Below are 103,858 nucleotides of genomic sequence, written 5' to 3' on the forward strand. Positions count from 1 at the left end.
GCGGCCCGCCGCTGTCCCCCTGGCAGGCGTCCCTGCCGCCCTGCGGATCGCCGGCGCACAGCATCGTGCCGGCCTGGTACGCGGCTCCGAAGCCGCCCGGGTAGGCCCGCTCGCACGCGGCGTCGGGCAGCACCTGTACCCGCGCCGAGCGCAGGGCGGAGGCGTAGGTCCCGTTTCCGGTGGCGTCCCCCCACCCGTACACGTCCGCCGCCGTCCCCGGCGTCTCGGCCGTGTCACCGGGGACGGCGGTCCCGATCACGTACGACTGCGGCAGCGGGCTCGCCAGCGTGAGCACGGCGAGGTCGTTGGTGTTGGCCGTCGGGTCGTACTCCGGACTGATCCACGTCTCCGAGACCCGGACCTCCTGTCCGCCCTGGCCGAGCAGGGCGCTGCGGCCCGCGATGACCTTGAAGTCGGACAGCTGCCAGGGTTCGCCTCCCAGGACCTCCCGGCCCATGCAGTGGGCCGCGGTGAGCACCTTCGTGGGGGCCACCACCACACCTCCGCAGAACTGACCCCCGCGCGTACCTCCGAACCGGTCACGGCTGGAGAGCGCCACGGCCCAGGGAGCGTCCGCGGTCGCCGCTGGCTGCCCGCCGACCACGACGCTGTCGGCGGCCGCGGGAGCGGTGGCGGCGAACGGACCGGCCGCCGCCGAGATCAGGCCCAGGGCAGTGGTCACTGCTCGGGCGATGGGGCGACGCATAGAGCCTCCTGACTCTCCGGTGATGTCGGTTCACCCAGCGTCGTCCAGGCCCTGCCGTCGTGCACCCGCGCAATGCCGAAGGGCCCGGTCCCCTTTCGGGGAACCGGGCCCTTCGGCTCGTACGACCGCGGACTAGTCGAGGTAGTCGCGCAGGACCTGCGAGCGGGACGGGTGGCGCAGCTTCGACATGGTCTTCGACTCGATCTGGCGGATGCGCTCACGCGTCACGCCGTAGACCTTGCCGATCTCGTCCAGCGTCTTCGGCTGGCCGTCGGTCAGACCGAAGCGCATGGAGACCACGCCGGCCTCACGCTCGGAGAGCGTGTCGAGGACCGAGTGCAGCTGCTCCTGGAGCAGCGTGAAGCTGACCGCGTCGGCCGGGACGACCGCCTCGGAGTCCTCGATCAGGTCACCGAACTCGCTGTCGCCGTCCTCACCCAGCGGGGTGTGGAGGGAGATCGGCTCGCGGCCGTATTTCTGGACCTCGATGACCTTCTCCGGGGTCATGTCGAGCTCCTTGGCCAGCTCCTCCGGAGTGGGCTCGCGGCCCAGGTCCTGGAGCATCTGGCGCTGGACGCGCGCGAGCTTGTTGATGACCTCGACCATGTGCACCGGGATACGGATGGTGCGGGCCTGGTCGGCCATGGCGCGGGTGATCGCCTGACGGATCCACCAGGTGGCGTACGTGGAGAACTTGTAGCCCTTGGTGTAGTCGAACTTCTCGACGGCGCGGATCAGACCCAGGTTGCCCTCCTGGATCAGGTCCAGGAAGAGCATGCCGCGGCCGGTGTAGCGCTTGGCCAGCGAGACCACCAGGCGGAGGTTGGCCTCCAGGAGGTGGTTCTTGGCGCGGCGGCCGTCCTCGGCGATGATCTCCAGCTCGCGCTTGAGCTTGGGCGCCAGCTTGTCGGAGTTGGCCAGCTTGTCCTCGGCGAACAGACCGGCCTCGATGCGCTTGGCGAGCTCGACCTCCTGCTCGGCGTTGAGCAGCGGGACCTTGCCGATCTGCTTCAGGTAGTCCTTGACCGGGTCGGCGGTGGCACCGGCGACCGCGACCTGCTGCGCCGGGGCGTCGTCCTCGTCGTCGTCGGACAGTACGAAGCCCTTGTTCTCGCCCTCGGCCTCTTCGTCCTCACCCTTGCCGGGCGCGACGTCGTCGATGAGCTCCTCGCCCTCGACGACCTCGTCGGCGTCCTTCTTGGCGGCGGTCTTCTTGGCCGTCGTCTTCTTGGCGACGGTCTTCTTCGCGACCGTCTTCTTGGCCGCGGTCTTCTTCGCGGCCGCCTTCTTGGCCGGCGCTCCGGCCTCGTCGGCCGGGTCCGCGCTCTCTGCCGCCGGGGCCGCCGTGGCGGCCGAGACGGTCTTCGTCACGGTCGTCTTGGCGGTGACGGTCTTGGTGGCGGTGCGCTTGGCCGGGCTCTTCGCTGCGACGCTCTTGCGGGCGCGCTTCGGCGACTCCGCTGCACTGACCATCAGCGTCACACCCTCTTCCTCGAGGATCTGGTTGAGGCTGCGCAGAACATTCTTCCACTGGGTTGGCGGAATCTGGTCAGCCTCGAAGGCCCGACGCACGTCATCGCCGGCGATCTGCCCATCAGCCTTTCCCCGCTCGATGAGCGCCATCACAGACTCGGACTCGGCGATCTCCGGCGGGAGCGTACGGGATGTGCTGGCCGACACGAACAACCTCTCGGAACGATGGAAAACGGCTTCCGGCCCCGCCCATGATCGGGCCGGAGCCGACGACCGTCGACGGGGAATGTGCCGACGGCGCGGGCTGGACCGGGGAACTGCACAGCGCCTGAGACGGCGGCTGTATTCCTTCCTCGGCTGTCACCTCTTAAGTCATCGCACGGCTTCGAGGAGTGTTACGCCCAATCCGCGTGGCCCGAGTCACACCCCATGTGCGACGAAACGGATAGAACGGATGTTCATCGTACATTCGCGCCGCCGGAGCTCCCGCCGGCCCCGGGTCTCGTCACGATCCCCGGGTGCCGCGCGGTCCGCACGGCTCCGGTGAAGCGGATGCGGATGCGTGCGTACGCCTCGCGTGCCCGGCCACGGCCCGCGCGTCAGTGCTCGCGCGGAGCGGGCACGACGCGCTCCACCTCCGGGTGGACGGTGAGCAGCTGCCGCATGGCCGCCTCGGCCCCCTGCGCGTCACCGGTCGCGAGGCACTCGGCGATGCGCGCGTGGTGGGACAGGCAGGACTCGCCGGGGCGGTCACAGCCGGTGACCGGGCCGCCGGAGACCTGGAGCGCGGCGCCGACGATGCCGGACAGGTGCTCCAGCATGCGGTTCCCGGCGAGCTGGATCAGCAGGGAGTGGAACTCGACGTCGGCGCGGGAGAAGGTGATGCCGTCGCCCTGGGCGTATGCGTGGCCCATGATCTCGACCATGTCGGAGAGCCGCTGCTGGACGTCCTCGCGACCGTGCCCCGCGGCGAGCCGGGCGGCGAGGGGCTCGATCGTCCAGCGCAGCTCGTTCAGCTCGCGGCGCTGGTCGTCGCGCTGCGGGCCGAAGGCGCGCCACTCGATGATGTCGGGATCCAGCAGGTTCCAGTCGCTGACCGGCCGGACCCGGGTGCCGACGTTGGGGCGGGCGCTGACCAGGCCCTTGGCCTCCAGGACGCGCAGCGACTCGCGCACGACGGTGCGGGAGACCTCGAAGCGCTGACCGATCTCCTCCGGGACGAGCGGACGGTCCGCGCCGAGGTCTCCGGAGACGATCATCTGGCCCAGCTGCTGGACGAGCTGGCCGTGCAGTCCGCGGCCACGGCTGCCGGCGCTGCGACGACCGACCCGGCCGAGGTCCGTCTCCACCCCTTCCCAGGAGGGCGGACCCACGCGCTCGGCGACGGGCGCCTCCGCGTACGGGTATCGATCGAGATCGCCCGGGGCGCCGAGGCCGGAGTCGACGGGGCGGGCGGCGGTCATCATGGTGTGCGCAAGGGTACTCACGCATCCTTTGTCGGCGTCGCTCTCGTGACCCTTGAGGTCTTTGGTGAAAAGCACACGAAAGGGTGATCGGCGCCCCCTACACAATTGACGATTAATCGGACATACCCCGGCATTTTTAAGAGAGTTGCCAGGGAAGCGGACGCAATCAGTCGAGAAGTGATCACCAATGAGCCTTGCGATGAAGGCCGCTGATCACATACGCGCAGAGCAGCGCTGTCAACGCCACCGCCAGCGCCACCCCCACGGGCTGGGCGACCACGCGCAGCGCTCCCAGCAGCCAGCGGTCGGCCGCCGCCGGCCACTCCGCGCTGACGAATTCCCGCAGCCGGCCGGGGAGTCCGGCGATCGACCGGCCCGCGGGGCCCGAGGTCGCCTGCCGCAGCAGCGGAGCCACGACGACGGGCACCGCCAGCACCGCGGCGACGCCCGCCGCGGCGACCCGGAAGACCCCTGCCCCGAGCACCCCGGCCCAGGCGCAGCCGACAGTCAGACCGAGCCAACTCGCGCACAGCGCGGGCCAGTTCTCGGGTACGGGAATCAAATCACCGCCGTAGACGAGGCGGAGCGCCTCCAGGTCGGCCACCACGACGAGCACCGCGAGGACCACGGCCACCGCCGCCGCGACCGTGAGCTTGGCGAGCAGCAGCCCCAGCCTGCGCGGCACGACTCCCCGGCCGGTCGTGAGAGCCGGGTAGCGGTACTCGTCCCCGAACGAGAAGGCGCCGAGGAGTCCCGCCCCCAGGGCGGCGGGAGGCAGCGGCGAGAGCGCGGGCCAGCCGGCGAGGACGGTGGGCATGGGCGTCCTGCCACTGCGCGCGAGGAGCACCGAGATCACCACGGAGGCGACGAGGACCGCCGCCGCGACGAGCGGTGTCGCCGGTACGCCGAGCAGCCTGCGGATCTCGTACGTCAGCGGCCGCAGCGGCGATCGGACCGGCCGCCGGGGCTCGGACGGCCGGGCGGCCGGCACGGGCCGCCGTTCGGTCACGGGGAGTCGATCCGCGTCGGCCGGAGCACCGGAGGCGACGAGGTGGGTGTCGCCCACCTCGTCGGTCAGTCGGTGGATGAGGACGCCGTGGCGGAACGCGGTCTCGCCGATCGCGGCGCAGTCGCTGCCGTAGACGGACAGACGGTTGCCCCGCTCGGTGATCACTTCGACGGTACGGCGCGCGGCGCGCGCCTCCTGGGTGACGGCGGCGGCGAGCCGGGCCGCATGGGGCGTGCGGACGGCCACGCGCGGCCGCAGCCGTGAGTGGGCGAAGTCGGCCGCGTCCTGGGCCGCTACGAGTCGCCCCTTGTCGAGAGTGACGACCCGGTCCGCGTTGCGGGCCGCGTCCTTCGGATCCTCGGTGGTGTAGAGGACCGTGCCGCCCTCGGTGGCGTGGGCACGCAGGAGTTCGTGCAGCCAGGCGCGCTCGCGTGCGGAGAGCCCGGCACCGGGCTCGTCGAGCAGCAGCGTGTGCGGCTCGCCCAACAGGGCCGAGGCGAGGCCGAGTCGACGGTCCATGCCGCGGGACAGCCGGCCGACGCGCTGATCGCGCAGCCCGGCGAGCCCCACGAACTCCAGCATCTCGTCGGCCCTGGACGCGGGGGCCCCGGCCGCGGCGCTGAGCATCCGCAACTGGCTGCGCAGGGTCCGCGAGGGGTGTCCGGGGACGTCGCCGAACAGCACCCCCACCTCGCCGGCGGGGTGCGCGATGCGCTGGAGGGGCCGGCCGCGGAAGTAGGTGACGCCTCGGCCCGGCTCGAGTTGGAGCATCAGGCGCAGGGTCGTGGTCTTGCCCGATTCGGCGGGGCCGAGGAGGGCGGTGACCTGACCCGGGCGGGCGTCGAAGGTGAGATCGTCGACGGCGGGCGGGAGGTCACGGCGGGGGCTGCTGGTGAGTCCGATGGCCTGGAGCATCGCTTCTCTCGCGGTAGGTGAGACCGCTCCGCGGCAGGGCGGCTATCGAAGCAAGATAACGCTACATTTCGGACTTTTGGTGCAGGGTTGGGGCCTCGGGTCGCCCCGGAGCGGAGCGATCAGACCTCGGGGCGGAGCATCGGCGGGTTGAGCAGCGTCGCCCCACCGGCCCGGAACAACTGTGCGGGACGCCCGCCCTGACGCGTCGTGGTGCCGCCCGACGGAACCAGGAAGCCAGGCGTACCGGTCACCTTCCGGTGGAAGTTGCGCGGATCGAGCGCGACACCCCACACCGCCTCGTACACCCGCCGGAGCTCGCCGACCGTGAACTCCGGCGGACAGAAGGCCGTTGCCAGCGAGGAGTACTCGATCTTCGAGCGGGCCCGCTCCACGCCGTCGCCGAGGATCCGCGCGTGGTCGAAGGCGAGCGGCTCTGCCTGCCAGTCCTCGACGGACCCGTCCTTGCCCAGCAGCTCCTCCACCGGGGCCCAGCGGGCGCTGTTCGCGTCCCCGCCCGCGCGGGGGGCGGGCAGATCCGGGGCGAGCGCCAGGTGGGCGACGCTGACCACCCGCATCCGGGGGTCGCGCTCCGGGGCGCCGTAGGTGGCCAGCTGCTCCAGGTGGGCACCGTTGCTGGGCATGGGCGCCGCGGCCCCAGGGTCGTGGACGCAGAGCCCGGTCTCCTCCACCAGCTCTCGCGCGGCGGCCGCGCCCAGGTCCTCGTCGGCCCGGACGAAGCCCCCAGGCAGGGCCCACCTGCCCTGGAACGGCGGTTCTCCCCGCCGTACGACCAGGGCGCACAGGGCGTGACGCCGCACGGTGAGCACGACCAGATCGACGGTGACGGCGAAGGGCGGGAAGGCCGACGGGTCGTAGGGAGGCATGCCGTGATCATAGTCGTCTTCCTGACGATAAACACGCCCCTCTCCTGCATCGACGGTGACTTCTTCTCGTTCCCCCGGGACCTCGTCCGTCCTCGCGTGCGACATCCGGTCAGACCCCCAGCTGGAGGCCGTCGGCGGCCTCCTCGACCATGCCCAGGCCGAGCCTGCTCACCCGCACGGCGAAGGGCTCCCCGGCGACCCGGACCCCCGACAGCCGTACCGCCCCGAGCGGAGCCGACCGGACGGGGTGCAGGGCGACCGTCCCACCGGGGGCGTCCGGCCGGATGCCCACGAGGGCCGTGAGGAGGTGGACCGCGCCGGCGGCGGCCACCGCAGCGGGCCGGCAGGCCGTCGGGTGCGGAACGGGGACGGCCCCGGCCGTCCGCAGGACCCCGGCGTACATCTCGGGCAGCCGGTAGCCGAACGCCTCCGCCGCGTCGAGGCTCCCCCGCAGCAGGGACGCCGCCTCCCTCTCGTAACCCGCCGCGGCGAGACCGGCCACGGCCACCGCCGTCTCATGGACCCGCACCGCACCGGCCCGGTGCCCGAAGGGGTTGTGGCCGGGTTCCTTGGCGCCGAGGCTGCGCAGTCCCCAGCCGGAGTCCAGCGCGGGCGTGCCCAACAGCCGGGCCAGCTGTTCGGTGGCCGCCTTGTCCAGCAGACCGGGTGCGTACCGCCCGCCGCCCAGGAGGCCGGTGTCGAGAAGGTGGGCCGCCCAGCCGCCAAGCTGGGTCCACGGCCGTCCGCCCGGCACCAGGGCGGCGGCGGGCCTGCCACCGGACCGGTCGTCGAGCCAGAACTCGGTCCGGAACCGCTCGCGCAGCGCGCGGGCCCACTCCCGCCAGTCGTCTCCCCCGGGTCGGCCGCACCCGTCGAGCAGGTCGGCGCCGAGCAGGGCCGCGCGGTGGGCGTGGGCCTGGGTCTCGGCCCGCCACGGCCCGGCGGGTCCCGGGTCCGGGACGAACCCCTGCGCGTCGGCCGCGGCGCGGAGCCACCGGAGGCACCGCTCCGCCGCGGGAAGGAGCTCCATGAGGTCCTGCTCGGGCAGTCCCCACCGCCTCGCCTCGGCGAGCACGGCGGGGAAGGCGAGGGTGGCCTCGATGCCCGTGCAGCGAGGAGGGAGGAAGGGGCCGGCGTCCCTGAGAGGGCCCGGGATGCGCCCCGCCGCCGGCCCCGGCCTGTCGAGCTGGGTGCGCGCCAGGGCGCGGAGCGTCGAGACGGCGAGACGGGTGCCGAGCGGGAGGGCCAGGCGCGCGGCCCAGAGCGCCTCGGCCGTGACCGGTCCGCAACGCCATGGCACTCCGGCGGCGAGGTGGACGTCGCTCGGGTGGGCCGGGTCGCGCTGGAGGAGGGCCCGCAGGTCGTCGAGGGAGACCCGAAGGAGTTCGCCGAGCCGGGGATCGTCCCCCTCGGCACGGGCGTCCGCGAGGACGACGCCCCCGGGTCGCCCCGTCGCGGGGCCCACGGCCCCTGAAAGTCGCGGCGCCCGGTCCCCGCGCACTCTGAGCTCGATGGTCCGGGATGCCCCGGGCGCCAGCTCGACCTCCCAGCGAAGAATCCCGGCAGCGGCCAGCGCGTCCGTCGGAGACGGGTCGGCGCTGACGGCGGCGTACCGTCCGTCGCCACCTGTCCAGCGCATGCCCGTGCCGTGGACGCTCGCCGCGAGTTCCGGTCCCGCCCGCCCGGCCGCCACGGCGCCCAGGTCCGCGAGATCCGTGCCCAGAGCGACTTCCACCGGGATCCGGAGGGGTCTCCCGGCGGAACTGCGCAGGGTGATCCGCTCGGTCCCCTCGGCGTCGCGTGAGCGCTCGACGGAGATACCCGGGTCGGGCCCGATGTCTCCCGCCGTACGGACGACGGAGAGGAAGACCGCACGGTCCGCGCCGGCCTGGCGCCCCTGGAGGGCAAGGGGTTGGCGGCCGGCCACCCGCAGCACCGAGCGGGCGAGGAGGCGGCGCCCCGAGGCATAGACCCCTTCGAGGCCGCGTCCGGTGAGCTGGCCATGCTCGGGTGAGACGGCGAGGGCGGGCAGGGCCACACAGAGGAGCACGTGGTGCACCGAGGGCGGTTCCCCCGGTCGCGCGGCGGCAGGGGGCGTGAGGCCGACGGCTGGCGCCTGTCCGGCCGGGAGTCCGGGGGCTGGGGCGGGACGGGAGGCCATGGGTGGTGTGCGGTGCTCTCTGTGGGATCCGGGCTGCCGGTGAGGCGTGGGCGGCACGGGTCGTCGGGATCCGCCACAGAGGTGAACGCCGCTGTGGGCGGCCTGGTCACGGGCGTCATCGCCCGCTCCTCGTCTCTCGCTGTCCACCGCGCTGCCCGCCCTGCCGGGCCGCCGCTCCCCGCACCCGCTGGGGCGAGCCGTTGCCGGGACGGGTACCGGCCGGCCGCGTGCCCTTCCTGGGCGACTTCACCGATTTCACCGGCCTGCTGCCCCTGTCGGCTGCTGGGCGTGCGCCCTGGAGTACGACCGGACAGGAATTGTCGGGCGTCTCCGCGGCAGCCGTCCTCGACCCCCGTTCCTGGCGCAGACAGCTCCGGAGCGACTCGGGGTCGAGCCCCTCGTTGCAGGCCTGGTGCAGCAGGCGGGCGAAGACGTACTCGGGGTCGGCGTCCAGGGCGAGCCCGAGGGCCACCCGGGCGGCCGGTTCGTCGCCGGTGGACCAGGCCACCCAGCCGGCGAGGGTGAGCGGCGCCGCCGCGTGCTCGCCGAACGGTTCGACGCAGCGTCGGGCCAGCGCACGCCACAGCCGTAGCGCCGTGGTGCCTTCCCAGCCCTCCATCCATTCGGCGGCCTGGTCCCGTGTCTCGCGGTCCTGAAGCCCGAGGATCAGGGCGGCGGCCTCGTCGGCGTCGATCGTCGCGTCGTCGGCCGCGTCCTGCTCGGCCGTTCCGGTGCCGCGCTCCCGCGTGGGCACGGCTGTCCGCCGCGTGCCGTCGGCGCCCGCCCCGGCGGGCTCGGGGTCGGGGTCGGGGTCGGGGTCGGGGTCGGGGTCGAAGCGACGGAGGATCTCGCGGGCGAGCCTGAGGGTCGTCTCCCTGACCTCCGCCCGTCCCGAGCCGGGCGGACCGTCGAAGATGCGGGGGACGATCTGGGCCGCGGCCTTGTCCAGGGCCCTGCGCTGCCGTTCCTCCTCGGCCGACGGCGCCTTGGGCGTGAGCCGTGCCTCCATCTCCCGAAGTGTTCCCCGCACCTGGATTCCGGCGTAGGCGGCCGAGGCCGCCATGACGGACGTGCCGGTGAGCGCCAGAGGCGTGCCGTCCGGCGGGCAACAGCGGGTGTCGGGGCAGCAGTACGAGAAGTACAGGCCGTCGGAGATGCAGAGCGCTTCGTAGACGGGAATGTCGAGGGCGCCGCAGGCGGTGCGCAGGCGCTGGGCGAAGGGACGCAGCCGCTCCATCACATGGCGGCCCGTCTCGCCCGGTGCCGGGTCCTGGCAGACGAAGACGACGATGCCGTCCGGCCGCGTACCGCTCCGGACGCATCCGTCGACGAGGCACTCGGCGAGGTGCTCCGCCGTGGACGGCCATTCCTTCGCCGCCCGCGGGATGCCGAGCCTGACCCGGCCGCCGAAGCGTCCGAGCTCGCCGTGGAGTGCGACGAGGACGACGGAATCGGTCGGATGGAAGCCGAGCATGAAGGGGAGGGCGTCGGCGAGTTCGGCGGGGCCGCGCAGCGTGATCTGCTGGGTTTCGGTCGTTCCACGGAATTCGTGCGGGTTCGTGTTCATGGTCACGACGGTCTCGCACCGAGCGCCGACTCCGAAAGCCCTGTGGATAACTCACGGTGACGGCCCTAGCGGGTTTTCCACAGCCCGGGCGGCTCGTTCGCGCTTTGTCCGAGCCATCGGGTTGCATGGGGGCATGACCAACGCAGACCGCCTCGCCGACCGCGCGGCCCTCCGAGCCACCGCCGACGCCGTACTCGCCCGCCTCGTCGGGGACCCCACGGGCACGGCGAGACTGCGCGAGGACCAGTGGCGTGCCATCGAGGCGCTCGTCGCGGACAAGCGGCGTGCGCTGGTCGTCCAGCGCACCGGCTGGGGCAAGTCCGCGGTGTACTTCGTCGCGACGTCCCTGCTGCGCGAGGCGGGCAGCGGACCCACCGTGATCGTCTCTCCCCTGCTGGCGCTGATGCGCAACCAGGTGGAGGCGGCGGCCCGTGCGGGCATCCGCGCCCGCACGATCAACTCGTCGAACACGGAGGAGTGGGAGACCGTCCAGCAGGAGGTTGTGGCCGGCGAGGTCGATGTCCTGCTGGTCAGTCCCGAGCGGCTCAACAACCCCGACTTCCGCGATCAGGTCCTTCCCCGGCTCGCGGCGGCCACCGGCCTGCTCGTGGTCGACGAGGCGCACTGCATCTCCGACTGGGGTCACGACTTCCGGCCCGACTACCGCCGTCTGCGCACGATGCTGGCAGATCTGCCGGCCGGCGTTCCGGTGCTGGCGACCACGGCGACGGCCAACGCCCGTGTGACGGCCGATGTCGCCGAGCAGTTGGGGACGGGCGCGGGGACCGACGCGCTGGTGCTGCGCGGCGCGCTGGACCGGGAGAGCCTGAGCCTGGGTGTGGTCCGGCTGCCCGATGCCGCACACCGGCTGGCCTGGCTGGCCGATCATCTCGGCGAGCTCCCCGGTTCGGGGATCATCTACACGCTCACGGTGGCGGCGGCCGAGGAGGTCACCGCGTATCTGCGGCAGTGCGGGCACACGGTGTCCTCGTACACGGGCCGTACGGAGAACGCGGACCGGCAGCAGGCGGAGGAGGATCTACAGGCCAACCGGGTCAAGGCGCTGGTGGCGACGTCGGCCCTGGGCATGGGGTTCGACAAGCCCGACCTGGGCTTCGTGGTGCACCTCGGCTCGCCGTCCTCGCCGATCGCGTACTACCAGCAGGTGGGCCGTGCCGGGCGTGGTGTGGAGCACGCGGAGGTGCTGCTGCTGCCGGGCAAGGAGGACGAGGCGATCTGGCAGTACTTCGCGTCGGTCGCCTTCCCGCCCGAGGAGCAGGTTCGCCGCACGCTGGACGTGCTGGCGCATGCGGACCGTCCGTTGTCCCTGCCCGCGCTGGAGCCCCTGGTGGAGCTGCGGCGGACCCGGCTGGAGACGATGCTCAAGGTCCTCGACGTGGACGGAGCCGTGCACCGGGTGAAGGGCGGCTGGACGAGTACGGGGCAGCCCTGGGTGTACGACTCCGAGCGGTACGCATGGGTGGCGCGGCAGCGGGCGTCGGAGCAGCAGGCGATGCGCGAGTACGCGGCGGCGACGGGCTGCCGGATGGAGTTCCTGCGGCGCCAGTTGGACGACGAGGAGGCGGCTCCTTGCGGTCGCTGTGACAACTGCTCGGGGTCCCGGTTCGATCCGAAGGTGAGCGACGCGGCGCTCGACGCGGCCAAGGGCGAACTGGGCCGGCCGGGTGTGGAGGTGGAGCCGCGCAAGATGTGGCCTACCGGACTCACCGCGGTCGGCGTCGATCTGAAGGGGCGTATCCCGGCGGGCGAGCAGTCGTTCGGCGGGCGGGCGCTGGGCCGGCTCTCGGACATCGGCTGGGGCAACCGGCTGCGTCCGATGCTGTCGGAGCGGGCTTCCGACGGTCCGGTTCCGGACGATGTCGTGCAGGCGGTCGTGCAGGTGCTCGCCGACTGGGCGAAGGGGCCCGGCGGCTGGGCGTCGGGGGCTCCGGACGCGCCCGCGCGCCCGGCCGGTGTGGTCACGGTCGCCTCGCGCAGCAGGCCGCGGTTGGTGGGGTCGCTCGGTCGGCGGATCGCGGAGATCGGCCGGATGCCGCTGCTGGGGGCGGTGGAGTACGCACCGGAGGCCGAGGAGGTGCGGATCTCCCGGACGAACAGCGCGCAGCGGGTGGTGGGACTCCATCAGGCGCTGACCGTGCCTCCGGAGTTGGCTGAGCGCCTGGCCGAGGCTGGGGGTCCCGTGCTCCTGGTGGACGACCTGTCGGACAGCGGCTGGACGCTGGCCGTGGCGACGCGGCTGCTGCGCCGATCGGGTGCGGAGGGGGTGTTCCCCCTGGCGTTGGCCGTCCAGGCATGAAACGGGGAGTGAACAGTGGGTGTCTGGGCAGGGATATGGGTGGCATACCAGTCCATTCCAGTCAGCGGTCTCAATTGCTCGTTGCCGCTCGCGCACGGGCCAGCAAGAATTGGGAATCCGCCCGGCATGGCCCCGTAAGCGGTCCGGAAGGACTGCGCCGTGGTGCGCCCTCACTCGACCCTGCCCGCCCAGCGGGCGCGTATCCGAAGGGAGGACCGTGACCTTCGGATTCGCTCCGTCCGCAGCCACCTCGATCAACGCGTCGTCCGAGTCCGCCAGCCGCCTCGCTCGGATACTGGAGCCCGCCGAGTGGGCGGCGGCCGGAATTCCGCTGCTCCGCAACCCGCGTGAAGTCGTCAGCGGTCTGCACACCCGTCACCGGCCGGCGACGGGGACGGCGGTCGTCGCCGTGCTCGACCACGAGGAACGGCTCATCGCCAGCGCGTCGTTCACACGTCGTCCGATCCCTGCGGACGGCTGGGAGTTCCGCAACGCGCTCCTCGCCCATCTGCGCCGGGTGATCCCGCACGATCTGCGCCGTCGCACACCCGTACGGACGGCGGTGCTGCTCTACTGCCGTGACGGCGACGAGCGTTGGACGGAGGAGGACGGCGCCTGGATGTGGGGCTTGCGGGACGCCTGCACGCTCCACGGGCTGCGCTGCGGTGCGTACATCACCCTGACGCGCGGCGGCTGGCAGGTGCTGGGAGAGGGTCGCGGCGGGCGGTACCCCGGCTCGGGTTCGCGTCCGGCACCGCTCGGCGATGTCGCTTCCGAACTGGGCATTCTGACGCCGCGTACGGCCGGCGGGGCCGCCGAGCCACTGCGCCGGGCCGCGGCACGCTGAGGCGTTCGCGCCGGTGCGCTGAGGCGTTCGCGCCGGTGCGCTGAGGCCACGGCCCGGCCACCCGCGAGGGGCGGCCGGGTCAGGACCGCGAGTGGTGTTGCGGCTCAGACACCCGCGCCGAGCACGGCGTTGATGCGCTCCGGGTCACCGCAGACGATGAGCAGCGCGGTCGCGCGCCCCATCGCCAGGGGCAGCGCCTTCGCCGCCGCGTCATCCGCTCCGCCGTTGACGGCCACCACGACCACGGGCCGGGCGGTCGCCCGCTCCGCGGCGGTGGCGTCGGCGAAGAACACGTCGTCGCCGGCGTCCTGCTGGGCCCAGTAGGACGCCTCGCCGAAGGACAGCTCGTGCGCCGCCCACGGGTGCTGCTCACCGGTGGTGAGCACGAGGATGTCGCCCGGGGCTCGGCCGCTCTCCAGGAGCAGATCGACGGCCTCTTCGGCGGCGTCGAGCGCACCGTCGGCCGGGGCCGGAATCAGCTGGATCTGCGGACCGGTCCGCTGCTCGGAACGATTCTCCGCGCGGGCCGACGGGGACGGCCCGGCACCGGGGTGCGGGCGGGGTACCGGCGGTCCTGGCCTGGCCGGCGCGGGGCCGGGACGCCCGGGTCGCGGCGAAGCCGCGGAACGCGGACCGGGTACGGGACGGGGGGTCGGCGCGGGGTGGCCTGCGGCCGTGCCGCGGGGACCCTGGGCACTCTCGTGAATCTGAGGCTCCTCGGGGATGAGAGGCATGAGTGGATGTCTATCAAACGCCGGCGCGCGGAGCTCCGGCGGGTGGGCACAATCGTGCGACCCGGCTGTCGGCCGAAGGCCTGCCGGGAAGTTCAGAAGTCGAAGCCGAGCTGGCCCCCGCTTTCCAGTGCGACCGCCTCGGCGGATATGCGGACCTTCTTGAGATGCCGCCACTGGGGCAGCGCGTCGAGATACGACCAGGAGAGCCGGTGGTACGGAGTGGGGCCCCGCTCTTCCAGGGCGGCCTTGTGGACCGGCGAGGGGTAGCCCGCGTTGGCACCGAACCCGTACGCCGCACACGCCTCCGTCTCGATCTCCAGCTCGGCCATCATCGCGTCGCGCCGCACCTTGGCGATGACGGAGGCCGCCGCCACGGCGACGCAGGACTGGTCGCCCTTGATCACCGTACGGACCTTCCAGGGACTGCCGAGGTAGTCGTGCTTCCCGTCGAGGATCACCGCGTCGGGGCGGACGGGCAGGGCGTCCAGCGCGCGCACGGCAGCCAGCCGGAGCGCCGCGGTCATGCCCAGTTCGTCGATCTCCTCGGGGGAGGCGTGGCCGAGGGCGTAGGCGGTGACCCACTTCTCCAGCTCCACGGCCAGCACGGCACGGCGCTTGGGGGTGATCAGCTTGGAGTCGGTGAGCCCCTCGGGGGGCCGGCGGAGGCCGGTGACGGCCGCGCAGACCGTGACGGGACCGGCCCATGCCCCGCGTCCGACCTCGTCGACCCCGGCGATGATCTTGGCGCCGGTGGTGGCTCGGAGCGAGCGCTCGACAGTGTGAGTGGGTGGTTCATAGGGCATGGCGCCAGACAGGTTACGCCGATGTGGCCCGCCCGCGATACCCGGATACCCGTCGGATGTCCGAAGAGGCCTCGCGACGTACCGCGGCGCGAGGCCTCCCGGCCGTTTTTCAGGGGGTGTCGTACGGATCCGTGTACGGGTCGTCGTACGGGTCGCCGTCCCCGTAAGGGTCGTACTCGTCCTCCCTGCTCGGCGTTCCGCACTCGGCCGGGGTCGGGTCGGTCCCCCGCTCCGCCAGGAGCGTGCGCGCCCGCGCCTCCGACCAGCTGGTGTCGTACCAGCTGCCGTCGTCCGCGCGCAGACGCGCCTCGATGCCGATGAGGGCACAGGAGCGCTGCGGCTCGGGAAGCCGGTCGAGCGCGGGTACGGCGTCGGCCGACAGCCCTGCGAGGTACGGGATGTCGATCTTTCCGGAGCTGCTGAACCGCTCGATGTTGCGTTCGGCGACGAGGGCGTCGGGCGAGGCGAGACCGAAGGCGAGCATGCCCGCGGCGGCGCTCACGGCCACCGCGCGGGGCAGCAGCCGGGCGCCGAAGACCCCCGCGGCCATGATCAGCAGAATGACCAGGCCCAGCCATGTCTCCATCACGGCCACCGAGATACGCAGCCGCGTCAGCCCGTACGCGTCCACGTAGAGGTCCATCCTGCGCAGCGCCGAGGCGACCACGACGAGCGTGAGGACGCACAGGGTGCCGAGGACGGCGCGGACGAGCGTGCGGTCCCGGGCGTCGGCGCGCGGCGCCCAGCGCAGGGCGAGGGCGATCACCGCGAGGGTGAGCAGGGTGGCCATCAGGAGCTGCCAGAAGCCCTGCCGGGCGTAGGCGGAGTAGGTCAGGCCGGTCTCGCTGAGGACCTTGTCGTAGCCACCGAAGAGAACGGCGAGTTGAACCGCGTTGAAGGCCGCGAAGAGCAGGTTGAGCACGATGAGCGGAAGGGCCCACTCCAGGCGTGCGCGGGCCCGGCCGGGGCGGATCGCCATCCGGTCCCAGCGCAGGGGCGCGGCGGCGGTCCGGGCGACGGCGATGGCGCCGAAGAGCCCGAGCAGGAAGAACGAGAGCCGCCAGGGAGCCTGTTCGAGGGGGATGTCGGGGATCAGGGATCCGAGCAGGTCGGCGAAGGCCGCGTCGGCACCGGCGAAGAGCGCGCCGAACACCACGAGCAGGCCGGCGGCCACCCCGACGGTCCGCACGACCGGCCCCCACCGGCCGCGGGAGCCGTCGGCGCGGTCGCGGACGCCGTGCCAGGCCCAGGCGGTACCGGAACCGAGGGAATCGAACAGGCCGAGGGGCGCGAAGAGAACGCTCGGCCAGCCCCGGCCGCCGTGCAGAGCGAGGGCCGTCACACCGAGCGCGGTGACGATCGCGAGGAAGGTCGGCCAGCCGGCGTCCCGCAGGGCCGGTACGGCGAGGAGGGCGAGGCCCCCGACCGCCCAGACCAGCGTCCAGGGGCGGAGTCGGCGGCCGGCCGCACGGGCGGCGAACGCGGCGGCGAGGACCGCGGGAGCGGCGACGATCATCAGGTTGAGGCCGATCCCCTCGCCTAGGAGCAGGGCGCTGAGCACGGCGGTGGCCAGGACGGCCCAGAGTGTCGGGGCGGTCACCGGGGCCGGTGCGGCGGGACGCAGTCGGGTGAGCCAGGTGTCGGCGGGCGGCGTCGGCGGCGCCCAGGGATGCGGGGGCCTGCTGCCCGCGGGCCACCCCGTGGCCGCCACCGCCCGCTGCTGCGGCGGCTGCGGCTGCGGCTGACGCGGCTGCTGCCCGGGCGGTACCGCACCAGGTGGTACGGGAACGGCAGGTGCGGCCGACGCCGAACCAGCCGGACGAGCGGAGGCCTCGGGCCCGGACTTGGCCTTGGGCTCCAGCTCGGGCTCCCGCTCGGGCTGAGCTCTGTCCTGCGGTGGTGGTTCGGACGGTATGTCGGACACGGGACCCCCTCCCGACCCGGCACGCGCTCGGTAGCCATGACGGCGGAGGGCTGCGGTCCGGGTGTCGCGTCGGCGCGCTCTCGACATGATCAGCGCTGCGGAGTGGCCGACTCTAATGGCGGACCTTTCGTTCGGACCCGGCCGAACGGCGCTGTGGCAGGACCGTGACACTCGCCGACCCACCCCAGGGGCCCCGGGCATCAGGACCGGACGGCGTCCGGCATCCAGTCCGGCAGCTCCTCCGTACGCTCCAGCCACGCGGCGGGGGGCGCACCGGCCGTGCCGGCCGCCACGACACCGCCGGCGATCGCGCAGGTCGTGTCGACGTCCCCGCCCACCTGGGCCGTCGTCCAGAACACCTGCTCGTAGTCGCCGAGCGCCCGGGCCGCTGACCAGAGCGCGAACGGCACCGTGTCATGGGCGGTGGTGCGGCGCCCGCTGCCCAGCACCGCCGCGACCGTCCCGGCGTCGCCGTAGTCGAGCATGTCGCGGGCCCGGCGCAGCCCCGCGCCGACGGCGCTGCGCGGAACGAGCGCGATCACTCCGTCCAGGAGGTCCGTGGGCTTGGGCGGACCCGCAGGGTCCGCGGCGAGTGCGGCCGCGGCGGCGACGGCCATGGCCCCGACGACGGCCTCGCGGTGCTGGTGCGTGGTGTACGCGGAGATCTCGGCCTGGTGGGTCGCCTGCTCCGGGTCGTCCGCGTACCAGGCGCCGAGCGGGGCGATCCGCATCGCGGCACCGTTGCCCCAGGAGCCCTGGCCGTTGAAGAGCGCGGCGGCCAGTTCGCGCCAGTCGGCCCCCTCCCTGATGAGCCGGAGCATGCGGTTGACCGCGGGCCCGTAGCCCCGGTCGAAGTCGTGGTGCTCGGCGAACGACCGCGCGAGGGCGTCCTGGTCGATCCGCTCGTGCCGGACGAGCACGGCCAGGACGGAGCAGGCCATCTCGGTGTCGTCGGTCCACTGCCACGGGCCCGAGGGCAGCTCGCGTCGCTTGAGCAGCGGGTAGTTGACGGGAACGAAGAACTGGGAGCCCAGGGCGTCTCCCACGGCCAGGCCTCGAAGGCTGGCCAGGGCGCGGTCGAAGCGCCGGTCGAGAGTGGAGTCAGCGGTCATCGCTCCACCACTCTATCCGGTGGAGCCGTACGGTTCCGGGGTACGCCAGCGCTCGAACGGCCGGTCAAGGACGTATCTGCCGTCCTCGCCGAGCAGCAGCGTCCGTGTCTCGCCGTTGCCGGGGTTGGACAGCGACTCGAAGTCGGCGACGGTCCAGTGGAACCACCGCATGCAGAACAACCGCATCGTCAGTCCGTGGGTCACCAGCAGAACGTTCGGCGGGTGGTCGGGCGCCTCGAAACTGCGGTACAGGCTCTCCAGGAACGCCCCGACCCGGTCGTACACATCGGCCCCCGACTCGCCCTGCGCGAAGCGGTAGAAGAAGTGCCCGTACGCGTCCCGGTAGGCCTTCTGGAGTTGTACGTCCTCGCGGTCCTGCCAGTTCCCCCAGTCCTGCTCCCGCAGCCGGGGCTCCTCCCGCACCCGGACCTGCTCGGGGTCGAGCCGGAACTCCCGGAGTGTCTCGTGCGTGCGGCGGTAGGGGGAGACGTACACGCTGATCTGCTCGTCCCCGAACAGCTCCCGCAGTCGCCCCCCTGTGTCGCGTGCCTGCCGGACCCCGGTGTCGGTCAGCCTGAGCGCATGATCGGGCTCCCGCTCGTACACCGTGTCGTCGATGTTGCCCTCGGACTCTCCGTGCCGTACGAGGACTATGCGCCGCGGTCTTGCCATGCTACGACCCTAGATCGCCCGCTCAGGCCGGGCTCAGCCGGGGAGCCGTCCGGCGTCCATCCGGCGTATGTGGCCGGTGAACCGACGCCGCAGCTGCCGGTCGTGCGAGACAACGACCAGGGCTCCGGCCCACCGGTCGAGTGCCCCTTCCAGCTCCTCGACGAGGCCCAGGGCCAGATGGTTGGCGGGCTCGTCGAGCAGCAGCAGATCGACGGGCCGGGCCAGCAGACGGGCGAGCGCGAGCCTGCGGCGCTGCCCGGCGGAGAGGCTGCCGACCGGGACGTGCAGGTCGCCCGGCCGGAACAGCCCGTACGAGTGGAGCAGTTCGGCCTGCTCGTCGTCGGTGAGCGCCAGCCCGCGGCCGAAGGCGGTGAGGAGCCGCTCGGCCGGCCGGTGGGCCGGTATCTCCTGGGCCAGGTACCCGATCCGTCCACGGCGGCGGACCTCCCCCGCGTCCGGCTCGGCCAGGCCTGCCAACACCCGGAGCAGGGTGGACTTGCCCGCGCCGTTGTCCCCGTGGACCAGGAGCCTCTCCCCCGCCCCGATCGTCAGCCGGCCGACGGCCAGCCGGTCCGCGACACGCACACCGGTCAGGGTCACCAGCTCCCCTTCGGCACCCCCGGCGACCGGTCGCGCGGCGAAGGCGAGCGGCTGCGGTGGCTTGGCGACCGGCTCGGCCCGGAGGCGGCGCAGCCGTTCCTGGGCGTTGCGGACGCGGCCGGAGACGGAGGCCTGGACGCGGCCGCCCGCCCGGTCGTACGCCATCTTGTTGTTGTCCTTGATCGAGCGCCCGGCTGCGACTCCGTGCGCGGTGGTCGTGGCGTGGGCCTCGAGCCGGGCCGTCTCCTCGCACCACGCTTCGTACGCCTGCTCCCAGCGCCGGCGGGCGGCCGCCTGTTCGGCGCGGAAGCCCGCGTACCCGTCGCCGTACCGGACGACCGTGCGCCGGTCGGCGTCGACCTCCAGGACGGAGGTGGCCACCCGTTCCAGGAAGACCCGGTCGTGGGAGACGGCCACGACCGTGCCGCGGTGTGCGAGCAGCGCCTCCTCCAGCCAGTCCAGGGCTCGTTCGTCGAGATGGTTGGTCGGCTCGTCCAGCAGGAGGAGCTCGGGTGCGGCGGCGACCGCACAGGCGATGCCGAGCCGGGCCTGCTCGCCGCCGGACAGGCTGCCGAGCGTGCGCTCCCGCCCTGTGGAGGCGAGTCCGAGACCGTGCATGGCCTTGTCGACCCGCGCGTCCGCTTCGTATCCGCCGCGCAGTTCGTAGGCCGTGAGCAGCTCTCCGTAGGCATCGAGCTCGCGCGCTCCCGCCGTGGCGAGCACTGCTTCGGTCTCCCGCAGCCGCCGCTCCATGGCTCGGAGCTCGGCGAGCGAGTCGTCGATCGCGTCACCCACGGTGTGGTCGGCCGACAGGCGCGGGGTCTGCGCGAGCATGCCCGTGCCGCCGTCGGCGAGGGTCACGACCTCCCCCTCGTCGGGCGCTTCGAGCCCGGCGAGCACGCGGAGCAGGGTGGACTTGCCGGCTCCGTTCTCCCCCACGATCCCGATCCGCTCACCGGGGCGGACGGTGAGGGAGATCCGGTCGAGGAGCAGGCGTTCGCCACGGGACACGGTCACGTCATGGAGAGAAATCTGTGTGGGCAAGGGCGCCTCCTCCGGTCGAGTCACCATCCGCGCTAAATGCAACCGGAGTGGCGTTAAAAGGACTATGACAGACTCGACCCACTAACGCAACGGGAGTAGCAATTGAATGTGACGACCGAAGGTGACCAGCCGGTACCGCCCGGCAGCCGCCGCCCCGGTGGCCGTACCGCACGCACCCGCGCCGCCGTACGCGACGCCGTTCTGACGGGGCTGGCCGAGCACGGCTATCCGGCGCTGACCGTCGAGTACGTCGCGGAACACTCCGGCGTGCACAAGACGACGCTCTACCGCCGCTGGGGCAGCCTCGAAGGGCTCGTCGCGGACGCCCTGGACCTGGCCGGCGAGGACGCCTGGACCCCTCCGGATACCGGCAGCCTCGACGGCGACCTGCGCGCGCTGGCCCGCGAGGTGGTCGATTCCTTCTCCGACCCGGCGGTCGCGGCGGCCCCCACCGCGTTCGTCGGCGCCGCCTTCCAGTCGGAGCGCGCCGCCGAGGCGCTGCGCGCCTTCTACACGGAGCGTTTCACCCGCTGCGAAGCGGTCGTCGAACGAGCCCTGGCCCGCGGCGACGCGCCCCAGGGCACGGACGCGGGCGCGGTCGTGCGCGCCGTCTCCGCGCCCCTGTTCCTGCGGCTGTTCGTCACCCGCGAACCGCTCGACGCGGCGCTGGCCGACCAGTCGGCCCGAGCCACGCTGGCCGCGGTCGCGGCGGGCGCGTTCGCCCCGCCCCCCGACGCGGGGTGATCACACCGTCCAGGACGGCTCGAGCTGCACCACGTCGCCACTCAGCGCCGCCACGTCGGCCTCCGTCTGGGCCCGCAGCCCGAGCCGCTCGACGCGCTCCACGCGGTACTTGCCGTGCTCAGCGGCGGACCGCCACATCGAAAGCACCACGAACTCGTTCCCCGGAGCCGCCCCGAACACCCCGCGCAACATCCCGGGGGAACCGGCCATCGCCGGGTTCCACACCTTCTCCTGCATCAGCGCGAAGTGCTCGACCCGGTCCTCGTGGACCCGGCAGTGCGCCACCCTCGCCACGTCGGCGTCCGCGAACTTGGGTTCGAAGCCCGTCTTCACGTCGAAGCGGTGGTCGAAGAGCTTGACCTGAAGGTCCTTGAACGAGCCCGACTGCGCGGCCGCGAGCCGGTCGTGCGACCGCGCCATGAACGAGTCGTAGAAGGCGCGGCTCTCCCAGAACGAGAAGACATGGGCGACATCGGGCCGTGCCCGGCTCCACCCTCCGCCCTGGCCCCGGAATCCCGGCTCACCCAGCAACCCCGCCCATTTCCGCTGCCCCCGCTCGAACCCCCGACGGTCCACCACGGCGCAGCGAATCCACTTGACCAGCACGGCGCCATCGTACGGGGCATTCACCCTCCGCCACCCCGGTCTCGCACCGAGTACGCATGACACCATGAACAACCGGTCAGAGACCATGGGCAGTTGACCGAGCCCGGGGTACCAGTCGTACGCAGAGAGGGAATTCACGGTGAGCGGACTCAACAAAGGGGTCGGCAAGGTCGAGGTGACGCTCAAGTGGGACCCCAGTCCGATCGGCGCCGCGGCGCACGATCTGGACATCATCGCGGGGGTCTACACGGCGGACGATCCGTACGGTTCGCCCGCCTACCTGGTGCATTTCGACAGCCGCTCCCCCGACGGCACGATCACCCTCAGCCGGGACAGCCGGACGGGCCAGGGCTTCGGCTACGACGAGGCCATGATCCTGGAGCTGGACCGCCTCGCGCCGCTCTACGCGCGCGTGGTGGTGGGCGTGGCCATACAACAGGGTTCCGGAAGGCTGACGTTCGGAGACATCACCAACACGGGCGTCCGGGTGCGCGAGGGCTACACCGAACTCGCCGCCCACGGCTTCGAGGACGTCGCCGGGGCCACGGCGGCGACGCTGATGGAGTTCACCCGCGACGGCTCGGAAGGCTGGTCCTTCCGGTCCATGCGCCGCGGATTCGACACGGACCCGCGGACCTTCGCGACGGTGATGGGCGCCCAGCCCGTCTGACCTACCCGCGGCCTCCCCACGGGAGGACCGGGCACGAAGAAGGGGACCGGCCTCAGGCCGGTCCCCTTCTCACTCACTCTTCAGCCGACGGCTCAGCTGCAACCGCTGGTCGATCCGCAGCCCTCGCAGATGTAGCAGGAACCGGCCCGCTGCATCTTCGTACCGCAGGAGAAGCAGAGCGGGGCGTCCGCGCTGATCCCCAGCTGCATCTCGACGAGCTCGGCCGAGGTGTGCGCCTGCTTCGGGGCCGGCACCTCCGCCTTCACCGGGGCCGAGACGGCCTTCAGGGTCTCCGTCTGGCGCGGGGCGGACTGCGCCAGGCCCTCGACGTCCACCTCGTCGTCGGAGGGCTCGTAGGAGCCCGTCTCCAGGTGACGCTGACGCTCCTCGGCCGAGTGGATGCCGAGCGCGGAGCGGGTCTCGAAGGGCAGGAAGTCCAGCGCCAGGCGGCGGAAGATGTAGTCGACGATCGACTGCGCCATCCGCACGTCCGGGTCGTCCGTCATGCCGGCCGGCTCGAAGCGCATGTTGGTGAACTTCGAGACGTACGTCTCCAGCGGGACGCCGTACTGCAGACCGACGGAGACGGCGATGGAGAAGGCGTCCATCATGCCCGCGAGGGTCGAACCCTGCTTGGACATCTTCAGGAAGACCTCGCCGAGACCGTCGTCCGGGTAGGAGTTCGCGGTCATGTAGCCCTCGGCGCCACCGACCGTGAAGGAGGTGGTGATCCCCGGGCGGCCCTTGGGCAGGCGCTTGCGGACCGGGCGGTACTCGACGACCTTCTCGACGGCCTCGCGGATCGTCGCCTCGGACTTCGCCGTGACCTCGACCTTCTCCTCCTCCTTCTTCTTGGCGGAGAGGGGCTGGCCGACCTTGCAGTTGTCGCGGTAGATCGCGAGCGCCTTGACGCCCATCTTCCAGGCCTCGAAGTAGACCTCCTCGACGTCCTCGACCGTGGCCGTCTCCGGCAGGTTCACGGTCTTGGAGAGGGCGCCCGAGATCCACGGCTGGATGGCGGCCATCATGCGGACGTGGCCCATCGCGGAGATGGAACGCTCGCCCATGGCGCAGTCGAAGACCTCGTAGTGCTCGGTCTTCAGGCCGGGCGCGTCGATCACGTTGCCGTTCTCGGCGATGTGGGCGACGACCGCCTCGATCTGCTCCTCCTGGTAGCCCAGGCGGCGCAGGGCCTGCGGGACGGTGCCGTTGACGATCTGCATCGAGCCGCCGCCGACCAGCTTCTTGAACTTGACCAGGGCGAGGTCGGGCTCGAGGCCGGTGGTGTCGCAGGACATCGCGAGACCGATGGTGCCGGTCGGGGCGATGACCGAGGCCTGGGCGTTGCGGAAGCCGTTCTTGGCGCCGAGGCGGATCACGTCCTGCCAGGCCTCCGTGGCGGCGGCCCAGATCGGCGAGTCGAGGTCGTCCATACGGACGGCCACGGTGTTGGCGTCGGCGTGCTGCTTCATGACGCGCTGGTGCGGCTCGGCGTTGCGGGCGTAGCCGTCGTACGCACCGACGACCGCGGCGAGCTCGGCGGAGCGCTTGTACGAGGTGCCGGTCATCAGCGACGTGATGGCGCCGGCCAGGGCGCGGCCGCCGTCGGAGTCGTACGCGTGGCCGGTGGCCATGAGCAGGGCGCCGAGGTTGGCGTAGCCGATGCCCAGCTGGCGGAAGGCGCGGGTGTTCTCGCCGATCTTCCGGGTGGGGAAGTCAGCGAAGCAGATGGAGATGTCCATCGCCGTGATGACCAGCTCGACGACCTTGGCGAAGCGCTCGACGTCGAAGGACTGGTTGCCCTTGCCGTCGTCCTTGAGGAACTTCATCAGGTTCAGCGACGCGAGGTTGCAGGACGTGTTGTCCAGGTGCATGTACTCGCTGCACGGGTTCGAGCCGTTGATCCGGCCGGACTCGGGGCAGGTGTGCCAGCGGTTGATCGTGTCGTCGTACTGGATACCCGGGTCGGCACAGGCCCACGCGGCCTCGGCCATCTTGCGGAAGAGCGACTTGGCGTCGACCTCCTCAATGACCTCACCGGTCATCCGGGCGCGCAGACCGAACTTCCCGCCCTGCTCGACCGCCGTCATGAACTCGTCGTTCACACGGACCGAGTTGTTGGCGTTCTGGTACTGGACGGACGTGATGTCGTCGCCGCCCAGGTCCATGTCGAAGCCCGCGTCGCGCAGGGCGCGGATCTTCTCCTCCTCCTTGACCTTGGTCTCGATGAAGTCCTCGATGTCGGGGTGGTCGACGTCGAGGATGACCATCTTGGCCGCGCGACGGGTCGCGCCGCCCGACTTGATCGTTCCCGCGGAGGCGTCGGCGCCGCGCATGAAGGAGACCGGGCCGGAGGCGTTGCCGCCGGAGGAGAGCAGCTCCTTGGAGGAGCGGATGCGGGAGAGGTTCAGGCCGGCGCCGGAGCCGCCCTTGAAGATCATGCCCTCTTCCTTGTACCAGTCGAGGATCGACTCCATGGAGTCGTCGACGGACAGGATGAAGCAGGCGGAGACCTGCTGGGGCTGCGGCGTACCGACGTTGAACCACACCGGCGAGTTGAAGCTGAAGATCTGGTGCAGGAGGGCGTACGCCAGCTCGTGCTCGAAGATCTCGGCGTCGGCGGGCGAGGCGAAGTAGCCGTGCTCCTCGCCGGCCTTCGTGTAGGTCTTCACGATCCGGTCGATGAGCTGCTTGAGACCGGTCTCGCGCTGCGGGGTGCCGACGGCCCCGCGGAAGTACTTGCTGGTGACGATGTTGACCGCGTTCACCGACCAGAAGTCGGGGAACTCGACGCCACGCTGCTCGAAGTTGACCGAGCCGTCGCGCCAGTTGGTCATGACGACGTCACGACGCTCCCAGATCACCTCGTCGTACGGATGCACGCCGGGGGTGGTGTGGATGCGCTCGATACGCAGGCCCTTGCTGGCCTTGGCTCCCTTGGCGCGGGAACCTCGTGCCGGACCGCTCGCCGTCTCTGTCATGCCGCCTCCCATATACGGGCAAAACACGCTTAAATGCCCAGATAATCCCAGGGCACTGTCTTCTTGTCTGCTGTCGCGAGCGCCGCTGAGGAACGCCCGTGACACGTCTTGCGGCCGCGACGCGGCCGGCCACGACCGGACCCTCGGTCCGGCCCGCCGGTCAGTCGGCGGCGGTGGCGGGAACGGGGACCTCTGGGGTCGCTCCGGTCCCGCGGTCCTCTACGGATGGCCGTCGCTCGCGGAGCTCCGCGACGGCGGCCTCGAAGTCGTCGAGGCTTTCGAAAGCCTTGTAAACGGATGCGAAGCGCAGGTACGCGACGAGGTCGAGCTCCTGCAACGGGCCGAGGATGGCCAGACCCACGTCGTGGGTGGTCAGCTCGGCGCTCCCGGTGGCGCGCACCGCTTCCTCGACCCGCTGGCCGAGCTTGGCGAGGGCGTCCTCGGTCACCGGCCGCCCCTGGCACGCCTTGCGCACGCCGGAGATGACCTTGGTACGGCTGAAGGGCTCAGTCACGCCCGACCGCTTCACCACCATGAGCGAGCACGTCTCCACCGTCGTGAAACGACGGGAGCAGTCGGGGCACTGGCGGCGGCGTCGGATCGACGTCCCGTCGTCGGTGGTGCGACTGTCGACGACACGGCTGTCGGGGTGCCTGCAGAAGGGGCAATGCATGGTTCCGACCCTCCCTCACGGCACGACTGAATAGCCTCGCCGGGCCCGTCAAGGCCCCCGAAGCGACCACCAGCATAGGCGATGCGCGCGCCCCCGGCGGACCGGGGACCACAACTTGTAGGCGGCTGATGCAATCCAACCACTACATCTAGGGCTGGGCCCGTTTTCGGTACTTCGCGCGTGTCGCGCGGCCCACGGATGCCCGACCGGCCATGAGGGTACGGGAAGCCCGCGGCTCCACCGATTTCGGCCCGCCGGGTGCGAGACTGGGACGGCACCCCCGCCCGCGTGCGGCCCGCCGCTGAACGGTACCGTAATGACCGAATTGCCACCGGCGCCCGGGCACGCACATACACCTAGCTGCGCACATACGTAAGGCAATCTGCGATTTTTCACTCGAACGTGTGTTTGGCGCAACCTTTCGAAAGCCACTACCGTTGTGCCAGCCAGGGAGACCATTCGAGAGGGGCCGCCGACGTGACCACCACCGCAGACAGTGCCACCATCACTGCCCAGGACCGCTCCCAGGGCCGACTCGAGCCGGTGCATGCCATGAATGACGCAGCCATGAACGGGGACGGGGAGCCAGGCCGACCTGCGCGCTCGTTGCCCGGACGACCTCCGGGCATCAGGGCCGACAGCTCCGGCCTCACCGACCGGCAGCGCCGGGTCATCGAGGTCATCCGGGACTCGGTCCAGCGGCGCGGGTACCCGCCGTCGATGCGGGAGATCGGTCAGGCGGTGGGCCTCTCGAGCACCTCCTCGGTCGCGCACCAGCTGATGGCGCTGGAGCGCAAGGGCTTCCTGCGCCGTGACCCGCACCGCCCGCGGGCGTACGAGGTGCGCGGCTCCGACCAGCCGAGCACCCAGCCGACGGACACCACGGGCAAGCCCGCCGCCTCGTACGTGCCTCTCGTCGGCCGGATCGCCGCCGGTGGCCCGATCCTCGCCGAGGAGTCGGTCGAGGACGTCTTCCCGCTGCCCCGGCAGCTCGTGGGCGACGGTGAGCTCTTCGTCCTGAAGGTCGTCGGTGACTCGATGATCGAGGCCGCGATCTGCGACGGAGACTGGGTCACCGTCCGTCGTCAGCCGGTCGCTGAGAACGGCGACATCGTGGCCGCCATGCTCGACGGCGAGGCCACGGTCAAGCGCTTCAAGCGCGAGGACGGCCACGTCTGGCTGCTGCCGCACAACGCGGCGTACCAGCCGATCCCTGGTGACGAGGCCACCATCCTCGGCAAGGTCGTGGCGGTACTGCGGCGGGTGTGAGACCACCTGCCGGCTCTGACCGGGCCCCGGGACCCACTGCGCCGGTCCCGGGGCCCTGCTGTGACCTCCCCCGGGTCCTGCCGTGCAACGGCAGGACCCGGGGCCGTTACGAAACGTCCTTCTTCGCCTTCTCGTCGATCGCCGCCAGCGACTTCCGTACCTGGTTGCGGTCCGTCGTGTACCAGAAGTCGGGCAGCGAGGCCTTCAGGTAGCTGCCGTACCGGGCTGTGGCCAGCCGCGGATCGAGTACGGCGACCACACCACGGTCTCCGGTGGCCCGTACGAGACGTCCGGCGCCCTGTGCCATCAGCAGGGCCGCGTGCGTGGCGGCGACGGCCATGAAACCGTTCCCACCGGCGTCCTCGACCGCCTTCTGGCGGGCGCTCATCAGCGGGTCGTCGGGGCGCGGGAAAGGGATCTTGTCCATGACGACCAGCTGGCAGCTGGCCCCCGGCACGTCCACTCCCTGCCAGAGGGAGAGCGTGCCGAACAGACAGGTCTGCGGATCCGCGGAGAAGTTCTTGATCAGCTCGCCGAGCGTGTCCTCGCCCTGGAGGAGGATCGGGAACTCGGGGATCCGGGTGCGCAGCTCCTCGGCCGCGAGCTGGGCGGCGCGCATCGACGAGAACAGGCCGAGTGTCCGGCCGCCCGCCGCCTGCATCAGCTCCGTCAGCTCGTCGAGCATGTCGCCACGGTCACCGTCCCGCGCGGGGCGGGCCAGGTGTTTGGCGACGTACAGAATCCCCTGCTTGGGGTAGTCGAACGGCGAGCCGACGTCGAGGCCCTTCCACTCCGGGAGGTCGTCGCCCTGGGTGCCCTCCGGGGCCAGCCCGAGCGAAGCTCCCACCCCGTTGAAGTCGCCGCCCAGCTTCAGGGTGGCCGAGGTGAGGACCACGGACCGGTCGGCGAAGAGCTTCTCGCGCAGCAGCCCCGACACCGAGAGCGGGGCGACTCTCAGCGAGGCGCCGAAACGGTCGTGGCGTTCGTACCAGACGACGTCCCACTCGGAGCCCTGGGTGATGCGCTCGGCGACGGCATGCACGCTCTCCACGTACGCCAGGGCCTGCTTGCGGACGGCGTCCTCGTCCTGGACGGACTTGTCCCGGGTGGTGCCGAGCGCCGAGATGACGGCGCGCGCAGCGTCCCGCAGCGCCATCAGCGCATAGCCGAGGTCCTCCGGGATCTCCTCTAGGCGGCCGGGCAGGGCCAGCTCCATCAGCCGCTCGAAGCCCTCCGCCGCGGTCTGGAGCTGGTCGGCGACCTTCTCGTCGACCAGCTTCGCGGACCGCCGGACCGCGCGGTTGACCTGGCCCGGGGTGAGCTCGCCGGTGGCGACGCCGGTGACCCGGGAGACGAGCTCATGGGCCTCGTCCACGATCAGCACCTCGTGCTGGGGCAGCACCGGGGCGCCCTCGATCGCGTCGATGGCGAGCAGGGCGTGGTTGGTGACGACGACCTCGGCCAGCTTGGCCCGCTCACGGGCCGCCTCGGCGAAGCACTCGGCCCCGTACGCGCACTTCGTCGCGCCCAGGCACTCGCGGGAGGAGACCGACACCTGACCCCAGGCGCGGTCCGAGACGCCGGGCGTCAGATCGTCCCGGTCGCCCGTCTCCGTCTCGTCCGACCAGTCGCGGAGCCGCAGCAGGTCCTGCCCCAGTTTGCTGGTCGGGGCGGCGGCCTCGAAGGGATCGAAGAGGCCCTCCTCCTCGTCCTGCGGCACGCCCTCATGGAGGCGATGGAGGCACAGGTAGTTCGACCGCCCCTTGAGCATCGCGAACACCGGTCGGCGGCGCAGCTGCGGATGCAGTGCCTCGACCGTACGCGGCAGGTCGCGCTCGACCAGCTGGCGCTGGAGCGCCAGGGTGGCCGTGGCGACCACCACGCGCTCACCGTGCGCCAGCGCCGGCACCAGATAGCCGAGGGACTTTCCGGTGCCGGTGCCGGCCTGGACCAGCAGGTGGGAGCTGTCGTCGATGGCCTCGGCAACGGCCTCGGCCATGGTGACCTGGCCGGGCCGCTCCACACCGCCGACGGCGGAGACGGCGGCGTGCAGGAGGTCGGGGAGGGATGGCTTCGTCATAGCCCGTCCACCCTACGGCGCGGCACTGACAGTCACGTCACGCGAGCGGATTCGGCACCGTTCCGTGGACGGCGGCGTGCGGCCGCTGGGGGCGGTCGCGGTAGCCGTCCAGGTGGAGCCGGTTCCGGTTGAGACAGAGCCGCTCGATCCGCGGAACGAGGAGATCGAAGAGCTCGAACCGTTCCTTCAGCTCGGGGAAGCGCGCCTGGTGGCGCAGGATCTCGGCTCGCACGAGCGCCCAGAAGTCACGTTCCGGCACGGCGAGTTGTTCTTCGCAGAGCGGTGCCAGGTAGCGGAACACGCCGACGAACAGCCCTGAATGGATGAACTGCGTGAGGAAGTCGGGGTCTTCGGTGAGCAGGACGGCCCGGACGTCGTCGGCCATGGCGTCGTGCTCGGGCAGCGGGTGGGCGCTGATGTTGACGTCGTCGACGAAGTCCTTGATCGCCAGGCGTACGGGAACGTCGTGGTCGTCGTAGACGACGATGGCGTTCTCGCCGTGCGGGGAGAAGACGGTGCCGTACTGGTAGAGGAAGTGCAGCAGCGGGGGGAGCAGGGCCGCGAAGAGCCGCTGGAGCCAGGCCGTGGGGGCGAGCCCGGAGCGCTCGACGAGCTCGGCGACGAACGCGCGGCCGTGCGGATCCGTGTGGAGCAGCGAAGCCAAGGTCCGGGCGCGTTCGCCGGGCGGGAGCCTGAGGGGCTCGCGCCAGATCGCGCCGAGGAGTTCCTTGTACTGGTACGGGACCTCGGGCAGGCGGTCGTAGAGGGGGTGCTCGACGGTGACCGAGGCCACTTCGCCGAGGAGGATCACCCCGCACTCGTCGCGCAGGAACGGGTCGGCGTCGCGGAGCCCGTGGACCCAGGAGGTGACGGCGGGTGCGGCGAGGGTCCGTTCCGTGGGGAGTCCGCGCCAGACGAGGGTGTTGAGCACGGACAGCGGCAGTTTCACGGTGTGCCGGTCGGGCCTGCTGGTGTTGAGGAAGGTGCGGATGGACTGCTGCGGCACCCGCAGGTCTCCGTCGGCGGGCAGCGGGACGATCGCGCCGGCCGCGACCGCGGGGGCGTAGAGCGGCAGGACGATCTCGTCCCACTGCCAGGGATGGACGGGCAGGAGGAGGTACCGGTCGGGGTCGAGGCCGCGGGCGCGCAGCGTGGCACGGTAGGTCTCGCGGACGTCGGCGTCGAGTTCGCGGTCGTAGAGCCTTTCCGGGGTGTCGAGGCCGGGGACCCCGCGGTACGCGGCCAGGTCGATGCTGACGGCGATCCAGGGAAGGCGTGCGGGGCGGCGGGCCTCGGGGGCCCAGCGGGCGGCGTCGGTGGCGGAGAACCCGATCCGGCCCTTGTTGAGGACGAGCCAGGGATGGCCGGTCTGGTGGCCCTCGAGTTCGGCGTAGCCGAGGTCGGCGAGCCGGTCGGCGGTGAGGGCCTCCTCGTCGAGGCGGGCGTCGGCGGCGAGGGTGGTGGTGAGCTCACGGATCAGATGGCCGAGGGTGGCGCCGTCGAGGTTCAGGAGGCGGCGGGCGCGGACGAGGAAGTCGAGCGGGTCCGTCAGCGGCCGCCCGTCGAGCGCGAGCGAGTCGGGGGCGAGGCGCCAGCTGCCGTACGCGCCTCGGCGGGCCGTGAAGGTCAGGGCCGAGCCGTCGTCGAGCCGCAGGAGGTAGGGCCGGGGGCCGCCGGGCGTCTCGGGTTCGCTGTCGGCCGCCGGGACGGGCGTGACGATCTCCTCGTACGCGAACTCGGCGACGGTCTTGGTGAGCAGACGGGTCGCGGCCCGGTTCCAGGCCTCGGGGGTCAGCTCGGGCGGTGCGAGCAGTACGGAGTCATGGGTGGCAGGGGACGTCGGCACGGGGACTCCTCAGGATGGGAACCACTGTGGGTTGTCATGCGTTCACAGGACGTGACGGTGGGCACGGTCGCGGACCATGAGGGCGGCTCGCTTGTCGGGAAGGTCGGCTTCCGCCGAGAAGCGGAAGCCGGCGCTCAGGAAGGCGGAGACGGAGGGGGTGTTGCGAAGGTCGGGTTCGGCGATGACGCGCGTGCACCGGGGACGGTGGTCGAGCGCGAGGTCGGCGACGGCACGGAGGAGCGCGGTGCCGACACCACGGCCTCGGTCGGCGACGCCGCCGAGGAGGAGGTGGATGCCGGTGTCGTGCGGGCGGGCCGGATAGTGCCGGGCGAGCGGGTCGAGGTCGGCGCGGTAGATCTCGAAGTAGCTCATGGGGGTGGAATCGAGGACTCCGAGGCAGGGCACGCTGCGGCCGTCGCCGTCGAGTTGGGCGCCGACGTGGGTGGCCGTGACGGTCTCGGGGCCGGCGAGCTCCCAGAAGGCCGCGACGGCCGGGTCGTTCATCCACCGGGTGATGAGCGGCAGGTCGCGTTCGAGCCTGACGGGCACGAGGTGGAAGGTGCCGACGGGGGTGGTGACGGGACCCCACGAGGCGACCGCGTCGAGGAGGTCGCCGTCCGTGGTCGCCGTGTTCTCGCCGGCCCCGATCAGGGCGACGAGTTCGTCCGAGAGGTGCAGGTCCAGGGTGTCCTCGCTGCCCGGGTCGGTGGCGGGGCGCGCATCGGTGGGAGGCACGGTGGGGCTCTCCTCTCGGCGGTTCGGTCGGACGGCGAGCGCTCGGCCGTGCGGTCGGGGGGGGTGGGCTTCAGGAGCGGAGGGGGTTGGTGATGGCGACGTAGACGGACTGGGTGTCGACGGGGCCGACGAGTTCGTCGAGGCCGTGCAGCCGGGTGAGGAGGTTCGCCTTGCAGCGCAGGGTCGCGGCCTCCAGGAGCCGGTGCGGCAGCGGGGAGCCGAGACTGGTGGCGGAGGTGAGGAACTGGCGGAATCCGGCGAGGAGAACGCGTTCGTCGGCGAGGTGCTGGGCGCCGAAGGCGCCGATCAGTCCGAGGACGTTGTTGATGCCGAGGTAGTAGGCGAAGCGTTCGTCGGTGACCTGGTCGGAGACGAAGGTGTCGCTGGTGGTCCCGATGCCGGGGAGGCGGCTGTCCAGTTCGTCGCGGCGGGACTCGCGGAAGTAGTAGCCCTGGTTGTCCCGGTAGCGGCCGCCGATCGGCCAGCCGTCGGGGTCGAGGAGCACCAGGGTGTTCTGCTGGTGGGCCTCCAGGGCGACGCCGGCGTGGCCGTCGAGCCAGAGGACGGGACGGACCACCTGGTCGAGGTAGCGCAGGAACCACTCGGCGGCGACGGCGGTGAGGGGGCGGCCGGTGCGGGCGGCGAGACGGGTGACGATGTTGGTGAGACGCGAGCGCATCCGCGTGGTGCCGGGCCAGGGGCGCGGGGCGGTGAGTGCGGCGATGCAGACGGCGTCGTCCCCGGCGGTGAAGGGGTTGTGCCGGATCATCACGTCGAGACCGGGGACGGGCGTGCCATCCGGGGTGTCGACGGCGAGCCAGGCGGGGTCGCGGACGATGTCGAAGCCGGGGTGGGCGGCCTGCCATTGGTCGACCAGGCCGGTGCGCAGGAGGCGGTGCACCTCGACGCCTCGGTGGAGTTCCTTGCGGAGGTTCTCGCGGCGGGAGTTGGTGATGCGGACGCCGAGGGAGAGCTTGAGCATCGTCCGGGCGCCGGGCCGGTGCACGGTACGGACGGAGGAGGTGGGGTGCCAGGCGGAGCCGGCAGTGCCGAGGTCGTGGAGAAGGCCGGCGGCGAAGAGGGAGGCGACGGCGGGACGGTGCGCCAGTTCGCGGGCCTGCCAGGGGTGCAGCGGCAACGGGATGGTCCCCGCGGGCAGTTCGAGCCCGTCGGCGAGACCGGTGGCGAGCTGGACGGCGCTGACCGGCCTGCCCTGTTCGGTCCAGGCGGAGTCGGAGGCGAGGACCGAGGGGTCGACGGCCATCCAGTGCAGCGGGAACGAGCCGTACAGCTCGGGTGAGTAGAGCCGGGCCTCGGCGTCGGAGAGGCCCTCGCGGCTCTTGGGGGTCGGGTGGAGCGGGTGGCCGAGCAGCAGGGACTGTTCGGCGGTGAGGAAGAGGTCGGCTTCGGGGCCCGGGGTCGGGCGCCGCCGCCGCTCGGTGATGAACTCGGCGGTGCGGCGGGCCGAGTCGGCGACGCGGCCGACGAGTTCGGTGCCTTCGGGGCGGCCGGTCTCGCGGCTGATCAGAGCGGCGACGGTGACCGCGTCGACGCGCGGGGCGGTGGTGTGCAGGCCTTCGAGGGCGGGGGCGCCGAAGCGGTGCCATCCCGTGGCCGACCAGTAGAGGACGGGGACGAGGAGGGCGGTGCCGCTGGCTGCGAGGGGGATGCGCAGGGTGGCCGAGTCGGGGGCGGGGAGGTTCTTCTCCCGTACCCAGCAGCGGAGCAGGTTCTCGATGGTCGCCGCGTCGGCGGCCCGCCGCGGGTCCGGGTCGTCGAGGTGGTCCTGCCGGTTGGGGGTGCCGCCCGCGACCGTCCGCACGGGCGTGGGCTGGGTGTCGTACGGACCGGAGTGCTGGCGCGGGACGGTGGCCTGCTCGACAGTGAGCGGGCCGCGAGCGCTGCTGCCGGTGTCGGACGCTTCGGAGGCGGGGCTGGCGTTCACGGGGCTTCCTTGTGGGGGTGTCCGGGGTCGGTCCGGGATCAGTCCTGGATCAGTGGGACGGTCCGGTCGATCCGGTCGTGGGTCCGGTCGTGGGTCCGGTCGTCGGTCCGGTCGTCGGGCAGGTGGCGTTCCGGAGGCGGGCGTCGCGCGCGGGAGGACGCGGGCGGTGGGTTCGTTCGGCGGCGGCCAGGGCGTCGGCGAAGCGGTCGAGGACGGCCTCGGCCTGCTCGTCGGTGAGGGTGAGCGGGGGCAGGAGTCGGACGACGCCCGCGTGCCGGCCGCCGAGTTCGACGATGAGACCTCGGTCCAGGCACTCCTGCTGCACGGCCACGGCCAGTGCGGCGTCGGCCGGCGGCACGGAGCCGTCGGCCGTGTCCGGGTCCACGAGCTCGACGCCGATCATGAGCCCCCGGCCGCGCACGTCACCGATGCAGGGGTGGGCGGCGGCCAGCCCCTGGAGGCGGGCGAGCATCCGGGCGCCGAGGGTGGCGGCGCGGTCGGCGAGCCGGTTCTCCCGTACGTAGGCGAGGGTGGCGGCCCCGGCGGCCATGGCGAGTTGGTTGCCGCGGAAGGTGCCGGCGTGGGCTCCGGGCTCCCAGGCGTCGAGCTCCGCGCGGTAGACGACGACCGCGAGCGGGAGGGAGCCGCCGATGGCCTTGGAGAGGACCATGACGTCGGGCACGATGCCGCTGTGCTCGACGGCCCAGAAGGCGCCGGTGCGGCCGACGCCCGTCTGGACCTCGTCGGCGATGAGCGGGATGGAGCGGGCGGCGGTGATCTCGCGCATGCTGCGCATCCAGTCGTCGGGCGCGGGGATGACCCCGCCCTCCCCCTGCACCGGTTCGAGGATCATCGCGGCGGGCGTGGCGACCCCGCTCTTGGGGTCGTCCAGGAGGTTCTCCGTCCAGCGCGCGGCCAGTTCGGCGCCGAGTTCGCCGCCGACGCCGAAGGGGCAGCGGTAGTTCTGCGGGTAGGGCAGCCGGGTGACCCGTACGTCCGTCGCACCCCCGGAGGCGTCCAGGGCTCCGGCCGTCATGCCGTGGTAGGCGCCGGTGAAGCTGAGCAGCCCGCTGCGGCCGGTGGCCGTGCGGACGAGTTTCAGGGCGGCTTCCACCGCGTCCGTCCCGGCCGGGCCGCAGAACTGGATGCGCGCGTTGTCGGCGAGTCCGGCGGGCAGCGTCGCGAACAGCTCGGTGGTGAAGGCGTCCTTGACCGGGGTCGCGAGGTCGAGGACATGCAGGGGTGCTCCGGAGTCGAGCACCTTCCTGATGGCTTCGAGCACCACCGGGTGGTTGTGCCCGAGCGCCAAGGTCCCTGCCCCGGAGAGGCAGTCCAGATAGCGCCGTCCGTCCGCGCCTTCGATGGTCAGGCCTCTGGCCCGGACGGGGACGATCGGCAGGGACCGCGCGTAGGTGCGCGCGGCGGATTCGCGCAGCGACTGGCGGCGCAGGATGCCTTCGAGAGCGGCTCCCGCGCCGCCCCTCCGCTCCCCCTGGTGGGCCTGCGCGGCCGCCGGTACGGCCGGAGCTGGTTCGGTCACGGCCACGACTCGGTGTCCTCCCGCTGTAACAGTTGCGTTGCACATCGGTACGTTGCTGCGCACCGCGAACGGCGGCCCTGAACGCTCCCTCTGTGTCCCCCGTACGTACCAACGACGGGAACTGCCAAGGATCACGGGAGAATCCCAAGATCCTTGACGTGGCGGGGATCACGACCCGGCAACGCCTGTGCGCGGGCGGAACCGTGGACCTGCCGGGTACCGTCCCCTCCGGCACCGGCATAGTGGGGGCCGCACTTTCGGCGCCCGTGACGGCGCCACCACAGTTCACTCATGCACAAGTTGACGTAGTCCCAGGGGGATCACGAGATGCGAGCGATTCGTCCGCTACTGGCCGCGGCGGCAGCCGTCGCGGCGTTGACGCTGACGGCGACGGCCTGCGGCCCGACCGAGGAGAACGCGGGGGACAAGCCCAGTGCACCCGCGAGCCCGACCTCCGACAAGATCACGATTCCGGACGATCTGAAGGACAGGCTCAAGGAGCGCGGGATCGATCTGGACAAGTGGAGGAACGGCGAGTGGAAGAACTGGGACCGCGACAAGTGGCTGCGTGAGGCCAAGGACTACGTCAACCCGATCATCGAGGACCTCTGGGACCCGGACCGGATGCGCGACGCGCAGCGCCCGGACAAGCCGGTCGAGGAGGAGGACATGCAGGGCGACAAGGGGGTCACCGACCCGACGCCCGCGCCGGTCAGGGCGAAGGGTGTGCCGGCGACGTACAACGCCAACGCCCCTGAGGCCGGCAAGGTGTTCTTCGACGGACCCGAGGGTTCGATGGTCTGCTCGGCCACCGTCGTGAAGGACCCGGCCAACCCCGGCAAGTCCAACATGGTCTGGACGGCGGGCCACTGCGTGCACGCCGGCAAGAAGGGCGGCTGGTACCGCAACATCGCCTTCGTGCCGTCGTACAACGACAAGGCCCTGCCGACCGCGCAGCTGGAGAACGCGACGCGCGAGCAGGTCGCTCCGTACGGCGTGTGGTGGGGCGACTGGGCGCAGACCTCCGAGCAGTGGATCTCGGAGGGCGCGGCGACCGGCGGTCAGGGCGCTCCGTACGACTTCGCGGTGATCCACGTGACCCCGGAGAAGGGCGGCACGGGCAAGTCGCTGGAGGAGACGGTCGGTTCGGCGCTGCCGGTGGAGTTCAACGCGCCGACGGCGGCGAAGATCGCGAACATGAAGGCCATCGGCTACCCCGCGGGCCCGCCCTTCGACGGCCAGAAGATGTACCAGTGCACGGACAGGCCGGGCCGTCTGTCGGTCAAGGCGGACCAGCCGACGATGTACCGCATCGGCTGCACGATGACCGGTGGTTCGTCCGGTGGCGGCTGGGTGGCCGCGGGCCGGGACGGCAGGCCGGCGCTGGTGTCCAACACCTCGATCGGCCCGGTGACGGCCGGCTGGCTGGCCGGTCCGCGGCTCGGCACCGAGGCCAAGGGCATCTACGACGAGGTCAGCAAGAAGTTCGCCGGCCGCTAAGGGACAGCGGGTCGGGGCGGGATCCTGCGGGGTCCCGCCCCTTTCCGCGCCGCGCACCCTACGCACACAACGCACACGCACCACCCACGTAAGCACACACCGCACATCACACACCGCACTTCATCAGGGGGACCCCCACGCATGCGTTCCATACGACTGCTTCCAGCCACCGTCGGCCTGGTCTCGGCGCTCGCGCTGACCGCCACCGCCTGCGGCCCGACCGAGACCCCGGCGGCCGACAAGCCCGCCGCGGGGTCGAGCGCCTCCGCGTCCGCCACGGGCGGCGGCGAGGACGCCGCCCTCCCCCAGGACCTCGCCGACAAGCTGAAGAAGCGCGGCGTCGATGTGGACAAGTGGAAGGAGGGCGAATGGAAGAACTGGAACAAGGACACCTGGCTCCGTGAGGCCGAGGACTTCGTCAACCCCGTGATCGACGGGCTCTGGGACCCCGAGCGGATGCAGTCCGCGAAGAGCCCGGACCAGACGATGACGACGGCGGCCGGCTCCGGCGGCAGCGACCCCGTACCGCGCCCCGTCCAGGCGCAGCGGGAGAAGACCCCGTACCAGCGCAACGCCGCGCCGGTCGGCAAGATCTTCTTCGACTCTCCGCAGGGCAGCATGGTCTGCTCCGGCACGATCGTGAAGGACCCGCGCCGGCCCGGGAAGTCCAACATGGTGTGGACCGCCGGTCACTGCGTCCACGCGGGTCAGCGGGGCGGCTGGTACCGCAACATCACCTTCGTCCCGGCCTACAACGACCTCGGCAAGTCGCCGTCCGCGCTGCGCAACGCGAAGCCGCAGGAGGTCGCGCCGTACGGTCAGTACTGGGCGGACTGGGCGGTGACCTCGGGCGACTGGATCAACCGGGGTGGTACGAACGCGGCCTGGCCGTACGACTACGCCGTGCTGCACGTGAAGCCGCAGCAGGGGAGGAAGTCCCTGGAGGAGACCGTCGGCGTCGCGCTGCCGATCGACTTCTCGGCCCCGGCCCACTCCCGGGCGGGCTACATGGGCGCCTGGGGCTACCCGGCGGCGGCGCCGTACAACGGTCTGATCATGCACAAGTGCGTCGACCGGCCGACCCGGATGACCACGGCTCCCGCCACGCCGACCATGTACCGCATCGGCTGCACCATGACCGGTGGGTCCTCGGGCGGCGGCTGGATCCGGACCATGCCGAACGGCAAGCCGGCGCTGGTGTCGAACACCTCGATCGGCCCGGCCGGGGGCAACGGCTGGCTGGCCGGTCCGCAGCTCGGCAAGGGCGCGAAGGACGCGCACGAGATGGTGAGCAAGAAGTTCGCCCGCTGATCGCCGAATTGATGTGACATGCGGAAGGCCCCGCTCCCCGATCGGGGAGCGGGGCCTTCCGTGTGTCGTGCTGAACCCGTGTCAGTGCGCGGCCGGGACGAACGGCGCGAGGAACGCCGCCAGTTCCTCGTGCACCAGCGCCTTGAGCAGCGTGCCTTCCGGCGTGTGCTCCTCGGAGAGCAGCTCACCCTCGGCGTGCACCCGGGAGACGAGACCGCCTTCCGTGTACGGCACGAGCGCCTCGATCTCGACCTTCGGGCGCGGCAGCTCGGCGTCGATGAGCGCGAGCAGCTCCTCGATCCCCTCGCCCGTGCGGGCGGAGACCGCGATCGCGTGCCGCTCGGCGCGCATCAGCCGCTGGAGGACGAGCGGGTCGGCCGCGTCCGCCTTGTTGACGACGACGACCTCCGGCACGTTCACCGCGCCGACGTCGCGGAACACCTCGCGCACGGCGGCGAGCTGCTCCTCCGGAGCCGGGTGCGAGCCGTCCACCACGTGCAGGATGAGGTCGGAGTCGCCGACCTCCTCCATGGTGGAGCGGAACGCCTCGACCAGGTGGTGCGGCAGGTGCCGTACGAACCCGACGGTGTCGGCCAGTGTGTACACCCGGCCGCCGGGCGTCTCGGCCCGGCGGACGGTCGGGTCGAGGGTGGCGAACAGCGCGTTCTCCACCAGCACGCCCGCGCCGGTCAGCCGGTTGAGAAGGGAGGACTTGCCGGCGTTGGTGTAACCGGCGATGGCGACCGACGGAACCTTGTTACGGCGCCGCTCCTGCCGCTTGATGTCGCGGCCGGTCTTCATCTCCGCGATCTCCCGGCGCATTTTCGCCATCTTCTCGCGGATCCGACGCCGGTCGGTCTCGATCTTGGTCTCACCGGGACCACGGGTGGCCATGCCGCCACCGCCGCCGCCACCCATCTGACGGGAGAGCGACTGACCCCAGCCTCGCAGCCGCGGCAGCATGTACTGCATCTGCGCGAGCGCGACCTGTGCCTTGCCCTCCCGGGACTTGGCGTGCTGGGCGAAGATGTCGAGGATCAGGGCGGTCCGGTCGACCACCTTGACCTTGACGACGTCTTCGAGGGCGATGAGCTGACCGGGGCTGAGTTCGCCGTCGCAGACGACGGTGTCGGCACCGGTCTCGAGCACGATGTCCCGCAGCTCGCGTGCCTTGCCCGAGCCGATGAAGGTGGCCGGGTCCGGCTTGTCACGGCGCTGGATCACGCCGTCGAGCACCACGGCGCCCGCCGTCTCGGCGAGGGCCGCCAGCTCCGCGAGGGAGTTCTCCGCGTCCTGGACGGTCCCCGAGGTCCATACGCCGACCAGCACGACGCGCTCCAGGCGCAGCTGCCGGTACTCGACCTCGGTGACGTCCTCGAGCTCGGTGGAGAGGCCCGCCACGCGCCGCAGGGCAGCGCGCTCGGAGCGGTCGAACTGATCGCCGTCCCGCTCTCCGTCGATCTCGTGGCTCCAGGCGACGTCCTCTTCCATCAGGGCATCGGCCCGAAGGCTCTCGGTGCGGCGCGAATCCGCGAAGCTCTGTTCGTCCTGGGAAGGGGATGAAGAGGAGGTCATTTGATCCTTACGTCGATGGAAAGTCGTTGCGTCGATCACAACGTGTGACGGCGGGGAAAGATTCCCGGGCCGGCCACGTCGTCGACCTGACGATGGTGACACGGTCGGCCCGGGCCCGTCATCCCGGTTTCGCCGCGCTCTTCGCGGCGCCGCGTGGCTCGTCCGCCGGGAGGGAGCGCCAGTCGGGGTGTCCGGGCATCGGCGGGGTCTTGTCGGCGTACAGCCAGCCGGCGAAGAAGGACGTGAGGTCACGTCCCGCGATCTCGGCGGCGAGGGCCGTGAAGTCGGCGGTGGTGGCGGTGGCGTCCCGGTGCTCGCTCACCCAGCGGCGTTCCAGCTCCTGGAAGGCCTCCTTGCCGATCTCCTCGCGCAGGGCGTAGAGGACGAGGGCGCTGCCGTCGTAGACGACGGGCCGGAAGAGGCTGATCTTCTGGCCGGGCGTGGGCGGCTCGGGCGCGGCCGGCGGGCCGCCGGCGGCGCGCCAGGTGTCGGAGGCGGCGTAGGCGGCCTTCATGCGCCGTTCCAGGGACTTTCCTGCGGTCTCCTCCGCGTACACCGCCTCGTACCAGCTCGCGTGTCCTTCGTTGAGCCACAGGTCGGACCAGGTGCGGGGCGAGACGCTGTTGCCGAACCAGTGGTGGGCGAGTTCGTGGACCATGACCGAGTCGACGTACCACTCGGGGAAGCCGGGATCGGTGAACAGTCTTCTCTCGAAGAGAGAGAGGGTCTGCGTCTCCAGCTCGAAGCCGGTTTCGGCGTCGGCGATCAGCAGTCCGTAGGTCTCGAAGGGGTACGGGCCGACCTGGCGCTCCATCCACTCGACGTGTCCGGGGGTGCGCTTGAGCCAGGGCTCCAGGAGGTCACGGTCGGCGGTGCGGACGACGTCCCGCAGGGGCAGGCCGTGCGGCCCGGTCCGGCGGACGACGGTGGTGCGGCCGATGGAGACCTGGGCGAGTTCGGTCGCCATGGGGTGGGCGGTGCGGTAGGTCCAGGTGGTGGTGGCACCGTCGGTGGTCCGGCCCGCCGGGAGGCCGTTGGCGACGGCCGTGAGTTCCTTTGGCGCGGTGATCCGGAAGGTGAAGTACGCCTTGTCGGCGGGGTGGTCGTTGGAGGGGAAGACCCGGTGGGCGGCGTCGGCCTGGTTGGCCATGGCGAGCCCGTCGCCGGTGCGGATCCAGCCCCCGGCGTCGGCGGGGCCGCCGGGGTCGCTGGTGTGCGTGACATCGATGGTCAGCCTGTCGCCGCTCTCCGCCGCGTGGACGGGCGTGATCACCAGGTCCTCGCCGCTGGTCTCGAAGGTCGCCGGCTCTCCGTCCACGGTGACGGCGGAGACCGTCCCGTGCGTGAAGTCCAGGTTGATCCGTTCCAGGTCCTCGGTGGCGAGGGCCTCGACGCGGGTCACGCCGGCGAGCGGTTCGGTGTTCCTGCCCCCGTAGGTGAGGGCGATGTCGTACGTGAGGACGTCGTATCCGGGGTTGCCGAGATGCGGGAAGAGGGGGTCCCCGATGCCGAGCGGCGCGGGCGCGGGGAGGGCGGCGGCGACGAGTCCGGCCGATGCGGCGACCAGGACGGCGGAGCGCAGCCACCGCGCGCGTGGGGAGGGGTTTCGGGCTGGTGTGAGCGGCATGGGCTACGGCTACCAGTGCCGTAGCCGCTCCCCCGGGCGGCGCGCTCGCCCGCCACTCGAAGGGGTCACGGGCGTGCTGACGCCGGCCTTCGTGGCGGGGGTCAGCCTTCGAGCGTGGCGGGGTGCTGGGCGCGGCTGACGTCGTAGACGCCGCCCACGTCGCGCATGGCCCGCATCAAGGCGGGCAGCCCTGCCGCGTCCGGGAGTTGCAGGGTGTACGTGTGCCGCACGCGCTGTTCGCTCGGGGGCTCGACGGTCGCCGAGACGACGGCGACGCCGGCGGCGGCGATGGCCTCGGTGAGGTCGGCGAGGAGCCGGGGCCGGCCGAAGGACTCGGCGACGAGCGTGACGCGGCACTCGGCGGTGTCGCCCCAGTGGACGGTGACGGGTTCGCGCCCGTGCCGCCGCATCGTGTCGACGGAGGCACAGCCGGTGCGGTGGACGGTGACGGAGCCGCCGCGTACCTGGAAGCCGGTGATCTCGTCGGGGGGTACGGGTGTGCAGCAGCCCGCCGGGCGTACGGCGGTGGCCGGGGTGCCGGGCAGGTCGGCGTGGAGCTTGGCGCCCGAGCGCCGGTCGGCGGTGACGGAGACGGGCGGCCTGGGGTCGGCCTCCGGGGCCTTGGCGGCCTCCGGGTGCGTCTGGAGCCAGGCGGTGATGGCGATCCGGGCTGCGGGCGTACGGGCGTGGTCCAGCCACTCCGGGGAGGGCCCGGAGGCGGTGTCCTGGGCGAGCAGCAGCTGGACGGTGTCGCCGTCGTTCAGGACCGTACTGAGCGTCGCCAGACGGCCGTTGACGCGGGCGCCGAGGCAGCCGTGGGCGGTGGCGCCGTGCTGCGCGTAGGCGGCGTCCACGCAGCTCGCCCCGGCCGGCAGGCCGAGCATCCCGCCGTCGGCGCGGAAGACGGTGATCTCCTGGTCCTCGGCGAGGTCGGCGCGGAGCGAGGTCCAGAAGGTGTCCGGGTCGGGGGTGGACTGCTGCCAGTCGAGGAGCCGGGAGAGCCAGCCGGGCCGGGTGGGGTCGGCGCGCTCGCCGTCCTCGGCGGGCTCGGCGCCGTCGCCGTTCGCCGGGGGCGTGTACGGGTTGCCCAGCGCGACGACGCCGGCCTCGGCGACCTTGTGCATCTGGTGCGTACGGATGAGGACTTCGGCGACGGCTCCGTCGGGGGCGGCGACGGCGGTGTGCAGCGACTGGTACAGGTTGAACTTGGGGGCCGCGATGAAGTCCTTGAACTCGGAGATCACCGGCGTGAAACAGGTGTGGAGTTCGCCGAGTACGGCGTAACAGTCGGCGTCCTCGGCGACCAGGACGAGGAGGCGCCCGAAGTCGCTGCCGCGCAGGTCGCCGCGCTTGAGGTGGACCCGGTGGACGGAGACGAAGTGCCGTGGTCTGACGAGGACTTCGGCGGCGATGCCGGCGTCGCGCAGGACGGCGGAGAGGCTTTCGGCGATGGCGGCGAGCGCGTCACCCGCGCCGGTGTTGTCGGCGATGAGGGCGCGGGTCCGCTCGTACTCCTCGGGGTGGAGGATCGCGAAGACGAGGTCCTCCAGCTCGGTCTTGAGCGCCTGGACACCGAGCCGTTCGGCGAGCGGGATGAGGACGTCGCGGGTGACCTTGGCGATCCTGACCTGTTTCTCCGGGCGCATGACGCCGAGCGTGCGCATGTTGTGGAGCCGATCGGCGAGTTTGATCGACATGACCCGGACGTCGTTGCCCGTGGCGACGAGCATCTTGCGGAAGGTCTCGGGTTCGGCGGCGGCGCCGTAGTCCACCTTCTCCAACTTGGTGACCCCGTCGACGAGATAGGCGACCTCGTCGCCGAACTGCTCCCGCACCTGATCCAGCGTCACCTCCGTGTCCTCGACGGTGTCGTGGAGCAGGGCGGCGGTCAACGTCGTCGTTTCGGCGCCGAGTTCGGCGAGGATGAGGGTGACCGCGAGGGGGTGCGTGATGTACGGCTCACCGCTCTTGCGGAACTGGCCGCGGTGCGAGAACTCGGCCAGCACGTAGGCGCGGCGCAGCACGGCGAGGTCGGCGTCGGAGTGGTGGGCGCGGTGGGCCTCCGCGACGTGCCCGATCGCGTCGGGCAGCCGGTCCCGGGCGGTGGGACCGAGCAGGGCGGCGCGACCCAGCCTGCGGAGGTCGATCCTCGGACGGGCGCGCCTGCGGCTGGGAGCGTCGGGGCCGGTGGCCTCCGCTGCGCTCACAGGGTTGGTGGCCTCTGCACTCATGGGGCACCTCCGGCGACGTCGACCGGCGGTGGACGGGCAAGGCGTGCCCGCGGGGCCGGTGCTTGATGCTACCGACCCCACCACGTGGCGCAGTCCCGCTCTCGCCCAGCGTGAAACGGATCACCCATTCGAGCGAACGATCAGTCGTTGACAGTTTCGAATGTGTCCGTCGGGCGCTTTCGCGGCTTACCGATACGGATGCTCGGGACGAGGCTCGGGCCGCGTGCGGAGGCTCAGGCGTCCGCGAGCCAGGACGGGTCGATCGTGCCCTCGGCGACGATGACGGCCGGGCCGGTCATGTCGAGCTCTCCGTCGGGGTGCTCGGTGATGGTCAGCGTCCCGCCGAGGACGTCCACGGTGTACGTGACGGGCGTCCCGCTCGCGGCGGGGTCGACGCCGTCCCGGCGGGCGCTGGCCACGGCGACGGCACACGCGCCCGTGCCGCAGGAGCGGGTCTCGGAGGCGCCGCGCTCGTGCACCCGCATGGCCACGTGGCGCGGGCCGCGGTCGGCGACGAACTCGATGTTCACGCCGTCCGGGAAGACCTCGGAGGGGGCGTACGGGGGCTCGGTGAACAGGTCGCCGGCGTGGTCGAGGGACTCGACGAAGGCCACCGCGTGCGGGTTGCCCATGTTCACGTTGCGGGCGGGCCAGCTGCGGCCGTCGACGGTGACGGTGACGCCGTCCTCGGGGAGCCGGGCGCGGCCCATGGAGACCGTGACGGAGCCGTCCTTGTCCAGGTGGACGCGCTTGACCCCGCCCCGGGTGGCGACGGCGACCTCGCCGGCGGTGATGTACCCGGCGTGCTCCAGGTAGCGCGCGAAGACGCGGACGCCGTTGCCGCACATCTCGGCGACCGAGCCGTCCGCGTTGCGGTAGTCCATGAACCACTCGGCCTCGTCGGCCATCGCGCGCGCCTCGGGGTGGGCCGCGCTGCGGACCACGTGCAGAATTCCGTCGCCGCCGATGCCGGCCCGCCGGTCGCACAGCCGCGCGACGACGGCGGCCGGCAGCTCGATGGCGTTGTCGGCGTCGGGGACGATCACGAAGTCGTTCTCGGTCCCGTGGCCCTTGAGGAATGTGATGGGCGAGGTCTGCGTGGTGGTCACGGGATCAACTGTACGGGCCGGGTCCGACAGCCGCTCGAAGTTCCACCCCTTGGGCCGGGCGCCTTGAGCGTCCGCCCCGACAGGTGGTCAGCGGAGCCGGGCGACGCGCCAGACGGCCAGGGCGACCAGGAGCGCGCTGACGAACACGTACAGGGCGACGACGCGCCAGTTCGGCCGTTCGCCGGAGCCGCGGGCCGGGAGGCCCGGCCAGGCGGAGCCGACCCGGCGGGCCGCCATCATGCCCCAGCCGGCCGCGCAGCAGCTGATCAGCAGGCCGAGCATGGCGACGACGGCACCGCCGTCACCGGAGCCGAAGGCGAGCGGGAAGGCGAACATCAGCGAACCGACGGCGGCGAGACCCACGATGGGCGCGAGCTGCCAGATCCGCAGCCTGCGCTGCGGCCGCAGTTCGACCTCGACCTCGTCCGCGTCGACCTCGACCGACGAGCCCTCGGCTTCGTCCGGTCCGTCCGGGCTCAGGCCGGGCGCGTCCCCCGGGGCCTGCCCCGGGACCGCGTCCTGCTGTTCTGTGTCGCGAGGGCCGGCCTCCATCGCCACGCGCCCTCCCACTCGGACTCCACTTGGTCGATCGATGCTCGATGATGGCACGCCAGAGACCCCTGGAATGACGGGCATGGCGTCCCGATGCCATCACGTGATCAGGCTGTAACCGCTCGTTCGACCAACGTCAGCGCCTGTCGCGGGAGTTCCGCGCGGTCTTCCACCGCACCGCTCAGCCAGTGGACCCGCGGGTCGCGCCGGAACCACGAGTCCTGACGGCGCGCGAAGCGTTTGGTGGCGCGTACGGTCTCGGCCCGCGCCTCGTCGTCGGTGCACTCCCCCGCGAGCGCCGTGAGCACCTGCTGGTAGCCGAGCGCGCGGGCGGCCGTGCGCCCCTCCCGAAGCCCCCGCGCCTCCAGGGCGCGTACCTCGTCGACGAGTCCGGCCTCCCACATCCGGTCCACGCGCGTGCTGATCCGTTCGTCGAGTTCGGGGCGCGCCACGTCGACGCCGATCTGCACGGTGTCGTAGACCGAGTCGTGGCCGGGCAGGTTGGCGGTGAAGGGCTTGCCGGTGATCTCGATGACTTCGAGGGCCCGGACGATGCGGCGGCCGTTGCTGGGGAGGATCGCCTGAGCGGCCCCGGGGTCGGCCGCGGCGAGCCGGGTGTGCAGCACGCCGGAGCCGCGCTCCGCCAGCTCCGCCTCCAGGCGGGCCCGTACGGCCGGGTCCGTGCCCGGGAACTCCAGGGCGTCGATGGCGCCCCGTACGTACAGGCCGGAGCCGCCCACCAGGACCGGGGTGCGGCCCTCGGCCAGGAGTCGGTCGATCTCGGCCCGGGCGAGCCGCTGGTACTCGGCGACGCTGGCGGCCTCCGTCACGTCCCAGATGTCGAGGAGGTGGTGCGGGATGCCGCCGCGCTCCTCCAGCGTCAGCTTGGCGGTACCGATGTCCATCCCCCGGTAGAGCTGCATCGAGTCGGCGTTGACGACCTCGCCGCCCAGTTGCCGGGCGAGGAATACACCCAGATCGGACTTTCCGGCCGCTGTGGGACCGACGACGGCGATGACCCGCGGGGCGGGAGCTGCACTTCTCACGGTCACAGTCTCGCAAACCTCCGGACAGGTCCCCGAATGAGCGACGTAACGACCCGCATCCGGGTTCGTTGCCAGTTGCGAGGTTCCGACCGCCGGTTTCCGTACCGGCTGCGCCGGGTGGCGCAACAGGGCGCCCCGGGCGCCGCGGGGCTTTTCCCACACGAGTACGCTATGGAGTGGAAATGGGCGTTTTTGCAATGTTTCGGCGGAAGGGCAAGGAAGCTGCCGAGGCGTCGACGGAGGAGGCCCAGGCTGTCGCCGTGACGGACGCGCCGGAGGAGGCGGAGGCCGGCGCCCCGAGCGGTGAGGCCACCGAGGCCGAGAGCGGTGCCGGGACCGGCGCCGCCACGGAACAGGCCGACGGGGCCGCGGCGGACGACGCGTCCGCTGGGGCCGAGGTCGTCGAGGTGGTCGAGGTCGTGGAGATTCCGAAGCAGCAGTCGGCGGACGAGGCCGCGGACAACGAGGCCGGCGAAAGCGCCCGGAAGTAGCGGGTCCCTGGCGACAGGGCACGGCATACGGACCCACCGGAGGGAAGGTGACCCATGGGCCTCCTGGATTCGCTGAAGGCCAAGCTCGCCCCGGCCAAGGACAAGGTCTCGGGCCTCGCCCAGCAGCATGAGGCCAAGATCGACCAGGGTCTGGACAAGGCCGCGAAGCTGGTCGACGAGAAGACCAAGGGCAAGTACAGCTCCAAGATCGAATCGGGCACCGGCAAGGCCAAGGGCGCCCTTGACCGGATCGCCCACAAGGACGACGACACGAAGGGCCCCGGCGAGGACCCGGGTCAGGGCCCGGCTCCGGGTCAGAGTCCGGGCCAGGGTCCGGGCCAGGGTCCGGGCCAGGGTCCGGGTCCGGGCCAGACGCCGCCGCCGGCGGCCTGACGCCCGACGTCACCCGACGGTCCCTCCCGTACGGCGGACGGCCGCGGAGCGCGATGCTCCGCGGCCGTCCGCCGTTCGTCGTCCACCGTGCGAGGTGTCGCCGCTACGACCAGGCGGCCACGAAGTACCCGACGCCGTACGGGGCGTCCTCGTACAGCAGCCTGCCGTCGAGGCCGGCGCCCTCGGCCGCGCCCGCGAGCACCTGCCAGGGGGCCCGGCCGGCCGCCTTCAGCTCGTACGCGAGGTTCTCGTCGAGGGCGAGCAGGGCGTCCACGTCCGCCGTGCCCAGCGCCCGGGCGGCCTCCGCGTCGAAGGCGGCGGCACGCTCGTCCAGGTAGCCGGGGGCCTTGAGGGTGCGGCAGGCGCTGCCGTCGCCCATCACCAGGAGCGCCACGCGGTCGGCCGAAGCGGCCAGCTCGCGGCCGGTGGAAGCGCATCGGCCGGCCTCCAGCGGCTGTCCGACCCCGAGACCTTCGACGGGCGCGTCGGCCCAGTCGGTGCGCTGGAGGAGCCAGGCGGCGACGGCGAGCGAGGCGGGCAGCGGGCGCTCACCCTCGGGCCCGGAGCCGAGCCGTACGGAGAGGTCGACGCCGAAGCCAGCGAAGTCGCCGGTCGACCCGCCCGGGAACGTACCGCGCGCGCCCTCGTCCGCCGGTCCGACGACGTAGAGCCGGTCGGGCCGGGACGCGGCGAGCAGCCCGACGGCGTCGGCACAGGCCGTCCGGGCTGCGCCGAGCTCACCGACGGCCCCCGCCGCTACCTCGGGCACGAGCAGGGGAGGACAGGGACAGACGGCTGCGGCGACAAGCATGATCCGCAGCCTACTGCGACGGTCTCCAGTCCATGGGCGGGACGCGGTCCTGGGGCTCGTCGGCCGAGGCCGCTTTCGCGATCCCGGGGTCGGCCGAGTCGTGGACCAGCTCGGCGATGCTCAGCGTCGACTGCGTCTCCGCCATCAGCCCTCTGACGATCACCAGGCAGCTGTCGCCGCTGGGGAACCGGTACACCTGGCGCGACTTCTCGCGCCATGGCTCGTGGTAGGTGAGCGAGGCGGCGCGCATCGCCTCCCGCGCGTCCTCCCGTGTGCCGGTGACCCTGCGGATCACCTCGGAGACGTACGAGTCGCCGCTGCCGCGCTGCGCGACGACGATCCAGTTCCCCATCCCGGCCCCCCGTTCTTCGGATGTGTCAGCTGTGGGTGACTTCCGCGTGTGTCAGTGACTACCGCAGGCCGGGGCCGACGCCGCGGGCAGCGGGGCCGGGACGCCGATCTGCGGGAGTCCGAGCAGGACGCCCGCCGGCTTGGCGGCGGCCGCGGTGGTGCGCTTCTCCCAGGCGTCGCCGGCGCGGGTACGGCGTACCGACGTCGTCGGGCCCTCGGCGAGGAGGTGGTGCGGGGCGGCGTAGGTGATCTCGACGGTCACCACGTCGCCGGGGCGGACCTCCTGGTCCGGCTTGGTGAAGTGGACGAGCCGGTTGTCGGGGGCGCGGCCGGAGAGGCGGTGGGTGGCGCCGTCCTTGCGGCCCTCGCCCTCGGCGACCATGACCTCCAGCGTCCGGCCGACCTGCTTCTTGTTCTCCTCCCAGGAGATCTCCTCCTGGAGGGCGACCAGGCGCATGTAGCGGTCCTGGACCACTTCCTTGGGGATCTGGCCGTCCATGTCGGCAGCCGGGGTCCCGGGCCGCTTGGAGTACTGGAAGGTGAAGGCGTTGGCGAAGCGGGCCTCGCGGACCGTGTGCATGGTCTGCTCGAAGTCCTCCTCGGTCTCGCCGGGGAAGCCCACGATGATGTCGGTGGAGATGGCGGCGTGCGGGATGGCCGCGCGGACCTTCTCGATGATGCCGAGGAAACGCTCCTGCCGGTAGGAGCGGCGCATGGCCCGGAGGACGGTGTCCGAGCCGGACTGCAGCGGCATGTGCAGCTGCGGCATCACGTTCGGGGTCTCGGCCATCGCGGCGATGACGTCGTCCGTGAAGTCCCGGGGGTGCGGGGAGGTGAAGCGGACCCGCTCCAGGCCCTCGATCCCGCCGCAGGCGCGCAGCAGCTTGGAGAAGGCCTCGCGGTCGCCGAGGTCGGAGCCGTACGCGTTGACGTTCTGGCCGAGCAGGGTGATCTCCGAGACGCCCTCGGCGACCAGGGCCTCGATCTCGGCGAGGATGTCGCCGGGGCGGCGGTCCTCCTCCTTGCCGCGGAGCGCCGGGACGATGCAGAAGGTGCAGGTGTTGTTGCAGCCGACGGAGATCGAGACCCAGGCGGCGTACGCGGACTCGCGGCGGGTCGGCAGCGTGGAGGGGAAGGCCTCCAGCGACTCGGCGATCTCGATCTGGGCCTCTTCCTGGACGCGGGCGCGCTCCAGGAGGACCGGCAGCTTGCCGATGTTGTGCGTGCCGAAGACGACGTCGACCCAGGGGGCCTTCTCGACGATGGTGTCGCGGTCCTTCTGGGCGAGGCAGCCGCCGACGGCGATCTGCATGCCCGGGCGCGTGGTCTTCCTGGGGGCGAGCCGGCCGAGGTTGCCGTAGAGCTTGTTGTCGGCGTTCTCACGGACCGCGCAGGTGTTGAAGACGACGACGTCGGCGTCACCGTCGGAGCCCTCGGGGGCTCGGACGTAGCCGGCGTCCTCCAGCAGACCGGAGAGCCGCTCGGAGTCGTGGACGTTCATCTGGCACCCGTAGGTGCGTACTTCGTAGGTTCGCTGGACGTCCACTGCCTGGCTCCGGTCGCTGCTGGTCATGGAACAAGGGTATGCGGTGCCGGGGACAGCCCCGGCCCGATCCGCCGGGGCCCGGGCGCGGGGGCGCTCGCGGCGGCTTCGAGGGGCACGCCGAGCTGGGCGGCGAGGGTGCCCGCGTCGGGGCGGAGCGACCCGTCGAAGGCGGCGGAACCGATGGTGAAGGCGTCGGCTCCGGCGGCCGCCACCGCGTGTATCCGGGCGCTCGTGGTGATGCTGCCGGCCACGACGAGACGGCCCGTGGTGGCCGCGCGGGCGGCCCGGACGAGGTCGAGCGGGTCCGCCTCGGTGGCGCGGTAGGCGAGCAGGTCGACGCCGGCGCAGCCCGCGGCCTCGGCCCGGCGGCAGTCGTCGGCGATCCGGTCGGGGCCGCCGGCGAGGCGGGTGGGGTGGCCGAGCGGTTCGCCCACGAACGGGAGGAACTCGACGGAGGTGCCCGCGAGGAGGGCGAGGGTCTCCTCGATCCAGGTGCCGCCCATGAGCCGGTCGACGCCGAGGTCGATCGCGCGACGGACGGAGGTGAGCGCCTCGTCGCGGGTGGTGCTGACCACTTCGAGGTAGCTGGTGGCGCCCATGTCCGCGATCCGCCGGTGGAGCCGTTCCAGGGCGGCGGGCTCGACTCCGACGTCTTTGAAGCCGAGGTGGCCGACGCCGAGGTCCCGGACGGTGTCGAGGACGTCGAGGCAGTCCGTGACGGTCCTGTCGTCACGGGTGAGCATGAAGATGAAGTCCATGAGGGTCCTCCGGGTCGGGTGCGGGGGCCTGCAAGGTCAGGTGCGGGGGCCTGCAAGGTCAGGTGCGGGGGCCGAGGTCGGGAGTCGGCGCCTGGGCGGCCAGCTCGTCGGCCTGGTGCAGGGCGGTGAGCAGGCTGGTGTGGTCGGCGGTGCCCCGGCCGGCGAGGTCGAAGGCCGTGCCGTGGTCGACGCTGGTGCGGACGAACGGCAGGCCGATGGTGATGTTGACGCCGTGCTCCAGACCCAGGTACTTGACCGGTATGAGCCCCTGGTCGTGGTACTGGGCCACGACGGCGTCGAACTCGCCCGCGCGGGCGCGCATGAAGACGGTGTCGGCGGGCCAGGGGCCGCTGGCGTCGATGCCTTCCCGCCGGGCGGCCCGTACGGCCGGTTCGATGATGTCGAGGTCCTCGCGGCCGAACAGTCCGTTCTCCCCGGCGTGCGGGTTGAGGGCGGCGACGGCGATGCGGGGGCGGATCCCGGAGGGACCCGTGGTGCGGCCGGCCCGCAGTGTCCGGTCCGTCAGCCGGATGATCTCCAGCTCGCGGGCGGTGGTGAGGGAGTCGATCGCGGTGCGCAGCGACTGGTGGACGGTGACCAGGACGATCCGCAGGTCCTCGTTGGCCATCATCATGGCGTAGTCGCCGGTGCCTGAGAGGTCGGCGAGGATCTCGGTGTGGCCCGGGTAGGGCAGCCCGGCCAGTCCGAGCGCCTCCTTGTTGATCGGTGCGGTGGTCAGGGCGCGGACCTCGCCGCGGAGGGCGAGCTCGATGCCCCGGCGTACGTACCCGAACGAGGCGGCTCCGGCGCGGGCGTCCACCGTGCCGAGAGCCAGGTCGTCGGGGAGCGTGCCCTCGGGGAGGACGTCCAGGACTCCGGGGCTGTGCGCCGCGTCCGCGACGGAGGCGATCGGGCGCACGGTCAGCTCGGTGGCCGTGGTCCGGCAGGCCCGGGTGAGGGCGGCCGGGTCGCCGATGACGACGACCGGGGTACGGCGCCGTGGGTCGGCGTAGGCCTTGACGGTGATCTCGGGGCCGATGCCGTTCGGGTCGCCCATGGTCACGGCGATGGGGGTCGTGGGCGTCATCGGGTCGGCCCACCCTCCACGAGGAGGCGGCGGAGGCGGTCGAGCGTTCCGTCGTCGCCGAAGCCTCCCGCTTTGATCAGGACGGGGATACGGAGCGGGCCGCCGAGCAGGAGGCCGCGGGCGACTCCCGCTTCGGGCTCGTCGGCCAGTTCGAGGCCGGCGGCGCCGAGGGCTTCGAGGGCGGCCACCGCGGTCGCCCCGCCGGTCAGCACGAGTCCGTCGACCAGGCCGTCCGACACCGACTCCCGTACGACGACGGCCAGGTCGCCGGTCAGCGAGCCGGGGTCGGCACGTCGGGCGTCCGGGGTGTGGACGACGAGCACGGGCGCGGAGGATCGGCGCAGGGCCGCGAGGACCTCGGCCGGGGCGGCCGAAGCGTCGGCCGCGCCCACGTCCTCGCGGGCGCGCAGCCGGTCCAGCTGGCGCCGGGTGGCCGGGTGCGCGCTGCCCACCACGATCAGGGGACGCCGTGCGCCGGGCACGTCGGGTGGAGGTGTCGCAGGGTTACGGGAGTGGTGTCCGGCCAGCGCGGCGGCGAGGCCCGGGGAGCCGACCCAGAGGACGTCGCCCGGTCGGGGCACGGAGGACACCAGCAGGCCGAGCTCGGCGTCCGTGGCCGCCGAGCAGACGAACACGCCGCCCGCGTCGATGAGTTCCGGCAGCTTCCCGAACCGCTCCGGTTCGAGGACTTCCGCCTCGGGCAGCAGTCGGGCGAGGTCGGCCGTGCGGACGGGATGGGCCGGGTCGCGGGCGAAGTCCGTCTGGTGCACCGGTACGCCGTGGACGTGCTGGATCCCGCCGACCGTGGTCCTGCCCTCGGCGGGGAAGGCGGGCGCGACGACGACGGCCCGTCGGCCCGAACCGGCCTGGGCCGCGCGGATCTCGGCGGCCACATGGCCCCGGAGCGTCGAGTCGACGGTCTTGATCAGCAGGTCGGAGCCGGCGAACGCGGCCGCGAACCGCGCGGTCAGGGCCCCGGCCGTCGCCTCGTCGAGGAGTCGGCTGCCGAGGTCGACGGCGACGACTCCGTCCTCGGCCGCCGCGTCGTCCGGCTCGACGGCCCCCGACAGCAGGACCTCCGCCCGGTGTCCCGTCCTGCGGAAGGGCGCCGCGCCGTCGCCCGCGCTCGTGAGGTCGTCCGCGAGGACGGCGATGCCCGTCACGGCCTCGGCTGGTGGCTCACGCCTCATGTCTCGTCCTCCTCGGAATCGTGCTCGGAGTCGTGTCGGTCGGGGCGTCCGGCAGCGCGACCCGCGGGCCGGCCGGCCCACGCCGAGCCGCATCGCGTCGCGTCGCGTCGCACCGCACCGCACTGCACCGAGCCTTCGCCGTGACGCCGCCGCCACTGCCGTCAACCCTGGCGCCCGTGAAGACCGCCGGACAAGCGATTCCTTCTCACCCCACCTGTGAGTAGTTTTCACACATGCGCTGGCCCGACCTCCCCCCGCTGAACTCGCTGCTCCCCTTCGAGGCGACCGTGCGGCACGCGAGCATGACCCGGGCCGCGCAGGAGCTGCACGTGACCCACGGCGCCGTCAGCCGCCAGATCAAGAATCTGGAGAAGGCCCTGGGTGTCACGCTCTTCGAGCGCGGGACCCGCTCGCTGCGGCCGACCCCGCAGGCCCGCCGCCTCGCGGCCGCCGTCCGGGACGCGCTCGATCAGGTCGACACGGCGGCCCGGGAGGTCTCGGGCCGCGAGCGCGGCGGTCCGCTCGCGCTCTCCTGCGAGCCGACCCTGCTGATGCGCTGGCTCATCCCCCGCCTCCCCGACCTCGCGGTCCAGGTGCCCGGCCTGACCGTGCACCTGTCTGCGGGCGGCGGGCCCGTGGCCTTCGACCGGGACCCCGTCGACGCCGCCCTGCGCCGCGACGACTTCCCCGTGCCCCCGGAGGTGAGCCGCTCCCCGCTCTTCCCGGAGCGCATCGGTCCGGTCTGCGGTCCGGAGCTGGCGAGGCGGTACGCGGGGGAGCTCGACGTCGTCGGTGTGACGATTCTGCACACGAGCACCCGACCACGGGCCTGGGCGGACTGGCAGCGCATCACGCAGCGCCGCGTCGAACCCGCCGGGGAGCAGAGCTTCGAGCACTTCTACCTGGCGCTCCAGGCGGCGGTCGCCGGCGTCGGCATGGCCATCGGCCCGTACGCACTCGTCCACGACGACCTGCTGAGCGGACGGCTCGTCGCGCCCTTCGGCCTGGTCGAGGACGGCACGGGGTACCACCTGCTCAGCCGGCGGCCGCCCGAGCAGGACCAGCGGATCGCCGCCCTGCTCAGCTGGCTGCGGGGCCAGGCCGAAGGGCTTTGATCCCCGTACGGCCTGGCCAGGGCGGGGATCGAACTGGCAGGATCGCGCCATGCTCGCCTCCTTCTCCCGATCCGCCCGCCGCCGCCTGCTCCCGGTGTCGGCGGTGCTTCTGGTGGTGTGCGGGCTGCTGGTGTGGTGGCTGGTTCCGTTCGGTACACCGGCGCCGAGCGGCAACGTCACGTTCAGTACGGGCGTCCCCACCGGGGTCTACCAGCGGTACGGCAAGCTGCTGCAGCAGGCGCTCGCGACCGATCTGCCGGACGTCTCGATAACGCTGAAGGACAGCCAGGGATCCCAGCAGAACCTGGCGCGCCTCGCCTCGGGCGAGGCGGACTTCACCGTTGCGACGGCCGACGCCGTGGCCCAGTACCAGCGCGACCGCAAGCCCGGCCACGACCGGCTGCGCGGCAGCGCCCGGCTCTACGACGACTACGTCCAGCTCGTCGTCCGCAAGGACTCGCCCGTGCGGTCCGTGGCCGATCTGCGCGGGCTGCGGGTCGGCGTCGGGCAGGAGGGCTCCGGCGTGCGGCTCATCGCCGACCGGGTCCTCGCGGCGGGCGGTCTCACGCCCGGCAAGAACGTCGAGCCGGTCTCGGCGGGCATCGACACGATGCCGGGCCTTCTGGAGCGGGGGCGGCTGGACGCGTTCTTCTGGTCGGGCGGTCTGCCCACCAGCGCGGTCCAGGCGCTGTCCGAGCGCCTTCCGGTACGGCTGGTCTCGATGGAGAGCACCCTGGTGGACAAGGTCCACGACGTGGGCGAGTCGACGCGCCACTACCGCTCGGCGGAGATTCCGGCGGACGCCTACGCCCTGGCGCAGGACGGTCAGCCGGTGGAGACGCTGGCCGTGGCGAACCTGCTGGTGACGACGGACGCGGCGGATCCGGCGCTGGTGGAGGGTTTCACCCGGACGGTGATCAGAAGCCGGGACCGGATCGGCAGCCAGGTCCACCCGGCGCAGCTGGTGGACCTGCGCACCGCGATCTACACGGAGCCCCTGTCCCTCCACGAGGGCGCCCGCCGCTACTACCGCTCCGTGAAGCCGTAGAAGCACCCGGGTCACGAGCACCCAGGTCAAGAGCACCCGGGTCACGAGCACCCGGATCAAGAGCACCCGGGTCAAAGCGCCCGGCTCAAAAGCACCCGGGCCCGAGGCGCCCAGCCGCCCTCACCGCCCCTGCGGCCCCGTCCTCGGCACCGTGACCGTCACCCGCAGCCCGTGCGGCTCGTTCGGCGCGTAGGCGATCGAGCCGCCGCCCGCAGCCAGGAGCACCCGGGAGATCGACAGGCCGAGCCCCGAGCCCTTGATGTTCTGGTGGCGGTTGCTGCGCCAGAAGCGGTCTCCGACCCGGTCGAGCTCCTCGTCGGTGAGCCCAGGGCCGCCGTCCGCCACCACGATCGTGCAGGTGTCGCCCTGCGAGGCCACGGCGACCGTGACCTCCCCACCCTCCGGGGTGAACTTCAGCGCGTTGTCGATCACCGCGTCGAGCGCGCTGGAGAGCGCCACCGGGTCCGCCCACGCCGTCACCGCGCGCCGCTCCCCACCGAGCCGTACGCCCTTCTCGTCGGCGAGCGGCCGCCACGCCGCGATCCGCTCGGCCACCAGCGCGCCGATGTCGGTGAGGCGCAGATCGGCGGCCGCGTGCTCGGCCAGCGCGAGGTCCAGCAGGTCGTCGAGGACCTCGGCCAGCCGCTTGCCCTCGGTACGGACGGAGGCGATCTCCTCGTTCCCCTCGGGGAGTTCGAGGGCGAGCAGCTCGATACGAAGCAGCAGCGCGGAGAGCGGGTTGCGCAACTGGTGCGAGGCGTCGGCGACGAAGGCCCGCTGCTGCTCCAGGACTTCTTCGACGTTGTCGGCCATCTCGTTGAACGACCGGGCCAGACGGCGCAGTTCGGGCGGTCCGCCGGCCGCGGCGACCCGGGACTTCATCCGGCCGGTGGCGATGTCGTGGGTGACCGCGTCGAGGACGCGAACCGGCCGCAGCACCCAGCCGGTGAGCCGGAAGGCGGCGCCGACCGCGAGCAGCATCGCGGCGGACTCCCCGGCCGCGATGATCAGCCAGCCGGTCAGGATGCGTGAGCGCATCTGTCCGGTGGGCGAGTCGGTGACCACGACGGCGATGACGTCCCCGTCCCGTACGACCGGCGAGGCGATCGTCAGTCGGGCCTGCGGCTGCCACGGCCACACCTGCGGCGGGTCGTGGCTGCGGCGCCCGAGCAGGGCCTCGTTGAAGGCGCGGCGGCCCTCACCCTCGTACGGGACGACCCAGTCCTCGGGCGCGGCGGCCATGGCCCCGTTGTCGCGGTAGAAGATGCCCGTCCGAATGCCGTACACGTCGTGGTAGCTGGCGAGTTCGCCGCGCAGGGTGGTGCGGCGCTCGTCGACGAAGGGTTCGGACTCGTTGACGAACTGGGCGAGCGCGGCGAAGCGCGCGGAGTCGTCGAGCCGGTCGACGATCACGCGCTGCTGCTCGGCCGCGGCGAGGCTGGCGGCGAGCGGGAAGCCGAGGGCGAGGAGCACCCCGGCCATCAGGACGAGGAGGAGCGGGAGGAGACGTGTGCGCACGTGGCTGCCGGGCTGCTAGGCGGCCGGGGCGACCAGGCGGTAGCCGACGCCGCGCACGGTCTCGATCAGGGCGGGCATCGCGAGCTTGGAGCGGAGGGAGGCCACGTGCACCTCCAGGGTGCGTCCGGTCCCCTCCCAGTTGGTGCGCCAGACCTCGCTGATGATCTGCTCGCGCCGGAAGACCACGCCGGGCCGCTGGGCGAGCAGGGCGAGCAGGTCGAACTCCTTGCGGGTGAGCGGCACGGGCGCGCCGTCGACGCTGACCCGGCGGGTGGGCAGCTCGATGACGACGGAGCCGAGCCGCAGCGCGGCGCCCTCGCCGGCCGAGCCGGCCTCGTCGCCCGCAGCCGTGCGGCGGCTGACGGCGTGGATCCGGGCGAGCAGTTCTCCGGTGTCGTACGGCTTCACCACGTAGTCGTCGGCCCCGAGGTTCAGGCCGTGTATCCGGGAACGTACGTCGGCCCGCGCGGTCACCATGATCACGGGGGTGCTGGTGAGCTTACGGATCCGGCCGCAGACCTGGTATCCGTCCTGGTCGGGCAGTCCGAGGTCGAGCAGGATCACCCCGTAGGAAGGACGCTCCCCGTGCGCGGCGGGCAGCACCGCCTGGAGCGCCTCCTCGCCGTTGCGGGCATGCGTGACCATGAAGCCGTGCTTCGCCAGTACGGCGGACAGGGCCGCGGCTACGTGATCGTCGTCCTCGACGAGCAGGAGTCTCATGGCCCCCCTCCGGTGGCTTCGTGATGGCCCGATGGCTTTCTGTGTACCAGGGCATGAACGCCGATGGTCACCGTCACAGTCAAGTGTCCCCCTGTGACCCGGGGGTTTCCGTTATGCACCCGGTACGCCACCGCAGGCCCCCTTCACGCACTGTGTCCGGATGAGGCCGTATCGTTATCCTCAATTTCCGCTCAGATGTAATGACGGTCATCCCACGGCATGCCTAGTGTCCTCCCCAACCGAGGAGGACGGAGCAAAAGCCGATGAGCGGAGTGTCAGTGACCAAGGGCTCGGAAGACGCCGTACCGGCGGCGGGCGACCTGGTCGTACTGTCCAACGTGAACAAGCACTTCGGCGCGCTGCATGTGCTCCAGGACATCGACCTGACGATCGCCCGTGGCGAGGTCGTGGTCGTCATCGGACCCTCCGGGTCCGGTAAGTCCACACTGTGCCGCACCATCAACCGCCTGGAGGCGATCGACTCCGGCACCATCACGATCGACGACCGGCCGCTGCCCCAGGAGGGCAAGGAGCTGGCCCGGCTGCGCGCCGACGTCGGCATGGTCTTCCAGTCCTTCAATCTCTTCGCGCACAAGACGGTGCTCGAGAACGTGATGCTGGGCCAGGTCAAGGTCCGCAAGACGGAGAAGAAGGCCGCCGAGACCAAGGCCCGCGCACTGCTCGACCGGGTGGGTGTCGGCACCCAGGCGGACAAGTACCCGGCGCAGCTCTCGGGCGGTCAGCAGCAGCGCGTGGCGATCGCACGCGCGTTGGCGATGAACCCGAAGGTCATGCTGTTCGACGAGCCGACCTCCGCACTCGACCCCGAGATGATCAACGAGGTCCTGGAGGTCATGCAGCAGCTGGCGCGCGACGGCATGACCATGGTCGTCGTCACCCACGAGATGGGTTTCGCGCGTTCCGCGGCCAACCGCGTGGTGTTCATGGCGGACGGCAAGATCGTCGAACAGGCCACGCCGGACCAGTTCTTCAGCAACCCGCGAAGCGACCGGGCCAAGGACTTCCTTTCGAAAATCCTGCACCACTGACGACGGTCAGCCCGCATGATTCACCCTGCCGATCAACAACCCACGAATCAAGGGATGTTCACCATGAAGCTCCGCAAGTCCGCGGCCGTGGCCGTCGCCGTGCTCGCGCTCACCGCGACCGCCTGTGGTGGCAAGGAGGGCTCGGCCGGCGACAAGCCCGCCGTGAAGCCCGGCGATTCGAGCGCCCCGCAGCTCCCCAAGTACATCGTCGCCACCGACGTGAAGCTGGACTCGCCGACCTTCAAGGAGGCGCAGAAGCGCGGCAAGCTGGTCATCGGCTCCAAGGCCGACCAGCCCTACCTCGGCTTCGAGGACCAGGCCACCAAGGAGCGCTCCGGCTTCGACGTCGAGATCGCCAAGATGGTCGCAGCGGAGCTCGGCTTCACCGAGGACAAGATCGAGTGGAAGACCGTCGACTCCAAGCTCCGTGAGACGGCGATCTCGACGGGCCAGGTCGACTACTACGTCGGTACGTACACGATCAACGACAAGCGCAAGGCGCAGGTCGGCTTCGCGGGTCCGTACTACAAGGCCGGCGCCGACCTCCTGGTCCGCAAGGACGAGACCGCGATCACCGGTCCGACCACCCTCAAGGGCAAGAAGGTCTGCTCCATCACGGGCTCCACCCCGCTGCAGGAGATCAAGAAGCCCGAGTACGGCGCCCAGACCACCGAGCTGGCGAAGTACTCCGACTGCGTGCAGCAGCTGCTCACCAAGCAGGTCGACGCGGTCACCACCGACGACGCCATCCTCAAGGGCTACGCCGCCGCCAACTCCGGCAAGCTCAAGGTCGTCGGCAAGCCGTTCACCGAGGAGCCCTACGGCATCGGCATGAACAAGGACGACAAGGTCCTGCGCGACAAGATCAGCGACATCCTTGAGAAGTACACCAAGGACGGCACGTACAAGAAGATCTACGAGGCCACCCTGGGTCTGTCCGGCTCCGACTACATCGAGCCGCCGGCGCTCGTCCGCTACTGATCCTCGCCTGAAGTCGAGCGCCCCGTACGGGAGTACGGGGCGCCCCTCCTCCTGCCCGTAAGCCGCTGACCGCCGACGCGGAGACCTCATGAACGTACTGCTCGACCATTTCCCGGAGTTCCGAGACGGCTTCATAGGAACCGTGTCGATCACCGCCGTCAGCTCGGTCCTCGCGCTGGTCCTCGGCATCATCGTCGCCGGCTTCCGGGTCTCGCCCGTCCCGCCGCTGCGCTTCTTCGGGACCGCCTGGGTCACGCTGCTGCGCAACACCCCGCTGACGCTGCTCTTCCTCGTCTCGTTCTTCGTCATCCCGGAGATCCTGTTCCCGGGCATGAGCCCCTTCGTGCTCGGCTCGCTCGCGCTCGGCTTCTACACCTCCTCGTTCGTCGCCGAGGCCGTCCGCTCGGGCATCAGCACGGTGCCGATCGGTCAGGCGGAAGCCGCCCGTTCGCTGGGCATGACGTTCGCGCAGACGCTGCGGATGATCGTGCTGCCGCAGGCCACCCGGACCGTCCTGCCCCCGCTGAGCTCGATCTTCATCGCGCTCACCAAGAACTCGGCCATCGCGGGCGCGTTCAGTGTCACCGAACTCTTCGGCTGGCAGACGCTGATGAGCGAGCAGGGTTACGCCATCGGCCCGATCTTCGCGTGGGTGGCCGCCGCGTACCTCGTCGTCACCTTCACCATCAGCGGGATCTTCCGTCTCCTTGAGCGCCGCATGGAGGTCGCCCGATGAGTGCCAGCGTTCTCTTCGACACCCCGGGCCCCAAGGCGCGTGTCCGCAACCGGATCTACGCCGTCGTGGGCACCGTCGCCATCCTCGCGCTGCTCGCGGTGAGCGTGATCCGGCTGGCCGACAAGGGTCACCTCGACCCCGCGATGTGGGACATCTTCAACTACGCGGGCATCCGGCAGAACATCGCCGACGCCCTGCTCGCCACCCTGAAGGCCTTCGGTCTCGCGGCGGTCGGCTCGCTCGTCCTCGGTGTACTGCTCGCCGTCGCCCGGCTCTCGGACCGCGCGCCGGTCCGTGTGGCAGCCACCGGCTTCATCGAAATCTTCCGCTCGATCCCGCTGCTGATCACGATCTACGCCGTGTGGGTCGCCTTCCTGGTCGACTACTCGATGTGGGCGCTGGCCATCGGCCTGTCGATCTACAACGGCTGCGTCCAGGCCGAGATCCTGCGCGCCGGCGTGAACTCCGTGCCCAAGGGGCAGCGCGAGGCCGCGTACGCCCTGGGCATGAGCAAGACGCAGGTCATGACGACCGTCCTGATGCCGCAGGCCGTCCGGGCGATGCTGCCGACGATCATCAGCCAGCTGGTCGTCACCCTGAAGGACACCTCGCTCGGCTTCGTGATCCTCTACCCCGAGCTGCTCTACTCGGCCCGGCTGATCGCCTCCAACACGCAGGTCAACGGCCAGTACCCGTACGTCTCCACCATCGTGGTCTTCGGCATCATCTACATCGCGCTGTGCCTGGCGCTCTCGGCGCTCGCCACCTGGATCGAGAAGCGGGGACGGCGCGCGAAGACGGGGATCCTGGTCCCCGCCGCGGCTGCGCAGGACGTCGTGCTCAGCGCCGAGGTCGGCGGGGCCTACGGGAACACCGTCGGCGGCGCGGGCGACGGGTCCGACGGGCCCGGTATCTCGAAGAACTGACAGTATGTGACATCATCCGGGGGCAGTGGCGGTCGCGCCGCTGCCCCCGTCGCTTGACGCAAGCACCCGCAATGGGTTGCATACGTTCTGTGATCACGCACCGGGCTCGCGCCACACTTCGCTGTGCTATCCGCATGACCGAACGGCCTTCAGGAGCCGCGCCGTGGACCCGGTGATCGTCGTCGGCGCGGGGCCCGTGGGCCTCGCGCTCTCCCTTGCCCTGGCCTCGCAGGGAGTACCCAGCGTCGTCCTCGACGAGGGCCCGGGCAAAGAGGATCCGCGCCCCGCCCGTACGGTCGTGCTGCGCGCGGACATGGCCGCGATGGTCGAGCGGCTCGGCTGCGCCACCCTGCGTGACGAAGGGGTCCGATGGGTCGGCTGGCGCTCGATGCGTCGCAAGCAACAGATGAGGCACATCGAGCTCAGCCTCGGGCTCGGCGACACGGAGAGTGACGACGGGGGCCCGGCGGCTCCCCTGCACATCCCGCAGCACGCCCTCGCGCGCGGGCTGCGCGACGCGATCGCCGGACAGGAGCTGATCCAGCTCGTCACCGACGCCCGTCTCGACACGATCGAGCAGGACGCCCGCGCGGTCACCGCGCACACCCGCCGCCCCGGGGCCACGTCCGGTGGCACCTGGTGGCGCGGCAGCCATCTGGTCGGTTGCGACGGCGCCCGCTCCACGGTGCGCAAGCTGCTCTCGATCCGGTTCCCGGGGCGTACGGCGGTGGAACGGCACGCGGTGGCCGCGCTGCGCACCGAACTCCCCTGGCCCGGCGAGGCCCTGTTGCACCGTCAGCCGCCGTGGCGGGGCGGCGGCGAGGAGGTCACGGCCCGCCCGCTGCCGGACGGGGTCTGGCGGATCGACTGGCTGCTGCCGCCGCGCGGCGACCTCGTCACCCCCGACGCGCTCGTCACCAGGATCCGTGACACGCTGGCCGGCTGGTGCGGCGGGACGACTCCGCCGTACGAGTTGATCGACACCGGTGTCCACACGCTGCACCACCGGCTCGCGCGCCGCTGGCGGGTGGACCGGGTGTTCCTGGCGGGCGACGCGGCGCATCTGCTCGGCGCGGTCGGTACGCAGGGCCTCGACGAGGGGCTCCGGGACGCCGAAAACCTGGCCTGGAAGCTCGCGTACGCCTGGCACCACGGGGCCTCGGACACGCTGCTCGACAGCTACCAGAGCGAGCGGCGGGCCGCCGTCGCCTCCCGACTGCGGGCGGCCGACCAGTCCCTTCCGGTGCTGCGCGGCGGCGGGGGCCTGCGGACGTATCTGCCCGGCGGTTCCCGCAGCCACGACGCCCTGTTGACGGATGGTCACCTGGGGCGCGGCCCGCTGGGCGCGCCCCCCGCGTACCCGCACTCCCCCCTCGCGCCCGAAGACGCCGGGGCGTCACGGAGCGCGGTGGGCACGGGGGCGGGCGCGCCGGTGGAGGACGTACGCGTGACGGCGCCGGACGGCACGACGGTACGGCTCCGGGACCGGCTCGGCCGGGGGCGGCTGCTCGTGGTGCTCGTCGCGCCCGGGACAGGGGTGTGGGACCGGCGGCACTGGATGAGCGCGGGCGTGATGCCGCGGCTCGCGGAGGCGGTGCAGGCCCTGCCGGTGAAGGCGGAGCTGCTGGTGACGGAGGCGTACCCGGGCGCGGTGGCCCACACCGTCCTGCTGGTACGCCCGGACGGGCACCTGGTCGCCTCCTTCGGGGGCGTCCGGCCGGACGAGCTGTACGCGGCGGCGGACGCGACGCGTGGTGGGAAGGCGGAGGCCGCGCCGGTCTCGGAGGTCTCCGGGGTCTCCGGGGTCTCCGGCAAGGCGGCCGGGGTCGCTCCCGTGAAGGCGGCGCCCGAGAAGACCGACCGCACCGCGGACATCAATTGACCCTCACGGGCGCGCATGGTGTACTCCGGAGCGTGACCGACACCGACGTGCGCCTGTGGCGGAGGGTCCATATGGATCTCCTCCGTTTCGCGGGCTGCGTGTGTCGCCCGTCCTGCTGAATTCGCCCCTCCCTTCGCGTGACCCTCGCCGCCGACCGCTGTCGGCGTGCCGTCGCGCGCTCTCCCGCGAACTCCCAGGACGGTCCTCCGTGCCCGAGCATGTCTCACCTTCCCCTGTCGTCTCCTCCGCCGGCGCCGCGCCCACGGCCGCCGACCTTCTGGACTTCGTCCGGCGGACGGCGGCGGACGACGAACTGATCGACTCCCTTCCCCTGGACCCCGAGGGCCGTACCTGGGTACGGCTCGACGGGCCCGGCGGGAGCGAGGCCTGGCTGATCGGCTGGCCGCCCGGCACGGGCACGGGCTGGCACGACCACGCCGAGTCGCAGGGCGCGTTCACCACGGCGCGCGGCACGCTGCGGGAGAACTCCCTCGCGGTGAGGTTGCCGTCCGGTGGTTGGAAGACCCTGGAACTGGCCGACGGGGTCGACCGGGGGCGGCGGTTGGCGGCGGGCAAGGGCCGCGCGTTCGGGCAGCACCATGTGCACGAGGTGCTGAACGAGTCCCCTGACACGCATGCCGTCTCGGTCCACGCGTACTATCCGCCGCTCCCGTTGATCCGGCGTTTCAGCCGGTCGGGCGCGGTGCTCCGTCTTGAGCAGGTCGAGCGTCCGGAGGACTGGCAGTGAGCGAGCACGAGGCAAGGGCAGCGGCAGGGGCAAGGGCAGGCGAGCGGGTGGGGATCGACGAACTCCTGGAGCGGGTCAGGTCCGGCCTTGACCGGATCGACCCGCGGACGGCCCATGAGGCGTACGAGGCGGGTGACGCGCTGCTGGTCGACACCCGGTACGCGGCGCTGCGCGAGCGGGACGGGCTGATCCCCGGGGCGCTGGTCGTGGAGCGCAACGAACTGGAGTGGCGGCTCGACCCGTCGGGCAGCCACCGCGCGCCGCAGGCGGACAGCCACGACCTGCGGGTGGTGGTCTTCTGCAACGAGGGCTACGCGTCCTCCCTCGCGGCCGCCTCCCTACGGCAGTTGGGGCTGCACCGCGCGACGGACGTGATCGGCGGCTTCCAGGCCTGGAAGACAGCCGGCCTACCGATCCTCCTGCCCGGAACGACCCCCTAGCGGGTACGCACCGCACGGGACGCAACGGGGCGGCCGGCTCGGGTGCCGCGCGGGCCCGGGGCGAGCCCGGGCTCGGTGCGGCGGTCGGCCCGGTGCGGCGCAGTGGGGCTCGGTGCCACGCGGCGGTGGGTCCGGTGCGGCTCAGTGGGGGCTCGGGGCGACCGGGCTCGGTGCGGCGGACGGGCCAGTGCCGCGCGGGCTCGGGGTGGCCCCGGCTCGGTGCCGCGCGGGTCGGGGTGGCCTGGGCTCGGTGCGGCGCGGGGTCGGGGCGGCCTGGGCTCGGGTGCCGCGCGTGCTCGGAGCCGACCGGGCTCGGGGCGGCGGCCCGGCCGATGCGGTGCGGTGCGGGCTCGGTGCCGACTGGGCTCGGGGCCGACCGGGCCGGTGCCGCGCGGGCCCGGGTGAGCGCGCGGGCTCGGTGCGGCCCGGGCTCCGATGCCGCGCAGGCTCGGGGCCGACCGGGCTCGGGGCGGCGGACGGGCCGGTGCGGCTCAGTGGGGGCTCGGGGCGACCGGGCTCGGTGCGGCGGCCGGGCCGGTGCCGCGCGGGGTCGGGGTGGCCTGGGCTCGGGTGCCGCGCAGGCTCGGGGCCGACCGGGCTCGGGGCGGCGGCCAATCCGATGCGGTGCGGTGCGGGCTCGCCCGGGCTCCCGCGTTCCCGGGCTGTGCGCCGCCGGCCGCGCCAGGCGCGGCGCCCCTTCGGCGGGCATGGGCCTCGCGGCGGCGCCGTCCCCTGTTCGGCACCGCCACTCGTGGCTAGAAGGGCTCGTCCAGCCCGTCCGTGTCCTCGCCCTCGGCCTCCAGGGCCTGGCGGACGACGCGGAGGGCCATGCCCTCCGGATATCCCTTGCGGGCGAGCATGCCCGCGAGGCGGCGCAGCCGGCGGTCCCGGTCGAGGCCGCGGGTGGCGCGGAGCTTGCGGTCGACGAGCTCGCGCGCGGTGATCTCCTCCTGCTCCGAGTCCAGTTGCCCCACGGCGTCCTGGATGAGCGAGGGGTCGACGCCCTTGGTGCGCAGCTCGCGGGCGAGGGCCCGGCGGGCGAGGCCCCGCCCGAGGTGCCGGGACTCCACCCACGCGTCTGCGAAGGCGGCGTCATCGATCAGCCCGACGTCCTCGAAGCGGGAGAGGACCTCTTCGGCGACCTCGTCGGGGATCTCGCGCTTGCGCAGGGCGTCGGCGAGCTGTTTGCGCGTACGGGGGGTCCCGGTGAGCAGGCGCAGGCAGATCGCCCGCGCCCGCTCAGCCGGATCCTGGGGCGACAGCTCCTTCTCGGCCCTCGACGAGTCGGGGCTGTCGCCCGGCCATTCGGTGCGACCGGTCATGGGCTCAGCCCTTGGCCGCCGGGGCCTTGGTCGCCTTGGTGGCCTTGGCCGCCGGGGCGGACTTGGCCGTCTCCTCCGTGGCGGCCGCCTCCGCGCCGCCCGTCGCGTCCGCGCCCGCCTCGGCCGCCGGAGCGGCGGCCGGCTTGACGCCGACGCCCAGCTTCTCCTTGATCTTCCGCTCGATCTCGTCGGCGAGATCGGGGTTGTCCTTCAGGAAGTTACGGGCGTTCTCCTTGCCCTGGCCGAGCTGGTCGCCCTCGTACGTGTACCAGGCACCGGCCTTGCGGACGAAGCCGTGCTCCACGCCCATGTCGATCAGGCCGCCCTCGCGGCTGATGCCCTGGCCGTAGAGGATGTCGAACTCGGCCTGCTTGAAGGGCGGCGCGACCTTGTTCTTGACGACCTTGACGCGGGTGCGGTTGCCGACCGCGTCCGTGCCGTCCTTGAGGGTCTCGATCCGGCGGATGTCGAGACGCACCGAGGCGTAGAACTTCAGGGCGCGGCCACCGGTCGTGGTCTCCGGCGAGCCGAACATCACGCCGATCTTCTCGCGGAGCTGGTTGATGAAGATCGCGGTGGTCTTGGACTGGTTGAGCGCGCTGGTGATCTTCCGGAGGGCCTGGCTCATGAGTCGGGCCTGGAGACCCACGTGCGAGTCGCCCATCTCGCCCTCGATCTCCGCGCGCGGGACGAGCGCGGCGACGGAGTCGATGACGATCAGGTCGAGGGCGCCGGAGCGGACCAGCATGTCGACGATCTCGAGGGCCTGCTCGCCGTTGTCCGGCTGGGACAGGATCAGGTTGTCGATGTCGACGCCGAGCTTCTTCGCGTACTCGGGGTCGAGGGCGTGCTCGGCGTCGATGAAGGCGACCTGGCCGCCGGTCTTCTGGGCGTTGGCGACGGCGTGCAGCGTCAGGGTCGTCTTACCGGAGGACTCCGGGCCGTAGACCTCCACGACACGGCCGCGGGGCAGGCCGCCGACGCCGAGCGCGATGTCGAGGGCGGTCGAGCCGGTGGGGATCACCTCGATCGGCTCCTGGGTGCGGTCGCCCATGCGCATCACGGCACCCTTGCCGAATTGCCGTTCAATCTGAGCGAGCGCGGCTTCGAGGGCCTTCTCGCGGTCGGTACCTGCCATGGGTTCCACCCGGTTTGCTTGAGTCGATCGCTTCATGTGAAAGACGCTAACCCCTGCCACTGACAATGGGCCCCGGCGTCCCTCCGACCTGTGGATAACTCGCCCACAACCCCGCGATTCCAAGGGCCGGAACCCCATAAGAATGGATGTTCGATTTTGGTGTCAAGCGCACCACGCGGACCGGCGGCCACCGGACGAGGTGCGTCGGCAGGCAGCCGTCAGCGGTCCTCCCGCACCCGTCCCTTCCCGGCCCGATCTCCCGATCGCTCCTAAGCTGGAGGGACTGGCGAACGACCCTGGGAAGGTGGATCCGATCGTGCGACCGAGCGACGTCACCGAGGTCCTGAACCGTCCGCTCAGCCGGGAGCTGCTGGCCCGCGACGTGACCCGGCTGGCGTACGTGGCCCAGGACGGCACACCCCGGGCCGTTCCGATCGGCTTCGCCTGGAACGGCTCGGAAGTCGTCATGTGCACACCGCCCAACGCCCCCAAGCTGTCGGCCCTCCGCGACAACCCGGCGGTCGCCCTGACGATCGACACCGAGGTGCACCCGCCGAAGATCCTGCTCATCCGCGGCCGGGCCGACCTCGACCTCGTCGAGGGCATCCCGGACGAGTTCCTCCAGGCGAACAGCACCTACGTGATGACGCCCGAGCAGCGGGTCACCTGGGAGGCCGAGATCCGTTCCCTCTACTCCGACGGCATGGTCCGCATCGTCGTGACCCCGACCTGGGCGAAGCTGATCGACTTCGAGACGACCCTCCCGAGCGCGGTCGAGGAGCTGGTACGCGCGCGTGAGGAGCGTCGACGCGCCTGAACAGGGGCATCCCGCCGCCCTCGCCCGCCTATCCTTCCTGGCATGGCCCTCCCCTTCCGCGTCCGTGGCGGCGGCATGCCCCCGCGGGTCGCCGATGCCGTCGTGGCGCTCGTCGTCACCCTCGTGGTGGTCGTCTGGACGCTGGTGTCGGCGCGGTACGCGAGCGAGCCCGTGGGCCGTACGGTCATCGGCTGGGCCCTGATCGCGGTCGGCTGCGGAGCGCTCGTCTTCCGGCGGCGGGCACCTGTGACCGTCGCCGTCGTCACCCTGCTCGCCTGCACGGTCTACTACCCGGTCTCCGCGCAGGACGGGCCGCTGATGATCGCCTTCGCCCTCGCGCTGTACACCACGGCCGCCGAGGGCCGGTTCGTCGCCGCCGTCGCGCTCGCCGCCATCACGCTGCTCGCCGTCGGGCTCGGTGAGATCCGGCAGGAGGAGGGCCGCCGGCAGATCGACGACACCTCGCTCGCCATGCTGTCCGGCTGGCTGATCAGCCTCGTCGCCGTGGGCCGCGCCCAGCGGACCCGGCTCGCCTATCTCCACGAAGTGGAGCAGCGGGCGCTCGCCGCCGAGCGGGAGCAGGAGGCGCGGGCCCGGCAGAGCGCCACCGAGGAGCGGCTGCGGATCACCCGGGAGCTGCACGACGTGCTCGGCCACAGCATCTCGCTGATCAACGTGCAGTCGGGCGCGGTGCTGCACCGGCTGACCAAGAAGCCGGAGCCCGAGGTCGCGCTGGCCGCCGCCGAGGAGGCCCTCGAAGCGGTGAAGGCCACCAGCAAGGACGCGCTGCGCGAACTGCGCGCCACCCTCGGCGTGCTGCGGCAGGCCGACGAGGCCGCGCCGACGGGGCCGACCTCGGGGCTCGCCCTGCTCGGGGAGCTGGCGGCACGGGCCCGGTCCACGGGCCTCGACGTCCGTACCGAGCAGACGGGCACGCCCGTACCGCTGGCGCCGCCGGTGGATCTCGCCGCGTACCGGATCGTGCAGGAGTCGCTGACCAACGTGGCCCGCCATTCCGGGGCCCGGACGGCCACGGTGGCGCTCGACTGGCACACGGACGAGCTGCGCTTGCGGATCGAGGACGACGGCGAGGGGGCTCCGGAGGAGCGGCCGGCCGGCAGCGGCATCCGGGGCATGGCCGAGCGGGCCCGGGCGTTCGGCGGCGAACTGACCGCGCACAGCGCCCCCGAGGGCTTCCGGGTCGACGCCCGGCTGCCGTTCGGAACACCCGCGTCCACGACCACCACCACACCCCAGGGGGACACCCGATGATCCGCGTCGTACTCGCCGACGACCAGACCCTGGTCCGGGCGGGGTTCCGCTCGATCCTGGCCGGCGAGGACGACATCGAGGTGGTCGGGGAGGCCGCGGACGGCGAGCAGGCGATCACGCTCGCCCGCGAACTGCGTCCGGACGTGGTCCTGATGGACATCAGGATGCCGGGCCTCGACGGCCTGGAGGCCACCCGCCGGATCACCGCCGACGCCCGCCTCGAAGGGGTCCGGGTGGTCATCCTGACCACCTTCGACGTCGACGACCACGTGTACGGCGCGCTGCGCGGCGGGGCGAGCGGCTTCCTCGTGAAGGACACCGAGCCGATGGAACTGCTGCACGGGGTACGGGTGGTGGCCCGCGGCGACGCGCTGATCGCCCCCGCCGTCACGCGCCGGCTCATCGCGGAGTTCGCCGGCCGCTCGAAGCAGCCGGATCCGAGCCCGCGCCTGAACGCCCTCACCGAGCGGGAGCGCGAGGTGATGGGCCTGGTCGGGGCGGGGCTCTCCAACGACGAGATCGCCCGACGCCTCGTGCTCTCCCCGGCCACCGCCAAGACGCACGTCAGCCGGATCATGACCAAGCTGGACGTCCGGGACCGGGCGCAGCTGGTGATCCTCGCGTACGAGTCGGGGATGATCACGCCCGGCTGGCTGGGCTGACACGCGAGGCTCGGCCGGGCACCCCCTAGGGGGCACACGCGCGTGGGCGCAACTCCTGGGGTACGCGCGCGTGGGGCGGCGCAACCGCTGGGGTACGCCCACTGTCCACCGCCGGGCGACGCGGGCCCCGTAGCCGTACGCCGACGCTGGCAGCGTGAATCCAGACATCCTCGATCTCGCCCGGCTGCAGTTCGCCCTCACCGCGGGCGGCCACTTCCTCTTCGTCGCGCTCACGCTGGGGCTCGCGACCGTGGTCGCCGTCGTCCAGACGGTGGCGACGATCGGACGGAAGCCGCTGCACGCGCGCATGGTCCGGTACTGGGGCCAGCTGTACGTGATCAACTACGCGGTCGGGATCGTCACGGGCATCGTGATGGAGTTCCAGTTCGGGATGAGCTGGAGTGGCCTGACGCACTACGCGGGCAATGTCTTCGGCGCCTCGCTCGCGGTCGAGACGATCGTCGCGTTCTTCGTCGAGTCGACGTTCCTCGGGCTGTGGATCTTCGGCTGGCACCGCTTCGACCGGTGGGTCCATCTGTCGATGATCTGGATCGTCACGCTGACCGCGTACCTCTCGGCGTACTGGATCCTCGTCTCCAACGGCTTCCTCAACCACCCGGTCGGGTATCGGACCGAGGGCGGCACGCTCGTCCTGGACGACCCGGTCGCCGTGCTGACCAACCCCTCCGCGCTGCTCGCCTTCGGGCACATCCTCGCCGGGGCGCTGCTCACGGCGGGGTTCTTCGTGGCCGGCGTCAGCGCGTACCACCTGTTCCGGCGGTCGCCCGAGCGGGAGTTCTTCGGCAAGAGCCTGCGGATCGGGGTTTTCCTCGCTTTCCCCGCGCTGATGGTCACGGCCGCCTTCGGTGGCGTCCAGTTGGCCTCACTGAGCACCTTCCAGCCCATGAAATCGGCCGTGTTCAGTCAGAAGACAGCTGAGATCGCGCGGATCCAGGCGGACATGGTCGCTCGCTTCGGCCCCGGCGACTACGTCCCCTCGGAGGCGTGGACCCGCGGCGGCGGACTGGTCATGCTCATCTGCTTCGCCCTGATGATGTACGTCACCTTCGCCGGCGTGATCCTGGCCTGCTTCAGGACGGTCGTCTTCCGCTTCCGGCTCTGGCACCTGGCTCTCATGGCCGCCGTGCCACTGCCCTATCTCGCGATGATCAGCGGCTGGGTGTTCCGCGAGGCGGGCCGCCAGCCCTGGGTCGTGTACGGCCTGCTGAAGACCGAGGACGCGGTCTCCGGCCTCTCCCCCGGCGCCATGCGCGCCTCGCTGATCGTCTTCACCACCCTCTTCGGGCTGCTCGCCGTCCTCAACGCCTGGCTGCTGGCCCGCACCGCCCGCCGGGGCCCCGTCGACGCCGGTCTCGGCCGCGACGACCGGGACGGGCCCGAGGACCCTTCAGATCCCGAGGATCCCGTCGACTCCCTGCCCGCCACGAGCTACTGAGGAGCCCGGCCGTGGAAACCCTCGCCATCGCCGTGCTCGCCTTCTTCGCCACCGGGTACTTCGTGCTCGCCGGCGCGGACATCGGCACCGGGATGCTCGCCCCGTACCTCGGCCGCACCGACCACGAACGCCGCCTGGTCATCGCCTCCTTCGCACCCTTCTTCCTGGGCAACGAGGTGTGGCTGATCGCCACGGCGGGCGTGCTCGTCGGCTGCTTCCCCGACCTCGAAGGGGAGCTCCTGACCGGTCAGTTCGCGGTGCTCGTGCCCCTGCTGACCGGCTGGATCGTCCGCGACGTCGGCCTGTGGTCGCGCGGCCGCGGGCCGGGGCGGCGGTGGCGTGCGTTCTGCGACGGCGCTGTGGTGTGCGGCAGCTGGACGGTCGCGCTGGCCTGGGGATGGCTGCTGGCCGCGCCGCTGACCGGTACGCCGTACGAGCGGGCCGGCGGCCCCACCGCGATCCTCATCGCCCTCGCCGTGGCCGCCCTGTTCGCCGCGCATGGCCTCGGCTTCGGCATGCTCCGGCTGACCGGGCCGCCGTACGAACGCGCCCGTCTGCTCGTCGGCCGGACCGGGCCCTGGCAGTCCTTCGCGCTCACCGCGGTCCTCCTCGGCGCCCTTCCGCTGCTCGCCGGGAGCGCCCTTCCGCTGGCCGACGAGGCGGCGGACGGCGCCACGCTCGCCCTGCTCGTCCCCGCGCTGCTCGTCGTCACCCCGTTCCTCGTCGCCGCCCAGGTGTGGACCTGGCGCACCTTCCGGCACCGGGTGACCCGGCCCTCGTACCTGTAACTCCCGTAAGGAGAAACGATCATGACGTCCACGCGGGACAACGCTCCCCCGACACCGCCTCCGCCGTCGCCCCCGTCGGCCGCGTCAGCCCCGTCGGCCACCCGGCGCGGCAGCGTCTTCGAGCGGCTGGCCGGCTTCTCGTACCGCCACCGCTGGTCCGCCGTCCTGCTGTGGATCGTGGTCGTGGTCGCCGCGACCGGCGCCTCGACGGCCGTCGGCAGCGCGTACCACAACGACTTCTCCCTCCCCGGCACCGATTCGCAGACGGCCCGGACGGTCCTGGAACGGCACGGCTCCGCCCAGGCCACGGACGCCACCCTGCAGATCGTCGTGAAGGACGAGCGGGGCGTGAACGAGAAGACCGTCCACGCGCGCGTGCAGGGGCTGCTCGACACGGTCGAGGGCCTCCCCGGCGTACGGGACGTCCGCAGCCCGTACGAGGAGAGGGCGGCGGTCTCCGGGAACGGCACCGTCGGCTACGCCACCGTCACCCTCGACGACGCGGCGGAGAACACCGACCGCGCCGAGGTCACGAAGATCATCGACACCGTGCGGGCCGCGCAGGGCGACGGGCTGACCGCCGCCGTAGGCGGTGACGCGGCACGCGGCGCCGAGGAGGGTGGCGGTGGCGCGGCCGAGGGCGCGGGCATGCTCGGGGCGCTGGTGATCCTGGTCTTCCTGTTCGGCTCCCTGGTCGCGGCGAGCCTGCCCGTGGTCACCGCGCTCTTCGCCGTCGGCAGTTCGATCGGGCTGATCGCGCTCGCCTCGCATCTCGCGGACGTCGCGGACTTCACCCCGCCGATCATGATGCTGGTCGGCCTCGGCGTCGGCATCGACTACGCGCTGCTGATCTTCTCCCGCCACCGCGCCGAACTCCTGCACGGCGCGGAGCCCGAGCGGGCCGCCAGAGCCGCGCTCGACGCGGCGGGGCGCACGGTCTTCTTCGCCGGCTGCACGGTGATCATCGCGCTGATGGGGCTGGTCGTGCTCGGCCTCGGCTCGCTGCAGGGCGTGGCGCTCGCCGTCGCCCTGACCGTCCTCGTGACGATGGCCGCCTCGCTGACTCTGCTCCCGGCCCTGCTCGGGATCTTCGGCCGGCGCATCCAGCGGCAGGTCACCAAGCGCGCGGAGAAGGCCACGCGCCCGGAGGGCGCCCGTTGGCGCACCTGGGCGACAGCGGTACAGAAGCGGCCGTGGGCGGCGCTGCTGGTGTCGGTGGCGGCGCTGGGCGCGCTCGCCGCGCCCGCGCTCGACATGCGGCTCGGCTTCGCCGACGCGGGCAACGACGCCCCGACGACGTCCAGCAGGCAGGCGTACGACCTGCTGGCCGAGGGCTTCGGGCCCGGCTTCAACGGACCGCTGATCGTGGTCGCGGACGGCAGTGGTACGGGCGGTGGCGCTGCGGTCGGGGACGGCGGCGCGGGCGGCGGGGAGCGGGCCGGGCAGGCCCTGCGCCAGGCCCTGGAGAACACGGACGGCATCGCGGCGGCGACCGCGCCGATCCCGACGAAGGACGCCGCGGTCTCGACCGTCATCGCCTTCCCGGAATCGGCTCCGCAGGCCGAGGCGACCTCGGAGCTCGTCGACCGGCTGCGGACCGAGATCCTTCCGCCGGTGGAGCGGGCGACCGGCGCCGAGCTGCTGGTCGGCGGACCGACGGCGGCGACCGAGGACTTCGCCACCACCGTCTCGGACCGGATGCCGCTCTTCGTGGCGATCGTCGTCGGCCTCTCCGCGCTCCTGCTGCTCCTCGTCTTCCGGTCGGTACTCATCCCGGTCAAGGCCGCGCTGCTGAACCTGCTGAGCATCGGGGCGGCCATCGGGGTGATCACCCTGGTCTTCCAGCACGGCTGGTTCGGGGTGCAGCCCGGCCCGATCGAGGCCTTCATCCCCGTGATGATCTTCGCGATCGTCTTCGGTCTCTCGATGGACTACGAGGTCTTCCTGCTCTCCCGTATCCACGAGGAGTGGGAGCGCACAGGGGACCCGCAGGGTGCGGTACGGGAGGGGCTGGCGGCGACCGGGAAGGTCATCACGGCCGCCGCGGCGATCATGATCGTGGTCTTCTCGGCCTTCGTGCTCAGCCCCGACCGGATGCTCCAGCAGTTCGGCCTCGGCCTCGCCGTGGCGATCCTGCTGGACGCGGTGGTCATCCGCTGTCTGATCGTGCCGGCGGTGATGCAACTGCTCGGGCGGCGGGCGTGGTGGCTCCCGGCACCACTGGCGCGGATCCTGCCGAAGGTCCAGCTGGAGCGCGGCTGACGCCATGGAGGGTCAGGTGACGTCCTCCCCGGACGGCACCTGGCCCTGCCCCTGCCCCTGTTCCTGGCCCTGGCCCTGCCCCTGACCCTTCTTGTGGTGCAGCGCCTTCTGGAGCCGGGTGACGACGGCCTCCCCGTAGCGCCGGTGGCCGTGCACGCGCGGGTCGTCGGTCACGTCGTAGCGCTTCACATAGGCGCCCAGGAAGGCCTGGAGGGTGGCGACGGCGGGGATCGCGATCAGCGCGCCGACCGCCCCGAGCAGCGCCGTGCCGGCGACCACCGAACCGAAGGCGACCGCCGGATGGATGTCCACCGTCTTGGACGTCAGCTTCGGCTGGAGGACGTAGTTCTCGAACTGCTGGTAGACCACGACGAAGACCAGCACCCACAGCGCGTACCAAGGGTCCTCGGTGAACGCGATCAGCATGGGCAGCGCGCCGGCCAGATACGTGCCGATGGTGGGGATGAACTGCGAGACGAGGCCGACCCAGACCGCGAGGGCCGGCGCGTACGGCACGCCCAGGATCTCCAGCAGGACGAAGTGCGCGGCGCCGGAGATCAGCGCCATCAGACCGCGCGAGTACAGGTAGCCGCCGGTCTTGTCGACGGCGATCTCCCAGGCCCGCAGGACCTCGGTCTGGCGGGCCGGCGGCAGGACGGAGCAGAGCGCGCGGCGCAGCCGGGGCCCGTCGGCGGCGAAGTAGAACGAGAACAGGAAGATCGTCAGGAGCTTGAAGAGACCGCCGAGGACGGTGGCGGAGACGTCGAGGACCCCGGTCGCGCTGTTCTGCACGTACTTCCGCAGCCAGTCCGAGCGCAGCACACTGTCCTGGACCTCGACGCGGGACAGCTCGGTGCGGAACGTCTGGTTGATCCAGTTGATCAGTGAGTCGAGGTACCTGGGGAAGTTCTCGACCATGTCGACGATCTGGCCCGCGAGCATGGAGCCGAGGAGGACGACGAAGCCGACGCTGAAGACCGTGACGGCGAGGAAGACGAGGAACGTGGCGAGTCCTCGCCGCATCCCCCGGGCGGCCATCCGCCCGACGGCCGGTTCGATGGCGAGGGCCAGGAAGAACGCGACGAGGATGTTGATGAGGAGCCCGACGAGCTGGTGGAAGGCCCAGCTGCCGAGCTGGAAGCAGGCGTAGAGCGCGAGGGCGAGCACCAGGGCGCGCGGCAGCCAGCGGGGCATCCGGGCGGCGGGCCCGGCCGGCACGCCGGTCCCGGGCCCACCGGTCCCGGATCCGGCCCCGGCAGTGGCGGGCCGGCTCCCGGGAACCGGACCACTGTCACCCCGAGCCGGCGCGGGCACGGACACCGGTTCGGCGGGCGTGGACCCGGGCGTCGCACTCGTGGACCCGGGCGTCGCACCGGTGGACCCGGGCGCCGCACTCGTGGGCGTCGTCACAGCGGCTCTGCCCGCGGCCGACCGCACCACCGACCGCGCCTCCGGGGTTCGCCCGGTCACAGCCTGGTCGAGGGTCCCATCAGCGGTCTTCTTGCCGGCCTTGTTGCCGGTCGCGTCGGTTTCGTCAGTCGGAGCCACCCGGCCAGTCTCGCGCACCGCGCGGACATTCCCTCCCTGCCGGGGCGAATCACTGCGGCCGGGGCGGGTCGGCGAGCGCTGTCAGCGCTTCTCGGCCGGTACGTCCATGGCCGCGCAGACCGCCCGCCAGACGTTCTTCGCCTCCCACCCGGCGTCCAGTGCCTCGTGCACCGTACGGCCGCCCAGTTCGGACATCACATGGTCCCGCGCGAAGGACTCGGCGTAGGACCCACCGAAGTGGTCCGCCATCCGCTCCCAGAAAATCGTCAACCGCATGACCCCAGTATCCCGCCCCCAAGAGTGCAGCCCGGCCGGTAAGCCTTGTCACACGTCCCGGGCGCCCTACGGTCGGACCATGGCTGGAACTCCTCTCACGGCTCCGCACCCCACACCCCTCGCGCGCGCCGAACAGTTCGTCTGGCTGACGGCCCGCGTGCTCGAACAGCGCCGGTTCGCCTACCACTTCATGCGCGGCGGCGCGGAACCCGTCGAGGTGGCCCTCGCGGCCTACCTCAACGAGGACGGCGGCTACGGCCACGCCCTCGAACCGGATCTGCGCGGCCCGGTCAGCCAGCCCCTGCACACGGGGCACGCGCTGCGGGTCCTCGACGCCATCGGCCGCTGCGGCGGGCTGCGGATCGAGCGGATCTGCCGCTACCTCACCGAGGTGTCCACCCTCGACGGTGCGCTGCCCGCCGTCCACCCCTCCCAGCGCGGCTACCCGGCCGCGCCGTTCGTGCCGATCGTCGACGACCCGCCCAGCGCGCTGCTCTCCACCGGCCCCGTGGTCGGACTCCTCCACCGCAATCAGGTCTGGCACGCCTGGCTGTTCCGCGCGACCGAGTTCTGCTGGTCGGCGGTGGAGTCGCTGGAGAAGTCGCACCCCTACGAGATCGAGGCCGCCGTCGCCTTCCTGGACGGGGTCCCGGACCGGTCGCGGGCACAGGCGGTGGCCGACCGGCTGGGGCGCCTGGTGCGGGAGCAGGGGCTCGCGGTCCTGGATCCCGGGCGGCTCGACGAGTTCCCGGTGGCTCCGGGGTACGCGCCGGGCGAGCACCACTTCCCGTACGACTACGCGCGCGTGCCGGACTCGCTGGCCCGCCGCTGGTTCACCGACGAGGAGATGGCGCACTCGCTCGACCACCTGGCGGCCACCCAGCAGGAGGACGGCGGCTGGCCGGTCACCTGGCGGCAGTGGGCCCCGGGCACGGCCCTCGAAGCGCGGCCGATCGTGACGATCGAGGCGCTGCGGACCCTGCGCGCGCACGGCCGCCCGATCGACTGACGCCGCACCGCCCACGGGCGTCGGCGACCGGCCTACGCCTCCGGTGACCGGCCTACGCCTCGGGTGCCTCGCGCAGCAGCAGGGCCGCGAGGGCGGTGGCCGTGCCGCGTGGGGTGGCCAGGTCGATGCCGGTCCGGTCCGCGATCCTGGCCAGCCGGTTGTCCACGGTGTTGGGGTGCAGTCCGAGGGCGGCGGCGGTGACGGGCTGCTCCCGGCCCGGGCGGGCGCGGGGCTGCTGCTCCTGTTGTCGGCGGGCGCGGTGACGGTCTTCGCGACGGCGGACGCCGACTGGCTGCGGGTGCCGATGATGTTCGGTCCGATGGCTCTGGCCCTGGTGATGATGACGGTCGGCCAGACGGCCTGCGCGCGGATCACCCCGCCGTCGCAGCGCGGGGTGGTCCTTGGGGCGGTGGTCTGCGTCTTCGCGCTGGGCGGTGTCCTGGCGCCACTGGTCCTTGGCGGGATCGTGGACGCCGCCACGACGGCGGCCCAGGGCTACGAGAACGGCTGGCTCTTCACCGCCGCCCTCCTGGCCACGGCCAGCGCCGCGGCCACCCTCTTCCTCCGACCGGAACGCGACGCGAAGCGCCTGGGCGTCCCCGAGACCCCCTCGGTGGGGGTGCCGGTGACGCACTGAGAAGCGAGGGTTGCCGTACTGCCGTCGCGGGTACGGGGCCGGCTACCCGCCCAGGGCCCGTACCCCCGCCGTGACGGCCACGGCCGCGCCGACGACGACCAGGAAGGGGGCGCGCAGGGCCAGGGCGCCGGCCGCGGCGGCCACGCCCGCCGCGCGGGCGTCCAGGGCGAGGCCGGAGCCCGCGCCGAACGTCTGCTCGGCGGTGAGGGCCGCGAGCAGGGCCACCGGCAGCAGGGCGGCCAGGCGCTGGACGAGCGGTCGTTCCAGGACTCCCGCGGGGACCAGGAGCCCGAGCAGCTTGACGAGGTAGCAGCCGACGGCGGTCAGGCCGATCGCGATCCAGACGGTCATCGGTCCTCCTCCTTGCGTGCAAGGTTCGTCGCCCTGTCCGCAGCGCCCTCGGCGCCCGTCCCGCCCGTCCGGCCCGTCCCGCCCGTCCGGCCCGTCCCGCCCGTCCCGCCCGTCCCGTCTCCCAGGCGACGGCCCCGCAGCCACAGCACCGCCGGCGCGGCCAGTGCCGATGCCAGGACCGGGACGCCGGCCGGCAGCGCGGGCAGCAGCCCGAGGCAGAGCACCACCGCGAGCCCCGCCGTGTACCGCTCCGTCGCCGTCTTCAGCATCGGCGCGAGCAGGGCGAGGAAGACGGCGGGTCCGGCCGCGTCCAGGCCCCAGGCCTTGGTGTCGCCGATGGCCTCCGCCCCGAGGGCGCCGAGGAACGTCGTCAGGTTCCACAGCACGTAGAGCGTGAGCCCGGTGACGGTGAACCCGATCCGCGCGGCCCGGCGCGTGGGCTGCGCCAGCGCCACCGCGGTCGTCTCGTCGATGACCCATTGCGCGGCGAACGGCCTGGCCGCGCGGGGCAGTGCGAGGAGCTGGGACAGGCGCAGCCCGTAGAACGCGTTACGGGTGCCCAGGAAGAAGGCGCCCGCCGCGGCCGTGAACGGGTTCCCGCCCGCCGCCAGCGCTCCCACCAGCGCGAACTGCGAGGCGCCGGTGAAGACGAGCAGGCTGAGCACGCAGGTCTGGAGCAGGCTGAGTCCGGAGCCCGCGGAGGTCACGCCGAAGGCGAAGCCGGAGAGGCCGACGGCGACCCCGACCCCGAGCGCGTCGCGCACGACCGCCGAGTCCGCCTTGGTCCTCTCCCGTATGACTGGGGGTGCTGTCTGTTCTGCCACGTCAGGGACGCTACGAGCCCCGCCCGCCCCCGGTCTTGTACGTTCTTGCGCCCCGGACCGACCGGCCCACACCCCGCGAGCGCTGGTACGCCCCGGGCGGCACGCCCACGCTCCGCGCGAAGTGCCGGTTGAGGTGCGACTGGTCGGTGAAGCCGACGGCCACGGCTGCCTCCGCCGGCGCCGTCCCGGTGTCGAGGAGCCGCCGGGCCTGCCGCACGCGCGCGTCGGTGAGCCAGGTGTGCGGCGGCATCCCGTACGCGTCCCGGAAGGCCCGCAGCAGGGCGAACGGGCTGGTGCCGAGGTCGGCGGCGAGGCGCTCCAGGGTCGGCGGGTCGATCATCCGCTGTTCCAGGACGGCACGCGCGCGTGCCGCGTTGCGGGCGCCCGCCGAGCGCGGGGCGAGCGGCGCGATCCGCCCGCCGTGGCTGCGCAGCATCCGCGCCGTGACCAGCCGCAGCAGGCTGTCGGCGGCCAGCGCGTTGCCCTCCTCGGCGGCCCGGTGGACACCGATCACGAGCTGGGCGGCGTACGGATCGTCCACGACCGGGTCGGTGAACCCGACGTCGCCCCGCAGCGCGATCGTGTCGGCGGCGATGGACCGGATCAGCTCCGCGTCGGGGTAGATCGTGCGGTACGTCCACCCCTCGGGCACGCCCGCGTGCCCGGTGTGCGGGGTGTCGGGGTTGACCAGGGCGATCTGCCCGGGCCCGGCGTACACGAGATCGTCCCGGTAGTGGAAGGCCTCGACGCCCTCGGTGATGGCGGCGAAGACGAAGGTCTCGTGGGTGTGCCGGGCGAAGGCCTTGCGTACGTAGTGGGCGTGCAGCAGGTCGACCCCGGGCAGCTCCGCGTACTGCCAGTACCGTGCGCGCTCCCCAGTGGCCATTCCCCCATTCTGCGCCACCGACCACCGCTGCCACGAGCCGGGTTTCCCCAGGTCCGGGCGGTTGTCAGTGGCGGGGTGCACGATGGGGGGCATGGTCAGGTCCGCGCTCGACTCGTTCTCCCCCGCGACCCGTGCTTGGTTCACCGGGGCCTTTCACACGCCCACGGCGGCGCAGGAGGGTGCCTGGCAGGCCATCGGCGCGGGTTCGGACGTGCTCGTGGTCGCCCCGACGGGTTCGGGCAAGACCCTGGCCGCCTTCCTGGCCTCCCTGGACCAGCTGGCGTCCGCCCCGCCGCCGGCGGACCCCAAGAAGCGCTGCCGCGTGCTGTACATCTCGCCGCTGAAGGCGCTGGCCGTCGACGTCGAGCGCAATCTGCGCTCCCCGCTGACCGGCATCCGCCAGGAGTCGGCCCGGCTCGGGCTGCCCGAGCCGGACGTCAGGGTCGGCATCCGCTCCGGTGACACACCGCCCGCCGAGCGCCGCGCGCTGGCCACGAAGCCGCCGGACATCCTGATCACGACCCCCGAGTCGCTCTTCCTGATGCTGACCTCGGCCACGCGGGACGCGCTCGCCGGGATCGAGACGGTGATCCTGGACGAGGTCCACGCGGTCGCCGGGACGAAGCGCGGGGCACATCTCGCGGTGTCCCTGGAGCGGCTCGACGAGCTGCTGCCCCGCCCGGCCCGCCGGATCGGCCTGTCGGCGACGGTCCGGCCGGTGGACGAGGTGGCCCGCTATCTCTCCCCGCAGCGCAAGGTGGAGATCGTCCAGCCGCCGTCCGGCAAGGAGTTCGACCTGTCGGTGGTCGTCCCCGTCGAGGACATGGGGGAGCTGGGCGGCTCCCCGGCCTCGGAGGGCAAGGACGGCGGCGACAAGCCCTCGATCTGGCCGCACGTCGAGGAGCGCATCGCCGATCTCGTGCAGGCCCACCGCTCCACCATCGTCTTCGCCAACTCCCGCAGGCTGGCCGAGCGGCTGTGCAACCGGCTGAACGAGATCGCGTACGAACGGGCCACGGGCGAGCCCATGCCCGACGACGGTCCGCCGCCGGCCCAGGTCATGGCGCAGTCGGGCGCGGCCCAGGGCGCGCCCGCGCTCCTCGCCCGGGCCCACCACGGCTCGGTCTCCAAGGAGCAGCGGGCGCAGGTCGAGGAGGACCTGAAGGCGGGCCGGCTGCCCGCCGTGGTGGCCACCTCCAGCCTGGAGCTGGGCATCGACATGGGCGCGGTGGACCTGGTCGTGCAGGTCGAGTCGCCGCCGTCGGTCGCCTCGGGTCTCCAGCGGGTGGGCCGCGCGGGACACCAGGTGGGCGCCGTGTCGACGGGCGTGGTGTTCCCGAAGTACCGGGGCGACCTGGTGCAGGCGGCCGTGGTCACCGAGCGGATGCGCAGCGGTTCCATCGAGTCGATGCGGATCCCGGCGAACCCGCTGGACGTCCTGGCCCAGCAGCTCGTGGCGATGGTCGCCCTGGACTCCTGGCAGGTGGACGACCTGCTGGCGACGGTCCGGAGGGCCGCGCCGTTCGCCTCGCTGCCCGAGTCGGCGTTCACGGCCGTCCTGGACATGCTGGCCGGGCGGTACCCCTCGGACGCCTTCGCCGAGCTCCGCCCGCGCGTGGTCTGGGACCGGGTGACCGGCACGGTCACCGGCCGGCCGGGCGCGCAGCGGCTCGCCGTCACGTCCGGCGGCACGATCCCCGACCGGGGTCTCTTCGGGGTCTTCCTCGCCGGCTCCGACCCCAAGAAGGGCGGTGGCCGGGTCGGGGAACTGGACGAGGAGATGGTGTACGAGTCCCGGGTCGGCGACGTCTTCACACTGGGCACCACCTCCTGGCGGATCGAGGACATCACCCGGGACCGGGTCCTGGTCTCCCCGGCCCCCGGGGTGCCGGGCAGGCTGCCGTTCTGGAAGGGTGACCAGCTGGGCCGCCCGCTCGAACTGGGCCGCGCGGTGGGCGCGTTCCTGCGCGAGGTCGGCTCCCTGGAGACCGAGGACGCCCGGCTGCGCCTGGTCGCGGCGGGCCTGGACGCCTGGGCGGCCGACAACGTCCTGGCGTATCTGGCCGAGCAGCGCCAGGCCTGCGGCCATGTGCCGGACGACCGGACGATTCTGGTGGAGCGGTTCCGGGACGAGCTCGGTGACTGGCGGGTCGTCATCCACTCCCCCTTCGGGGCCCAGGTGCACGCCCCGTGGGCGCTGGCACTGGGCGCCCGGCTGGCCGAGCGGTACGGCATGGACGCCCAGGTGATGCACGCCGACGACGGCATCGTGCTGCGGCTGCCGGACGCCGATCTGATGGGCCTCGACCTCCTGGACCAGGAGCCGGTCGACCCCGGCCGTCACCTGGACACGACGTACGACTCCGACCAGGCCCCGATCGGCGCGGCGGACGCGCTCTTCGACAAGGGCGAGATCAGGCAGATCGTCACCGACCAGGTCGGTGGATCGGCCCTGTTCGCCTCCCGTTTCCGCGAGTGCGCCGCGCGGGCCCTGCTGCTGCCCAAGCGCAACCCGGGCAAGCGGACCCCGCTCTGGCAGCAGCGGCAGCGCGCCGCCCAACTGCTCCAGGTGGCGAGCGAGTTCGGGTCCTTCCCGATCGTCCTGGAAGCGGTCCGCGAGTGCCTCCAGGACGTCTTCGACGTCCCCGGGCTCGAAGAGCTGATGGGCGACATCGAGTCCCGCCGCGTCCGGCTGGTCGAGGTGACGACCCCCGAGCCGTCGCCGTTCGCCCGCTCCCTGCTCTTCGGCTACGTCGCCCAGTTCCTGTACGAGGGAGACTCCCCGCTCGCCGAGCGGCGGGCCGCCGCCCTCTCCCTGGACTCGCGCCTCCTCGCCGAGCTGCTCGGCCAGGCCGAGCTGCGGGAACTGCTCGACGCGGACGTCCTGACGGAGCTGGAGCAGGAGCTCCAATGGCTCACCGAGGACCGCCGGATCAAGGACACCGAGGGCGTAGCCGACGCGCTGCGCGTCCTCGGCCCGCTCACCGAGGCCGAGTTGACCGAGCGCGGCGGCGAGCCCGCCTGGGTCCAGGAGCTGGGAGCCGCCCGCCGGGCGATCCGGGTGCGGATCGCGGGCACCGAGCACTGGGCGGCGATCGAGGACGCCGGCCGGCTGCGGGACGCCCTCGGCACGGCACTCCCGGTGGGGGTCCCCGAAGCCTTCACGGAGCCCGTGAAGGACCCCTTGGGCGACCTCCTCGCCCGGCACGCGCGCACGAACGGCCCGTTCACCTCCTCCGCTGCCGCCGCCCGCTTCGGGCTCGGACCCGCCGTCACCGACGGGGCACTCCAACGCCTGGCCGCCGCCGGCCGGGTCGTCCAGGGCGAGTTCCACCCCTCCGGCATCGGCCAGGAGTGGTGCGACGCGGCCGTGCTGCGCCGCCTGCGCCGCCGCTCGCTCGCCGCCCTCCGGCACGAACTGGAGCCCGTGCCCCCGGCCGCGCTCGCCACGTTCCTGCCGCAGTGGCAGCACCTGGGCAGCAACAGCCTGCGCGGCCTGGACGGACTCGCCCGCGCCGTCGAGCAGTTGCAGGGCGCGCCCGTGCCCGCCTCCGCCCTGGAGAAGCTGATCCTGCCGTCCCGGGTCAGGGACTACTCCCCCGCCCTGCTCGACGAACTGACCACCACCGGCGAGGTCGTCTGGGCCGGCGCGGGAGCACTGCCCGGCAAGGACGGCTGGATCTCGCTCTATCTGACCGACGCGGCGCCGCTGCTCCTCCCGCCACCGCACCCGCTGGAGCAGACCGCGCTCCACGAGTCCGTGCTCACCACCCTGTCCGGCGGATACGGCCTGTTCTTCCGCCAGATCGCCGACCAGGTGCGCGCCACCACCCACCCGGACGCCACCGATCCCCAACTCGCCGACGCCGTCTGGGACCTGGCCTGGTCGGGCCGGCTCACCAACGACACCCTCGCTCCCCTGCGCTCCCTGCTCGGCTCGGGCCGTACGGCGGGGTCCACGGCCCACCGCGCCAAGCGGACCATCCCGCGCGGCCGTTACGGCACGCTCACCGCGGCCGCCCGCCCCGCGTCCCGGACCGGCCCGCCCACGGTCAGCGGACGCTGGTCGCTGCTCCCACCCGTCGAACCCGAGCCGACCCACCGCGCCCACGCGCTCGCCCGCACCCTGCTCGACCGGCACGGTGTGGTCACCCGCGGCGCCGTGGCCGCCGAGGGGGTCGAGGGCGGTTTCTCGGCGACGTACCGCATCCTGTCCGCCTTCGAGGACAGCGGGCAGGCGCGCCGCGGCTATGTGGTGGAGGGCCTCGGCGCGGCCCAGTTCGCGATGGACGGCGCCGTGGACCGGCTCCGCGCGGCGGCGACCGCCCGGGACCGCGGCGCGGAGGCGGGCGCGGGCCCGCGCGCGGTGGTCCTCGCCGCCGCCGACCCGGCCAACGCGTACGGCGCCGCGCTGCCCTGGCCCGAACCGCCGAGCGGCGCGGGGCACAAGCCCGGCCGGAAGGCGGGCTCCATGGTCGTCCTGGTCGACGGGGAGCTCACGCTCTACATGGAGCGCGGCGGCAAGACCCTGCTGAGCTGGCCGGCCGACCCCGAGGACCCGGCACTGAGAGCGGCGGCCGAAGCCCTGGCCGCGGCCGCCCTCGCCGGATCGCTCGGCACGGTCACGGTGGAGCGCGTCAACGGCGCCACCGCCCTCACCTCCCCGCTCGCCCACCCGCTGGAGACCGCCGGCTTCCACGCCACCCCGAGGGGGCTCCGCCTCCGCCCGTAGAACCCCGGCAGAAGCCCCATCATGGAGCCATGCCCGAAGGAGACACCGTCTGGCAGACCGCCCGCCGCCTCCACGCCGCGCTGGCGGGACGCGTCCTGACCCGGTCCGATCTGCGCGTGCCCCGGTTCGCCACCGCCGACCTCACCGGCCGCTCCGTCCTGGACGTGACCCCGCGCGGCAAGCACCTCCTGACCCGGTTCGACGGCGGTCTGACCCTCCACTCCCACCTGCGGATGGAGGGGTCATGGCGAGTGTTCGCCATCGGTGAGCGCTGGACCGGCGGCCCTGCACACCAGATCCGGGCGATCCTCGGCAACGCGGAGCAGACCGCCGTCGGCTACCGCCTCCCCGTCCTGGAACTGATCCGCACGGCCGACGAGCACCAGGCCGTCGGCCATCTCGGCCCGGATCTCCTCGGCCCGGACTGGGATCCGGCGGAGGCCGTCCGCCGGCTCACCGCCGACCCGGCCCGCCCCCTGGGCGAGGCCCTCCTCGACCAGCGGAACCTCGCCGGAATCGGCAACGTGTACAAGTCGGAGCTGGCGTTCCTCGCCGCCGTCACGCCCTGGCTCCCGGTCGGCGAGCTCCCGCCCGGCGTCCCCGAACGCCTGGTCGCCACCGCCCACCGCCTCCTGGAGGCGAACAAGGACCGTCCCGACCGGCGCACCACCACGACCCGGCACCCCACGCACCACCTCTACGTGTACGGCCGCGAGCACCGCCCCTGCCTGCGCTGCGGCACCCCCGTCCGCCGGGCGGAACCCCCCGCCACCCACCGGTCCGACCCAGGCGACCGCGTCTCGTACTGGTGCCCCGGCTGCCAGCAGGGCCCGTCGGCCGCGATGGACGGCGAATCCCCCCACATCAATTGACGATCCGTCAGATCCAGTCGTACGGTCCGGTCATGGCCCTCACGGCGTACGACTTCACCGGCCGCACCGCCTTCGTCACCGGAGCCGCGAGCGGAATCGGCCGCGCGACCGCCACGCTCCTCGCCCGGGCGGGCGCCACCGTCCACTGCGCGGACCGCGACGAGACCGGCCTCCGCACCACCGCGAAACTCGTCGCCGAGCAGGGCGGCGCCGCGCACACCCACATCCTCGACGTCACCGACCGCGCGGCCCTCGCCGCCGCCGTCGCGAGCGCGGGCCCCCTGCACACCATGGCCGCCGTCGCCGGAATCATGCACACGAGCACCGTCCTGGAGACCCGCGAGGAGGACCTCGACCGCGTCCTCGCGGTCAACTTCAAGGGGGTGCTGTACGCCTGCCAGGAGGCCGCCCGCTCGATGATCGCGACCGGAACCCGCGGCTCCATCGTCACGATGGCCTCCGGTGCCATGGACACCGCGAGCCCCGGCCTGCTCTGCTACAGCGTCACCAAGGCCGCCGTCGTACAGCTCACGAAGACGCTGGCCACCGAGGTCGGCCGGCACGGCATCCGGGTCAACGCGGTCGCCCCCGGCTGGATCCGTACCCCCATGACCGACCGGCACGAACCGGCCGCCCAGGAGCAGGCGGAGGCGGCCATGGTCCGCCACTCCCCCCTGGGCCGGGTCGGTGAACCCGAGGACATCGCGCACGCGGTCCTCCACCTCGCGTCCGACGCCGCCGCCTTCACGACGGGTCAGATCCTCCGCCCCAACGGCGGCGTCGCGATGCCGTGGTGACCCGCGTGGCACCCCCTCTGCCCGCCACGGTCACCGGCCCCGCTCGCGCCGACGACCCGGCGCGCGTCCGGCCGCCCACGGCGGCGGACGCCGTCACGTGCACCGGCAGCAGACTCAACCCCCAGCCGCCGGCCGCGACCGCCCCTTCCACCAGCCCCGCCTGATCCGGGACCAGCGCCAGTCGCAGCACCGCCCACCACCACAGCCCGCCGGCCACCAGCCCGCCCGCCCCCCATACGAGCGTCACCAGCGCAACCCGTCGCCGTACCATGGCCGCCTCCTGCGGTCGACGCTAGACCGGCCGTATCACCCGGCGGGAGGGCGCACCGGAGGCAGACCGGGCGCACGAACCGCGCAACGCGGGCGCCACGCTAGGCGCTCTCGGCCTGGAACATCCACGCGTGCTTCTCCAGATCGGCCGTCAGACCGATCAGTACGTCCTGGCTGACCGGGTCGGGCTCCCCGGTCTCCTGGATGCGCTTCCGCATCCCCACGACCACCGCGTCCAGCGCCTGGACCAGGATCTCCACCGCGTCCCGGTCCTTGATCCAGCCGGTCGCCACCGTGACCGCCCCGACCGCGCTCGTCGAGGCGACGGTCGTCGCTCGCCCGTCCGGGTTCACCCCGATCGCCGCGGCACGCTCGGCGACGACATCGGAGTGCTGACGGGCGGTGAGCACGACCTCGTCGAGCTGCAGATGGATCGAACGGAACCGGGGCCCCACCACGTTCCAGTGCACCTGCTTGGCGACCAGGGCCAGATCGACGAGGTCGACCAGCGCGCCCTGCAGGGCGGAGCCGACCGTCTTCAGGTCGGCGTCGGACAGGGGGCTCTTGACGACGGACATGCGGATTCTCCTATCGGTCGTACGCTCTCCCCACGATGCACGAACCACGAATACCGGGCATCTCGGAACGAACTGATTGAAAGCCGGACCGATTGAAAACCGGACTGATTGAAATGCAGACCGCCTGCACAGCGACCGCTCGAAAGAATGACGAAAAAGACGAAAGCCCCGTCCGATGTCCGCACGGGACACCGACCGGGGCTTCGCCCACTTCGGTTCAGGCAGCGACGACGTCCACCGCTTCCGCGGGCGCCTTGATGGTCACCCGCTCGGTGGGCACACCTGCCACCGACGTCACCGACACCGAATTGAGCATCGGGCGTACCGGCGCCGGCACCGGTTCGCTCGCCGCTGCCGACTCGGCCAGTTCGGCCAGCGACAGCTCGTCGCTCACTTCACGCATGAGCTCGGACATCCGTACGTCCAGCGCGTCGCAGATCGCGGAGAGCAGCTCGGAGGAAGCCTCCTTCTGCCCCCGCTCCACCTCGGAGAGATAGCCGAGCGAAACTCGGGCGGACGAGGAGACTTCGCGCAGAGTACGGCCCTGGCGCTGGCGCTGCCGACGCAGCACGTCACCCAACAGGCGACGGAGCAGAATCATCGGTGGCTCCCTCCTCGGACCGCGTAGCCGCATCCTTCACGCCCCACCGTACCGCCTCGCGCTGCGGCCGTGCGGGGAGCGATGTCGTGTTCACTCAGGGCTGCAAACATCAATTCCCCCCGTTCTGTTCCGTATCCTGTGCCCGCGCATTTCCCGAGAGTTCGTCGTCGAGCAGTTCCAGCACGCTCCGTACGCTCTCTCTACGGATTTCCGCACGGCCGCCGTTCAACCGCAATGCGGCCACTTTCCCGGCCCCTACGGGCCCCGCCACCGCCACGTACACGGTGCCGACGGGCTGTCCGTCCTGCGGCTCGGGCCCCGCGACACCGGTCGTCGCCACGCCCCAGTCGGCGCCGAGCCGGAAGCGCGCACCCACCGCCATCTGCAACGCGACCTCGGGGTCGACGGCGCCGCGCTCCGCCAGGAGGGTCTCGTCGACCCCCAGGAGATCCCGCTTGAGGGCCGTGGCGTACGCCGTGACGGACCCGCGGAAGCTCTGGGACGCACCAGGTACGGCGGTGAGCTCGGCGGCCACCAGACCGCCCGTGAGGGATTCCGCGGCGGCGAGTGTCTGACCACGCTCCGCTAGCAGCTCCAGCACCCGGGCGGCCCGGTTCATCGCGTCGACCCCGCCGCCGGCCCCGCCGTGGAGGCATCGGAGGCCTCCGAAGTCTCAGCCGCCCCCGAGGCCTCGGCCGCCGGACCGGGCACGGCCTTCCGAGCGTCCCCAGCGCCCCCGGAGACCCCGTGGGCCTGCTCGGCCTGCTCGGCCCGCTCGGCCCGCTCGGCCCGCTCCTCCGCCAGCCCCTGTCGCCGCAGCACGATCGCCTGCCGGACGTAGTCCAGACCGGTGACGACCGTCAGCACGACGGCCACCGCCATCACCCAGAAGCGCAACGTGGCGAGTGGACCGGTCATCACCAGGACGTACATCCCGACCGCCGCGCCCTGCGCCAAGGTCTTCACCTTGCCGCCGCGACTGGCCGGAATCACCCCGTGCCGGATCACCCAGAACCGCATCAGCGTGATCCCGAGCTCGCGCGCGAGGATCACGATCGTCACCCACCACGGCAGGTCCCCGAGCGACGACAGACAGATCAGACCGGCCGCCATGATCGCCTTGTCGGCGATCGGGTCGGCGATCTTCCCGAAGTCGGTGACCAGGTTGTACGCCCGCGCCAGATGGCCGTCGAAGACGTCCGTGATCATGGCGACGGCGAACGCGGCCCAGGCCCAGGCTCGCCAGACCGGGTCGTGCCCGCCGTCCTGGAGCAGCAGCAGCACGAAGCCGGGCACCAGGACCAGGCGGATCATGGTGAGGATGTTGGCGATGTTCCACAGGCTGGCCTGATTGACCGCCGCGGAGCCCAGCTTGCCGCCGGGCGCGGGCCTACCGGTCCCGCCCGCCGCGGATGCCGGGACTCCGGTCATCTGCCCGCCTCCTCGACTTCGGGGGTCTGGGGGGCGTTCCCCAGAAGCTCGCAGTACTCGGCCACCAGGTCGACGCCTTCCGTGCCCACGACCTTCGCCACGACCATACGGCCAGGAGCGAACTCCCGGCTCACGGCGGAGTCCGCGTTGATGAGGACCTGGCCGTCCGTCTCCGGCGCCTGGTGCGCCGCGCGGCCGATCACGCCGTCCTCCTCGTCGACCGATTCGACCAGCACTTCCAGGGTCTCTCCGATCCGCTCCTCCGCACGCTGGGCGGTGAGCTCCTCGGCGAGCCGCGAGAGGTGGGCGAGCCGCTCGTCGACGACGTCCTGGTCGAGCTTGTGCTCGTACGTGGCCGCTTCGGTGCCGTCCTCGTCGGAGTAGCCGAAGACGCCGATGGCGTCGAGCCGCGCGTGCGTGATGAAGCGTTCCAGCTCGGCGAAGTCCGCCTCGGTCTCGCCGGGGAAGCCGACGATGAAGTTGGACCGGGCACCGGCCAGCGGCGCCTTGGCACGGATCGTCTCCAGGAGCTCCAGGAAGCGGTCGGTGTCGCCGAAGCGGCGCATGGCCCGCAGCACGGCCGGGGCGCTGTGCTGGAAGGACAGGTCGAAGTACGGGACGACCTTCTCGGTCGAGGTCAGCACGTCGATCAGGCCGGGCCGCATCTCGGCGGGCTGGAGGTAGCTCACCCGGACCCGCTCGATGCCGTCGACGGCCGCGAGGTCGGGCAGCAGGCTCTCCAGGAGGCGGATGTCGCCGAGGTCCTTGCCGTACGAGGTGTTGTTCTCGGAGACGAGCATGACCTCCTTCACACCCTGCTCGGCGAGCCAGCGCGTCTCGTTGAGGACGTCGGAGGGCCGTCGCGAGACGAAGGAGCCGCGGAAGGACGGGATGGCGCAGAAGGAGCAGCGGCGGTCGCAGCCGGAGGCGAGCTTCACCGAGGCGACGGGGCTGCGGTCCAGGCGGCGGCGGAGCGGGGCGCGTGGCCCGGAGGCCGGCGCGAGGCCGTCGGGCAGGTCGGCCGGCACGTTCTCGGGGGCCTCGACGGCGCCGTGGCCCGGGAGAGCCACCGAGGCGGCGGCCTCCTGGCGCTCCACCGGGGACAGCGGCAGCAGCTTGCGGCGGTCGCGCGGGGTGTGAGCCTCCACGCTGCCGCCGCTGAGGATGGTCTGGAGCCGGTTGGAGATGTCGGAGTAGTCGTCGAAGCCGAGCACCCCGTCCGCCTCGGGCAGGGCGTCGGCGAGTTCCTTGCCGTACCGCTCGGCCATGCAGCCGACCGCGACGACGGCCTGGGTCTTGCCGTGATCCTTCAGATCGTTGGCTTCGAGGAGGGCGTCGACGGAGTCCTTCTTGGCGGCCTCGACGAATCCACAGGTGTTGACGACGGCGACATCCGCGTCCTCGGCGTTCTCGACGAGCTCCCAGCCGTCCGCTGCCAAGCGGCCTGCGAGCTCCTCCGAGTCCACCTCGTTACGGGCGCAGCCAAGAGTGACAAGGGCGACGGTACGGCGTTCGGGCATGGACTCAAGACTACTTCGTCCCGGCCGTACCCCCGCCGCGCAGGGTTCACCTGCGCGACGGTCGGCCAGGGGATCATCCGGCCTCGGGGTCGCCCTTGGCGTACGAGAGCCGCTCGACGGCGCCCGACTCGAACTTCTCTTCGATCTTCTTGCCGTTCACGAAGAGCTCGATCGGACCGGCGTTGCCGAGGATCAGGTCGACGCGCTCGTCGTCCTGGAAGGTCTTGGACTCGCCCTTGAGGAGGAGCCCGTCGAAGAGCAGCTTGCCGTCGCTCGCCTTGGCGGAGATCCAGCTCTTGTCGTCGGTGGCGGTGAGCTTGACCGTGACCTTGTCCTTCGGGACCGCCGCGATGGCGCTGTCCGTCGGGGCCGGCTTGGTGTCCTTGGTCTTGGTCGGCTTCACGGTGGGGCTGGTGGTCTTCTTGTCGGGCGCCGGGCCCTCGGCGACGGCTCCGCTCCCGGGCGCCGCGTCGTTGCCGCTGAACATCGTGAAGCCGACGAAACCGACGACGGCGACGATCGCGGCCACCATCGCCGCGGTCCAGTTGGGTCGGCGCGGCTCGGGGCGGATGCGTTCCGCCTCGAACAGCGGGGCGGCGGGGGTCGGCGCGGGCCGGCCACCGTGCTCGGCGTCGTACTGCTCGATCAGCGGCGCGGGATCCATCCCCACGGCGCGCGCGAGCGTACGGATGTGCCCACGGGCGTAGACGTCTCCGCCGCAGCGGGAGAAGTCGTCCTCCTCGATCGCGTGCACGATCGGGATGCGGACCCGTGTGGAGGCACTGACCTCGTCGACGGTGAGACCGGCGGCGATCCGGCCCTGCTGGAGGGCTCGACCGATCGAATCCCGGTCGTCTGCCGGGAAGTTCCGGTCGTCTTCGGGGGATTCGGGGGAGTTGCCGATGGACACGAGAGCGCCTTTCGAGCGTGTAACCACCTGCTGGATGTTCAGTCTATGGGTGGTACGAAAGGGTGGGGCAACCGGGCGGACGCTGTTTGTACGCCATGAGGCTGGGACATCCTTCTGTCCCTCCCTCCAACTTGACGTACGACCAAGGGAAACGGTTGCCCACATTCCCTTACGAGTGAGTCTCGACCGGGTCTCGCTATGGCGACGCCTCGCCATGGCTCAGGTCTCGGACTCCCCGCGCATCACTCCACCGACTCCCCGCGGATCACGGCCAGCACCCCGTCCAGCTCGTCCGGCTTGACGAGCACGTCCCGCGCCTTGGACCCCTCGCTCGGTCCGACGATGCTCCGCGACTCCATCAGGTCCATCAGCCGCCCGGCCTTGGCGAAGCCGACGCGCAGCTTGCGCTGGAGCATCGAGGTGGAGCCGAACTGGGTGGAGACGACCAGCTCGGCGGCCTGGCAGAGCAGGTCGAGGTCGTCGCCGATCTCCTCGTCGATCTCCTTCTTCTGCTTGGTCCCGACGGTGACGTCCTCCCGGAAGACCGGCGCCATCTGGTCCTTGCAGTGCTGCACGACAGCCGCGACCTCGGCCTCGGTGACGAACGCGCCCTGCATACGGACGGGCTTGTTCGCGCCCATCGGCAGGAACAGACCGTCACCCTTTCCGATGAGCTTCTCGGCCCCCGGCTGGTCCAGGATGACCCGGCTGTCGGCGAGCGAAGAGGTCGCGAAGGCGAGCCGCGACGGCACGTTCGCCTTGATCAGACCGGTGACGACGTCCACCGAGGGCCGCTGGGTGGCGAGCACCAGATGGATGCCGGCCGCACGCGCCAGCTGGGTGATCCGGACGATGGCGTCCTCGACGTCCCGGGGCGCGACCATCATCAGGTCGGCCAGCTCGTCCACGATCACCAGCAGGTACGGATAGGTCTTCAGCTCGCGCTCGCTGCCCTCGGGCAGCTTGACCTTGCCGTTGCGGATGGCCTCGTTGAAGTCGTCGATGTGCCGGAAGCCGAACGCGGCCAGGTCGTCGTAGCGCAGGTCCATCTCGCGCACCACCCACTGGAGCGCCTCGGCGGCCCGCTTGGGGTTGGTGATGATCGGCGTGATCAGGTGCGGGATGCCCTCGTACGCGGTGAGCTCGACCCGCTTGGGGTCGACGAGCACCATCCGGACGTCCTCGGGGGTCGCTCTTATCATGATCGACGTGATCAGGCAGTTGATGCACGAGGACTTTCCGGAGCCGGTGGCACCGGCGACCAGGACGTGCGGCATCTTCGCCAGGTTGGCCATCTCGTAGCCGCCCTCGACGTTCTTGCCGAGCGCGACCAGCATCGGATGGTCGTCCTCGGCCGCCGCGGCCAGCCGCAGCACGTCGCCGAGGTTGACCATCTCCCGGTCGGAGTTCGGGATCTCGATGCCGACCGCGGACTTGCCGGGGATCGGCGAGATGATCCGTACGTCCGGGGAGGCCACGGCGTACGCGATGTTCTTCGTCAGGGCCGTGATCTTCTCGACCTTCACGGCCGGGCCGAGCTCGACCTCGTACCGGGTGACCGTCGGGCCGCGCGTGAAGCCGGTGACGGCCGCGTCGACCTTGAACTCGGTGAAGACGTTGGAGAGCGAGTCCACGACGGCGTCGTTCGCCGCGCTGCGCGTCTTGCCGGGCCCACCGCGCTCCAGGAGGTCGAGCGAGGGCAGTGCGTACGTGATGTCCCCGGACAGCTGCAGCTGCTCCGCGCGGGGCGGCAGCTCGCTGTGCTCGGGCGCGGGCTTGGTGAGGTCCGGTACGGCTCCGGGCAGCCGCCCGGCCTTCTCGGCGCGGGCACCCGGCACCGGCGCCCCGGTGGTGCCGGCGTTCCCCTTGGCCTCGGCGGCTTCGGCGGCCGCCGCCGCGACCGCGGCCGCGCGCTCGGCGGTGACGTCCCGGGTGAGGTCGGCGACCAGCGGGGACGGCGGCATGCCGTTGAGCACGGCGCCGTCGAGGGCGGCGGCGGCCGCGGCGGCCACGTCCACGGCGTCCATGGGCCGGTCGAAGGCGGGCTGGACCGGCGGCCTGCGCGGGCGCCTGCGCCGCGTGAGCGCCTCCTCCTCGGCCTGGTCGACGTCGTACACCTCGGGGGACCCGGGAGGCGTGCGCCGGGCGCGCGCGGCGGGCTGCGGGCCGGCCTCGCGCCAGTCGTCCTCGTACCGCTCCTGGTCGGCCTCGGGGTCGTACGCCGGCTCGACGAGGCCGAGCTTGGCGCCGAGCGCGCGCAGACGCTGCGGGATGGCGTTGACGGGCGTGGCGGTGACGACGAGCAGTCCGAAGATCGTGAGCAGCACGAGCAGCGGTACGGCGAGGACCTCGCCCATCATGAAGATCAGCGGCTTGGAGACGGCCCAGCCGATGAGCCCGCCGGCGTCCTGCATGGCCTTGGTGCCCTCACCGCGCCCCGGGGAGCCGCAGGCGATGTGGACCTGTCCGAGCACGCCGAGGACGAGGGCGGAGAGTCCGATGACGATCCGGCCGTTCGCCTCGGGCTTCTCCGGGTAGAGGATCAGCCGGACGCCGATGGCACCGACCAGCAGCGGCACGAGCAGGTCGAGCCGGCCGAACGCGCCGGTGACGAGCATCTCGACGAGGTCGCCGACCGGGCCGCGCAGATTGGACCAGGTGCCGGCGGCGACGATCAGGGCGACGCCGAGCAGCAGCAGCGCCATGCCGTCCTTGCGGTGCGCGGGGTCGAGGCCCTTGGCTCCGCGCCCTATCCCCCGGAACATCGCCCCCACGCCGTGCGCGAGTCCGAGCCAGAGGCCGCGCGCGAGCCGGTACACGCCTCCGGTCGGGGAGGGCGCGGGCTTGGGCGCCGGCTTCTTAGCGGCGGTCTTCTTGGCGGGCGCGCGCTTCGCGGGCACGGCTTTCTTCGCCGCGGTCTTCTTCGCGGCGGGCTTGGCGGGCGACTTCGCGGGCGCCGCCTTCTTCGCGGCACCGCCCGTACGGCCGGCGCGCGGCTTCGCGGTGCCCGCCGTGCCCTGGGAACCCTTGCCGGACGTACGTGAGGCCATGATGCTGAGGTTACCGGTGTGAGCCGCGTCGGACACGTGCCCGTCCGGGCTCACCCGTTCGTGTCGTTCGTACGAGGGCGTGGAACTGACGCCCACTCACGACGGGCGGTCGAATCTTGATGGTACGTCAGCTGCACGCCGACTCCCCACGTACCTGCCCGTCGGCCGTACGTCAGCTCTGCGAAGGCAGGACGGGCGGGCCGCCCGCGCCCGGCTCCAGGGCGTCCAGGGCCCGCCGCAGCCCGGTGAGCTTGCGCTCCAGATGGGCGGCGGTCGCGACGGCGGCGGCATCGGCCGAGTCGTCGTCGAGCTGCTTGGACAGCGCCTCGGCCTGCTCCTCGACCGCCGCGAGGCGGGCGGAGAGCTCGGCGAGCAGCCCGGCCGACTCCTTGGCATGGCCGCCGGAACCGCCACCCTCCAGCTGGAGCCGGAGCAGCGCGGCCTGCTCACGCAGCTGGCAGTTCTTCATGTACAGCTCGACGAAGACCGAGACCTTGGCGCGCAGCACCCACGGGTCGAACGGCTTGGAGATGTAGTCCACCGCGCCCGCCGCGTACCCCCGGAAGGTGTGGTGCGGGCCGTGGTTGATGGCGGTGAGGAAGATGATCGGGATGTCCCGGGTCCGCTCCCGCCGCTTGATGTGCGCCGCGGTCTCGAATCCGTCCATTCCCGGCATCTGGACATCCAGGAGAATGACCGCGAAGTCATCGGTCAGCAGCGCCTTGAGCGCTTCCTCCCCGGACGATGCCCGCACCAGCGTCTGATCGAGCGCGGAGAGAATGGCCTCCAGCGCCAGCAGATTCTCCGGCCGGTCATCGACCAGGAGGATCTTGGCCTTCTGCACCATGCCCCGTCCTCCTCGCCCCGGCATCGGCTCTCCCCGACTCGCCGAGCCGGGGGAAGCACCGGGCGCCGCCCCAGAAGACGACTCCCATGCGCCGTCCGTCCTTGTGCCGGTCATGGTAGCCGCACCCCGCCTGTCGCCACACCCTGTCACCACGATGTCACTGTGCACGTAGCAGAAACGTGGTGAGAGACCAGAAGGTTCCCCGCATCCCGCCCTCTCACACGCCCGCGGCGACAGTGCGTCAACAACCCTCGCTTCCGTTTCCGCGCATCCACTCCTCCATCACGGAGAGCAGGTGATCGGGGTCGACCGGCTTGGTGACGTAGTCGGAGGCGCCCGACTCGATCGCCTTCTCCCGGTCGCCCTTCATCGCCTTCGCGGTGAGCGCGATGATCGGCAGCCCGGCGAACTGCGGCATCCGGCGGATCGCGGTCGTCGTCGCGTATCCGTCCATCTCGGGCATCATGATGTCCATCAGAACGACCGTCACATCGTCGTGCTGCTCCAGCACTTCGATGCCCTCCCGGCCGTTCTCCGCGTACAGCACCGCGAGCCCGTGCTGCTCCAGGACGCTGGTGAGCGCGAAGACGTTACGGATGTCGTCGTCGACGATCAGCACCTTCTCGCCGCCGAACATGAACGTACGGCGCGGCTCGGCCTCCACCCGGTCGTCGTCGGCCCCCGCCTGCTCGGCGTGACCGCCGCGGGCGGGCTGACCCGGCAGCGCCGGCTGGCGCTCGTCCCACCCGGCCTGCTGCACCGCCTTGCGCCGGTGCCGGAACAGCGCCCCCGCGCCGGAGCGCAGATCGGCCGCCATGGGCGAGGGCGGGAACGGCGGCAGGGTCTCGTCGACCGAGCCGTCCTCCAGCCCCGCGCGCGGATCCATCGGCCCCGCGCCCCCCGGCCCGTAGCCGTGCGGCGGCAGCTCGCTGGGGCTCAGCGGCAGATAGAGCGTGAACGTGGAGCCGCGGCCCGGCTCGCTCGCCGCGTAGATCTCGCCGCCGAGCAGCCGCGCGATCTCCCGGCTGATCGAGAGCCCCAGGCCCGTACCGCCGTACTTGCGGCTGGTCGTCCCGTCCGCCTGCTTGAACGCCTCGAAGATCACCCGCATCTTGCCGGCCGCGATCCCGATGCCGGTGTCCGTCACCGAGAAGGCGATCAGATCGGCCTCCGGGTCGCGCAGCGAACCCGACTCCAGGAGCTGCTCGCGGATCGACTGCGGTACGTCCGTCCCGGCCGGCCGGATGACCAGCTCCACGGCGCCCGAGTCGGTGAACTTCACCGCGTTGGACAGCAGGTTGCGCAGCACCTGGAGGAGCCGCTGCTCGTCGGTGTGGAGCGTGGCGGGCAGTTCGGGCGAGACCCGGACCGAGAAGTCGAGCCCCTTCTCGGCGGTCAGCGGCCGGAAGGTGGCCTCCACGTAGTCGACGAGCTGGACGAGCGCGATACGCGTCGGGGAGACGTCCATCTTGCCCGCCTCGACCTTGGACAGGTCGAGGATGTCGTTGATCAGCTGGAGCAGGTCGGAACCGGCGCCGTGGATGGTCTCGGCGAACTCGACCTGCTTGGGCGAGAGGTTGAGATCCGCGTTGTCGGCGAGCAGCTTGGCCAGAATCAGCAGCGAGTTGAGCGGTGTACGCAGCTCGTGGGACATGTTGGCCAGGAACTCCGACTTGTACCGCATGGAGACCGCGAGCTGCTCGGCCCGCTCCTCCAGAACCTGCCGGGCCTCCTCGATCTCGGTGTTCTTCACCTCGATGTCCCGGTTCTGCCGGGCGAGCAGTTCGGCCTTCTCCTCCAGCTCGGCGTTGGAGCCCTGGAGCTCCTTCTGCCGGTGCTCCAGCTCCGCCGACCGCTCGCGCAGCTGCTCGGTCAGCTCCTGCGACTGCATGAGCAGGACCTCGGTCTTGGTGTTGACGCTGATGGTGTTGACCGTGGTGGCGATCAGCTCGGCGAGCTGGTTGAGGAAGTCCCGCTGGATCTGCGTGAACGGCTGGAACGAGGCCAGCTCGATCACGCCGAGCACCTTCCCCTCGAAGAGGACGGGCAGGACGATCACATGCGCCGGGGCGGCCTCGCCGAGCCCGGACGAGATTTTCAGATAGCCGGGCGGCACGTTGACCTGGATCGTCCGCTTCTCCTCCGCCGCCGTCCCGATGAGCGTCTCGCCGGGCCGGAAGGACGTGGGCATGGAGCCCGCGGAGTAGCCGTAACTGCCGCGCATCCGCAGCTCGTACGCGCTCTCCCCCGGCCGGCCGAGTTCGGCACCGCCGGTCGCGGAGCCGGTCGCGACCGCCACGAAGAAGGCGCCGTGCTGGGCGGAGACGACCGGGGTCAGCTCGCTCATGATGAGCGAGGCGACGTCGTCCAGATCGCGCCGGCCCTGCATCAGGCCCGAGATCCGGGCCAGGTTGCCCTTGAGCCAGTCCTGCTCCTCGTTGGCGAGGGTGGTGTCGCGCAGGTTGGCGATCATCGTGTTGATGTTGTCCTGGAGGGCCTGGATCTCGCCCGCCGCGTCCACGCCGTCGATCTTCAGGTTCAGATCGCCGCGGGTCACCGCCGTGGCGACGGCCGCGATGGCCCGCACCTGCCGGGTCAGGTTCCCGGCCATCTCGTTCACGGACTCGGTCAGGTCGCGCCAGGTGCCGTCGACGTCACGCACGCGTGCCTGGCCGCCGAGGATGCCCTCCGTACCCACCTCGCGGGCCACGCGTGTGACCTCCTCGGCGAACGAGGACAGCTGGTCGACCATCGTGTTGATGGTGTTCTTCAGCTCCTGGATCTCACCGCGCGCGTCGATGTCGATCTTCTTGGTGAGGTCGCCCTTGGCGATGGCGGTCGTGACGGCGGCGATCTGGCGCACCTGACCCGTCAGGTTCGACGCCATCGAGTTCACCGACTCGGTCAGGTCCTTCCAGGTCCCCGACACGCCCGGCACCCGCGCCTGGCCGCCCAGTTCGCCTTCCGTACCCACCTCACGGGCGACTCGCGTCACCTCGTCCGCGAACGACGACAGGGTCGTCACCATCGTGTTGACGGTGTCGGCGAGCTCGGCGACCTCGCCGCGCGCCTCGACCGTGACCTTCTTCGTCAGGTCTCCGTTGGCGACCGCCGAGGAGACCCGGGAGATGTTCCGCACCTGACTCGTCAGGTTGTTGGCCATCAGGTTGACGTTGTCGCTCAGGTCCTTCCAGATGCCGGTGACCCCGCGCACTCGCGCCTGACCGCCGAGGATGCCTTCCGTACCCACCTCACGGGCCACCCGCGTGACCTCGTCCGCGAAGTTGGACAGCTGGTCGACCATCGTGTTGACGGTCGTCACCAGCTCCAGGATCTCGCCCTTGGCGTCGACGGTGATCTTCTTCGACAGATCGCCCTTGGCGACCGCCGTGGTGACCTCGGCGATGTTCCGCACCTGCGAGGTCAGGTTGTTGGCCATGAAGTTCACCGACTGGGTGAGGTCCTTCCAGGTGCCGGAGACCCCCTGCACCTCGGCCTGACCGCCCAGGATGCCCTCCGTACCCACCTCACGGGCCACCCGCGTCACCTGCTCCGCGAAGCTGGAGAGCTGGTCGACCATGGTGTTGAGGGTGTTCTTCAGCTCCAGGATCTCGCCGCGCGCGTCCACGTCGATCTTCTGCGACAGGTCACCGCGCGCGACCGCCGTGGCGACGCCCGCGATGTTACGGACCTGGGCGGTGAGGTTCCCGGCCATGCCGTTCACCGAGTCGGTCAGATCGCGCCACACACCGGCCACGCCCGGCACCTGCGCCTGACCGCCGAGCCGGCCGTCCGTACCCACCTCACGGGCCACCCGGGTCACCTGGTCCGCGAAGGCGGACAGCTGGTCGACCATCGTGTTGATGGTGTTCTTCAGCTCCAGGATCTCGCCGCGCGCGTCCACGTCGATCTTCTGCGACAGGTCACCCCGCGCCACCGCCGTCGTCACCTGGGCGATCTGCCGCACCTGGGACGTCAGGTTGCCGGCCATGAAGTTGACGGAGTCGGTGAGCTCCTTCCACGTACCGGAGACACCGTCCACCCGCGCCTGACCGCCGAGGCGGCCCTCCGTGCCCACGTCACGCGCCATCCGCGTCACCTGGTCGGCGAAGTTCGACAGCTGCGACACCATCGTGTTGACGGTGTTCTTCAGCTCCAGCATCTCGCCCGCGACATCGACGGTGACCTTCTGCGACAGATCACCGTTGGCGACCGCCGTCGTCACCTGGGCGATGTCCCGCACCTGACCCGTCAGGTTGCGGAACGCCGTGTTCACCGAGTCGGTCAGGTCCTTCCAGGTCCCCGCCGCGCCCGGGACGTGCGCCTGCCCGCCGAGCAGACCCTCGACGCCGACCTCCCGCGCGACCCGCGTCACCTCGGAACCGAAGGCGGAGAGCTGGTCCACCATCGTGTTGACGGTGTTCTTCAGCTCCAGCATCTCGCCGGCCACGTCGACGGTGACCTTCTGCGACAGATCACCGTTGGCGACCGCCGTCGTCACCTGCGCGATGTCCCGCACCTGTGTGGTGATGTTCCGGAAGACGGTGTTGACCGAGTCCGTCAGGTCCTTCCAGGTGCCGGCCGCGCCGGGCACCTGCGCCTGCCCGCCGAGCACACCCTCGGCGCCGACCTCGCTCGCCACCCGGGTCACCTCGTCGGCGAAGGTCCGCAGCGTCTCCGTCATCTGGTTGATCGTGTCCGCGAGCTGCGCGACCTCGCCGCGCGCGCTGACCGTGACCTTCTGGGACAGATCGCCGTTGGCGACCGCCGTGGTCACCTCGGCGATACCCCTCACCTGATTGGTGAGGTTTCCCGCCATCGTGTTGACGGAGTCGGTGAGGTCCTTCCACACACCGCCGACCCCGGCGACCTCCGCCTGGCCACCCAGCTCGCCCTCGGTACCGACCTCACGCGCGACCCGGGTCACCTCGGAGGAGAACGAGGACAGCTGATCCACCATCGTGTTGACGGTGTTCTTCAGCTCGAGCATCTCCCCGGCCACATGAACCGTGACCTTGTTGGACAGATCACCCCGGGCCACGGCCGTCGTCACGAGAGCGATGTCACGCACCTGCGCCGTCAGCCGGTACGCCATCGTGTTGACCGAGTCCGTGAGGTCCTTCCACGAACCGGACATTCCGCGCACCTGGGCCTGACCGCCCAGGATGCCCTCGGTACCGACCTCCAGCGCGACCCGCGTCACCTCGTCCGTGAACGCGGACAGCTGGTCGACCAGGTTGTTCACGGTCCGGGCGACCTTCAGGAACTCACCGCGCAGCGGCCGCCCCTCCAGCCCGTCCGACCGCAGGTCCATGCGCTGACCCAGGTCACCCTCGGCCACCGCCGAAAGCACCCGACCCACCTCGGAGACCGGCCGCGTCATGTCGTCGACCAGCGCGTTCGCGGCCTCGATCGCCGCCAGCCAGGCACCCTCGCTGGGCCCCGCCTCCAGCCGCTCCGACAACTTGCCCTCGCGCCCGACCATGCGCCGGACCCGCGACAACTCGCCGGTCAGATGCATCTGCCGGTCCGCGACCTCGTTGAAGACGGCGGAGATCTCCGCCATCATCCCGTCGCCGGACACGGTCAGCCGCTTGCGGAAGTTACCGTCCCGCATCGAGACCAGGGCGGCGAGGAGCCGCTCCATGGCCGCCGCGTCCACCTGCACCGTCTCACCGCTCCGGGGCCGTCCGCCCTTCGCGCGCGTCGTGCCGCCGCCGCCGCGCCGCGCCGCCGTGCCAGACTCCACCGTGTCCCTCCCGAAGGGGTTGACCGTACTGCCCGGGCAGTCACCACAAGCCTGCCCAGTGTTTCACCGCAGCCGAACCTGGCGATAACAGTTCGGCAGCTTCGCATAGCGTCCCCGCCCCCAGGAGACGGAAACAGCGCCGACCGGCATCCGCCCGGACAGCGAAGGTAAGTAACCTGGCATCCGGCTGTCCAACCGCCCCGGTCCGCCCGGCGGGGGCGGGGTGGCGCGAAACGACCACCGGGCGCAGCGGGAGGGGCAGACCGACCATGGCGGAGCCGGGCGTCGAAACGCGTACGAGGAGTTCTGTGATCACTGCGCGGGCGGCTGCCACCTTCGACCCCGTCGGGCGGTCCGTCGCGACCGCCCGCGCCTTCGTCCGAGACACTCTCCAGGGGTGGGGATACGCCGAGGTCGTCGACGACGCCGTCGTCCTGACCAGCGAACTCGTGACGAACGCCGTCATCCACGCCGGCACCGCCGCGGACGTCCTGTGCCTGCGCGGCGACGACGGCGTCCGCGTCGAGGTCGCCGACCACTACCCCGAACGCGAGATCCCCGTCCAGGGCGGCCGGACCCTCGCCCACCCCGACCGCGAGAACGGCCGGGGCCTGCTCCTGTGCGCCGCCCTCGCCACCCGCTGGGGCGTCGAGTACACCCCCACACACAAACATGTCTGGTTCCAGCTCGATCTGCCCGAGCGGTCGATCGGCACCCGCTCCGCCGGACCGGTCCTCCCCGACGCCCTCCTCCCGGTCGCCGACAGCCGCGTCCGCGTCGCCGTCGCCCAGATCGACCGCGGCGGCGCCATCAGCGCCTGGAACGAGGACGCCGAGGAACTCTTCGGCTACGCGGCCGAGCAGGTCACCGGCAAGCCGCTCGGCGACCTCGCCGCCTGGCCGCACACCCCCGGCATCAGCACCGGCCTCGCCGAGGCCCTCCGCCTCTCCCGCTGGGAGGGCAGCTACGGCATCCGCTGCGCCGACGGCCGGGTCATCCCCGTCTACGCCTCCCACCTGCGCGTCCGCGACGCCGGCGGCGAGCCCTCGACGGTCTGCCTGCTGGTACGGGAGTACGAGCGCGCCGTCCTCCAGACCCCCCAGCGCCCCGCGGTCTCCGACCCGGGCGCCGAGAGCCGCGCCACGGACCCCTTCGAGGTCTTCATCGGCTCCCCGGCCCCCGACGACCTCGACGGCCTCCTCCAGCGCACGGTGGAGCGCGCCCGCGACATGCTCGACGGCGACTCCGCCTTCCTCCTGCTCGCCACCGACGACGAGACCGAACTGGAGGTCCGGGCCACCACCGGCCTCCCCTCCGCCCGCCAGCGCTTCGCCCGGGTCCCCGTCGAGACCGGCGCCAGCCGCTACGGCTCCGCCCGGATGCCGGCCGTCCACGAGGACCTGGCCGCCGTCCCCGGCGCCGTACCGCTCCTCGAAGGCACCGGCATGCGCTCCGTCGTCACCGTGCCGCTCAAGGTCGAGGGCCGCCTCACCGGCTCCCTCGGCGTCGCCGCCGAAGGCTCCAACCGGTACTCCAACGAGGAGGCCCTGCGCCTCCAGTTCGCCGCCGACCGGATCGCGCTGGCCGTAGAGTCGGCCCGCCTCGGCGAGCTCGAACGCCTGCGCCGCGGCTCCCTGAGCTTCCTCGTCGAGGCCTCCGACCTGCTGGCCGGCACCCTCGACCGCGACCAGACGCTGGCCCTCATGGCCCAGATGACCGTCCCGACCCTCGCCACCTGGTGCGCCGTCTACACGATCGCCGACCAGGCCTCGGACCCGTACCTCTCGTACGTCCTGCACGAGGACGAGGACCGCATCGACGGCCTCAAGGCCCTGCTCTCTTCCATCGCCCCACCCGACCCGGTGCCCACCCCTGGCGCCCGCGTCTGGGCGGCCCCGGCCGAGGCCGCGCACCGAGCGGCACTCTCCACCTCGATGCGCGAACTGGGGGGCACGGGCGGCCCGTTGTCCTCGGGAATCGACACGACGCTCGCGACCGCGACCGTGGTCGGCGGGGAGACAGTGGTCCTGCCGCTGGTGGCCCGCAACCGCGTGATCGGCATGCTCACCCTGGGCAAGCCCTCCGACGACCACTTCCGCCAGGAGATCCTGGAACTCGCCGAGGACCTCTCCCGCCGAGCCGCCCTGGCCCTGGACAACGCCCGCCTCTACTCGGAGCGCATGGCGATCAGCCAGTCGCTCCAGCGCAGCCTGCTGCCGCCCGGTCTCCCGCAGATCGACGGCGTCGAGGTCGAGGTCATCTACCGCGCGGCCGGCGAGGGCAACGAGGTCGGCGGCGACTTCTACGACCTCTTCCCGATCCGCGACAACGCCTACGGCTTCGCCATCGGCGACGTCTGCGGTACGGGCCCGGAGGCCGCGGCCGTCACGGGCCTGGCCCGGCACGCGCTTCGCCTGCTTGCCCGCGAGGGCTTCGGCGGCCCCGCGGTCCTGGAGCGCCTCAACGCCGCGATCCTCGACGAGGGCGCCCGCAGCCGCTTCCTGACGCTCCTGTACGGCGAGATGTGGCCCCAGGAGGACGGCTCGGCCATCCTGAAGGTCGTCTGCGCCGGTCACCCTCTGCCCCTGCGTCTCCGCCAGGACGGCACGGTCGTCCCGGCCGCCGATCCGCAACCCCTCCTCGGCGTCATCGACGACCTGGAGCTGTACGAGCAGACCATCACCCTTGAACCCGGCGATGTCCTGCTCTGCGTCACGGACGGCGTCACGGAACGCCGTGAGGGCACGCGCATGCTCGGCGACGACGGCCTGATCGAGGTCCTCAAGACCTGTACGGGCCTGACGGCCGGCGCGGTCGCCGCCCGCATCCTCCGCGCGGTCGAACGCTTCGCCCAGGAACCCGCCTCCGACGACATGGCCATCCTGGCGATGCGCCTCCCGGAGCCCCTGACGGGCAACTGAGTAACGGCGGTCCCCTGCTCCGAACGGGGCGGGGGACACCCCCGGCCCTGCAGGAACAGCACAAAACAAAGAAGGCCCCCGCCATCAGGCGGGGGCCTTCTTTGTTTTCGCTGGAGCCCTTTAACGGAATCGAACCGTTGACCTTCTCCTTACCATGGAGACGCTCTACCGACTGAGCTAAAAGGGCGGGAGTTCGGCGGCGTCCTACTCTCCCACAGGGTCCCCCCTGCAGTACCATCGGCGCTGAAAGGCTTAGCTTCCGGGTTCG

84 protein-coding genes, 1 tRNA gene and 1 rRNA gene (1 of these 86 cut by a window edge) are annotated in these 103,858 nt (G+C 72.0%); 31 read left to right on the forward strand and 55 right to left on the reverse strand.

Annotated features, from left to right (window positions below):
• The 7 genes from Q5762_RS19150 to Q5762_RS19180 all read right to left on the reverse strand — a co-directional run.
• Positions 1-706, reverse strand: partial view of a serine protease gene (locus Q5762_RS19150; protein WP_315893369.1) — the 5' portion only. The gene continues 113 nt to the left of window position 1, outside the view; the window shows 706 of its 819 coding nt (coding positions 1-706); its start codon is at positions 704-706; its stop codon lies off the left edge, out of view.
• 132 nt (positions 707-838) lie between these two features.
• A complete protein-coding gene (locus Q5762_RS19155; RefSeq protein WP_315893370.1) occupies positions 839-2,386 on the reverse strand; it encodes an RNA polymerase sigma factor in 1,548 nt (515 codons plus the stop codon).
• A gap of 392 nt (positions 2,387-2,778) precedes the next feature.
• Positions 2,779-3,666, reverse strand: coding sequence for a FadR/GntR family transcriptional regulator (locus Q5762_RS19160; protein ID WP_315893371.1), 888 nt, complete (start codon positions 3,664-3,666; stop codon positions 2,779-2,781).
• A gap of 160 nt (positions 3,667-3,826) precedes the next feature.
• Complete coding sequence (locus tag Q5762_RS19165; protein ID WP_315893372.1) at positions 3,827-5,569, reverse strand: ATP-binding cassette domain-containing protein; 1,743 nt, start codon at positions 5,567-5,569, stop codon at positions 3,827-3,829.
• A 119-nt stretch (positions 5,570-5,688) separates the two neighbouring features.
• Positions 5,689-6,453, reverse strand: a complete 765-nt coding sequence (locus tag Q5762_RS19170; RefSeq protein ID WP_315893373.1) for an NUDIX domain-containing protein — start codon at positions 6,451-6,453, stop codon at positions 5,689-5,691.
• 109 nt (positions 6,454-6,562) lie between these two features.
• Complete coding sequence (locus Q5762_RS19175) at positions 6,563-8,614, reverse strand: glycogen debranching N-terminal domain-containing protein (protein WP_315893374.1); 2,052 nt, start codon at positions 8,612-8,614, stop codon at positions 6,563-6,565.
• A 115-nt stretch (positions 8,615-8,729) separates the two neighbouring features.
• Positions 8,730-10,181: a DUF4192 domain-containing protein gene (locus tag Q5762_RS19180; protein ID WP_315893375.1), complete on the reverse strand. Its 1,452-nt coding sequence runs from the start codon at positions 10,179-10,181 to the stop codon at positions 8,730-8,732.
• A gap of 133 nt (positions 10,182-10,314) precedes the next feature.
• Between Q5762_RS19180 and Q5762_RS19185 the strand changes: the two genes are divergently transcribed.
• The gene (locus tag Q5762_RS19185; RefSeq protein ID WP_315893376.1) at positions 10,315-12,498 is read left to right on the forward strand and encodes a RecQ family ATP-dependent DNA helicase; all 2,184 of its coding nucleotides are present in this window, start codon (positions 10,315-10,317) and stop codon (positions 12,496-12,498) included.
• A 217-nt stretch (positions 12,499-12,715) separates the two neighbouring features.
• Positions 12,716-13,345: a hypothetical protein gene (locus Q5762_RS19190; protein ID WP_315893377.1), complete on the forward strand. Its 630-nt coding sequence runs from the start codon at positions 12,716-12,718 to the stop codon at positions 13,343-13,345.
• 104 nt (positions 13,346-13,449) lie between these two features.
• Here Q5762_RS19190 and Q5762_RS19195 read toward each other — a convergent pair whose 3' ends face one another.
• The 6 genes from Q5762_RS19195 to Q5762_RS19220 all read right to left on the reverse strand — a co-directional run bounded on the left by Q5762_RS19195 (position 13,450) and on the right by Q5762_RS19220 (position 20,261).
• Entirely contained in the window at positions 13,450-14,079 is a 630-nt protein-coding gene (locus Q5762_RS19195) for a hypothetical protein (protein WP_315893378.1), read from the reverse strand.
• Positions 14,080-14,171: 92 nt separating this feature from the next.
• A complete protein-coding gene (locus Q5762_RS19200; protein WP_315893379.1) occupies positions 14,172-14,882 on the reverse strand; it encodes a ribonuclease HII in 711 nt (236 codons plus the stop codon).
• Between the two features lie 109 nt (positions 14,883-14,991).
• On the reverse strand, positions 14,992-16,806 hold the full coding sequence (locus Q5762_RS19205; RefSeq protein WP_315893380.1) for a DUF4173 domain-containing protein: 1,815 nt from the start codon (positions 16,804-16,806) through the stop codon (positions 14,992-14,994).
• Positions 16,807-17,006: 200 nt separating this feature from the next.
• Complete coding sequence (locus Q5762_RS19210) at positions 17,007-17,918, reverse strand: ADP-ribosylglycohydrolase family protein (protein ID WP_315893381.1); 912 nt, start codon at positions 17,916-17,918, stop codon at positions 17,007-17,009.
• A 12-nt stretch (positions 17,919-17,930) separates the two neighbouring features.
• Positions 17,931-18,590 (reverse strand): histidine phosphatase family protein, encoded by a 660-nt coding sequence (locus tag Q5762_RS19215; RefSeq protein WP_315893382.1) that lies wholly within the window; start codon positions 18,588-18,590, stop codon positions 17,931-17,933.
• Between the two features lie 33 nt (positions 18,591-18,623).
• Positions 18,624-20,261 carry an ABC-F family ATP-binding cassette domain-containing protein gene (locus Q5762_RS19220; RefSeq protein ID WP_399495206.1) on the reverse strand — a complete coding sequence of 546 codons (1,638 nt, stop codon included), beginning with the start codon at positions 20,259-20,261 and terminating at the stop codon, positions 18,624-18,626.
• An 81-nt stretch (positions 20,262-20,342) separates the two neighbouring features.
• Between Q5762_RS19220 and Q5762_RS19225 the strand changes: the two genes are divergently transcribed.
• Entirely contained in the window at positions 20,343-20,978 is a 636-nt protein-coding gene (locus Q5762_RS19225; RefSeq protein WP_315893384.1) for a TetR/AcrR family transcriptional regulator, read from the forward strand.
• On the opposite strand, the gene Q5762_RS19230 is transcribed toward Q5762_RS19225, so the two are convergent.
• A complete protein-coding gene (locus Q5762_RS19230; RefSeq protein WP_315893385.1) occupies positions 20,979-21,584 on the reverse strand; it encodes a YdbC family protein in 606 nt (201 codons plus the stop codon).
• 139 nt (positions 21,585-21,723) lie between these two features.
• Between Q5762_RS19230 and Q5762_RS19235 the strand changes: the two genes are divergently transcribed.
• Positions 21,724-22,254 carry a TerD family protein gene (locus tag Q5762_RS19235; RefSeq protein WP_315893386.1) on the forward strand — a complete coding sequence of 177 codons (531 nt, stop codon included), beginning with the start codon at positions 21,724-21,726 and terminating at the stop codon, positions 22,252-22,254.
• 92 nt (positions 22,255-22,346) lie between these two features.
• On the opposite strand, the gene Q5762_RS19240 is transcribed toward Q5762_RS19235, so the two are convergent.
• Together Q5762_RS19240 and nrdR are read right to left on the reverse strand one after the other, a co-directional pair.
• On the reverse strand, positions 22,347-25,235 hold the full coding sequence (locus tag Q5762_RS19240) for a vitamin B12-dependent ribonucleotide reductase (RefSeq protein ID WP_315893387.1): 2,889 nt from the start codon (positions 25,233-25,235) through the stop codon (positions 22,347-22,349).
• 160 nt (positions 25,236-25,395) lie between these two features.
• Positions 25,396-25,908 carry a transcriptional regulator NrdR gene (gene nrdR / locus Q5762_RS19245; protein WP_315893388.1) on the reverse strand — a complete coding sequence of 171 codons (513 nt, stop codon included), beginning with the start codon at positions 25,906-25,908 and terminating at the stop codon, positions 25,396-25,398.
• A 477-nt stretch (positions 25,909-26,385) separates the two neighbouring features.
• Here nrdR and lexA point away from each other — a divergent pair, with 477 nt between their 5' ends.
• Entirely contained in the window at positions 26,386-27,177 is a 792-nt protein-coding gene (gene lexA, locus Q5762_RS19250) for a transcriptional repressor LexA (RefSeq protein ID WP_315893389.1), read from the forward strand.
• A 106-nt stretch (positions 27,178-27,283) separates the two neighbouring features.
• Here lexA and Q5762_RS19255 read toward each other — a convergent pair whose 3' ends face one another.
• From Q5762_RS19255 to Q5762_RS19275, 5 genes are all read right to left on the reverse strand, one after another.
• A complete protein-coding gene (locus Q5762_RS19255) occupies positions 27,284-29,257 on the reverse strand; it encodes an ATP-dependent DNA helicase (RefSeq protein ID WP_315893390.1) in 1,974 nt (657 codons plus the stop codon).
• A 37-nt stretch (positions 29,258-29,294) separates the two neighbouring features.
• The gene (locus tag Q5762_RS19260) at positions 29,295-31,103 is read right to left on the reverse strand and encodes an IucA/IucC family siderophore biosynthesis protein (protein WP_315893391.1); all 1,809 of its coding nucleotides are present in this window, start codon (positions 31,101-31,103) and stop codon (positions 29,295-29,297) included.
• Between the two features lie 42 nt (positions 31,104-31,145).
• Positions 31,146-31,838, reverse strand: coding sequence for a GNAT family N-acetyltransferase (locus tag Q5762_RS19265; RefSeq protein ID WP_315893392.1), 693 nt, complete (start codon positions 31,836-31,838; stop codon positions 31,146-31,148).
• A gap of 70 nt (positions 31,839-31,908) precedes the next feature.
• The gene (locus Q5762_RS19270; RefSeq protein ID WP_315893393.1) at positions 31,909-33,783 is read right to left on the reverse strand and encodes an IucA/IucC family protein; all 1,875 of its coding nucleotides are present in this window, start codon (positions 33,781-33,783) and stop codon (positions 31,909-31,911) included.
• A 49-nt stretch (positions 33,784-33,832) separates the two neighbouring features.
• Entirely contained in the window at positions 33,833-35,329 is a 1,497-nt protein-coding gene (locus Q5762_RS19275; protein ID WP_315893394.1) for a diaminobutyrate--2-oxoglutarate transaminase family protein, read from the reverse strand.
• 321 nt (positions 35,330-35,650) lie between these two features.
• Here Q5762_RS19275 and Q5762_RS19280 point away from each other — a divergent pair, with 321 nt between their 5' ends.
• Positions 35,651-36,823, forward strand: coding sequence for a hypothetical protein (locus Q5762_RS19280; protein WP_315893395.1), 1,173 nt, complete (start codon positions 35,651-35,653; stop codon positions 36,821-36,823).
• Between the two features lie 141 nt (positions 36,824-36,964).
• Positions 36,965-38,134 carry a hypothetical protein gene (locus Q5762_RS19285; RefSeq protein ID WP_315893396.1) on the forward strand — a complete coding sequence of 390 codons (1,170 nt, stop codon included), beginning with the start codon at positions 36,965-36,967 and terminating at the stop codon, positions 38,132-38,134.
• Between the two features lie 81 nt (positions 38,135-38,215).
• On the opposite strand, the gene hflX is transcribed toward Q5762_RS19285, so the two are convergent.
• From hflX to miaA, 6 genes are all read right to left on the reverse strand, one after another.
• Positions 38,216-39,709, reverse strand: a complete 1,494-nt coding sequence (hflX, locus tag Q5762_RS19290; RefSeq protein ID WP_315893397.1) for a GTPase HflX — start codon at positions 39,707-39,709, stop codon at positions 38,216-38,218.
• Positions 39,710-39,827: 118 nt separating this feature from the next.
• Complete coding sequence (locus Q5762_RS19295; RefSeq protein ID WP_315893398.1) at positions 39,828-41,336, reverse strand: M1 family metallopeptidase; 1,509 nt, start codon at positions 41,334-41,336, stop codon at positions 39,828-39,830.
• A 101-nt stretch (positions 41,337-41,437) separates the two neighbouring features.
• A complete protein-coding gene (locus Q5762_RS19300; protein WP_315893399.1) occupies positions 41,438-43,567 on the reverse strand; it encodes an HD domain-containing protein in 2,130 nt (709 codons plus the stop codon).
• A gap of 233 nt (positions 43,568-43,800) precedes the next feature.
• Positions 43,801-44,676, reverse strand: coding sequence for a diaminopimelate epimerase (gene dapF, locus Q5762_RS19305; RefSeq protein ID WP_315893400.1), 876 nt, complete (start codon positions 44,674-44,676; stop codon positions 43,801-43,803).
• 87 nt (positions 44,677-44,763) lie between these two features.
• Positions 44,764-45,228, reverse strand: a complete 465-nt coding sequence (locus Q5762_RS19310) for a hypothetical protein (RefSeq protein WP_315893452.1) — start codon at positions 45,226-45,228, stop codon at positions 44,764-44,766.
• Positions 45,229-45,335: 107 nt separating this feature from the next.
• Positions 45,336-46,274, reverse strand: a complete 939-nt coding sequence (miaA, locus tag Q5762_RS19315) for a tRNA (adenosine(37)-N6)-dimethylallyltransferase MiaA (RefSeq protein ID WP_315893401.1) — start codon at positions 46,272-46,274, stop codon at positions 45,336-45,338.
• Positions 46,275-46,456: 182 nt separating this feature from the next.
• Here miaA and Q5762_RS19320 point away from each other — a divergent pair, with 182 nt between their 5' ends.
• Positions 46,457-46,765, forward strand: a complete 309-nt coding sequence (locus tag Q5762_RS19320) for a hypothetical protein (RefSeq protein WP_315893402.1) — start codon at positions 46,457-46,459, stop codon at positions 46,763-46,765.
• A gap of 54 nt (positions 46,766-46,819) precedes the next feature.
• Positions 46,820-47,158, forward strand: a complete 339-nt coding sequence (locus Q5762_RS19325; RefSeq protein ID WP_315893403.1) for an antitoxin — start codon at positions 46,820-46,822, stop codon at positions 47,156-47,158.
• Between the two features lie 103 nt (positions 47,159-47,261).
• Here Q5762_RS19325 and Q5762_RS19330 read toward each other — a convergent pair whose 3' ends face one another.
• Genes Q5762_RS19330 through Q5762_RS19355 form a run of 6 tightly spaced genes read right to left on the reverse strand, consistent with a single transcriptional unit; the run spans position 47,262 to position 52,901 of the window.
• On the reverse strand, positions 47,262-47,969 hold the full coding sequence (locus Q5762_RS19330; RefSeq protein ID WP_315893404.1) for a class III extradiol dioxygenase subunit B-like domain-containing protein: 708 nt from the start codon (positions 47,967-47,969) through the stop codon (positions 47,262-47,264).
• A 10-nt stretch (positions 47,970-47,979) separates the two neighbouring features.
• Entirely contained in the window at positions 47,980-48,321 is a 342-nt protein-coding gene (locus tag Q5762_RS19335; RefSeq protein ID WP_315893405.1) for a hypothetical protein, read from the reverse strand.
• A gap of 51 nt (positions 48,322-48,372) precedes the next feature.
• Complete coding sequence (gene miaB / locus Q5762_RS19340; protein ID WP_315893406.1) at positions 48,373-49,893, reverse strand: tRNA (N6-isopentenyl adenosine(37)-C2)-methylthiotransferase MiaB; 1,521 nt, start codon at positions 49,891-49,893, stop codon at positions 48,373-48,375.
• Positions 49,890-50,624, reverse strand: a complete 735-nt coding sequence (locus Q5762_RS19345; RefSeq protein ID WP_315893407.1) for a hypothetical protein — start codon at positions 50,622-50,624, stop codon at positions 49,890-49,892. Before Q5762_RS19345 ends, miaB begins: the two co-directional genes overlap by 4 nt.
• 58 nt (positions 50,625-50,682) lie before the next feature.
• Positions 50,683-51,711, reverse strand: coding sequence for a 4-hydroxythreonine-4-phosphate dehydrogenase PdxA (gene pdxA, locus Q5762_RS19350; RefSeq protein ID WP_315893408.1), 1,029 nt, complete (start codon positions 51,709-51,711; stop codon positions 50,683-50,685).
• Positions 51,708-52,901 (reverse strand): four-carbon acid sugar kinase family protein, encoded by a 1,194-nt coding sequence (locus tag Q5762_RS19355; protein WP_315893409.1) that lies wholly within the window; start codon positions 52,899-52,901, stop codon positions 51,708-51,710. Before Q5762_RS19355 ends, pdxA begins: the two co-directional genes overlap by 4 nt.
• Positions 52,902-53,134: 233 nt before the next feature.
• Here Q5762_RS19355 and Q5762_RS19360 point away from each other — a divergent pair, with 233 nt between their 5' ends.
• Both Q5762_RS19360 and Q5762_RS19365 read left to right on the forward strand, forming a co-directional pair.
• Positions 53,135-54,016 carry a LysR substrate-binding domain-containing protein gene (locus Q5762_RS19360; protein WP_315893410.1) on the forward strand — a complete coding sequence of 294 codons (882 nt, stop codon included), beginning with the start codon at positions 53,135-53,137 and terminating at the stop codon, positions 54,014-54,016.
• 49 nt (positions 54,017-54,065) lie between these two features.
• Positions 54,066-55,064, forward strand: coding sequence for a TAXI family TRAP transporter solute-binding subunit (locus tag Q5762_RS19365; protein ID WP_315893411.1), 999 nt, complete (start codon positions 54,066-54,068; stop codon positions 55,062-55,064).
• Between the two features lie 120 nt (positions 55,065-55,184).
• On the opposite strand, the gene Q5762_RS19370 is transcribed toward Q5762_RS19365, so the two are convergent.
• Together Q5762_RS19370 and Q5762_RS19375 are read right to left on the reverse strand one after the other, a co-directional pair.
• Complete coding sequence (locus Q5762_RS19370) at positions 55,185-56,582, reverse strand: HAMP domain-containing sensor histidine kinase (RefSeq protein ID WP_315893412.1); 1,398 nt, start codon at positions 56,580-56,582, stop codon at positions 55,185-55,187.
• 15 nt (positions 56,583-56,597) lie between these two features.
• A complete protein-coding gene (locus tag Q5762_RS19375; RefSeq protein WP_315893413.1) occupies positions 56,598-57,302 on the reverse strand; it encodes a response regulator transcription factor in 705 nt (234 codons plus the stop codon).
• Between the two features lie 263 nt (positions 57,303-57,565).
• Here Q5762_RS19375 and Q5762_RS19380 point away from each other — a divergent pair, with 263 nt between their 5' ends.
• The 8 genes from Q5762_RS19380 (at position 57,566) to Q5762_RS19415 (ending at position 64,064) form a co-directional block, all read left to right on the forward strand.
• Positions 57,566-58,351, forward strand: coding sequence for an amino acid ABC transporter ATP-binding protein (locus Q5762_RS19380; protein WP_315893414.1), 786 nt, complete (start codon positions 57,566-57,568; stop codon positions 58,349-58,351).
• A gap of 63 nt (positions 58,352-58,414) precedes the next feature.
• Positions 58,415-59,332, forward strand: coding sequence for a glutamate ABC transporter substrate-binding protein (locus tag Q5762_RS19385; protein WP_315893415.1), 918 nt, complete (start codon positions 58,415-58,417; stop codon positions 59,330-59,332).
• A gap of 88 nt (positions 59,333-59,420) precedes the next feature.
• Entirely contained in the window at positions 59,421-60,068 is a 648-nt protein-coding gene (locus Q5762_RS19390; RefSeq protein WP_315893416.1) for an amino acid ABC transporter permease, read from the forward strand.
• Entirely contained in the window at positions 60,065-60,994 is a 930-nt protein-coding gene (locus Q5762_RS19395) for an amino acid ABC transporter permease (RefSeq protein ID WP_315893417.1), read from the forward strand. Before Q5762_RS19390 ends, Q5762_RS19395 begins: the two co-directional genes overlap by 4 nt.
• Positions 60,995-61,157: 163 nt before the next feature.
• Positions 61,158-62,876 carry an FAD-dependent monooxygenase gene (locus Q5762_RS19400; protein WP_315893418.1) on the forward strand — a complete coding sequence of 573 codons (1,719 nt, stop codon included), beginning with the start codon at positions 61,158-61,160 and terminating at the stop codon, positions 62,874-62,876.
• A gap of 71 nt (positions 62,877-62,947) precedes the next feature.
• Entirely contained in the window at positions 62,948-62,995 is a 48-nt protein-coding gene (locus tag Q5762_RS19405; protein ID WP_366479264.1) for a hypothetical protein, read from the forward strand.
• An 89-nt stretch (positions 62,996-63,084) separates the two neighbouring features.
• A complete protein-coding gene (locus tag Q5762_RS19410) occupies positions 63,085-63,624 on the forward strand; it encodes a cysteine dioxygenase (protein WP_315893419.1) in 540 nt (179 codons plus the stop codon).
• Positions 63,621-64,064 carry a rhodanese-like domain-containing protein gene (locus Q5762_RS19415; protein ID WP_315893420.1) on the forward strand — a complete coding sequence of 148 codons (444 nt, stop codon included), beginning with the start codon at positions 63,621-63,623 and terminating at the stop codon, positions 64,062-64,064. Before Q5762_RS19410 ends, Q5762_RS19415 begins: the two co-directional genes overlap by 4 nt.
• A 755-nt stretch (positions 64,065-64,819) precedes the next feature.
• Here the strand turns inward: Q5762_RS19415 and recX are convergent.
• Both recX and recA read right to left on the reverse strand, forming a co-directional pair.
• Positions 64,820-65,386 (reverse strand): recombination regulator RecX, encoded by a 567-nt coding sequence (gene recX, locus Q5762_RS19420; protein ID WP_315893421.1) that lies wholly within the window; start codon positions 65,384-65,386, stop codon positions 64,820-64,822.
• A gap of 4 nt (positions 65,387-65,390) precedes the next feature.
• Positions 65,391-66,524: a recombinase RecA gene (recA, locus tag Q5762_RS19425; protein WP_315893422.1), complete on the reverse strand. Its 1,134-nt coding sequence runs from the start codon at positions 66,522-66,524 to the stop codon at positions 65,391-65,393.
• Between the two features lie 316 nt (positions 66,525-66,840).
• On the opposite strand from recA, the gene Q5762_RS19430 reads away from it, so the two are divergent.
• The 6 genes from Q5762_RS19430 (at position 66,841) to Q5762_RS19455 (ending at position 73,781) form a co-directional block, all read left to right on the forward strand.
• On the forward strand, positions 66,841-67,341 hold the full coding sequence (locus Q5762_RS19430; protein WP_315893423.1) for a pyridoxamine 5'-phosphate oxidase family protein: 501 nt from the start codon (positions 66,841-66,843) through the stop codon (positions 67,339-67,341).
• 42 nt (positions 67,342-67,383) lie between these two features.
• On the forward strand, positions 67,384-68,613 hold the full coding sequence (locus Q5762_RS19435) for a sensor histidine kinase (RefSeq protein ID WP_315893424.1): 1,230 nt from the start codon (positions 67,384-67,386) through the stop codon (positions 68,611-68,613).
• The gene (locus Q5762_RS19440; RefSeq protein WP_315893425.1) at positions 68,610-69,275 is read left to right on the forward strand and encodes a response regulator transcription factor; all 666 of its coding nucleotides are present in this window, start codon (positions 68,610-68,612) and stop codon (positions 69,273-69,275) included. Before Q5762_RS19435 ends, Q5762_RS19440 begins: the two co-directional genes overlap by 4 nt.
• Positions 69,276-69,429: 154 nt before the next feature.
• On the forward strand, positions 69,430-70,731 hold the full coding sequence (locus Q5762_RS19445) for a cytochrome ubiquinol oxidase subunit I (RefSeq protein WP_315893426.1): 1,302 nt from the start codon (positions 69,430-69,432) through the stop codon (positions 70,729-70,731).
• A gap of 11 nt (positions 70,732-70,742) precedes the next feature.
• Positions 70,743-71,519, forward strand: coding sequence for a cytochrome d ubiquinol oxidase subunit II (locus Q5762_RS19450; protein WP_315893427.1), 777 nt, complete (start codon positions 70,743-70,745; stop codon positions 71,517-71,519).
• A 21-nt stretch (positions 71,520-71,540) separates the two neighbouring features.
• On the forward strand, positions 71,541-73,781 hold the full coding sequence (locus Q5762_RS19455) for an MMPL family transporter (protein ID WP_315893428.1): 2,241 nt from the start codon (positions 71,541-71,543) through the stop codon (positions 73,779-73,781).
• Positions 73,782-73,793: 12 nt separating this feature from the next.
• Here the strand turns inward: Q5762_RS19455 and Q5762_RS19460 are convergent, their stop codons facing one another.
• Positions 73,794-74,975, reverse strand: coding sequence for an AI-2E family transporter (locus tag Q5762_RS19460; protein WP_315893454.1), 1,182 nt, complete (start codon positions 74,973-74,975; stop codon positions 73,794-73,796).
• 435 nt (positions 74,976-75,410) lie between these two features.
• Entirely contained in the window at positions 75,411-75,605 is a 195-nt protein-coding gene (locus Q5762_RS19465; protein WP_315893429.1) for a DUF3046 domain-containing protein, read from the reverse strand.
• Between the two features lie 79 nt (positions 75,606-75,684).
• On the opposite strand from Q5762_RS19465, the gene Q5762_RS19470 reads away from it, so the two are divergent.
• Positions 75,685-76,614 (forward strand): hypothetical protein, encoded by a 930-nt coding sequence (locus Q5762_RS19470; RefSeq protein ID WP_315893430.1) that lies wholly within the window; start codon positions 75,685-75,687, stop codon positions 76,612-76,614.
• 52 nt (positions 76,615-76,666) lie between these two features.
• Here the strand turns inward: Q5762_RS19470 and Q5762_RS19475 are convergent, their stop codons facing one another.
• Positions 76,667-76,780, reverse strand: a complete 114-nt coding sequence (locus Q5762_RS19475) for a hypothetical protein (protein ID WP_315893431.1) — start codon at positions 76,778-76,780, stop codon at positions 76,667-76,669.
• A 9-nt stretch (positions 76,781-76,789) separates the two neighbouring features.
• Between Q5762_RS19475 and Q5762_RS19480 the strand changes: the two genes are divergently transcribed.
• The gene (locus Q5762_RS19480) at positions 76,790-77,251 is read left to right on the forward strand and encodes a hypothetical protein (protein ID WP_315893432.1); all 462 of its coding nucleotides are present in this window, start codon (positions 76,790-76,792) and stop codon (positions 77,249-77,251) included.
• Between the two features lie 42 nt (positions 77,252-77,293).
• Here the strand turns inward: Q5762_RS19480 and Q5762_RS19485 are convergent, their stop codons facing one another.
• The 3 genes from Q5762_RS19485 to Q5762_RS19495 are packed head-to-tail and all read right to left on the reverse strand — an operon-like array spanning position 77,294 to position 79,312.
• Positions 77,294-77,602 (reverse strand): AzlD domain-containing protein, encoded by a 309-nt coding sequence (locus Q5762_RS19485; protein WP_315893433.1) that lies wholly within the window; start codon positions 77,600-77,602, stop codon positions 77,294-77,296.
• Positions 77,599-78,426: an AzlC family ABC transporter permease gene (locus Q5762_RS19490; RefSeq protein WP_315893434.1), complete on the reverse strand. Its 828-nt coding sequence runs from the start codon at positions 78,424-78,426 to the stop codon at positions 77,599-77,601. The genes Q5762_RS19485 and Q5762_RS19490 overlap by 4 nt, the downstream gene beginning before the upstream one ends.
• A gap of 10 nt (positions 78,427-78,436) precedes the next feature.
• The gene (locus Q5762_RS19495; protein ID WP_315893435.1) at positions 78,437-79,312 is read right to left on the reverse strand and encodes an AraC family transcriptional regulator; all 876 of its coding nucleotides are present in this window, start codon (positions 79,310-79,312) and stop codon (positions 78,437-78,439) included.
• Positions 79,313-79,403: 91 nt separating this feature from the next.
• Here Q5762_RS19495 and Q5762_RS19500 point away from each other — a divergent pair, with 91 nt between their 5' ends.
• From Q5762_RS19500 to Q5762_RS19510, 3 genes are read left to right on the forward strand one after another with little or no spacing between them, the layout of a single operon-like run.
• Complete coding sequence (locus Q5762_RS19500) at positions 79,404-84,044, forward strand: DEAD/DEAH box helicase (RefSeq protein ID WP_315893436.1); 4,641 nt, start codon at positions 79,404-79,406, stop codon at positions 84,042-84,044.
• Positions 84,045-84,073: 29 nt separating this feature from the next.
• Positions 84,074-84,916, forward strand: a complete 843-nt coding sequence (locus tag Q5762_RS19505) for a DNA-formamidopyrimidine glycosylase family protein (protein WP_315893437.1) — start codon at positions 84,074-84,076, stop codon at positions 84,914-84,916.
• 32 nt (positions 84,917-84,948) lie between these two features.
• The gene (locus tag Q5762_RS19510) at positions 84,949-85,713 is read left to right on the forward strand and encodes an SDR family NAD(P)-dependent oxidoreductase (RefSeq protein WP_315893438.1); all 765 of its coding nucleotides are present in this window, start codon (positions 84,949-84,951) and stop codon (positions 85,711-85,713) included.
• Here Q5762_RS19510 and Q5762_RS19515 read toward each other — a convergent pair.
• The 10 genes from Q5762_RS19515 to Q5762_RS19560 form a co-directional block, all read right to left on the reverse strand.
• A complete protein-coding gene (locus tag Q5762_RS19515) occupies positions 85,661-85,984 on the reverse strand; it encodes a hypothetical protein (protein WP_315893439.1) in 324 nt (107 codons plus the stop codon). The two genes, Q5762_RS19510 and Q5762_RS19515, sit on opposite strands and share 53 nt — an antisense overlap.
• A gap of 100 nt (positions 85,985-86,084) precedes the next feature.
• Positions 86,085-86,561 (reverse strand): DNA starvation/stationary phase protection protein, encoded by a 477-nt coding sequence (locus Q5762_RS19520; protein ID WP_315893440.1) that lies wholly within the window; start codon positions 86,559-86,561, stop codon positions 86,085-86,087.
• 217 nt (positions 86,562-86,778) lie between these two features.
• Positions 86,779-87,162 carry a helix-turn-helix domain-containing protein gene (locus tag Q5762_RS19525; protein ID WP_019889909.1) on the reverse strand — a complete coding sequence of 128 codons (384 nt, stop codon included), beginning with the start codon at positions 87,160-87,162 and terminating at the stop codon, positions 86,779-86,781.
• A 109-nt stretch (positions 87,163-87,271) separates the two neighbouring features.
• Positions 87,272-87,781: a CinA family protein gene (locus tag Q5762_RS19530; RefSeq protein WP_315893441.1), complete on the reverse strand. Its 510-nt coding sequence runs from the start codon at positions 87,779-87,781 to the stop codon at positions 87,272-87,274.
• Entirely contained in the window at positions 87,778-88,593 is an 816-nt protein-coding gene (gene pgsA / locus Q5762_RS19535; RefSeq protein WP_315893442.1) for a CDP-diacylglycerol--glycerol-3-phosphate 3-phosphatidyltransferase, read from the reverse strand. The genes Q5762_RS19530 and pgsA overlap by 4 nt, the downstream gene beginning before the upstream one ends.
• Positions 88,590-90,113, reverse strand: coding sequence for a 30S ribosomal protein S12 methylthiotransferase RimO (gene rimO / locus Q5762_RS19540; protein WP_315893443.1), 1,524 nt, complete (start codon positions 90,111-90,113; stop codon positions 88,590-88,592). Before rimO ends, pgsA begins: the two co-directional genes overlap by 4 nt.
• Before the next feature lie 73 nt (positions 90,114-90,186).
• Positions 90,187-91,023 carry a RodZ domain-containing protein gene (locus tag Q5762_RS19545; protein ID WP_315893444.1) on the reverse strand — a complete coding sequence of 279 codons (837 nt, stop codon included), beginning with the start codon at positions 91,021-91,023 and terminating at the stop codon, positions 90,187-90,189.
• A 242-nt stretch (positions 91,024-91,265) separates the two neighbouring features.
• A complete protein-coding gene (locus tag Q5762_RS19550; RefSeq protein WP_315893445.1) occupies positions 91,266-94,073 on the reverse strand; it encodes a DNA translocase FtsK in 2,808 nt (935 codons plus the stop codon).
• A gap of 172 nt (positions 94,074-94,245) precedes the next feature.
• On the reverse strand, positions 94,246-94,920 hold the full coding sequence (locus Q5762_RS19555; protein WP_315893446.1) for a response regulator: 675 nt from the start codon (positions 94,918-94,920) through the stop codon (positions 94,246-94,248).
• 241 nt (positions 94,921-95,161) lie between these two features.
• Entirely contained in the window at positions 95,162-100,669 is a 5,508-nt protein-coding gene (locus tag Q5762_RS19560) for a HAMP domain-containing protein (protein WP_315893447.1), read from the reverse strand.
• A gap of 269 nt (positions 100,670-100,938) precedes the next feature.
• Here Q5762_RS19560 and Q5762_RS19565 point away from each other — a divergent pair, with 269 nt between their 5' ends.
• Positions 100,939-103,590, forward strand: a complete 2,652-nt coding sequence (locus tag Q5762_RS19565) for a SpoIIE family protein phosphatase (RefSeq protein ID WP_315893448.1) — start codon at positions 100,939-100,941, stop codon at positions 103,588-103,590.
• A 111-nt stretch (positions 103,591-103,701) separates the two neighbouring features.
• Here the strand turns inward: Q5762_RS19565 and Q5762_RS19570 are convergent.
• Together Q5762_RS19570 and rrf are read right to left on the reverse strand one after the other, a co-directional pair.
• Positions 103,702-103,777 (reverse strand) — tRNA-Thr (locus tag Q5762_RS19570).
• Between the two features lie 4 nt (positions 103,778-103,781).
• Positions 103,782-103,858 (reverse strand): 5S ribosomal RNA (gene rrf, locus Q5762_RS19575); the annotation flags it as partial.

Origin of the sequence: Streptomyces sp. P9(2023), assembly GCF_032436795.1 — a bacterium.
Taxonomy (GTDB): Bacteria; Actinomycetota; Actinomycetes; order Streptomycetales; family Streptomycetaceae; genus Streptomyces.

What these genes read in the sequence shown, in the direction of transcription:
- recX (WP_315893421.1), bottom strand. Translation starts at nt 65,386, where the DNA reads ATGACCGGTCGCACCGAATGGCCGGGCGACAGCCCCGACTCGTCGAGG.
- Q5762_RS19300 (WP_315893399.1), bottom strand. Translation starts at nt 43,567, where the DNA reads ATGAGTGCAGAGGCCACCAACCCTGTGAGCGCAGCGGAGGCCACCGGC.
- Q5762_RS19200 (WP_315893379.1), bottom strand. Translation starts at nt 14,882, where the DNA reads ATGCCCTATGAACCACCCACTCACACTGTCGAGCGCTCGCTCCGAGCC.
- Q5762_RS19395 (WP_315893417.1), top strand. Translation starts at nt 60,065, where the DNA reads ATGAGTGCCAGCGTTCTCTTCGACACCCCGGGCCCCAAGGCGCGTGTC.
- rimO (WP_315893443.1), bottom strand. Translation starts at nt 90,113, where the DNA reads ATGCCCGAACGCCGTACCGTCGCCCTTGTCACTCTTGGCTGCGCCCGT.
- Q5762_RS19310 (WP_315893452.1), bottom strand. Translation starts at nt 45,228, where the DNA reads ATGGAGGCCGGCCCTCGCGACACAGAACAGCAGGACGCGGTCCCGGGG.
- Q5762_RS19355 (WP_315893409.1), bottom strand. Translation starts at nt 52,901, where the DNA reads ATGAGGCGTGAGCCACCAGCCGAGGCCGTGACGGGCATCGCCGTCCTC.
- Q5762_RS19435 (WP_315893424.1), top strand. Translation starts at nt 67,384, where the DNA reads ATGGCCCTCCCCTTCCGCGTCCGTGGCGGCGGCATGCCCCCGCGGGTC.
- hflX (WP_315893397.1), bottom strand. Translation starts at nt 39,709, where the DNA reads ATGACCTCCTCTTCATCCCCTTCCCAGGACGAACAGAGCTTCGCGGAT.
- Q5762_RS19565 (WP_315893448.1), top strand. Translation starts at nt 100,939, where the DNA reads ATGGCGGAGCCGGGCGTCGAAACGCGTACGAGGAGTTCTGTGATCACT.
- Q5762_RS19330 (WP_315893404.1), bottom strand. Translation starts at nt 47,969, where the DNA reads ATGCTTGTCGCCGCAGCCGTCTGTCCCTGTCCTCCCCTGCTCGTGCCC.
- Q5762_RS19280 (WP_315893395.1), top strand. Translation starts at nt 35,651, where the DNA reads ATGCGAGCGATTCGTCCGCTACTGGCCGCGGCGGCAGCCGTCGCGGCG.
- pgsA (WP_315893442.1), bottom strand. Translation starts at nt 88,593, where the DNA reads ATGACCGGAGTCCCGGCATCCGCGGCGGGCGGGACCGGTAGGCCCGCG.
- pdxA (WP_315893408.1), bottom strand. Translation starts at nt 51,711, where the DNA reads ATGACGCCCACGACCCCCATCGCCGTGACCATGGGCGACCCGAACGGC.
- Q5762_RS19465 (WP_315893429.1), bottom strand. Translation starts at nt 75,605, where the DNA reads ATGCGGTTGACGATTTTCTGGGAGCGGATGGCGGACCACTTCGGTGGG.
- Q5762_RS19185 (WP_315893376.1), top strand. Translation starts at nt 10,315, where the DNA reads ATGACCAACGCAGACCGCCTCGCCGACCGCGCGGCCCTCCGAGCCACC.
- Q5762_RS19375 (WP_315893413.1), bottom strand. Translation starts at nt 57,302, where the DNA reads ATGAGACTCCTGCTCGTCGAGGACGACGATCACGTAGCCGCGGCCCTG.
- Q5762_RS19510 (WP_315893438.1), top strand. Translation starts at nt 84,949, where the DNA reads ATGGCCCTCACGGCGTACGACTTCACCGGCCGCACCGCCTTCGTCACC.
- miaB (WP_315893406.1), bottom strand. Translation starts at nt 49,893, where the DNA reads ATGACCAGCAGCGACCGGAGCCAGGCAGTGGACGTCCAGCGAACCTAC.
- Q5762_RS19325 (WP_315893403.1), top strand. Translation starts at nt 46,820, where the DNA reads ATGGGCCTCCTGGATTCGCTGAAGGCCAAGCTCGCCCCGGCCAAGGAC.
- Q5762_RS19505 (WP_315893437.1), top strand. Translation starts at nt 84,074, where the DNA reads ATGCCCGAAGGAGACACCGTCTGGCAGACCGCCCGCCGCCTCCACGCC.
- Q5762_RS19550 (WP_315893445.1), bottom strand. Translation starts at nt 94,073, where the DNA reads ATGGCCTCACGTACGTCCGGCAAGGGTTCCCAGGGCACGGCGGGCACC.
- Q5762_RS19525 (WP_019889909.1), bottom strand. Translation starts at nt 87,162, where the DNA reads ATGATTCTGCTCCGTCGCCTGTTGGGTGACGTGCTGCGTCGGCAGCGC.
- Q5762_RS19255 (WP_315893390.1), bottom strand. Translation starts at nt 29,257, where the DNA reads ATGACGAAGCCATCCCTCCCCGACCTCCTGCACGCCGCCGTCTCCGCC.
- Q5762_RS19285 (WP_315893396.1), top strand. Translation starts at nt 36,965, where the DNA reads ATGCGTTCCATACGACTGCTTCCAGCCACCGTCGGCCTGGTCTCGGCG.
- Q5762_RS19390 (WP_315893416.1), top strand. Translation starts at nt 59,421, where the DNA reads ATGAACGTACTGCTCGACCATTTCCCGGAGTTCCGAGACGGCTTCATA.
- Q5762_RS19530 (WP_315893441.1), bottom strand. Translation starts at nt 87,781, where the DNA reads ATGAACCGGGCCGCCCGGGTGCTGGAGCTGCTAGCGGAGCGTGGTCAG.
- Q5762_RS19165 (WP_315893372.1), bottom strand. Translation starts at nt 5,569, where the DNA reads ATGCTCCAGGCCATCGGACTCACCAGCAGCCCCCGCCGTGACCTCCCG.
- Q5762_RS19240 (WP_315893387.1), bottom strand. Translation starts at nt 25,235, where the DNA reads ATGACAGAGACGGCGAGCGGTCCGGCACGAGGTTCCCGCGCCAAGGGA.
- Q5762_RS19515 (WP_315893439.1), bottom strand. Translation starts at nt 85,984, where the DNA reads ATGGTACGGCGACGGGTTGCGCTGGTGACGCTCGTATGGGGGGCGGGC.
- Q5762_RS19215 (WP_315893382.1), bottom strand. Translation starts at nt 18,590, where the DNA reads ATGGCAAGACCGCGGCGCATAGTCCTCGTACGGCACGGAGAGTCCGAG.
- Q5762_RS19210 (WP_315893381.1), bottom strand. Translation starts at nt 17,918, where the DNA reads ATGACCGCTGACTCCACTCTCGACCGGCGCTTCGACCGCGCCCTGGCC.
- Q5762_RS19195 (WP_315893378.1), bottom strand. Translation starts at nt 14,079, where the DNA reads ATGCCTCTCATCCCCGAGGAGCCTCAGATTCACGAGAGTGCCCAGGGT.
- Q5762_RS19320 (WP_315893402.1), top strand. Translation starts at nt 46,457, where the DNA reads ATGGGCGTTTTTGCAATGTTTCGGCGGAAGGGCAAGGAAGCTGCCGAG.
- Q5762_RS19485 (WP_315893433.1), bottom strand. Translation starts at nt 77,602, where the DNA reads ATGACCGTCTGGATCGCGATCGGCCTGACCGCCGTCGGCTGCTACCTC.
- Q5762_RS19440 (WP_315893425.1), top strand. Translation starts at nt 68,610, where the DNA reads ATGATCCGCGTCGTACTCGCCGACGACCAGACCCTGGTCCGGGCGGGG.
- Q5762_RS19170 (WP_315893373.1), bottom strand. Translation starts at nt 6,453, where the DNA reads ATGCCTCCCTACGACCCGTCGGCCTTCCCGCCCTTCGCCGTCACCGTC.
- Q5762_RS19500 (WP_315893436.1), top strand. Translation starts at nt 79,404, where the DNA reads ATGGTCAGGTCCGCGCTCGACTCGTTCTCCCCCGCGACCCGTGCTTGG.
- recA (WP_315893422.1), bottom strand. Translation starts at nt 66,524, where the DNA reads ATGGCAGGTACCGACCGCGAGAAGGCCCTCGAAGCCGCGCTCGCTCAG.
- nrdR (WP_315893388.1), bottom strand. Translation starts at nt 25,908, where the DNA reads ATGCATTGCCCCTTCTGCAGGCACCCCGACAGCCGTGTCGTCGACAGT.
- Q5762_RS19455 (WP_315893428.1), top strand. Translation starts at nt 71,541, where the DNA reads ATGACGTCCACGCGGGACAACGCTCCCCCGACACCGCCTCCGCCGTCG.
- Q5762_RS19295 (WP_315893398.1), bottom strand. Translation starts at nt 41,336, where the DNA reads ATGCCGCTCACACCAGCCCGAAACCCCTCCCCACGCGCGCGGTGGCTG.
- Q5762_RS19365 (WP_315893411.1), top strand. Translation starts at nt 54,066, where the DNA reads ATGCTCGCCTCCTTCTCCCGATCCGCCCGCCGCCGCCTGCTCCCGGTG.
- Q5762_RS19175 (WP_315893374.1), bottom strand. Translation starts at nt 8,614, where the DNA reads ATGGCCTCCCGTCCCGCCCCAGCCCCCGGACTCCCGGCCGGACAGGCG.
- Q5762_RS19360 (WP_315893410.1), top strand. Translation starts at nt 53,135, where the DNA reads ATGCGCTGGCCCGACCTCCCCCCGCTGAACTCGCTGCTCCCCTTCGAG.
- Q5762_RS19345 (WP_315893407.1), bottom strand. Translation starts at nt 50,624, where the DNA reads ATGGACTTCATCTTCATGCTCACCCGTGACGACAGGACCGTCACGGAC.
- Q5762_RS19495 (WP_315893435.1), bottom strand. Translation starts at nt 79,312, where the DNA reads ATGGCCACTGGGGAGCGCGCACGGTACTGGCAGTACGCGGAGCTGCCC.
- Q5762_RS19335 (WP_315893405.1), bottom strand. Translation starts at nt 48,321, where the DNA reads ATGGGGAACTGGATCGTCGTCGCGCAGCGCGGCAGCGGCGACTCGTAC.
- Q5762_RS19220 (WP_399495206.1), bottom strand. Translation starts at nt 20,261, where the DNA reads ATGGTGACTCGACCGGAGGAGGCGCCCTTGCCCACACAGATTTCTCTC.
- Q5762_RS19180 (WP_315893375.1), bottom strand. Translation starts at nt 10,181, where the DNA reads ATGAACACGAACCCGCACGAATTCCGTGGAACGACCGAAACCCAGCAG.
- Q5762_RS19520 (WP_315893440.1), bottom strand. Translation starts at nt 86,561, where the DNA reads ATGTCCGTCGTCAAGAGCCCCCTGTCCGACGCCGACCTGAAGACGGTC.
- Q5762_RS19460 (WP_315893454.1), bottom strand. Translation starts at nt 74,975, where the DNA reads ATGCCCCGCTGGCTGCCGCGCGCCCTGGTGCTCGCCCTCGCGCTCTAC.
- Q5762_RS19380 (WP_315893414.1), top strand. Translation starts at nt 57,566, where the DNA reads ATGAGCGGAGTGTCAGTGACCAAGGGCTCGGAAGACGCCGTACCGGCG.
- Q5762_RS19470 (WP_315893430.1), top strand. Translation starts at nt 75,685, where the DNA reads ATGGCTGGAACTCCTCTCACGGCTCCGCACCCCACACCCCTCGCGCGC.
- Q5762_RS19385 (WP_315893415.1), top strand. Translation starts at nt 58,415, where the DNA reads ATGAAGCTCCGCAAGTCCGCGGCCGTGGCCGTCGCCGTGCTCGCGCTC.
- Q5762_RS19555 (WP_315893446.1), bottom strand. Translation starts at nt 94,920, where the DNA reads ATGGTGCAGAAGGCCAAGATCCTCCTGGTCGATGACCGGCCGGAGAAT.